Genomic DNA, 83,919 nt, shown 5'->3' on the forward strand with positions numbered 1-83,919 from the left:
TTACAGCAGGTATAGCAACGATAACGAGGATGTCCGCCATTCCCTTTTCCATGTCCTTTGACATGTTCTGATTTGTGACAATAACGGCAATAGACGTCAACTTTGGCCATGCTTTACCCTTAAAAGGCGGGAAGCATATCACAACAACTAACTATTTAATACATGACCAAAATCATGGGGATAGGTTTGCCTCAAACGTCGATTTTAAGCATGGGGTCGAGTTATGGCACTACAGGATATCTGGGGCTTCCAATCGTGATTTCTGCCTATGGTGAATCTGCTGCACTGCCTGCCGCCATTGCTACGATCCTGCATAACATTCCGGCTATTATGGCGGTTATCATTACTTACGATATTTTTTCTACGCAGCAATCTGGCAGTAAATTATCCATTATCCAAAGTCTCGTTAAGGCGTTAAAAACCACTCTGACTAACCCTCTGATGGTTTCCGTTATTGCTGGGTTGGTTTTCGTTTGTTTCAACATTCCAGTACCAAAATTTCTACAAACGCTTGCGGGATTTTTGGGCAGCGCCGCAGGCCCAACGGCATTATTTGCTTTGGGAATAGGATTGTCCCGGCTTAAAGTCAGAGAGCATATAAACGGAGAAACATTAAAACTGGTCACCCCTATGCTGTGTCTCAAGTTGGGAGTGCAGCCACTAGTTACGTTTATCTGTGCTTATCATCTATTCGGAATAAAGCAGGTGAATGATATTTGGCTGATTGTTGCTATTGTCATGGCTGCACAGCCTATTGGAGCAGGAGTTTATGTTTTTGCCAGTAACTATGGCTTCAAACAGGAAGTTATTTCTCTTTCTATTATTATTTCCCTGCTTATTGCACTGATAACGATACCGATTGTTCTGCAATTGTTGTCTGTTTAAGTATGGACACAAGAGCGGCTGACATTACATTGCACGTTTTGTTAGCTTTGTCATCAATACCCGCGAGTTGATGACATCACCTCTTTTACTTAAATTGAAGCCAGTCTATCTATAGCAATATTTACAATGGAGTGTAATCGTTCAGTGTTCTGCTCGGACAGAAAGGTTATCTCTATGAACAATTCGTTAAATCAAGGTTTTTTTTGGGTTTAATCTTTGTTTAATCGCTTAATGTGATACTGATGTGTTTTTGCGTAGAAAGCGTATCAAGATAGAGCTTATTCTCAAAATAACTCTTGTTGAAAATATGCGAATATACAATCTTCATAGATAAATTTTTCCCAATTAGCCTTAAATACTCGTAAATGTAGGTAAATCTTTGGAACTTAATTCCATTGGGAATTACACTTAATAAGTTTTGTTGTTATGAGTTTTATTGTTGACCTCAAAAATAAAGGAACCATCAATGTTTAAACGTATTTTTGTGTCGCTTATGGCTGCATGTGCTATCAGTGTGATAGCTGCCCCAGTATTGGCTGCCGAAACTCACGTCAAGCTGGTGACATCAGCCGGCGAAATCGAACTTGAGCTGGATAGCAGTAAGGCACCAATTACCACTAAGAATTTCGTTGAATATGTCAATGAGGGATTTTATAACAACACTATTTTTCATCGTGTTATTCCCGGTTTTATGGTTCAGGGTGGTGGTTTTACAAAAGATATGCAGCAGAAAACCACGAAAGCGCCTATTAAAAACGAAGCAGATAATGGCTTGCGTAATTTGCGCGGGACTATCGCTATGGCGCGTACGGCAGATCAAGATAGCGCAACCAGTCAATTTTTTATTAACGTAACCGATAATGCCTTTCTCGACCACGGTCAGCGTGATTTTGGTTATGCTGTCTTTGGCAAGGTGATAAAAGGTATGGATGTCGTTGATAAAATTTCTCAGGTCAAGACAGAAAATGTTGGCCCTTATCAAAATGTGCCAGTGAAACCTATCGTGATTCTGTCAGCTAAGATTGAACCTTAATCATCCTTATAGGGGATATGTCTAAAATATTTCAATATATATTAATGGCATGAGACGGTATTCGCCTAATCACTAGAGTGATTTGAGTACCGTCTTGCTCTCACACTGTTCTGCTTTTTGCCATCTCTGTTTTTTCACTCAAATCCTGCAGCATCGTGATGCTGCTGTTGGGCATCCTCTGTACCTCTATTTTAAAAATACTTCTGTGGTATGATGAATACCCCGTTGTCGTTGATACTGCTTTACCTGATTTTATCGTAATACAGCATACGCAATACCCCAATAGGGGTAGGGATACTTATAAAACTATAAAAATCAGTAGGATATACTCCTATGTTATTAATGATAGATAACTACGATTCTTTTACATTCAATTTATATCAATATTTTTGTGAGTTAGGGACAGAGGTTTTAGTCAAGCGTAATGATGAATTACAGCTTGAAGATATCGAAAAATTGGCACCTACACATTTAGTGATTTCTCCAGGGCCAGGTACTCCGGATGGCGCCGGGATATCTCTGGAAGCGATTTCACATTTTGCCGGGAAATTGCCCATTCTCGGAGTGTGCTTAGGGCATCAGGCAATAGGTCAGGCTTTTGGGGCCAGTGTTGTCAAAGCCCGAGAAGTGATGCATGGGAAAACCAGCTTGCTTCACCATAGCCAGCAAGGGGTATTTAAGGGGCTGGATCATCCACTGACTGTTACCCGCTATCACTCTTTGGTCATTGCAGCAGAAACGCTTCCTGCGTCATTTGAAGTGACGGCGTGGAGCCAGTGCAATGGTGATGTGGATGAAATTATGGGAATACGTCACCGTACTTTGCCACTGGAAGGTGTTCAGTTTCATCCTGAAAGTATTCTGAGTGAACAGGGGCATGAGTTGTTGAATAATTTCCTTAAATACTAGGGGCTGTTTACCTTTCGAGTGCATAATTTATTCCGCCCACATAGGCAGCCACATGATGACAAATGCCAGTGCTAACAGACTGGCGTAATTGTGTTCCAACTTATCGGATTTTCGGCTGTTTCTCCTGTAGGGAATAATTGGTGTTGTGGCGGTACGCCTGAAGGTTTCACTATCGTAGCCCTTATCCGCAATCACAAAACGTCAACCCGCCCTAATTAGATATAACAGAATTTCCTCATTTGGCTGTTTTTTATTTGCTCTCACCTGATTTTTTATTCATATTTAGTGATTATTATTTCATTGGTATGTAGCCAATATAAAAATAAGGTGAGGGAAATGGTAGAAAATAGAGCAGTAAACCGAAATACCTACGATCAGGTTATGTTGCCAATTTATGCGCCTGCGAGTTTTATACCCGTCAGAGGGCAAGGTAGCCGGGTGTGGGATCAGCAGGGCAATGAATACATTGATTTTGCTGGTGGTATCGCTGTTTTGGCATTGGGGCATTGTCATCCAGCTTTAGTCGATGTCCTGAAACAGCAAGGTGAAAAATTGTGGCATGTCAGCAATATTTTCACTAATGAACCTGCCTTAATCTTAGCGCAAAAACTGATTGATGCGACGTTTGCACAGAAGGTCTTTTTCGCCAACTCCGGTGCTGAAGCCAATGAAGCCGCCTTTAAATTGGCACGCCGTCATGCTATTACCCGTCATCACACCAATAAAACTAAAATTATCGCTTTTCATCAGGCGTTTCATGGACGTACATTTTTTACTGTTTCGGTCGGTGGGCAGCAGAAATATGCTGATGGTTTCGGTCCCAAGCCCGCTGATATTATTCATGTTCCGTTTAATGATTTGAACGCAGTCAGAGAAGTGATGGATGAGCACACTTGTGCTGTTGTTTTGGAGCCAATTCAAGGGGAAGGTGGCGTCACCCCTGCAACACTGGAGTTTCTTCGTGGTGTCCGTGAGTTATGTGATCACTATCAGGCTTTATTGATTTTTGATGAAGTCCAGAGTGGAATGGGGCGCACAGGCAAACTCTATGCTTACCAGCATTATGGAGTACAGCCAGATATTTTGACGACAGCAAAAGCCTTGGGAGGCGGTTTTCCGATCAGTGCGATGCTGACGACAGAGGCAATTGCGACGGCAATGGAAATAGGGGCTCATGGAACAACTTATGGAGGTAATCCACTCGCGTGTTCCGTTGGCTGTGCTGCGTTAGATATCATCAATACGGCGGAAGTGCTGACGGGCGTGGAAAAACGTCACGATATGATTATTCAGGCGCTGGAAAAGATGAACCAAAAATATCATATCTTCGATGAAGTTCGCGGAAAAGGGTTGCTTATCGGAGCTGTGTTGAAAGCTGAATATCAGGGTAAAGCCGGAGATATATTGCAGCAAGCGGCTGAACAGGGAGTGATGTTATTAAGTGCAGGAGGCGGTATTTTGCGTTTTACGCCATCATTGATTATTCCAGAGGATGATATAGCTGAAGGTATGACGCGACTGGACAAGGCGATAGCACGATGGCTGAGTGAATAGCGGAATAAAAAAGCCAGTGCTGAATGTCACTGATTGCACTGGCTGAGTTAAGATTTTTAGGAACTAGCGAGTTCCGTAAACGACAATGGTTTTACCATGCGCGGAAATCAGGTTTTGATCTTCCAGCATTTTTAGAATACGGCCAACTGTTTCACGGGAGCAACCCACGATCTGCCCAATTTCCTGGCGTGTAATTTTGATTTGCATACCATCAGGATGAGTCATTGCATCAGGCTGTTTGGCTAGGTTGAGCAATGTTTGAGCGATACGACCTGTAACGTCCAAAAAGGCTAAGTTACCTACTTTTTCGGAAGTTGTTTGTAGACGGCTTGCCATCTGAGCAGATAAACGCATTAAAATGTCAGGATTCACCTGAATTAACTGGCGAAATTTCTTGTAGGAAATTTCAGCTACTTCACAGGCGTTTTTGGCTCGCACCCATGCAGTACGTTCTTGCCCTTCTTCAAACAATCCAAGTTCACCAATGAAATCTCCCTGATTTAAATAAGAGAGAATCATTTCCTTACCTTCTTCATCTTTTATTAGAACAGCAACCGAACCTTTAACAATATAGTAAAGCGTCTCTGCTTTCTCGCCTTGATGAATAAGCGTGCTCTTGGATGGATATTTGTGAATATGGCAGTGTGACAAAAACCATTCAAGAGTAGGGTCTGTTTGTGGCTTGCCGAGAACCATTCGCTTTATCCTCTGTTGTTATTTCCGCCTTTATGACATGAGAAACAGACGGTTTCTCTGCAGGCTGGCTTTATAAAGTCAATAGTTTAACATATTAACTTACTGAAAAACTGACAAGTAGGAATTTTATATGGATTATAAGAATTTTAAAATGCTGGCGTATTGATCTTGATCCATATACCTTGCCAATCTTGTTTGTAACACAGGAAAACGTTTCTGTCTTCTCCTGTATCGCTTCAGCATATTAAACTGGCTGCTGGATTACTAGAGATTAGTCTGGTGAGACGATTTTATTGCCTTTATATTTATAAAAAGAAAAAATAATGACCGTGTGTTAAAAACAAAAATACGAACAAAAAGAAGAGGGAAATCAGGAAAGAGAGTGAAATTGATTTCTTTAGCATCATAAGGATACAGTTCCGGCCGTGGTGAATTTTATTGTTACGGAAACTGTTTATTTATTTAAATAAACAGGCAACGTTATTTTTTGTCACCTGTCTTATTAGAAATAAGAGGAGATTTAAATCAACAAATTTCTTTGCCTTCCAGTAATTGTTTAACTAGCGGCGCCATAATTAATTCCATTGCTAGCCCCATTTTCCCACCCGGTACGACAATGGTATCTATACTAGAAATAAATGAACCCTGAAGCATTGCCAGTAAATAAGGAAAATCAATTTGGGTTAGGCCGCGAAAGCGAATTACGATAAAACTTTCGTCTAATGAAGGAATCGCTTTGGCAGAGAAGGGGTTAGAGGTATCAACAGTGGGTACGCGCTGGAAATTGATATGGGTACGTGAAAACTGTGGGGTGATGTAACGAATGTAGTCATCCATGGAACGGACAACAGAATCCATGACTGCTTCTCTAGAATGCCCACGTTCACTGGTATCTCGGATAAGTTTCTGTATCCATTCCAGATTGACGATAGGTACGACACCAATCAGTAAATCAACATTACTGGCAACATTGTGCTGCGGAGTGACAACACCACCATGCAACCCCTCATAAAATAGAACATCTGTATTGGATGGCAAAGGTTCCCATGGCGTGAAAGTGCCCGGAAGCTGGTTATAAGGTACGGCTTCATCATAGGTATGCAGGTACTTTCGACAGCGGCCATTCCCCGTTTGCCCATAGTCAGAAAACGTCTTTTCCAGCATACTGAAATCATTGGCTTCTGGCCCAAAGTAACTGATATGCCTGCCTTGTTCTCTCGCTTTTCGGATCTCGGCATCCATTTCAGGACGAGTATAACGATGGAAACTATCCCCTTCTATAAGTGCGGCGGTGACACCAAGTTGTTGGAAAATCTTGCGAAAGGCCACACTGGTGGTGGTTGTTCCTGCTCCACTGGAGCCAGTGATTGCGATGACAGGGTGTTTGGCAGACATGAACAGACTCCTTATCAATAAAATTTAGGGTTAACAAGCCAGACTTTATGGACGAAACATCTCTTTAGGCATGATATTGACGGTTTCATGTAATTCAGACCATACCAGCAGAACCTCACCTCGTTCAAGTTGACGTTTGACATCCTGTACTTTTTGTTCGAGTGTTTTTTCTTGCTCACCGTAATCGGTCCCTTCCCGTAAGACATAACTTTCTATCAAGTTGCGTAGGGTTTCGGCTTCCAGTTGTTGCCATGGAATCATCATAGTATTTGCTCCTGATCGTGTTGAGATTGATCTGGTATTGATTGTTTTTGTGATGACTTTTTTTGTAATGATCGTTCTGATGATGATTGCCCTGAAAGGGAGAATTCTAAATAAGGCGCTAACCAATCAGGAATACGCTGTTCCAGCCACATCTGTGGTTTTTTTAGTGAACCACCAACGAAACCGACATGCCCACCATGTTCAGTCATCTGATATTCAATGTTAGGAGGTAAATGTGTGGTATCAGGGATCACTTCTGGTGACATGAAAGGATCATCTTTGGCGTGGATGATTAATAGCGGTATTGTAATATTAGGCAAACGGGGTAGTGCACTGCATTGGTGATAATAGTCATCTGCATCTTTAAAACCGTGGATTTTGGCGGTGATAGCATTATCAAATTCACGTAATTTTTTCATTGAATTGAATTGAGTTGGCTAAGGCTCAAAGGCAGAGAATTCGGATAGCGCAGTAACTTGCGGGATGCGTTATTTTTCAGTTTATTGAGCAAATAGTGTTGATATATCTGAGAAAATCCCTGTTCTATCCGTTTGGAACAGGCTTTCAGCATAAATGGTGCTGAGACAATAACGGCAGCATCTACTTGGGCATGGGCTTGTTCTTCTGCCAGATAACAGGCCAGCATATTGCCGCCAAGGGAATAACCTACTGCGGCTGTGGGGGCTTCGCCATAAGTCATTTTTAGCCAGTTCAGAAAATAGCGGGCATCGCTGGTTTCCCCTGAATGATAAATACGTTGCTGGCGGTTAGGTTCTCCGCTGCAACCACGAAAATGCATCACAACGCCAAGCCAGCCTTTTTCCTGACAAGCACTGATCAGTCCATGGGCATAAGGGCTGCTGAATCCTCCTTCTAAACCATGAAAAAGAACCAGCCGCGGTTTGTGGGAAGCAGTTTCAGGATCTTCGCTCCATGCTAAATCCACAAAATCATCATCGGGCAAATTCAATCGCTGCCAGTGGGCTTGTAACTTGGGGCGACGTCTCAGTAAACGAGGAAGCAAGGTTTGTATATGGGGATTACTGGCTCCGCTTAAGGGACAAAAATTCTCATTCATAATGAATTGATTTCATGACTAGTTATCTTGTGTGTGGAATAACATACTGCTATTTTCCTTGAAAGGAAATGTCAACCATTTGGGCGATAGGAATCTACCCATGACTGCAAGCCTGTTATTCTCGCTCAGCACATTTATGTTTATTGCTGCTGTTACACCCGGCCCAAATAATATGTTATTGGCGTCATCGGGTGCCAATTTTGGTATCCATCGTTCCATTCCCCTGTATTTAGGCATTGCTCTGGGGATGCAAACAATTTTGCTGTTTTCTGCCTTTGGCATTGCCGCACTGCTGCTGGTTTATCCCGCTCTGCATATTGGCTTGAAAGTACTCGGTAGCCTGTATTTATTGTGGTTGGCTTGGAAAACGGCAACCTCGCATTATAAGCGATTGGATACGGTAACGTCGGCAGGAAAGCCAACCAAAATTTATCAGGGCTGGTTATTACAGTTCTTGAATCCCAAAACATGGGTAATGGGATTGGGGGCGATCAGTAGTTATAGCCTGGAAGGGGCGCTGTATAATGGTTCTATTTTGGCTATTAGCATAGTGATGTTAATAGCCAATACGGCAGCGGGTGCAATTTGGCTTATTCTGGGGGCATTGATCGGTCGCTTACTGAAAAGCCGCCATGCGTGGTTTACCTTCAATATCACAATGGGAATATTGACAGCGGCTTGTGTACCCCTAATCTGGATGAATTGAGATTTTTGAATCAATCTAGGTCGATGTTTTTGCTCCCGAAGAATAACGTTATCACAAAGCCAGCGATGTAAGCGACAACTAACCCTGCACCGTATACCGCCATACCTGTAAATATGCCACTGTTGGATGTCATCAACGGTAAAGCGACAAGCCCGGAAGGGCCGAAAACACTATTTAGCCCGACAGGCCATCCCCACCAAGCAATCAGGCCGATAAAAAATCCACCCGTTGCGCCCCCGAGACAGGCGGTGACAAACGGCTTGATGCGGGGCAATGTGACACCATAAATTAAAGGTTCCCCGATCCCCAAAAATCCCGGGATGATGGCTCCTTTGATCTGAGTACGCAGCAGGGAGCCTTTTTGCGCTTTCACATATAACGCCAGCGCAGACCCTACCTGACCCGCACCCGCCATCGCCAGAATCGGGAACAAGGAATTGAAGCCTTGCGCATCCATCAAGGCGAAATAGACGGGTACGAAGCCTTGATGCACACCAAACATAACAGCAAGTAAGAACAAGCCTGCTAAGATTGCTGTACCGAATGGGTTGCCATTCAAATGCATGAACAGCCATGACATTGCCGTAAACAGGTAGCTTCCTACAGGCATGATGATGATAAAGGCAATGGCTCCCATGATAAGCAGGGTGATTGCAGATGTCAGAATCATATCCAGATCAGACGGCATGATTTTGCGGATTTGCTTTTCGACCCAAGCACCGAGAATACAGGCGATCAGCACTCCGATAATATTACCTCGTGGGTCGATGGCGAAACCAAAGAAATTGTTAATGCCAGAATAGAAACCGCTAGTGGCTTCAGCGTTATAACCCAGCACAAACAGAGACGCAATGATGGCACCGTTAACACCTGAACCGCCAAACGCCTTTTGTGCATTGTAGCCAATCAATATGCTGAGGAAACTGAACATGCCTTTGCTGAAAATTTTCATATAGCCGACCATTTCCACCAATATGGCGTTGGGGTGAGTCGCTTCTTTGATAAAAATTTGTTCCAGCAGAGTAGCAAAGCCCAGTAACAGGCCAACAGCGATAAAGCCTGGGATCAGAGGTGTAAAGATGGTGGCGAATTTCGCCAGAAATTTATGGACTGAACTGGTTTGTTTTTCTTTCAGATGTTTCTTGTTGGAGGTAGCAATATCTTTTATTTTTTCGGAATGAGGAGCTGCGCTTGATGTCTCTGAACCGCCGAGATGATGAGGCTTACTTAACAGCGCATTCATCATATCTGCCGCTGTCTGGGCTTTGCCGGGACCAAGGACAATCTGGAGCTGAACATCACTTTCTATGACACCTAAGACGCCGGCAATTTTCTTCAGTTTAGTTTTGTCGACCAGTGCATTATCACATAGGGTCAATCGTAGGCGAGTCATGCAGTTACCGCTGTGTATAACGTTACTCGCCCCACCGATGGTATTGAGTATGTCGACCAACATTTCCTGATTAATTTTAGCCATTGATAACCCCTTCAAAGAGGTAATGATTATCGGTATATCGAGATAGCTGGCCGGATGAACCCTTGGTGATCTGCCAATAATGCTTTGGCTTCTTCGGCACTGACACCCGATAAAATCATCACGATTGCTGTTTTGCAGTGACCGCCACAGGCGTTGAGGGCTTGATCTGCTATTTCCTTGCTACACTCAGTGGCGGCCATGACAATATTTTTTTGACGTTCGATTAATTTTGCATTGGTGGCTTCCACATCCACCATCAAGTTGCCATACACTTTGCCTGTACGGATCATCGCCCCTGTCGTGATCATGTTCAGTACCAGTTTTTGTGCTGTTCCTGCTTTCATGCGGGAAGAACCGGTCACAACTTCCGGGCCGACTATCGGTGTTATGGCAATATTGGCCAACTGCGCCATCGGGCTGTCTGGATTACAACTGATACACACGACTGTAGCACCAACTGATTTGCCGTATTCCATCGTGCCTAATACATAAGGCGTCCGGCCACTGGCAGCGATCCCTACCAGTATATCTCTCTGATTAAAGTTTAGTTCCTTAAGGTCGTCTATGCCTAATTGCCAATTATCTTCCGCATTTTCTACCGCTTTCAGAATAGCCTGATGCCCGCCAGCAATTAACCCAACCACTTGTTCTGGTTTTGTACCATAAGTTGGGGGGCATTCACTGGCATCTAAAATACCTAAACGCCCAGATGTTCCGGCCCCGCTATAGATTAAACGCCCACCCTGAAGAAATGTTTTGGCTACTTTATCAACCACATCGGCAATTTGGGGCAGTGTTTTTTCAACAGCGATCGCCACTTTTTTATCCTCATCGTTGATGACACGTAACATATCTATTGTAGATAACGTATCAATATGGGTACTGGAGGCGTTACGGCCCTCTGTTACCATATTACTTAGGTCGATTTTCATTATTTTGTCCTGCGTTATATCCGAGAGCGATTCATCAATACCTGATTATCGTACAGATTATTTGATTTACACCCAATAAATTTCGAATTACATCGCGCGGGAAAAGCATTAAACTCCAAAAAATCTGCGATAAATATATTTTATCGATTGATAGTAATATTTCATTACGCATTTTATTCAAAGGTTTTTTAATGTATTTTAATCTCATATTAGTGTTGTGTTTTTTGCTAAATAAACGATCTTGTAATATTTTTTTATTTTTAGGTGATAATAAATTATTTTATTACATATCTGAATTATTTATATTATGAGTTTTTTCCTGATTCTCCTTGTCTTTTTGATTAAAAATACAGCGTATTTTGTTATCAATTGACAATCAATTTTTATTATGGTTGATATTTTTTTAAATATAACACAGGTAAAAATACCCTCAATCACTAAATTCATCATCATTGGGGAGTTTTTAAAACTCTAAGGTGTCTATATATGATTTCATATCTTGGTGAATGTTTTCGTTTTTTATTTATATTAATCATAATGTTCTTTTTGCCGTTTTTTTGGTCGTGAATGGGATCGTGAATCTAATTTATTGATAATGATGAATGTTCAGATAATATCCGATGACTCTGCCATGCATTTCGATGGATTTTGAAAAAGACAACGTTTTACGAGTCAGTCTTGCCAAATGCTGACGCAGATTCAGGTTATATTTTTCGATGCGTTGTATATAACGCTGGCTAACCACCTGTAGTTTTCCTATCAGCATTTTTTCATCGCTTTTCCAGCCATCCGTCATATAGACCACAATGTTGAAAGGAGTCAGTAACGCCATCAAACGCATCAAGGTCTTTTTTGTTCTTGGTCCAAAAACGTGGGCGATCACTTTTCGTCTGCTCCGGTTGTAAGCATAAAAGCGCCAACGGGGCTTTTTCTTCGACTTCACATATGACCACTGCTTATCCATTTCACAGCAGACAATCACTTCAGTGCCGGGGGCAATAGCTTCGGTTACGGATTTGGGACTGAGTTCTTTAAGTGACGAAGGACAGTATTCAGGCCAATCCCCATGACACGCGCGGTTGCCCGACATCCCATTCCGTTCATGGCCATATCGACAATTTGCTTATGTGTCCCGGGACGACATACGGTATAGGTGAATTCCAATGGCCAAGAATGACGACAAGATTGGCAAAGGTAGCGCTGATGACCAGAACGAGATCGCCCCTTACGATGGATCCCTTTAACTGCACAACAAGACGGGCAGATCACATCAATCTTTGCCATTTGAATGTTCTCCAAATAGGCAGACTATACACGATTCAATAAATTGATGTCATGACCCTATATGATTATGAAAACAATAAGAGAAGAGATTCTAATCTTGATGATACAGGTAAATTATTGTGTAAACTATAAGGCTAAAATAAAATTTTATGAAAAAACCACAACTTTAATTATTTTAGGCTGTGATTTTTTTGTTAAAATGTAAGGTTATCATGTGATAACTATTTTTCATTGTACATTTTTTCTTGTGTTGATTCATAATCTAAAACATATAGCTAGTTATTTTTCGTATTTTTTAATCATTTTTTTGGATTGTTTATTGTTAAAAAAAACATGAGGATAAAGTTTCCTTTTCACTTTACTAAAAGATCAAACTCTTTTGTATCATACATACTATCTATTGCATGATGATTTTTCATTGACGAAAAAATAACTCTTTACTATCTTAATCTAACAATGAAAGGTCAATCTTTGATTTTATATGTGATATAATGCTCTATAACTGCATTGAATTTACTAGTAATTTATTTCAACATTTATGCCAATCATCAACCGCATAGATCACCACACTAAAATAATAGCAATATCATCAATTCATTAAATTAAATTTAATTATTTCCTATTAGGAAATGAGTAGGGATTGGCTTCCTATCGTACACAAAATAATTCGTATTTTTTTAAAAAATAGCATACCAATACAGAATATTCCGATATAAAAAAGCTGTATAATTTGCAATAAGATTAGATATGTTTTATCAATAGCAACACACTAAAAACCTTCCAATACGCGTGCTATTATTTATGGGTGCTGCATTTTTGAGTGTTTTTTTACTCGTTTTAGGATGGTGAGTATCATTATAGTTATATTTAATATAAAACTTTAACCTAAAATCCATCCTTATTAACACGTAATAAGAGTAAATGTAGAAATATCCAGAAAAATAAAAATTTGGCTTGTCTGAAATAATAAAATGAATGTGAATTATCTGCTGTTTGTCTCACTACACGAGTAAGCCAGATATATATACTTTTATTTATTTTTAAGAATTAAATCATTCACACAATAGTTTCGTAGTATGATATTTTAACTTTAATGGTTTTTGGTATTACCTTTGGTGGCTTACCAATAAATAAAAGTTATCAATTGATAATTTATCGTTCATTACTTATTTCTTGGTGGTAGCCCTAAATGTATAACATATAAGAAAACCCATAGTGGGTTTATTTGTATGATGTATATCTAATCTATTTCAATTTTCAGATCAGTAAGTAGAAAAAAGTTTTGAAAAATGGAAGGGGATTGGTATACCCAATAGATTTCAAATTACATCGGGGTGGTAAGGGAATGAACCCTCGAGAGCATAGATAACTATGTGAAATAAAGAAGTAAATTGAAAAATAAAGGGTATAGATGTAGACAACAAGAGTTCATCTTGTTCTGTACTGCCAAAATACGGACTTTGCCTTTAGTTACTGTTGAAATTGTTACAAATTGTAATTAACGCACAATAATAATAAATCTTTTGCTAATTGTACCCTTATTAACTACCATTTTGTTAGTTAACATTTTGACAATTGACCAGATAAAACCTTTGGCAAAACGCTAAGTTAAAATGCTATCACCATGAATCTGTAATGTTTTGTAGTTACTTAACAATCATTGGGCGAAAGAACATGGATATACGCAATCTTGAAGCTTTTATCGTTTTGGCTGAGACTCTGAATTATCATAAGGCTTCAGAGAGACTTTATCTTTCTCAGCCTGCCTTAACGAAGAAAATACACGGGTTGGAAGATATTCTTGGTGCTTCACTATTTACAAGGGGACCAAATGGAACAAGATTGACGGATTTTGGGCAAAAGACACTGGAGAATGCCAGAAATTTTTTAACTCACTATGAGCGATTCAAAAGTCAGGTTCATTTTGATTCAAAAGAAGATTTGGTCAGACATCTATATGTTGGCTCTTGTTTCCCTATCCATAACTATTCTCAAATAGAGAAGCAGATCGCGGAGAAAAAGGGTAATGTTGTATTGGCACTGGTAACTGGCCTGTCAGTTGAACAGCAAATTAGTTTATTGAATGCAGGAATGCTGCATGTTGCTGTGATACCGATAGCATCTATTACACAATTAGAGCCGAAAAAGGTTTTTACGGAAAGATTGGTTTATATCTTTAAAAAAAGGAGTAATTTGATATCTAAGTTTAAAATTACTTTAAGTAATTTTGGCAATGGGATTTTTCCGACAAATTTATCAGAAAAAAATGAGGTAATTGAGTTAACTGATTGTCTTAATGTTTTCCCTATTTATACCGGTGACAATATGCATTTGTTATTAAAGACAAATGATATCATGTTGATAATAGAGATGATTACAAAAAATAATTCCTATACATGTGTTCCTCAGCGGATTATTAGCTCTATTCCTGAGTATTATATGAATTTGTTAGAGATTGTTGAAACAGATAAAAAAATTGATCTTGGTGTGGTGTGGGGGAAATCTATAGATGATCATCTGATTGATGATGCTGAAAATTTTTCCACCCTGGTTGCTAGTGTATAAATCAGTGGGCATAGTCTGTTTTTTATAGGATATCTAAACAATTAATCTCTATATTAAAATAGGATTTAATGCATAAATTCTAAAACTCTCTCAGTAAGGAGTGCAAAATGAGAATGAGTATCTTAAGTACTTATCAACTATAAATAAACTATCATCATAAATGAATTATCATTTTTACGGCGAGTAAAACAGCTGTTTACATGCAATTTTTTAATTTTTAGGTTGTAAACAGGGAAAGATATTTTCAGTGCTTGATCAAGTGATGTGATAAGAGAATAGAAAGCAATCGGGCATTGAATTACTATGCCCGATTATATTAGAGATTAATTTATTGACCGGTACTGAATGTTTCTGTCATCTGCTCAAGTTGTTCCTGAATATTTAACCATTCCATTTCGATATCTTCGAGCTTGGATTTTGTTTGTGTCTGCTGATGCAGGCATTCTGTTAATTCAGTTTTGCGATCATTTTCGTAAAGCGTGTTGTCTGACAGTTTCTCTTCTAAATCAGCTAATTCCGTACCCAGTTTTTCCATTTGCTTTTCAAGGGCAGACAGTTTTTTGCGCAATGGTTGGGTTTGGTTACGGAATTCAGCTTCCCGCCGTTTTTGATCTTTACGCTCTTGGGCACTGAAATTTTGTGTGCCATTCGTCGAAGTATCGGTATCTGCTTTATCCTTTTCTTGGCTGTCACGTATTTGCTGGCGTTGTAGCTCGGTCAGCCATTGCTGATAATCTTCCAGATCACCGTTAAAAGGTTCCACTTCACCATCATGTACCAGATAAAGTTCGTCTGTTGTTGAGCGGAGCAAGTGTCTGTCGTGTGATACCACGACCAGAGCACCTTCGAAATCAATAAGCGCTTCAGTTAATGCTTGTCTCATGTCGAGATCAAGGTGGTTGGTCGGTTCATCAAGCAACAGAAGGTTGGGACGCTGCCAGACAATCAGAGCCAATACCAATCTGGCTTTTTCGCCCCCGGAAAAACGTCCGCTTGGATCGGTGACTTGATCACCTTGAAAGCCAAATCCACCCAGATAATCCCGAAGCTGTTGTTCCAACGTTTGCGGTGCTATTCGGGCCAAATGTTGTAATGGTGATTCATCTGCCCGCAGGTATTCCAACTGATGCTGTGCGAAGTAGCCCAGTTTGATGCCTTTTGATAAGGCAATCTCTCCTTGTTGTGGTGCAAGCTCGCCTGCCAGCAGTTTGATCAGCGTGGATTTACCCGCACCATTGCGGCCCAAGAGACCAATACGGGAACCCGGAACCAGATTTAATTTGATCGAGTCCAGCACGATCTTGTCGCCATAGCCGGCACTGATTTTTTCCATGTTCAAGAGTGGATTTGGCAGGCTGTCCGGTTGGCGGAAACTAAAGTGAAAAGGATTATCGATGTGGGCCGGAGCGATCAGCTCCATGCGTTCCAGCATTTTGATGCGGCTTTGTGCCTGTTTTGCTTTGGACGCTTTAGCGCGAAAGCGATCAATATAGCTGTGCAAATGAGCCACTTTCTCTTGCTGGCTTTGGTATAGCGCTTGTTGCTGGGCAAGTTTGGCGGCACGTTGCCGTTCAAAGGAGGAGTAGTTACCGGTGTACTCATACAGCGCCTGTTGTTCGATGTGCAGAACCCGATCAATGATGGGATCAAGAAAATCCCGATCGTGGGAAATCAAGATCAAGGTTCCGGTATAATTTTTCAGCCACTTTTCAAGCCAGATGACGGCATCTAAATCAAGGTGGTTGGTCGGTTCATCAAGCAATAGTAAATCGGAGCGGCAAATCAGTGCCTGAGCCAGATTGAGACGCATACGCCAGCCACCTGAAAAGGAACGTACTGGCTGTTCTAACTGGGTTTGGGAAAACCCCAGACCATGGAGCAGGCTGGCGGCACGGGAGCGGATTGTCCAAGCCTGAATAGTATCGAGTAAGCCATGAAGATGGGCGATAGCGTGACCATCATTTTGTTCGTTGGCGATTTTTAGCTTCTGTTCCAGTTGACGGAACTCACGATCGCCATCGATTACGTATTCCAGTGCCGAGGTCTCCAGAGCGGGTGTTTCCTGATTCACCCAAGCCAGCGCCCAGTTATTGGGAAATGTGACGGAGCCCCTCTCGGCCTGAAGTTCATCTTTTAGTAATGCGAGTAGGGTTGATTTACCACAGCCATTCTTGCCAACTAATCCGACTTTTTGGCCGGGATTGATGGTTTCGCTGGCATTGTCCAGCAGGACGCGAATGCCACGACGGATTTGAAGTGAAGAGAAAACAATCATAAATGTTGTCTATATAATAGTATGTTAAGTTAATAATTAGGTTTATATCTTTCATCTTTCAAGTTGCTGCTTTGTTGGTTGAGTTTATCCATCCCAGCCACCCATTCCACCGTACTGCAATTTGAAATTTATTGGGTATATATTCAATGTGATTTGATAGCTTGGCGTGCATGGTAGCGGAAAATATGTATCCTGACACGTCCTGGAGGGATTGATGTTGTTATCTCCTAACGTATTGCCGCCTAAAGTGTTACTGATATATACCCATCCCGAACCGCTGAATTCAGTCGCGAATAAAGTTTTGTTGCAGTTGGTGCAGAAATTGGAGCATGTGACGGTCCACGATCTTTATGGCTGTTATCCCGATTTTTTTATCGATGTTGCTTACGAACAACAGTTGTTGCGTGAACATAAAGTCATTGTTTTTCAACACCCTTTGTATACCTATAGTTGCCCGGCTTTATTGAAAGAATGGATGGATCGTGTGTTGAGCCGGGATTTCGTCAGCGGGACAGAGCTGGCATTGAGAGGAAAGTATTGGCGCTCTGTGATTACGACGGGAGAGCCTGAAGGAGCTTACCGAAGAGGAGGGTATAACCTTTATCCGATGGAAGAAATTCTCCGGCCTTTCGAACTCACGGCATTTATGTGTCACATGCATTGGTTATCACCAATGATCATTTATTGGGCCAGACGTCAACGGCCTGAAGTGCTCGCGAGCCACGCGTATGTGTATCAGGAATGGTTGAAAGCGCCATTGTCTTTGGGAGGGCTGTGATCATGGAGACTTCTGCGCTATTAAGCGCCGGGATACTTTTTTTATTTGCTGCTGTTGTGGCGGTTCCCCTTGCCCAGAAATTCAAGATTGGAGCTGTACTGGGTTATCTCATTGCAGGGATCGCACTTGGCCCATGGGGGCTGGGATTTATCAAGGATGTTGAGGAAATTCTGCATTTCTCGGAACTAGGTGTTGTTTTCCTGATGTTTATTATTGGTCTTGAGTTGAATCCAACAAGGCTTTGGCAGCTCAGGAGATTAATCTTTGGTGCGGGTACGGCTCAAGTGGTATTAACTGCACTGGTTCTGGCCTCATTCCTTTATTTGACGGATTTTTCATGGCAGGCCGCAGTTATCGGAGGAATTGGTCTCGCGATGTCATCCACAGCGATGGCGTTGCAATTGATGAAAGAGAAGGGGATGACGAACAACAATGAGGGTGGGCAGCTCGGTTTTTCTATCCTACTGTTTCAGGATATGGCTGTGATCCCCGCCTTGGCCGTGATCCCCTTGCTGGCTGGCGGGGCGGCTTCCAACGACTGGTATCGCATTGGACTAAAAGTTCTCGCTTTGGTAGGGATGTTGCTGGGTGGGCGATACCTGTTGCGTCCTCTGTTTCGATTGATGGTGAAATCGGGTGTCAGGGAGGTATTTACGGCGGCTGCGTTGTTGATCGTTCTGGGGGCCGCGATTTTTATGGAGACATTGGGTTTTTCAATGGCGCTCGGTACTTTCATTGCCGGGGTCTTGCTGGCTGACAGTGAATATCGGCATGAATTGGAGATCTCTATTGAGCCATTCAAGGGTTTGTTGCTGGGGCTATTTTTCATTTCTGTGGGAATGTCACTGAATTTGGGTGTTCTATTCACTTATTGGTCTAGTGTTTTATTGAGTGTTTTGGGACTGGTACTGATAAAAGGATTCATTCTTTATATTATCGGCAGAATATCTGGTTTAAGAAGATCGTCATGCTCACAGCTTTCTGGTGTGTTAAGTCAAGGGGGCGAATTTGCATTTGTCTTATTTTCTGTAGCGCTTGGACAGAAAGTGTTGGACCAAAAGCAGATGTCGCTTTTGTTAGTTGTGGTGACATTGTCGATGATGACAACCCCTTTGGTAATGAAGTTGATAGAAAGCATCTTGGCGCGTCGTTATAACGCACATGAAGAATCCAATGAACAGCCATTTGTGGAAGATAATGATCCACAGGTGATTCTAGTGGGCTTTGGTCGTTTTGGGCAAGTGGTCGGGCGTTTATTGATGGTGAATAAGATCCGTATCACTGTACTGGAACGTGATGTGAGTGCCATTAGCACCCTGCGCCGTTATGGTTATAAGGTGTATTATGGCGATGCGAGCGAATTGGAGCTGTTACGTTCTGCGGGGGCTGCGAGGGCCAAGGCGATAATCATTACGTGTGATGAACCGGAAGATACGATGGCCATCGTGCATTTGTGCCAGAAACATTTTCCTCGTCTGCATATTATTGCGCGGGCAAGAGGGCGCCTGGAAGCTCATGAACTGTTGCAGAATGGTGTGAAAGATTTTAATCGGGAAACATTTTCCAGTGCATTGGAGTTGGGCCGAAAGGCGTTGGTCAGGCTAGGGATGCATCCACATCAGGCTCATCGTGCCCAGCAGCATTTTCGGCGGTTGGATATGCGCATGTTACGTGAACTGATGTCCCCGTTGCATGGGGATATGGCGCAGGTATCTCGCGTGAAAGAGGCTCGCAGAGAATTGGAAGAATTGTTTGAACGGGAAATGATTAATGAACGTCGCCAGCCGGAAGGGTGGGATGAATATGAATAGTGTTGGGGTGAGTCATGTCAGTCAGTCGTAAACGTTTTATTGCAGGTGCGGTTTGTCCGAAATGCCAGTCTCAGGATACGTTGGCAATGTGGCAAGAAAATAAGGTAGATATCGTGGAATGTGCTCTTTGCGGGCATGTGCAGCGGCAAACGGATGAAGCTGTCACATCCCATGTAAGGGAGCAGGAACAGGTCATTGGGATTTTTACGCCACAGTAAATATATGAAGAATAAATTGTGGATAATTGTGTCGTCGCTAGGTACAGCGACGTAGAATTCCGTTACAATCGGCAATATTTTTCTGAGTTGTAAAAATTTCCCTTTATAGGGTTTCCCCTCGGGTATGTAGGAGTTGTCATGAAAGTAGCAAAAGACTTGGTGGTCAGTCTGGCTTATCAAGTAAGAACAGAAGATGGTGTTTTAGTTGATGAGTCCACGGTGAGTGCACCGTTAGACTATCTGCATGGCCGTGGTTCCCTGATTAGTGGTTTGGAAAAAGCTCTGGAAGGCCGTGAGGCGGGTGAGCGTTTTGATGTTAGCGTAGAATCTAATGATGCATACGGTCAGTATGATGATAATCTGGTTCAGCGCGTACCAAAAGATGTGTTTGTTGGTGTTGATGAAGTGCAGGTTGGTATGCGTTTTCTGGCTGACACAGATCAAGGGCCTATTCCAGTTGAAATCACCGAAGTAGATGGTGATGAAGTTGTCGTTGATGCTAACCACATGCTGGCTGGTCAAAATCTGAAATTCAATGTTGAAATTGTAGCAATTCGTGAAGCGACCGAAGAAGAGTTGTCTCACGGCCATGTGCATGGTCAGGGTGGATGCGGTGATCATGACCATCATGATCACGAAGAACATGAATGCTGTGGTGGCGGTTGCCACTGATTTTTGGTTACCTGAAAAGTTTTGGCTAACTGAAAAATCAGTAAGCAGACAAAAAAAGGGAAGCGCCTGATGGCCTTCTCTTTTTTTATGTTCCAGCCTTCCTTGGCAGGTTTTGATTCTGGCGATCACTATCAGTAATGAGGGGGTGGTGTTTCTTCCGAAAGCGGTGCAATAATCGATGATTGGTGTGTCTTCAGACGTTCAGCAATTAATTTCAGTTGTTCTTGTACCTTGACAGTTTCGATTTGCTGCTTTCTTACCTCTTGATTCAGCTCTTCAATGATGGCTTCCTGATAGGCCAGCTTGGTTTCCAGTTGTTCAAATCTTTGTTCAAATTCAGATAATTCCATTATCTTTCCTCCTGTCTCTGGTCAAGTAATTACATGGTGGAACGGTTATTCTAATCAAATTGATACTATAATACTCCAACATACAAGGCTCTAAGTGAAAAAGGGTTTCATGAAACCTATTTATCTTAATGTTGTCTCAATGGTTTTAAAAACAAGGTATCACAAATATTGTCATTGGTTTTCCAGGACGGTTATAGTAAATGGTATCAGTGACTTTTGCTGACGGTGACCCCACCCAAATTGATTGGAGAATAGGATGAAATCATTGTTTAAAACAACTTTGCTGGCAACGACTCTGGCAGTAGCATTCAGTGCCCCTCAAGCTCTGGCTGCCAACGCGGAAACCAAAAGCGAAGTTAAACTGAATAGTTCGTTTAAAACGACAGAACAACAGAATTCTTATGCTCTGGGCGCCTCTCTGGGTAACTACATGGCACACTCATTGAACGAGCAGAAAACGCTCGGTATCAACATAGAAAAAGCTCAGCTTTTGGCTGGTGTTGAAGATGCTTTAAATAATAAAAGCAAGATGACTGATCAAGAAATTCAGGACACTTTGCTCGCTTTTGAAACTAAAGTGAAAGATGCAGCACAAGCAAAAGCAAAAAAAGACGCCAGTGAAAATGGTGAAAAAGGGGCTCAATACCGTGAAGAGTTTGCTAAGCAATCAGGTGTAGTGAAAACCAAAACCGGTCTTCTTTATAAAATTGAGAAAGAAGGAACAGGTAAGGTTCCTAATGAAAGTGACACAGTGGTTGTCAACTACACGGGTTCTTTGATTGATGGACTGGTTTTTGATAGCTCTTATGAGCGTAAAGAGCCTCTGTCAATTCGTCTGGATAGCGTTATCCCGGGTTGGAAAGAAGGCTTACAGCACGTGAAGAAAGGCGGTAAAATTAAGTTAGTTATTCCACCTAATCTGGCTTACGATCAAGCAAACCTGCCTAAAATCCCCGCTAACTCTACTTTAGTTTTCGAAGTTGAATTACTGGATATTAAGCCGGCTGCCAAGACAAAGTAATTCCTTTAATAATTAAGAAATAACAGTGACAGGGGTTTTAATAACCCCTGTTTAGTCATGTTTTGTTTTTAACTTTCTATTTGGCGAGTAATAAGTCTGAATAAAGAAAAAATAAATTTACCAGATTATTATTTCTTGCGGTATTAACTGAAATATTTTCTTATATTTCAGGTGAAGTTGGCATAAAAGCTGTGATAAAACCCGGCGGTATGCACAGCAAGAGCTTGACGGCAATTCAATGTGGTTTTAACGTCATTATTCTGAATAGAGCATGGTCAATTTAGGAATGTTTGCTGAGATAGACGCTTAATTGTAGTAATGTGATTTTATAATAAATCTCACTAGATATTTTTGGTGAGGCAAAGTCTGAGTTTGAAGGATGGTGTATTACATGTCTACCCCGCTATTATCTGGTGATAACAGTGATATTGATTTACTGGAAAACCAACCGTTCAGTGAAACGGATCATGAAATTTTAAAATCTTACGAGGCTGCTGTTGATGGCCTTGCTATGTTGATTGGTGGGCATTGTGAAATAGTTCTTCATTCACTGGAAGATCTTAAATGTTCAGCTGTCAGAATAGCTAATGGGGAACATACTGGGCGTAAGATTGGTTCTCCAATTACGGATTTAGCATTACGGATGCTGCATGATATTACGGATGAAGATAGCAGTGTTTCCAAAGCGTATTTCACGCGGGCAAAAAGTGGCTCGTTGATGAAATCTATCACGATTGCTATTCGCAATCGCCAGCGTCGTGTCATTGGGCTTTTGTGCATCAATATGAACCTTGATGTGCCTTTCTCCGAAATTATTCAAACTTTTATCCCAGAAAAAAGTCGCGAGATTGCGTCAAACGTCAATTTTGCCTCTTCCGTAGATGATCTGGTTGCACAGACCCTGGAATTCACGATTGAAGAAGTGAATGCCGATCGCAATGTTTCTAATAATGCGAAAAACAGACAAGTGGTGCTTAACCTCTATGAGAAAGGCATCTTTGATATTAAGGATGCGATTAATCAGGTTGCGGATCGTCTGAATATCTCCAAACATACGGTATATCTCTATATTCGCCAATTTAAACATGGTGAATGTGCTAGTGCGGAGAAGTAATGTTATCACTGTCTTATTGCCTGCTGGTCACTGGGCCAGCTTATGGTACTCAGCAAGCCAGCAGCGCCTGCCAATTTGCTCAGGCGTTGATCGCTTCTGGTCATAAACTGCATAGCGTATTTTTTTATCGTGAAGGTGTGCAAAATGGCAATCAATTGGTTGCTCCCGCCAATGATGAATTTGATTTGGTCAGGGCATGGCAGGCATTGGCAGTCCAGCATCAGTTCAATCTGTTCATTTGCGTTGCAGCTGCGTTACGGCGCGGTATTGTGGATGAACAGCAAGCCGGTGAATTAAATCTTCCCGCTGCAAATTTGGCTGAGGGTTTCGAACTCAGTGGACTGGGCGCTTTGGCGGAAGCCATGATGCTATGCGACCGCGTTATACAATTTTAGATTAGAGCACATTTAGATTAGAGCGCAGTGGCTATTAATGAAAAAAATCGCTTTTGTTTTTACTGAAGCTCCCCATGGGTCTTCTGCCGGTAGAGAGGGGCTGGATGCACTACTCGCAACATCGGCATTGACCGAACAGATTGGCGTGTTCTTTATTTCTGATGGTGTGTTTCAACTACTGTCCAATCAGCAGCCGGATAAAATTCTAGCCCGGGATTATATCTCCACTTTCAAAGTCCTGCCTCTTTATGACATTGATAACTGCTATGTTTGCCTTGATGATCTGGTGATTCGGGGAGGCAGTCCAGATAGTCACCTTGTTCTGGATGCTGAATTTCTGTCTGCGGCAGCGATACGAAAACGGTTAGCAGGTTATGATGTTGTGTTGAAATTTTAATCTATTTTAGGTAGGTAACATGTTATATACTGTCAGTCGCTCACCTTACCAAGATGACTTCAATGCAATGCTTGGCCTGATCTCTGATACAGATGATGTTCTGCTGATTCAGAACGGTGTATTACTGGGTATCAATGAAAATCGCTATTTGATCGAGTTGCTCCGAACGGGCGCTGGCATTTATGCCTTGGAGGCAGATATAGCGGCACGGGGTTTGATTGAACAAATATCAAACCGTGTTCAGGTGATTGATTACAAGGGATTTGTTAACTTAACTGTAAAACATAAGCAAAATTTTGCCTGGTAGATGAGGCTGATTGTTGAGAAAGGTGAATTGTGTTTTTCAGCCACTTGGTCAGCACCTTATCAGCCCTGTACTCTGCCCGCATAGAAAAACTGTATATTTCTTGACACCTCGTCAAGTCAGCAATAAAATTCGGCGTCCTCTCTTTTTGTCATTATGGCTGAGAGAGGATAAAATCCGTGTTTACGAAGCAAAAAAACCAGGAGCTTTTTTAATAATGGCAACTATTAACCAGCTGGTTCGCAAATCTCGTAGCTCGAAAGTTGTGAAAAGCAACGTTCCTGCACTGGAAGCTTGCCCGCAAAAACGTGGCGTATGTACTCGTGTATATACTACCACTCCTAAAAAACCAAACTCCGCACTGCGTAAAGTATGCCGTGTGCGTTTGACTAACGGTTACGAAGTTTCTTCCTACATCGGTGGTGAAGGCCACAACTTGCAGGAACACTCCGTTATCTTGATCCGTGGCGGTCGTGTTAAAGACTTGCCAGGTGTGCGTTACCACACTGTTCGCGGTGCACTGGACTGTTCCGGTGTTAAAGACCGTAAACAAGGTCGTTCTAAGTACGGTGTGAAGAAGCCAAAGGCTTAATGGTTCTCCGTTAAGTAAGGCCAAACATTTTTCACTTTAATGTCAAAATAAACTCGTAGAGTTTTGGACAACCCTGAAATTCGAAACGGAGTATTTCCATGCCACGTCGTCGTGTAATTGGTCAACGTAAAATTCTGCCAGATCCAAAGTTCGGATCTGAACTACTGGCTAAATTTGTAAATATTCTGATGGTAGACGGTAAAAAATCTATCGCGGAAGGAATTGTATATAGTGCGCTTGAGACCCTGGCTCAGCGTTCTGGTAAAAATTATCTGGAAGCATTCGAGCTGGCACTGGATAACGTGCGCCCGACTGTAGAAGTTAAGTCCCGCCGTGTAGGTGGTTCTACTTATCAGGTTCCAGTTGAAGTTCGTCCGGTTCGTCGTAATGCACTGGCAATGCGTTGGATCGTTGATGCTGCTCGTAAACGCGGTGATAAGTCAATGGCTCTGCGCCTGGCGAATGAGTTATCTGATGCGGCTGAAAACAAAGGCGCTGCTGTGAAGAAACGTGAAGACGTTCACCGCATGGCAGAAGCTAACAAGGCGTTCGCACACTATCGTTGGTAATCCCTTTGTAGTGAATATGTTCTGGGTAGCTGCTTGGCTACCCGTTCTTTGAATTGAACGCCCACGAGAGAGGAAAAAATGGCTCGTAAAACACCTATAGCACGTTACCGCAATATCGGTATCAGTGCTCACATCGACGCCGGTAAAACCACGACAACTGAACGTATTCTGTTTTACACAGGTGTAAACCATAAAATTGGTGAGACGCACGAAGGTTCTGCAACAATGGACTGGATGGAGCAGGAACAGGAACGTGGTATCACCATTACGTCCGCTGCGACTACTGCATTCTGGTCTGGTATGGCTAAACAGTATGAGCCACACCGCGTCAACATCATCGACACCCCAGGCCACGTTGACTTCACTATCGAAGTAGAACGTTCTATGCGTGTTCTTGACGGTGCAGTAATGGTTTACTGTGCAGTTGGTGGCGTTCAGCCTCAGTCTGAGACTGTGTGGCGTCAGGCTAACAAATACAATGTTCCACGTATCGCGTTCGTTAACAAAATGGACCGTATGGGGGCAAACTTCCTGCGTGTAGTAGAGCAGATCAAAACCCGTCTGGCTGCGAACCCTGTTCCACTTCAACTGGCAATAGGTGCTGAAGATTCCTTCACCGGTGTTGTTGACCTGTTGAAAATGAAAGCAATCAACTGGAATGAAGCAGATCAGGGCGTTACCTTCGAATACGAAGATATCCCTGCTGACATGGTTGAGTTGGCACAGGAATGGCATCAGAACCTGATCGAATCCGCAGCAGAAGCATCAGATGAACTGATGGACAAATATCTGGGCGGTGAAGAGCTGACTGAAGAAGAAATCAAGACAGCTCTGCGTAAACGTGTTCTGGCTGGCGAAATCATCCTAGTTACCTGTGGTTCTGCATTTAAGAACAAAGGTGTTCAGGCAATGCTGGATGCAGTTATCGACTATCTGCCGGCACCAACTGACGTTGAGTCTATTAAAGGCCTTCTGCCAGACGGTAAAGATACTCCAGCAGAGCGTCACTCAAGCGATGAAGAGCCATTCTCAGCACTGGCGTTCAAAATCGCTACTGACCCATTCGTGGGTAACTTGACTTTCTTCCGTGTTTACTCTGGTGTTGTTAACTCTGGTGATACTGTACTGAACCCGGTGAAAGACAGGAAAGAGCGTTTTGGCCGTATCGTTCAGATGCATGCTAACAAACGTGAAGAAATCAAAGAAGTCCGTGCAGGCGATATCGCTGCTGCAATCGGTCTGAAAGATGTCACTACAGGTGATACTCTCTGTGATATTAGCTCCCCAATCATTTTGGAGCGCATGGAATTCCCAGAGCCAGTTATCTCTGTTGCTATCGAACCAAAAACTAAAGCTGACCAAGAAAAAATGGGTATCGCTTTAGGTCGTCTGGCTCAGGAAGACCCATCATTCCGCGTAACCAGTGACGAAGAAACTGGTCAGACTATTATCGCGGGTATGGGTGAACTGCACCTCGACGTTCTGGTTGACCGTATGCGTCGCGAATTTAACGTTGAAGCGAACGTAGGTAAACCTCAGGTTGCTTACCGTGAAACTATCCGCACTACTGTTGAGCAGGAAGGTAAACACGCTAAACAGTCAGGTGGTCGTGGTCAGTATGGTCACGTTTGGCTACGTGTTGAGCCTCTGGAACCAGGTGGCGAAGGTTACGTGTTCGAGAACGCAATCGTCGGTGGTGTTGTTCCTAAAGAATATATTCCAGGCGTAGATAAAGGCGTTCGTGAACAGCTGAAAGGCGGTGTTCTGGCTGGTTATCCAATTGTTGACGTTAAAGTTACCCTGTTTGATGGTTCTTACCATGACGTTGACTCCTCGGAAATCGCCTTTAAAATTGCTGCATCCATGGCATTTAAAGAAGGCTTCATGAAAGCGAAACCAGTTCTGCTGGAACCAATCATGAAAGTTGAAGTGGAAACACCAGAAGACTACATGGGCGACGTCATCGGTGACTTGAACCGTCGCCGTGGTATGATCGAAGGTATGGATGATCTAGCAACGGGCAAAATTGTTCGTGCTCAAGTACCATTATCTGAAATGTTTGGTTATGCTACTGACCTGCGTTCTCAGACCCAAGGTCGTGCTTCTTACTCCATGGAGTTCTTGAAGTACAACGAAGCGCCTAGCAACGTCGCTCAGGCTATTATCGAAACTCGTAAAGCTAGATAAGTTTTCGGGTTTACTATCTTTTGGCTCCCTTATCTTCGTGATGAGGGAGCGATATTAAGGAATAGAGTCGTGTCTAAAGAAAAGTTTGAACGTAAAAAACCGCACGTTAACGTTGGTACTATCGGTCACGTTGACCACGGTAAAACTACCCTGACTGCAGCAATCACCACTGTTCTGGCGAAAACTTACGGCGGTAGCGCTCGTGCATTCGATCAGATCGATAACGCACCAGAAGAAAAAGCGCGTGGTATCACCATTTCTACTTCTCACGTAGAATACGATACCCCAACTCGCCACTATGCGCACGTTGACTGCCCAGGCCACGCCGACTATGTTAAAAACATGATCACGGGTGCTGCTCAGATGGATGGCGCAGTTCTGGTTGTTGCTGCAACTGATGGCCCAATGCCACAGACTCGTGAGCACATCCTGCTGGGTCGTCAGGTAGGCGTTCCATACATCATCGTGTTCCTGAACAAATGTGACATGGTTGATGATGAAGAGCTGCTGGAACTGGTTGAAATGGAAGTACGTGAGCTGCTGTCTCAGTACGATTTCCCAGGCGATGATACGCCAATCATCCGTGGTTCTGCTCTGAAAGCGCTGGAAGGCGAAGCTGAGTGGGAAGCGAAAATCATCGAACTGGCAGAAGCACTGGATTCCTACATTCCAGAACCAGAGCGTGACATTGACAAGCCATTCCTGCTGCCAATCGAAGACGTATTCTCCATCTCCGGCCGTGGTACTGTAGTTACCGGTCGTGTTGAGCGTGGTATCGTTAAAGTGGGTGACGAAGTTGCAATCGTTGGTATCTCAGATACTGTGAAAACAACTTGTACTGGCGTTGAAATGTTCCGCAAACTGCTGGACGAAGGCCGTGCTGGTGAGAACGTAGGTGTTCTGCTGCGTGGTACTAAGCGTGACGAAATCCAACGTGGTCAGGTACTGGCTAAACCAGGTTCAATCCAGCCGCACACTCAATTCGAATCAGAAGTTTATATTCTGAGCAAAGATGAAGGTGGCCGTCATACTCCATTCTTCAAAGGTTACCGTCCACAGTTCTACTTCCGTACAACTGACGTAACCGGTACTATCGAACTGCCAGAAGGCGTTGAGATGGTAATGCCTGGTGACAACATCAACATGATCGTTACCCTGATTGCTCCAATCGCAATGGACGAAGGTCTGCGTTTCGCCATCCGTGAAGGTGGCCGTACTGTAGGTGCTGGTGTTGTTGCTAAAGTGATTGCATAATTTTTTTATGTGTTCATTCTGGAAGGGCATCGACAGATGCCCTTTTTATACGTTGTTTTAATAAGAACCTATCTCATCAATAGTTGTTCATAATTAACTGTTCTATAATGGATAAATTGTCATTCGACGGTTATTCTTAAGTATTGGTGAGATAGGCTCTGATACAACGGATGGGCTTTCATATCGTTTAAGATGCAAAGTCCTACTGAATTATGGCGCCGAGTCAGATACAATTACAATTATCTTTGGGTTCGGTCTGATTTGTTTTGCTCTTGCGAGGCAAGCTGGCTATCTATTTTCATCATAGTTACTTACATATAGTTACAGGTTGGTTTATGAGTGCGAATAGCGATGCTCAAGTAAGCGGGCGTGGTCTTGATATAGCAAAATGGCTACTGGTAGCAGTTCTGTTAGTGGTTGCTATTGTGGGTAATTACTATTACCGAGAGTATAACCTGCCTCTGCGCGCGATAGCCGTCGTTGCTATTGTTGCCTTTGCAGGAGCAGTTGCATTGTGGACTGCGAAAGGTAAATCTGCATTAGCATTTGCCCGTGAAGCCCGCATTGAAATGCGTAAAGTCATTTGGCCAACTCGCCAGGAAGCTCTGCATACAACCCTGATTGTTGCAGCAGTCACTGCTGTCATGTCCTTGATTTTATGGGGGCTGGATGGCGTTCTGGTGCGTTTAGTTTCATTTATTACAGGCCTGAGGTTTTAAAAATGTCTGAATCCCCAAAAAAGCGTTGGTATGTCATACAGGCATTTTCTGGGTTTGAAAGTCGCGTCTCTCAATCTCTGCGTGAGCATATCAAATTAGAAAATATGGAAGATTCTTTCGGCGAAGTGATGGTGCCGACAGAAGAGGTTGTTGAGATCCGAAGTGGTCAACGCCGTAAAAGCGAGCGTAAATTCTTCCCTGGCTATGTCTTGGTACAGATGGTAATGAACGATGCGACTTGGCATTTGGTTCGCAGTGTACCTCGCGTAATGGGTTTTATCGGCGGTACGTCTGACCGTCCTGCACCAATCAGTGATAAAGAAGTTGATGCGATTATGAATCGTCTTCAACAGGTTGGTGATAAACCCCGGCCAAAAACTCTGTTCGAGCCAGGAGAAATGGTTCGTGTCAGCGATGGCCCGTTTGCAGACTTCAATGGTGTAGTGGAAGAAGTCGATTACGAAAAGAGCCGCTTGAAAGTTTCGGTTTCTATCTTTGGTCGTGCTACACCAGTCGAGCTGGATTTCAGTCAGGTAGAGAAAGCCTAATCTGATGCTTAAGTAAACAAGCTCGCTTGCAAAAGGTGTGAAATTAGCATACAATTTCGCGCCTTTTGTTTTTATCTAGAGTCTGTTTTTGACGCAATCTAGATATGCTCAAATAGGTATAGTTTAAATGGCCTGGTCTTTTAAGACGGGGCCTGTATTGTCAGGGGAGCCTCATTTTGAGGCGATAGACCCACATAGAGGAAATATAGATGGCTAAGAAAGTACAAGCCTACGTTAAGCTGCAAGTTGCAGCTGGTATGGCTAACCCAAGCCCACCAGTTGGTCCAGCACTGGGCCAGCAGGGTGTTAACATCATGGAATTCTGTAAAGCGTTCAATGCTAAAACTGAAAGCATTGAAAAAGGTCTGCCAATTCCAGTTGTTATTACTGTTTATGCTGACCGTTCTTTCACTTTCGTTACCAAAACCCCACCTGCGGCTGTTCTGCTGAAAAAAGCAGCAGGCGTTAAATCTGGTTCTGGCAAACCGAATAAAGAGAAAGTTGGTAAAGTAACCAGCACTCAGATTCGTGAAATTGCTGAAACTAAAGCTGCGGACATGACTGGTGCTGACGTTGACGCGATGATGCGTTCAATCGAAGGTACTGCTCGTTCCATGGGCCTGGTAGTGGAGGATTAATCAATGGCTAAACTGACCAAGCGCATGCGCACTATCCGTGAAAAAGTTGATGTAACTAAACAGTATGACATCAACGAAGCCGTTGCTCTGCTGAAAGAACTGGCTACCGCTAAGTTTGTAGAAAGCGTTGACGTAGCTGTTAATCTTGGCATCGATGCTCGTAAATCTGACCAAAACGTTCGTGGTGCAACTGTACTGCCAAACGGTACTGGTCGTTCAGTACGTGTTGCTGTATTTACTCAGGGTGCAAACGCTGAAGCGGCTAAAGCTGCTGGCGCTGAACTGGTAGGTATGGAAGATCTGGCTGAACAGATTAAGAAAGGCGAGATGGACTTTGACGTAGTTATCGCATCTCCAGATGCAATGCGCGTTGTTGGCCAGCTGGGCCAAATCCTGGGCCCACGTGGTCTGATGCCAAACCCGAAAGTTGGTACTGTAACTCCTAACGTTGCTGAAGCTGTACAGAATGCTAAAGCAGGTCAGGTTCGTTACCGTAACGACAAAAACGGTATCATTCACACCACTATCGGTAAAGTTGACTTTGACGCTGACAAACTGAAAGAAAACCTGGAAGCTCTGCTGGTTGCGCTGAAAAAAGCGAAACCATCTTCTGCTAAAGGTATTTACATCAAGAAAGTTAGCCTGTCCACTACCATGGGTGCGGGTGTTGCGATCGACCAGTCTGGTCTGAGCGCATCAGCTTAATTATTTAAGCTGAGAATAAAGCTTTACCTTAGTGTCAGATTTGTCTAAAATCCGACGCTTAAAATTTGCCTGATAATATGTAACAACTATTAATAGTCGCTATATAAAATCTATCGAGCAAATCACAGTTTTCGGTTGGAGCTTGGCCTGATCCAAGCCCCGTCCAAGACCGCAGGCGTAAGTAATTACTTAATATCCTGCGTAGACGGTGACAGAGCCAAATGAAATTTATTTTTCTGGATTCTGCTCACCGTGTTTCAGCGCTCAGGCACATTTGGTGCTTTGAGTGAAGTGAGTCCCGGGTTTTCCCGGTTAATCCAGGAGCAAGAAGCTAATGGCACTAAATCTTCAAGACAAACAAGCGATTGTTGCTGAAGTCAGCGAAGTAGCCAAAGGCGCGCTGTCTGCGGTTGTTGCGGATTCTCGCGGCGTTACCGTAGATAAAATGACTGAACTGCGTAAAGCAGGTCGCGAAGCTGGCGTTTACATGCGTGTTGTTCGTAACACCCTGATGCGTCGTGCTGTTGAAGGCACCGATTACGAGTGTCTGAAAGAAGCGTTTGTTGGTCCAACCTTGATTGCTTTCTCTAATGAACATCCGGGCGCAGCTGCTCGTTTGTTCAAAGAGTTCGCGAAAGCGAACCCAGCATTCGAGATTAAAGCAGCAGCCTTTGAAGGTGAGTTTATTTCAGGTGAAAATATCGATCGCCTGGCAACACTCCCAACTTACGATGAAGCAATCGCACGCCTGATGGCAACCATGAAAGAAGCCTCTGCAGGCAAACTGGTTCGCACTCTGGCTGCGCTACGCGATCAGAAAGAAGCTGCTTAATAGCCTATTTCCTTCGTTGCTTTTTAACGTATAAACTTTTTCTGAATTTTAGGAACACTTGTTATGTCTATCACTAAAGAACAAATTCTGGACGCAGTTGCAGAAATGTCTGTAATGGACGTTGTTGAACTGATCAGCATGATGGAAGAAAAGTTCGGCGTTTCTGCTGCTGCAGCTGTAGCTGTAGTTGGTGCTGCTGCTGAAGCTGTTGAAGAAAAAACTGAATTCGACGTAATTCTGACTGGCGTTGGTGCAAACAAAGTTGCTGTAATCAAAGCAGTACGTGGCGCAACTGGTCTGGGTCTGAAAGAAGCTAAAGACCTGGTTGAAAGCGCACCAGCTGCTCTGAAAGAAGCAATCAGCAAAGACGACGCTGAAGCTCTGAAAAAATCTCTGGAAGAAGCTGGTGCTTCTGTTGAGATCAAGTAAGATCAGTTTGAAGTTCGCAGCCTGATTTTCTAAGGCTGGCGGCTGGCGATTTTTTAATCGCCAGCCTTTTTGCGCTGTAAGGGCATTGTCTGTAAAGGTTTTAATCTAATATTTTGTTTTAATATATTTTTTAAAAATATTGTCTTAACGATATTGTTTTAACAACCTTGCTTTAATGGCATAGCCTGAGAGCCAATTATGCAGGGGATTAGTAGCATTTCACACTGTTTAGCTGCTAATGAACCTAAAATGCTTTTTCCTATTGACGACTTAATATACTGCGTTCTCAGCTACGATCCACTCGGGTAGCTCGGTAGTCAGGTAGCGCAATGAAATGATTTAAGAGTAATAGCAATGAGTATTACGGAAAATATTCTATTTTCTGTTCGAAGAAATAGTGTTGCAGAATGCTGTCCTAAAAGGCGGGCAGAGTGGGTCACTGATCAGCGAGCTGAGGAACCCTATGGTTTACTCCTATACCGAGAAAAAACGTATTCGTAAGGATTTTGGTAAACGTCCACAAGTTTTGGATATTCCATTCCTTCTTTCTATCCAACTTGACTCGTTCCAGAAGTTTATCGAGCAAGATCCCGAAGGCCAGAATGGACTGGAAGCGGCCTTCCGTTCTGTGTTCCCAATTCAGAGTTACAGCGGCAATTCCGAGCTGCAATATGTAAGCTATCGTCTTGGCGAACCTGTTTTTGATGTCAAAGAGTGTCAGATTCGTGGCGTGACTTTCTCTGCACCACTGCGCGTAAAACTGCGTCTGGTGATCTATGAGCGTGAAGCGCCAGAAGGTACAGTCAAAGATATCAAAGAACAAGAAGTCTACATGGGTGAAATTCCACTCATGACTGATAACGGGACTTTCGTTATCAACGGTACTGAGCGCGTTATCGTATCTCAGTTGCATCGTAGCCCAGGCGTTTTCTTTGACAGCGATAAGGGAAAAACCCATTCATCCGGTAAGGTACTGTATAATGCACGTATCATTCCTTACCGTGGTTCATGGTTAGATTTCGAATTTGATCCAAAAGATAATCTGTTTGTGCGTATCGACCGCCGCCGTAAACTGCCGGCTTCGATTATTTTGCGCGCGATGAATTATACCACTGAAGACATCCTGAATCTGTTCTTCAACAAAACCGTTTTCGAAATTCGTGATAACAAATTGCAGATGACTCTGGTTCCAGAACGTCTGCGTGGTGAGACTGCTTCTTTTGATATCGAAGCGAACGGCAAGATTTATGTTGAAAAAGGCCGTCGTATCACTGCTCGTCATATCCGCCAGTTAGAAAAAGATCAGGTAGACCGCATTGAGGTTCCTGTCGAATATATCGCGGGTAAAGTTGTCGCAAAAGATTACATTGACCAGAACACAGGTGAAATTATCTGTGCTGCGAACATGGAACTCTCTTTGGATCTGTTGGCGCGTCTGAGCCAGTCTGGTCATAAAACGATTGAGACCCTGTTCACCAACGATTTGGATCACGGTGCATACATCTCCGAAACGCTGCGTGTTGACCCAACCAACGATCGCCTGAGCGCACTGGTTGAAATCTATCGCATGATGCGTCCTGGTGAACCACCAACACGTGAAGCCGCCGAAAACTTGTTTGAGAACCTGTTCTTCTCTGAAGACCGTTATGATCTGTCTGCGGTTGGCCGCATGAAGTTCAACCGTTCTTTGGATCGTGAAGAGATTGAAGGTTCCGGTATCCTGAGCAAAGAAGACATCATTGAGGTGATGAAGAAGCTCATCGATATTCGTAACGGTAAAGGTGAAGTCGACGATATTGACCACTTGGGCAACCGTCGTATCCGTTCCGTTGGTGAAATGGCCGAAAACCAGTTCCGCGTCGGTCTGGTGCGTGTAGAACGTGCCGTGAAAGAGCGTCTGTCTCTGGGTGATCTGGACACTCTGATGCCACAGGATATGATCAACGCCAAACCAATTTCTGCGGCGGTGAAAGAGTTCTTTGGTTCCAGCCAGTTGTCCCAGTTTATGGACCAGAACAACCCTCTGTCTGAAATTACCCACAAACGCCGTATTTCTGCGTTGGGTCCAGGCGGTCTGACCCGTGAACGTGCAGGCTTCGAAGTTCGAGACGTACACCCGACTCACTACGGTCGTGTATGTCCAATCGAAACCCCTGAAGGTCCAAACATCGGTTTGATTAACTCATTGTCCGTTTATGCGCGTACCAATGAGTATGGTTTCCTTGAAACGCCTTACCGCTTAGTTCGTGATGGTGTAGTGACTGATGAAATTCACTACCTGTCTGCGATCGAAGAAGGTAACTACGTCATTGCACAGGCTAACACCGTCTTGGATGAAGAAGGTCACTTCGTTGAAGAACTGATCACGTGCCGTCATTACGATGAATCAAGCTTGTTCAATCGTGATCAGGTTCAGTACATGGACGTTTCGACACAACAGATCGTGTCCGTCGGTGCTTCCCTGATCCCATTCCTTGAACACGATGACGCCAACCGTGCATTGATGGGTGCGAACATGCAACGTCAGGCGGTTCCAACTCTGCGTGCTGACAAGCCGTTGGTCGGAACAGGTATGGAGCGTGCGGTAGCGGTTGACTCCGGTGTAACCTCTGTTGCTAAACGCGGCGGTATGGTTCAGTACGTTGACGCATCTCGTATCGTTATCAAGGTTAACGAAGATGAAATGTACGCTGGTGAAGCGGGCATCGATATCTATAACCTGACCAAATATACCCGTTCTAACCAAAACACCTGTATCAATCAGATGCCATGTGTTTCTCTGGGCGAGCTGGTAGAGCGTGGTAACGTACTGGCTGATGGTCCATCCACCGACTTGGGTGAACTGGCTCTGGGTCAGAACATGCGCGTGGCGTTCATGCCATGGAATGGTTATAACTTCGAAGACTCCATCCTCGTATCTGAGCGAGTTGTTCAGGAAGACCGTTTCACAACTATTCACATTCAAGAACTGGCTTGTGTGTCTCGTGACACCAAACTGGGGCCTGAAGAGATCACCGCTGATATCCCTAACGTAGGTGAAGCTGCTCTGTCTAAACTGGACGAATCCGGCATCGTTTATATCGGTGCGGAAGTGAAAGGTGGCGACATTCTGGTTGGTAAAGTGACACCAAAAGGTGAAACTCAGCTCACTCCAGAAGAAAAACTGCTGCGTGCGATCTTCGGTGAGAAAGCGTCTGATGTGAAAGACTCTTCACTGCGCGTACCAAACGGTGTTTCTGGTACTGTTATTGACGTACAGGTCTTTACCCGTGACGGCGTAGAAAAAGACAAGCGTGCGTTAGAAATTGAAGAGATGCAGTTGCGTGAGGCGAAGAAAGACCTGACAGAAGAGCTGCAAATTTTCGAAGCAGGTCTGTTTGCTCGTATTCACTCCGTACTGGTTTCTGGTGGTATTGAAGCAGAAAAACTAGACAAACTGCCTCGTCAGCGCTGGTTGGAACTGGGTCTGGCTGATGAAGAAAAACAGAATCAGTTGGAGCAGTTAGCAGAACAGTATGACGAACTGAAAACTGAGTTCGAGAAAAAACTGGATGCTAAACGCCGTAAGATCACTCAGGGCGACGATCTGGCACCGGGTGTACTGAAAATCGTCAAAGTGTATCTGGCTGTGAAACGTCAGATTCAGCCTGGTGATAAGATGGCAGGTCGCCACGGTAACAAGGGTGTTATCTCTAAGATCAACCCGATCGAAGATATGCCTTACGATGAAAACGGTACACCTGTAGATATCGTACTGAACCCGCTGGGCGTACCATCCCGTATGAACATCGGTCAGATTCTGGAAACTCACTTGGGTATGGCAGCGAAAGGCATTGGTGACAAGATCAATGCGATGCTGAAACAGCAGCAAGAAGTTGCCAAACTGCGTGAATTCATCCAGAAAGCCTATGATCTGGGTGACGATACCCGTCAGAAAGTTGATTTGAACACCTTCAGCGACGAAGAAGTGATGCGTTTGGCAGAAAACTTGAGAAAAGGTATGCCAATCGCAACGCCAGTCTTTGACGGAGCAAAAGAAACTGAAATCAAAGAGCTGTTGAAACTGGGTGGCCTGCCGACTTCCGGTCAGATCACACTGTTTGATGGCCGTACTGGTGAGCAGTTTGAGCGTCAGGTAACCGTCGGTTACATGTATATGCTGAAATTGAACCACTTGGTTGATGACAAGATGCACGCCCGTTCTACCGGTTCTTACAGCTTGGTTACTCAGCAGCCGCTGGGTGGTAAGGCACAGTTCGGTGGTCAGCGCTTCGGTGAGATGGAAGTGTGGGCATTGGAAGCATACGGTGCCGCGTACACCCTGCAAGAAATGCTCACCGTCAAGTCTGACGATGTTAACGGTCGTACCAAGATGTATAAAAACATCGTGGATGGTAACCACCAGATGGAACCAGGCATGCCGGAATCTTTCAACGTATTGCTGAAAGAAATCCGTTCGTTGGGTATTAACATCGAGCTGGAAGACGAATAAATCGTTTTCCCGCTGGTACTGTCCGGCATGAAAATGTCGGGCAGTTTACCAGCCAGTGGTTACACTGGTCATAGGGGTGAGTGGCATGGGCCACTCACCTGACAGGTCTAACTCCGACAGGAGCTATTTCGTGAAAGACTTATTGAAGTTTCTGAAAGCGCAAACTAAGACCGAAGAGTTTGATGCGATCAAAATTGCTCTGGCCTCTCCAGACATGATCCGTTCGTGGTCATTCGGGGAAGTAAAAAAGCCGGAAACTATTAACTACCGTACGTTCAAACCTGAACGTGACGGTCTTTTCTGTGCGCGTATCTTCGGGCCAGTAAAAGATTACGAATGCTTGTGTGGTAAATACAAGCGTTTGAAACACCGTGGTGTGATTTGTGAGAAGTGTGGCGTAGAAGTTACGCAAACTAAAGTTCGTCGTGACCGTATGGGACATATCGAGCTGGCTTCTCCAACGGCTCACATCTGGTTCCTGAAATCCCTGCCATCTCGCATCGGTTTGTTGCTGGACATGCCTCTGCGTGACATTGAACGCGTATTGTACTTCGAATCCTATGTGGTTGTTGAAGGCGGAATGACCAGTCTTGAGCGTGCTCAGATCCTGACCGAAGAACAATATCTGGATGCGCTGGAAGAGTTCGGTGATGAATTTGACGCAAAAATGGGCGCGGAAGCGATCCAAGATTTGCTGAAAAATCTCGACCTAGAAAATGAATGTGAAACCTTGCGTGAAGAGTTGAACGAAACCAACTCTGAAACTAAACGTAAGAAGCTGACCAAACGTATTAAACTGTTGGAAGCTTTCATTCAGTCTGGTAACAAACCAGAGTGGATGGTTTTGACCGTTCTGCCAGTTCTGCCACCGGATTTGCGTCCATTGGTTCCGCTGGATGGTGGTCGTTTCGCAACTTCAGATCTGAACGATCTGTATCGTCGCGTAATCAACCGTAACAACCGTCTGAAACGCCTGCTGGATCTGGCTGCGCCAGACATCATCGTACGTAACGAAAAACGTATGTTGCAGGAAGCGGTTGATGCGTTGCTGGATAACGGTCGCCGCGGTCGTGCGATTACTGGTTCTAACAAACGTCCTCTGAAATCCTTGGCAGACATGATCAAGGGTAAACAAGGTCGTTTCCGTCAGAACCTGCTGGGTAAACGTGTAGACTACTCAGGCCGTTCTGTAATTACCGTAGGTCCATACCTGCGCCTGCATCAGTGTGGTCTTCCTAAGAAGATGGCACTGGAGCTGTTCAAACCATTCATCTACGGCAAGCTAGAACTGCGTGGTCTGGCAACGACTATCAAAGCAGCCAAGAAAATGGTTGAGCGTGAAGAAGCCGTTGTGTGGGATATCCTGGATGAAGTCATTCGTGAGCACCCAGTTCTGCTGAACCGTGCACCGACCCTTCACCGTTTGGGTATTCAGGCATTTGAACCTGTTCTGATCGAAGGTAAAGCTATCCAGTTGCACCCATTGGTGTGTGCGGCTTATAACGCCGACTTCGATGGTGACCAGATGGCTGTTCACGTACCGTTGACACTGGAAGCCCAGTTGGAAGCGCGTGCGCTGATGATGTCTACCAACAACATCCTGTCTCCAGCGAGTGGTGAACCAATCATCGTTCCATCTCAGGACGTTGTATTGGGTCTGTACTACATGACTCGTGACTGTGTTAACGCGAAAGGCGAAGGCATGGTTCTGAGTGGTCCTAAAGAAGCAGAGCGCGTTTACCGAGCAGGTCTGGCTTCTTTGCACGCTCGTGTCAAAGTTCGCATCACTGAAGAAGTAAGAGATGGCGAAGGTAATGTCACCACCAATACAGGTCTGGTTGATACTACAGTCGGTCGTGCCATCCTGTGGATGATTGTACCGAGAGGTTTGCCATACTCACTGATTAACCAGGCGCTGGGTAAAAAAGCAATCTCTAGAATGCTGAACACCTGTTACCGCGTACTGGGTCTGAAGCCAACCGTTATCTTAGCAGACCAGACCATGTATACTGGTTTTGCTTACGCTGCCCGTTCTGGGGTATCCGTAGGTATCGACGACATGGTTATTCCTGAGAAGAAAGAAGGCATCATCGCGGAAGCGGAAGCAGAAGTGGCCGAAATTCAGGAACAGTTCCAATCAGGTCTGGTAACTGCTGGCGAACGCTATAACAAAGTTATCGATATCTGGGCCGCAGCGAACGAACGTGTTGCTAAGGCGATGATGGAAAACTTGTCTAGTGAAACTGTTATTAACCGTAACGGTGAAGAAGAACAGCAAGTTTCCTTCAATAATATCTTTATGATGGCTGACTCCGGTGCTCGTGGTTCTGCTGCTCAGATCCGTCAGTTGGCGGGTATGCGTGGCTTGATGGCAACACCAGATGGCTCCATCATCGAAACGCCAATCACGGCGAACTTCCGTGAAGGTCTGAACGTACTTCAGTACTTCATCTCAACCCATGGTGCTCGTAAAGGTCTTGCGGATACCGCATTGAAAACGGCGAACTCCGGTTACTTGACCCGTCGTCTGGTTGATGTTGCCCAAGACTTGGTCGTAACTGAAGATGACTGTGGAACTCACGACGGTATCCTGATGACTCCGGTTATCGAAGGTGGCGACGTTAAAGAACCGCTGCGTGAGCGCGTATTGGGTCGTGTGACGGCTGAAGACGTTCTAAAACCAGGTACGGCAGACATTCTGGTTGAACGTAACACTCTGTTGAACGAAAAATGGTGTGATCTGTTAGAAGAAAACTCCGTTGACAGCGTGAAAGTACGTTCAGTAGTAAGCTGTGAAACTGACTTCGGTGTTTGTGCGAACTGTTACGGTCGCGACCTTGCTCGTGGTCACCGCATCAACAAAGGTGAAGCAGTTGGTGTTATCGCGGCACAGTCAATCGGTGAGCCGGGTACACAGCTGACGATGCGTACGTTCCATATCGGTGGTGCGGCATCTCGTGCGGCAGCAGAATCTAGCATCCAAGTACGTAACAAAGGCCATTTGAAACTGTTCAACGCTAAGTTTGTTACTAACTCAGCGGGCAAACTGGTTATTACTTCCCGTAATACCGAATTGCGTCTGATCGATGACTTCGGCCGTACCAAAGAAAGCTATAAAGTGCCTTACGGCTCAGTATTGGCGAAAGGTGATGGTGAAACAGTAACTGGCGGTGAAACCGTTGCGAACTGGGATCCACATACCATGCCAGTCGTGAGTGAAGTCTCCGGTATCATCCAGTTCTATGACATGGTTGATGGTCAGACTATCACCCGTCAGACGGACGAATTGACTGGTCTGTCTTCACTGGTAGTTCTGGACAGTGCAGAACGTACTGGTAGCGGTAAAGACCTGCGTCCAGCACTGAAAATTGTTGATGCCCAGGGTAACGACGTTCTGATCGCCGGTACAGATATGCCTGCTCAGTACTTCCTGCCGGGTAAAGCGATTGTTCAGCTGGAAGATGGCATGACCATTTCTGCGGGTGATACGCTGGCGCGTATTCCTCAGGAATCTGGCGGTACTAAAGATATTACCGGTGGTCTGCCACGCGTTGCTGACTTGTTCGAAGCACGTCGTCCGAAAGAACCTGCTATCTTGGCAGAAATCAGCGGTATTGTTTCCTTCGGTAAAGAAACCAAAGGCAAACGCCGTCTGGTTATCAGCCCACTGGATGGCTCTGATGCTTACGAAGAGATGATCCCTAAATGGCGTCAGCTCAACGTGTTCGAAGGTGAGGTTGTTGAACGTGGTGACGTGATCTCCGATGGCCCAGAATCTCCACATGACATTCTGCGTCTGCGTGGTGTTCATGCAGTTGCCCGTTACATCACCAACGAAGTACAGGAAGTTTACCGTCTGCAAGGCGTTAAGATTAACGATAAACACATCGAAGTTATCGTTCGTCAGATGCTGCGTAAAGTGACAATCGCAAGCACGGGAAGCTCTGAATTCCTCGAAGGCGAGCAGGTTGAATACGCACGCGTTAAAGTTGCAAACCGTAAGTTGGAGCAGAATGACAAAGTACCTGCAACCTTCCACCGTGATCTGTTGGGTATCACCAAGGCATCACTGGCAACGGAATCCTTCATCTCTGCGGCGTCGTTCCAGGAAACAACCCGCGTACTGACTGAAGCCGCTGTTGCAGGTAAACGTGATGAACTGCGTGGCTTGAAAGAGAACGTGATTGTTGGTCGTTTGATCCCTGCAGGTACAGGTTATGCTTACCATCAGTCTCGTATCCGTCGTCGTCACAACAACGAAGTGGTCGAAGCACCACAAGTTAGCGTTGACGAAGCAACTGCAAACCTTGCTGAACTTTTGAATGCAGGTTTTGGTAGCAGCAGCGATAAAGACTAATATCGTGATGTATAGCATACCTTATACGTATAGCTAATCGTGAAATGCCCTCTCTTAGTAGAGGGCATTTTTTTATCCGATAAAAAATTAAAATGTGAGGTGTGAAAAATGACTCGGTGCCTGATGATTTGCAGGTAAAATGGATGAATTATTCGTGTGCTAAGAGCCTATTCTATTAGGCTCTTAAATTAAATATGAAATTTCACAATAACCATTTGATAAATAAAACCTACCGTTTGTCTTTTATCTTTTGAATAAAAGTTTCCCGCGCAGTTGGGGAACCAAGTCGTTCCGCCTCATTTAGTAGTTTCAATGCCTTATCAATATCACCATTGCTAATGGCTTTTGTGATAGCGTCATTGAAATACTGTTCGGTATCGTTCAGTACAGGTTTAACTGTAAATACAGCAGATTGAGATAGGTCAGCTGAAGGGGTTATTGTAGGTTTAGAGATTGCCTGTGTAGAGCCGACTATGACCGGTTTTGATGTAGGTGGAGAAAATATCTGACCAATCAGAATATTGCCCGCATCACGTTCTGATTTTACTTTTAGCGTCAATGTCCCCAGCTCAGTATGGTGTGCGGTCGGGTCTGGAATATTGGGCATCGCGTTACCAACCCCTTGCGCATAGGCTTTAGCTGGATCGACCATTTGCGTGAAATCTTGCAAATCGGCACGAGTGGTATAAACCAGCAAATAAATTCGCTGCTGTCCTAATGCCGGTGTCAGTTTTAACACGCCTTCAAGCCGATCAACGGACATTATACCAGCCTGTTGATAGCGAAAATAATGGCTTGGATAAAAGGCTGCCGGACGAAGTTGTTCATCAAATACCAAAACGTTCGGTGAGTATACCTGCTTATCCTTTATCAAACTGTTCAAGGTGATTTCTAATGGACCTTGATTAGCGGATAAAGCGAATGCGGCTACTGCCCCACGAATATCTCCGTCATTAAATTGTTGTGACGTGCTGTTGAGGATAATGGTCTGCGTGTCATGGGTATTAATGGGTTGCCACTGCAATTTTTGCAGGGCTGAGATGGACAAAGAAGGGGCTGTCGTGGATGCTGCAGGTACTGTTGTATCAGGTACGATAGTATCTGACGTGGCATAACTGACAGCGGGGATCATGTTACAGAGCAGCGCACTGAGACAAAGTGAGAGCAGTTTTGTTTTCATTACCACCAAGCCTCAAATTGGGCACCAAATGAAAATTCATCGCTGTTACCACGGCTGAATCGTTGTGCAGGTGTATCACGGTAAGCAATGCCATTGACGTAACCGGATTGGTTATTGGCATAGCCCCATTTTTCATCCCATTTAGTGTAAGTGGCAAACAATCGAATAGCTGGGCGTGACCAAATACTGTCACCGGCTTGCCATTGTTGGGCTAGGGTAATTTTGTACTGATTATTGGCCTCTTTGGTACGTTGAGATTTCACATTGTCATAGCCAACTTCCATCAGGGTACTCATGATTGGTGTCCACTTGTACATTGGACGGACACCCACGCTATACCATGTGTTGCCATTGTTATTGTCGCGGTCAATATTCTGATACATAGCGACATACATGAGATCCCATTTTTTTGTCATGCTGATTGCGCCATGATCCACAATTCGCAGCATATGTCCGTCATTGTACACACTGGCACCTTCGGAACGGCCGTTATTACTAGAAGTCATTGCGTCAGTTGCATACTGTAAGACAAATTTGTTGAATCCACCGAACATACTTTGGGTATGTTCGGCAGTCAGCATTACACCATTTTTGGATGCTTTTTCATCAAGTTGGTATCCCTTGCGCGCATTAGCACGCCCATAATCAATACCAAACTCTAGTGTGCCACCATCATTGACTGAAATGTTGGCTAGACGTATATCGAAAACATCATTTGAGGTTGGGATTTCTTTACGTTCACCCGTTATCCAGCCATGCGAACCGCCGGATTCTGTATTGCGGGTTACTGCTAAGGACAATTTGCCAAAACCAAGATCAATATTCTCCAAACCCGCACCAGGACCGGAAATATCCCAGTAATAGAAATCGATCATATGTACATCATGTCGCTGGTAGAAACGTTTACCGGCCCACATTGTTGAGCCGGGCAACCAGTCGATGATGTTAGTTGCTTGTACGTTCGCTTCACGGAAAGCGGGGTTGGTGGATTCCCAGTCTTTTTCCTGGGCTACCGAGTAAGCAACATTGGTATCAAAATAGAAACGTTTGTCGCCATCTTTCCATAATTCTTGCCCTAGTTTAAGTTCTGCATAGGTTTCACATTCGTTACCGAGGCGGTATTTACTCTGAGCCCCCGTAACTGGGGAACATTTTTGCTCACCGCCGCTACCCGTCCAACCAATACCTGAGCGGGCGTAACCGTGGAATTCTACCGCAGCAGCCTGCATGGATAACAAACTAGTGAACATGGCCAATGAGAGAGGCAATATACGCATGATGATTCTCCTGTTATTTTCGATGTCCGCGGATCGACTAGACTCCGGGTTCTTTATGTAAACGTTGACATGCAGTTCCATCTTCTCGGAAAAGATGGCAACGGTGGGGAGCTAACCCGATAGTGAAGTTCACCCCTTCTTCCACGAGAACAATATCAGGCTGGCGGTAAACTAAATTTTGATGAATGGCAGGTATGCGGATGTGAATCTGAGTTTCATTGCCCAGTTGTTCCACGATCTGTACTGTCCCCACTAACGTAACATCGGCTACATCATTAGGCAAAAGGTGTTCGGGGCGAATTCCCAAAGATACATTACTACCCACAGTAAGCCCTTTACTTTCAACAGGAAGCCAAATAGGTTGACCATTAGGTAAGAGAATTTGTACCTGATCGACGGCAATAGCCGAGACTTTAACTGGCAAAAAATTCATTTTTGGTGAACCAATGAAGCCTGCGACAAATCGGTTGGCAGGATAGTGATAAATTTCAAGTGGTTTACCCACTTGAGCTATGTTGCCGCCATCCAGCACGACAATTTTGTCTGCCAGCGTCATAGCCTCGGTTTGATCATGAGTCACATAGATCATCGTACGTTGCAGGCGTTTGTGTAGGCGTGAAATCTCAATTCGCATCTGAACCCGCAAAGCAGCATCTAGATTGGAAAGGGGTTCATCCAACAGAAAGATATTTGGTTCAGCAACTAACGTTCTTCCAATGGCGACACGCTGACGTTGTCCGCCGGATAATGCCTTGGGGCGGCGATCCAGCAGATGAGCAAGTTGAAGGGTTTCTGCAACCTGTTGCACTTGCTTTTGAATATTGTTTTTTTTGACACCTGCTAGTTTCATGCCGAATGACATATTGTCTGCAACAGAGAGATGGGGATATAGCGCATAAGATTGAAAAACCATACCAATATTACGTTTGGCCGGCGGAACATCATTCATTCGTTTTCCTGCGAACAGTAAATCACCGGATGTGATGTCTTCCAACCCCGCGATCATCCTCAGCAATGTTGATTTTCCACATCCAGATGGGCCGACAAATACGACGAATTCGCCTTCCTGAATATCAAGATTGAGATCTTTGGAGATGACTGTTTCACCATAAGATTTAGATACATTGCGGAATGTAACGCTAGACATTTATTCCCTCCCTCGGATTTTCCACATCAATTTCTCATTCATTTTCTGCTCATCGTAGAGAAAAATCTCATGAAAAACTGATGGCAGGATTGTGCTCAAGATAACAGGTGGGAGGATCATCCATTCCAAGGTTTTTTATGGGGGAGGTATCAGGAGGACGAGTGTAATGTGATTGGAACATGGAGGGATAAATAGCTAGGTGAGATGTGATTTCAGTCGCAAAAAATGACATTATCTTGGTGTTAACATTCTGATTTTAATTGTTTTTGCTAGTCGGCTCACACGTATTCTGATTGAGGCGTAGGGTTGGGGAGGATGAGTCTTGTCCTCGTTGATTGCACACTGGGAGCCATTTTCTAGCGGTGTAATGAGTAAATTTATCCAGAACTGATAAATGATAAAAAGGGCGGAATGATGACCAAAAAAACGTTAAAAGTGAGTACCCGTACTCTGATGCTTTCCGTTTTAACGACATGGCTACTGTCTGCTTCGGCTTTTGCTAAGCTGGAAGAAGGCAAACTGGTGATTTGGATCAATGGCGATAAAGGCTATAACGGGTTGGCACAAGTTGGTGACAAATTCGCAAAAGAAATGGGCATTCCTGTTGCTGTTGAACATCCAGACAAACTAGAAGAAAAATATACCCAGATCGCAGCTAACGGAGATGGGCCAGATATCATTTTCTGGGCCCATGATCGCTTCGGTGGTTATGCTCAATCAGGCTTAGTAGCTGAAATTACACCTGATAGTTCTTTTATTGATAAGCTATTTCCCTTCACATGGGATGCCGTTCGTTATGACGGAAAATTAATGGGATATCCTGTCGCAGTTGAAGCTCTCTCGCTTATCTACAATAAAGATTTGATCAAGTCTCCGCCAAAAACATGGGAAGAAATACCTGCCTTAGATAATGAACTGAAAAAGCAAAATAAAAGCGCAATTATGTTCAATTTACAGGAACCTTATTTTGCATGGCCGTTGATTGCTGCTGATGGTGGTTATGCTTTCAAGGCGGAAAAAGGGACTTATAACGTTAAAGATAGTGGGGTAAATAACGCGGGTTCGAAGGCTGGGATGCAGTTTTTAGTTGATTTAGTTAAAGACAAACATCTCAGTGCTGATATCGATTACTCCATCGCTGAGGAGGCATTCAATAAAGGTAAAACGGCGATGACTATCAATGGCCCTTGGGCTTGGGCGAATATAGATAAAAGTAATATTAATTATGGCGTTACCTTATTACCGACTTTCAAAGGAAATCCTTCTAAGCCCTTCGTTGGTATCTTGACTGCGGGAATTAATGCAGCCAGCCCTAATAAAGAATTAGCGAAGGAGTTTCTGGAAAACTACCTGCTCACTAACGAAGGTCTGGCAATGATGGATAAAGACAAACCACTGGGTGCGGTGGCTGTAAAATCCTATCAGGAAACCCTTGCGAAAGATCCACGTATTGCTGCCACAATGGAAAACGCACAGAAGGGCGAAATTATGCCGAATATTTCTCAAATGAGCACCTTCTGGTACGCCATGCGCAGTGCAATTCTCAATACGATCAGTGGGCGTCAGGCAGTAGATGCTGCGCTTAATGATGCTGAATCACGAATGACAAAATAAACGAATGGAATGGTAGGCTCCTGATTTGAAAGGAGCCTCATCATTTTATTTTTATAACAGCTTAATTATTGGTAATTATTGGAAATTAATCGCTAAAAATAGTAACAGGAAGTGCAAGATGTCAGCGACATTAGAAAAAACAGTATGGTGGCAGCACCCCGCACTGAAATGGTTTTTTGTAGGTTTGTGCCTGCTTTTCACTGGTTATTTGGTTGTGTTGATGTATGCGCAGGGAGAATACCTGTTTGCCATCTTGACACTTGTACTTCTGGGAAGTGGTATTTATGTTTTTGCCAACCGCAAGATGTATGTTTGGCGCTATACCTATCCAGGAATTGCTGGGATAGGTGTGTTTATACTGTTTCCGCTTATCTGCACGATTGCCATTTCTTTCACAAACTATAGCAGCACTAACCAATTAACATTTGAACGTACTCAAACCGTTTTAATGAGTCGTCAATATCAGGCTGGGCAACCATTTAATTTCAAGCTCTATCCTGCATCTGATCAATGGGTTTTGACACTTAACGCTCCTGATAGTCCTCTGGTGCTGGCATCTAAGCCCTTTTCTCTCTCTGGAGAGGAAGAAATTATTCTTCCTCTCCGTGAGCAGGAAAAAAATATGGAAGGTATTGCTGCAGCATTACGTACAATTACCCAGCATCGTCAGGCCTTGGGGCAACTAGTCGCTGTTCTTCCCGATGGCAGTAAGTTACGAATGAGCTCCCTGCGCCAGTTTTCGGCTATACATTCTCTTTATTCTCTTGGAGAAGATGGCATTACGCTGACCAACAAACAAACCGGTACACAATACCGACCTAATATGGATACAGGGTTTTATCAATCCATAAATGCTGAAAGTGGGTGGGAGAAAGAAACATTAAGCCCCGGGTTCACGGTTCCTATTGGTTGGAAAAATTTCTTGCGGGTAATGCAGGATGAAGGCATTCAAAAACCTTTTTTGTCCATTTTTGTCTGGACAGTGATTTTCTCTGTGTTGACGGTGATATTCACGGTTATGTTAGGAATGCTCCTCGCTTGCATTGTGCAGTGGGAAGCAATGAAAGGGAGGGCTATTTACCGGGTATTACTTATTTTGCCTTATGCGGTGCCTTCGTTTATTTCTATTTTGATTTTTAAGGGATTGTTTAATCAGAGTTTCGGTGAAATTAATTTGGTGCTTAATGGGTTGTTTGGCTTGAAACCGGATTGGTTTACAGATCCAACATTGGCTCGCACCATGCTGATTATTGTGAATACGTGGCTGGGTTATCCCTATATGATGATCCTCTGTATGGGATTACTGAAGTCGATCCCTGATGATCTCTATGAAGCATCGGCCCTTGATGGAGCCGGGCCCTGGCAGAACTTCACCAAGATTACTTTTCCATTACTGATTAAACCATTGACGCCGTTGATCATTGCTAGCTTTGCTTTTAACTTTAATAACTTTGTTTTGGTCCAGCTACTAACTAACGGTAGGCCTGATCATATTGGTACAACGACTCCTGCGGGTTATACCGATCTTCTCGTGAATTATACCTACCGTATCGCGTTTGAAGGGGGCGGCGGACAGAATTTTGGTCTGGCTGCCGCGATTGCAACGCTGATCTTCCTGTTAGTAGGGGCATTAGCCATCATTAATTTGAAAACTACCCGCATTAAATTTGATTGAGGAGAGAATGGATATGGCGATGGTACAACCCAAATCTCAACGGTGGCGGGTATGGGCAACACATATTTTAATGCTGGCTTTTATTGCCTTGATTTTGTTCCCTCTACTGACGGTGATTGCTATTTCTTTGCGTCCGGGTAATTTTGCTACTGGTAGCTTAATTCCAGATACCATTTCATGGGAACACTGGAAACTGGCATTTGGCTACAGTGTGGAATCACCTGATGGGCGAGTAACTCCACCTCCATTTCCAGTCCTACAGTGGCTTTGGAATTCGGTAAAAGTTGCATTTATTACTGCTACCGGCATTGTGGCACTTTCAACGAGTTGTGCTTATGCGGTTGCCCGGATGCGTTTTCGTGGCAAAAGTCCTTTACTTAAAAGCATGCTAATTTTTCAGATGTTCCCTCCGGTACTTTCGCTGGTGGCACTCTATGCCTTGTTTGACCGATTGGGGGAATACATTCCCTTTATTGGTCTCAATACCCATGGAGGTGTGATTTTTGCCTATATGGGCGGCATTGCATTACATGTTTGGACGATCAAAGGCTATTTTGAAACGATAGATCGCTCACTGGAAGAGGCGGCGATGCTGGATGGTGCGACATCGTGGCAAATTTTCCGATTGATATTGCTGCCGCTTTCTGTACCAATATTGGCCGTTGTGTTTATTCTGTCTTTTATTGGTGTGATTACTGAAGTGCCTGTTGCGTCTCTGCTATTACGGGATGTAGACAACTACACGCTGGCAGTGGGAATGCAACAATACCTGCACCCACAAAATTATCTTTGGGGGGACTTTGCCGCTGCGGCTGTGCTTTCTGCAATCCCTATCACCGTGATTTTCTTACTTGCTCAACGTTGGTTGGTCGGAGGATTGACATCGGGGGGAGTGAAGGGCTGATTTCGTCAAAGTTTTAAACTTTGTACCGGCCTATAATAGCCCGGTACAAAGTCTGCAATACGCGAAGTTTACAACGAATGCAGTTTCGATATCTGCCTGCTGTTTGCGCTTGTCGCCTCCAGTCAGTAGCAGTGTTAGGATACTACCAGCTTGTGAATAATATATTCGATAACCTGGTCCTTGGTTAATACGCAATTCCCGTACTCTATCGGAAATTCGTGATTTCTATTTTGCTTATGTCAAGGATGAACCACCATCGATATTGTTTTATCACAGTGCTATCGCAGGTGGTTCAGTTGGTTATGAAGCTTGCTTTCGGCACTCTCCTACGGCTTCCAGTAGTTGGTTGATATGTGTATCTGCAAATATATCTTCCAATGTGACAGTGAGTTTGCGTCGCCAGTTTGGGTATTCCGCAGTTGTGCCTGGAATATTGACAGGCTGTACCATATCGAGCCAGTCTTCAGGTTGTAATCCCAATAAGCCGCAGGCGCTATGGGCGATATAGCGATGTATACCCCGATTGATAGTTGCTGACATGGGTTGCTCGGTTTGCATTAGTGATGCTGTTTGCAGCAAGGGGAATTGTGTGTCAGCTAGAGTCAGTTCATCTGATAGATAACCGCGATGATTTAAGCTTGCCAATAATGCCTGCTTACAGTGTTTCCGCTCAGTATGTAGCTCATCAAGAAGTGTTTTATCAGGATATAAGCCGATGGTTTCGCCTAAGGTGAGATCCACGCTTTGCCAGAACCCACGCAGAGTGGGTAAATCATGGGTAGTCATGGTTGCCATTGCTTGTACGGGATATTCGTTAGGAGAGCGATATTCACCCCGCTCATTGCGTTCAAAATAAAACACTTTATAGGAGAAAACTCCTCTATCCCGTAACTTATCTACAATTTCTTCCGGCACAATTCCTAAATCTTCGCCAATCACCAGACAGCGATTGCGCTGGCTTTCCAGTGCCAGTATCGCTAACAGGTCATCAACCGGATAATGGACATAAACACCCTTATCAGCGGTTTCACCTTGTGGTATCCACCAAAGTCTGAGTAGTGACATCACATGATCGATGCGTAATGCACCACAATAGCGCATATTACTTCGCAGCAACTCAATGAAAGGTTGATAAGATTGGGCTTTTAATACATGAGGATTCATTGGAGGAAGTCCCCAATTTTGTCCTTTAGGCCCTAGAATATCAGGTGGTGCACCTATGGATGCCTTGGTGCAATAGATATTTCGGTTACACCATGTTTCTGAGCCGCCATGTGCTACACCCACGGCAAGATCACGGTAAATGCCAATTGGCATGTGATTGGCTTGGCTTATTGTGAAACATTCGGCAAGCTGTATATCAGCTATCCACTGTAACCAGAGGAAAAACCCGACTTCTTGTTGATGTAAGTGACTAAATTCTTTAACAGCATCACTCTCTGGTTCACGGTATTTTTCCGGCCACACTGGCCAGCCCCAATAAGTGTTATTTTCTCCATAGAGTTTATGATGAAGAGCATCATAAGTGGCTTGAGAATAAAGGCTTACTCCACCCTTACTTACAAACTGCTGAAAAATAGTTCGCTTGGGATCATTGTCTGGCCGGTTTCTGAATTGCTGATAAGCCAGACGCAATGCGCTCATTTTTAGTGCCATGACGGAAGTATAATCGACCCATTCGTTTTGGCGGGCTTGCTGAAGTTTGAGTTGCGTTTCTGGTAACTGCCACCATTCTTGTGCTTCGGCACTGTTGTTAAAATCTTCCAACTGATTTACAGCAATATAAATGATATTAACCCAGTGACGGGAAGATGGGCTGTAAGGGCTGGCATTTTCGGGCATGGCAGGATATATGGCATGTAGTGGATTCAGGCCGATAAAAGCGCCTCCACGTTGTGCCAATTCTTGCAGCATATATTTCAGATCACCAAAATCGCCGATCCCCCAGTTATTTTCTGAGCGTAATGTATAAAGCTGAACGCAAGCGCCCCACAGCTTTTCGCCATGTGTTATTGCATCAGGCTCATAACAACGTTCTGGCGCAACAATAAGTTGTATGGATTGAAGTTGCATGGATTGCGGGTGAGAGTTACCGTCCTGCTCCGTTTCTGGGATTAGTGTCAGAGTGTGATATCCAAGGGGAAGCGTGGCTGATAACGTGAGTTGATGTTGGCAGTGACCATGAAATATTCCCCCTTGTTCCGTGTGTATCTGCCATTGATAACGATTTGTGTTGTTTAAAGGCAAGATTTCCGCCTTTCCCTGAATAATCACTTTAACGTTCGGCAAAGAGGCGGCATTTAAGTGATAAACCGGCTTATTAGCCGGTATCTCTGTATTCATGGCTTCTAATATTCGATGCCTGATTTCAGCAGGGAAAGCCTGTAGTTTCCCATAGGCATTAATATATTCGCTGGCAATGCCGGCCTCAGTTGCCAAATCATTGGGGCATTTATTTTGCATATTAAATCTCTATTTGGCTTTCCAGATACGTTGTTGATAATCCTGAATTGTACGGTCAGAACTGAATTTACCCATGCGGGCGGTATTCAGCACAGTGCTGCGTGTCCAGCGTTGAGTATCACGATACAGCGCATCAATTTGCTTGTGGGCGTGGTTATATGAAGCAAAATCAGCCAGCACTAAGTAAGGATCACCAGCGTCAATCAGGCTATGTAACATGAGATCAAATGCGTGTGTATTTCCGTGGCTGAATTCGCCATTGGCAAGCGCATCTAATATGCCTTTTAGATGTTGATCCTGTTGGAGAACATCTTGTGGATTATAGTGATTGCTCAGTAGGGCTTTTGCCTCTTCAACGGTGTTTCCAAATATAAAGATATTGTCGTTTCCAACCTGTTCGGCAATTTCAACATTGGCGCCATCCAGTGTTCCGATAGTTAGTGCACCGTTTAAGGCCAGTTTCATGTTGCCTGTACCGGAGGCTTCTTTACCTGCTGTGGAAATTTGTTCTGATACGTCTGCAGCGGGGATCATCAGTTCTGCTGTGGAAACATTGTAATCAGGGATGAACGCGATTTTGATGCGATCGCGGACGATCGGATCATGATTAATCTTTTCGGCTGCATAATTGATGGCAGAAATAATATTTTTTGCCAGATAGTAACCAGGAGCTGCTTTAGCACCAAACAGAAAAACACGGGGGTGGATATCCAGCGCCGGATTTTCCTGAATTTGTCGATAAAGTGACAAAATATGAAGCAGATTCAGATGTTGGCGTTTGTATTCATGCAGGCGCTTTATTTGTATATCGAAAATGGCATGAGGATCAATTTTGAGCCCCATAACCTTATTCACATAGTTGGACAGACGTATTTTATTTTCCTGTTTGATTGTCCGATAAGTATCACAGAATGCACTGTCATCAGCATAAGGTTCGAGTTGTTTGAGTGCGTCAAGGTCATTAACCCATTCCCGATCCAATGTTTGGTCGATTAGTGAAGAAAGTGCAGGATTGCAGTGTCTTAACCAACGACGAGGAGTGACGCCATTGGTCACATTGTGAAATTTTGCTGGCCACAATTGATAATACTCGGGGAACAGGTCTGTCACGATTAAGGATGAATGAAGTGCTGCGACGCCGTTGATAGCAAAACAGGCGACAACGCAGAGATTGGCCATTCTTATTTGATTGTCATGGATAACAGCCAGTTTGTCCCAGATTTGTTGGTTGTCTGGCCATATCTGATCGACGGTTTTTTTAAAGCGCAGATTGATTTCTTGAATGATACGATGATGGCGCGGTAGAAGTTCACTGAGAAGCTGTTCATCCCAACGTTCCAGACCTTCTGGTAGCAAAGTATGATTGGTATAGGCAAAAGTTTTCCCTGTGATTTCCCATGCGCTTTCCCAATCCAACAGGTATTCATCAAGCAGAAGACGCATCATTTCAGGAATGGCGATAGTGGGATGAGTATCATTAAGTTGGATAACTTCGTATCGTGGCAGTTCTTCTATTTTGCGTTTCATTTGTTTGTGGCGTCGCAAAATATCGGCTATGGCACAGGCGCACTGGAAGTATTGCTGCATCAGGCGCAGACGTTTACCAGCCTGATGGTTATCATTCGGATAGAGCACTTTGGTGAGACTGGCGGCTTCAATGCCCTGCTGTTCTGCATGTAGAAACTGACCATCATTAAAAAGTGACAAATCGAAGGGATTGTCGTACGTTGCTTGCCATAGGCGTAGTGGTTGGGTAACGCCATTACCATACCCAATCACTGGCAAATCCCACGCTTCACCAATTAGGGTAAATGCGGGAACCCAAGTTTCATGACCATCGGCAGTTGTTACTATTTCACCACCAAGACTAACATCAACTTTTAATTGTGCGTTATGGTGAAACCACGGGTAGGTATCTCGTTCCCAATCATCGGGAGCTTCCATTTGCTGGCAATGCTCAAATGATTGACGGAACAACCCATATTGATAATTGAGGCCATACCCGATAGCTGGTTGATTGAGGGTAGCCATTGAATCGAGAAAACAGGCTGCCAGCCTTCCCAGCCCACCATTACCTAATGCGGGATCGGTTTCCTCTTCAAGCAGGTCACTCAAAATGATGCCATCTTCTGCCAGATAAGCCTGAACATCGTCATACCAACCGAGATTCAATAAATTGTTGGCTGTCAGGCGGCCTATCAGGAATTCCATCGAAATATAATTTACATGGCGCTGGTTATTCGTGGATGAATTGGCTCGGTTTTGTTGAGTAGAAAGAGGAATTAATTCAGAAAGGGCAGAACTGATGGCCTTCCACCACTGATGTGGAGTCATTTCCTGTGCTGAACTAAGGCCGAAACGCTGCCATTGGCGTATGAGTGCTGCCTGAAATGTGGATTTATCTAATGTAGATTTTTTATCGAATGTAGAGCATTGCATGGCGTCTTTATCCTGTCACTGAATAAGGAAAATGCGGGGATATTTAGCGAGATATGCTGAGGTCTAGCGGTGTGGGAAACATCATCCCATGAAAATATTCGCGGGGAGGAGTGCAAGGGCGTAGCTATTTCTCTCGAGCCTTTTCGCAATTTAATCAAAAAATGGAAAGGTTGTAATCAAAGAATGTGACAGGGTGCAATTTAACACAATGAAATAAATCAACTTGTTTGCAAAAAATAAGCGTTTCTCTAAATTTGGTGAGGCATTGGTGAATGTTAACGATGTGAGTGAATCAATAGCATCGGACAGAATTCTGGTATCAGTTTTATTCATTGCTTATGAGAGAAAGAAAGTCATGCTTATCCCATCGAAACTCAGTCGCCCACTTCGTCTCCATAATATGGTTATGCGGGAGCGTCTGCTAGAAAAGTTCATTAACGCACAGGGTTATCGGCTGGTGTTGGTAACCAGTCCTGCGGGGTATGGTAAAACCACTCTGATGTCACAGTGGGCAGCTGGGCAGGATAATCTGGGATGGTACTCTCTTGATGACAGCGACAATCAACCGGAGCGTTTTGCCAGTTATTTGATTGCGGCTATTCAGCAGGCAACTCAGGGGCATTGTGTGAAAAGTGAGGTATTGGCCCAAAAGCATCAATATGCCAATTTACCTGCGCTGTTTTCTCAATTGTTTATTGAACTCAACGAATGGCAGTCGCCTATTTTTCTGGTGATTGATGATTATCATTTGGTCGAGAATGGTCTTATTCATGAAGCGATGCGTTTTTTCCTCCGCCACCAGCCAGAAAATTTGACGTTAATAATTCTATCGCGTCACTTGCCATCGTTGGGTATTGCTAATCTACGGGTGCGTGAACAGTTATTGGAGATTGATAGTCAGCAGTTGGCTTTCGATTATCAAGAAACTGAGCAATTTTTTGCCAAACGGCTGACACTCCCACTGGATGCTGATAACTGCAAACAGCTATGCAATGACGTCGCGGGGTGGGCGACTGCGTTACAGCTTATTGCGCTTTCCGCCCGTCAGTCGGGTAATACCGCTGAAATGTCAGCAAAACGTCTTTCGGGGATAAATGCCAGCCATCTTGCGGATTATCTTGTAGATGAGGTTTTAAATCGGGTAGATCAGGCAACACGAGATTTTTTGTTACATAGTTCTATCTTGCGTTCTATGAATGATGGCCTGATTGTTTGCCTGACGGGCGAAGAAAATGGTCAGCAGCGGCTTGAAGATATCGAACGTCAGGGGTTATTTATCCAACGGATGGATGATTCTGGTGAATGGTTTTGTTTTCACCCTTTATTTGCGTCATTCCTGCGTCAACGTTGCCAGTGGGAAATGGCTGCAAAATTACCCGAATTACACAGAGCAGCAGTGAAAGGGTGGTTGATGCAGGGATATCCGGGGGAGGCCATTCATCATGCCCTTGCTGCTGGAGATACGGTGTTGTTACGGGATATTTTACTTCAACACGCTTGGGAGTTGTTCAACCACAGCAAATTATCCCTGCTGGAAGAGTGCATGAATGCCCTGCCATATGAACAATTGTTGGAAAGTCCGCGCCTGGTGTTGTTACAAGCATGGTTGGCACAGAGTCAGCATCGTCACTATGAAGTGAATGCGTTATTGAATCAGGCCGAGCGATCACTGAAACAGAAGAAGATAGTTATTGAAGCCGAGTTGTTGGCGGAGTTTGATGCCCTGCGGGCTCAAGTGGCGATCAATGATGGGCGGCCGGAAGATGCGGATACGTTGGCTGAGAAGGCGTTGGCGACTTTGTTGCCCGACAATCAATATGGTCGGATTGTGGCAATGTCAGTGAAGGGAGAGGTATTGCACTGTAATGGGCACTTGAGTAGTGCATTGGCGATGATGAAGCAAACGGAGCAGCTTGCCCGCCTGTGTCATGTTTATCACTATGCTTTGTGGGCGCTGTTGCAACAAAGTGAGATTTTATTAGCACAGGGTTATTTACAGGCTGCCTATGACACTCAAACCCATGCTTTTGATTTGATCCGTGAACAGCATCTGGAACAGTTACCCATGCACGAATTTCTGTTGAGGATCCGTTCTCAGCTTTTGTGGTGTTGGGCTCGCATTGATGAGGCTGAAGATGCGGCACGTCGGGGATTGGCAGTGTTATCTAATTTCCAGCCACAGCAGCAATTGCAATGTCTGACGCAGTTGGCGAAATGTTCTCTTATCCGTGGAGATATTGATAATGCCCGCCGTTACTTGTCTCGCTGTGAAAACTTGCTGAGCAATGGGCATTACCATCGTGATTGGCGGACTAATACCGATAAATTACGCGTCATCATTTGGCAGAATCTGGAGGATAGCAGTTCGGTGAACCAATGGCTGATGCAGGCAGAACGGCCTGAAAGCTTCTGTAACCATTTCAATCAAAATCAATGGCGTAATATTGCCCGAGCCCAAATCATGTTGGGTCAGTATGAGGAAGCAGAATCTATCTTGATGAATTTGAATGAATACGCGAGAGATTTGGCGCTGGTCAGTGATTTAAACCGTAATCTTCTGTTATGTAATTTGCTTTATTGCCAGCTTGGGCGCAAGGCTCAAGCACAGGATGTTTTAATGGAGGCATTAAGTTTGGCCAATCGTACGGGGTTCATCAGCCATTTTGTACTTGAAGGAGAATTGATGGCTTTGCAACTGCGCCAACTTATTCAGCTCAATATTTTGTCTGAAATGGAACAGTATCGGGCACAGCGTATCCTGCGGGAAATCAACCGACAGCATCGGCATAAATTCGCTCATTTTGATGAAATTTTTGTTGAGCAGTTGCTTACACATCCCGATGTGCCGGAACTTATTCGCAATAGCCCACTAACTCAGCGTGAATGGCAGGTATTGGGTTTGATTTATTCTGGTTACAGCAACGAGCAGATTGCTACAGAGTTAGAGGTGGCAGCAACTACCATCAAAACTCATATACGAAATTTATATCAGAAAATGGGAATAACGCACCGGCAGGAAGCTATTCAGCAAGCACAGTATTTAATGCAAATGATTGGATTACGGGTTTAATTATTATTTTTTAGCTAAAAAATAAATTTTAAATCTATAAATGAATATAAATAAATAGAGGTATAAATTAAAAATATTAAATGAATTTAAAAATACTTCATTTGATGTTTTTTCTTTGTAAACGAGAGTTCGAATTTGTTTGTATTTTGATCAGGTTGAGTTAACAACCAAATCATTATAAGTAGCAGCGCTAAGTACTGGTGTGTTATCTCAGGTTTTTCATATTTTGTTGTTATTGTTATGATATTTATTCCATAAATAAATAACTAATCAGTGTTAGAAATACAAGCTAACAAGTTGAATATTAAATTTAAAATGCCTTTATATTGCCAAATGTTGAAACATAGAACGAAATTGTTCCATTTCTTTAATTAAGAAGGTGGGTGATTTTTATTAACCTATTGTTATTAATGTTGTTAGTGTTGTTTTGTGGTAGATTGAGACGTTAATCGAGCTTGTTTATAAAAAATAAACTCCTACTTCTTTTGCACTAATACATATGGATTGCTCTATAGTATTTCTGGTAGCATTGTTTTTGACATGATGGGTTGAGTAATGTTTTTGTCTTGAAAACAAGAATGCCCAATCATCTTGCCGCTCAAATATCCCTGCTAAATTTATATATTTCCTAATCCTAAATTGGATTGGGTTTTATTTCTCTGTGGTTTGTGTGTTGTTCATTTTTTATATAGTTAATTATAGTGAGTCATTATGGAAAATAAATATCATTTTGAAGACATGCTTTCTCGTTATATCGGTCAAGGCCCTTATTTGCTCATTGATGGCGAAAAAAATATTGATGCAGCATCGGGAACATTTAATTTGCCACTTGGTTATACTAATCAAAGGATTGCCGATAAATTAAAAAAACAGATTGATAGATGTACACATTTGAGTTCTGCCTATACACAGGAAATGTCACAGTATATTTTGGATAAATTGGTTAAATATACGCCTGAAGGTATCGATAGTATTTGGTTACGGGATGTTTCTGGTTCGGGTGCGGTTGAATGTGCTATTCGTATAGCCCAAAAAGCGACAGGACGTTCTGGTGTTGTCTCGTTCTTCCTTGCCCATCACGGCCAATCTCTTGCTACAGCACAGATTTCTGGTAATGCATTCCGGCTTAAAAATTTTCATATCAACATAGATGGCTCCATAAAAATTCCTGCTCCTGCCAGTGTCACGTCTGAGTCGGAATCTCAGGAAGGCACAACCCAATATGTCGATCTGGAACAGTTCATTCAATTGGGGTCTAGCGACAATATTGCATGTCTGATTATTGAACCGATTCAGGGCAATGGTGGAAACATTGTTTTCCCTGTGGAGTTTTACCGCAAAATCAGGGAAATTTGTCATCAGCATGGCATTGTTATTATTGCAGATGAAGTACAGACAGGGTTTGGTCGTACTGGTACGTTCTTTGCTTCGAACGGTTATGCCAAGGAGTTAGAACCCGATATCATCGTGTTTGCTAAAGGTGCCGGTGGAATTGGTATTCCGACTGCGGGTGTGCTTATGCGCAGTTCATTGGATGTATTGGAATCATTCGAACATTCCAGTACTTCAGGTGCTAATCCTCTGTCATTGGTCGCGCTCAATGAAGTCATCGATATCATTGAAGATGATCATCTTCTGGAAAACGTACAGCAAAATGAAGCTTTCCTGCGTGATGGGTTACTGAATTTACAACATAAATATCCCGAAATCACGGGGGTCAGGGGGGTGGGTTATATGTTCGGTTTTGATACTCCAACCCCAGAATTTGCAGCGAAAGTCATTGCAACCGCCAGCACTCATAAACTTATCTTGCGTGGTTCCCGTTATGGCAAGGGACGAGCACTTAAAGTAAGACCCCCTTTAATCTGTACACAGGAACACTTGAGTGAAATCCTCCATAAATTGGATCTGACTTTTGCTGAACTGACAATTTCATCTCAGAGTCATCAGGAGGTTGCATAATGAAAGCACTCAAATTTAATCAGATATGGGATGTTGAGATCCAAGAAGTTGAACCATTGCACTGTATTGAGCCGGATGATGTTGTGGTCGATATCGCAGTATGTGGGATTTGTGGTACTGATGTAGGGATTATCACTGGCTCTTATCCTGTAGCAGTGCCGGGAACTACATTAGGTCATGAAACTACTGGTGTTGTAGCGCAAGTTGGCAGCGGTGTCACTCGTTTTCAAATTGGTGATCGTGTTGTCATTAATCCAACATACTCTTGTGGGCATTGCCGGATGTGTCAGACAGGCAATCTGAACCACTGTGAGATGAAGTTAGGTACAGAAGCGGGCGTTTCCTACGATGGTGCGTTTGCTGAGCAATATTTGGCAAAAGAGGGTTATCTGATCAAACTCGCTGATCATGTCAGTATGGAAGCTGCATCATTGACAGAGCCATTAAGCTGCACACTGACCGGAGTGGATAAACTCGGGATCACCCATACGAATATTCGTGCAGCGGTGGCAGGCTCTGGGCCAATGGGGATGCTGTATCTTTGGGCGCTGCATGAACGGGGAGTTAATGCGTTCATGATCGAAAAAAATCCGAATCGAGTCCAGTTTGCCAGTCAGAACTTGCCTGCGGAATGTCGGTTATATACTGATTTTGCCGAAGCTCTGGTAAAGGAATACGGTGATCAAGCGGCTTTAATTGATTTATGTGTCGATACCACAGGGCAGTTAACCGAATATGTTTTCGACCATTTGGCGCCGGGCGGTAAGTTGTTAAATGTCGCTTTAAAAGATAAACATGCCAGCCTCGATATACTGAAAATTGCAGATAAAAGTCTTTCTGTCATTGGTTCGATCGATTCCTTGAACAACAGTTTTGAGCGTGCTTACGCCATGATCCGTGATCGTGTGATCCCCGCAGATCGTTTGGTTAGTCAGGTCTTTGATTTTGAAGATTATCAGCAGGCATTTCTCACCGTGGGTTGTGATATTGCGGCTAAAACACAGATACCACTGAGTACACCAAACTGTAAGGTGTTGCTCCGTCTGTCTGATCTTAAGTAATGGAATATTTATGATGGGTAAATTCAATGTTATTTTTGATATCGACGGGGTCATTGTCGACAGTGAGCAGCTACACTTTGATGTGCTGCGTGAACTGGCACCTGACTACACGCACGATATTCAGCCACAACAATTGATTGGTTTGAGCTTGGTGGAAACACTGGATGCGATCGGTGTTCCATCACAGGCACAGCAAAGCATTACCGACAGGATCATATCGGTGTATCAGGATAAATTATCTGCTGGTTATTTACGGCCGGGAGTTGCTGATCTTATAGCTGCCTTGCAGAAAAATAGAATTGCGTTTGGGTTTGTTTCTACAGCCCCGCGTGAAGTTTGTCTGGCGAATCTGGGGTTATTGAATTTGGTTGACGAACCTGCGCTGATTTCTGGTGATGATGTTGAACGAACCAAGCCTTTTCCTGATCCCTATCTGGCAATGCTGGAACTGAAAATGATGGATGTTCGGAAAACCTTGGTGATTGAAGATACTGATTTGGGAATTATGGCGGCAAAACAAGCTAATATTCCACAAATATATGCTTGGCCTCATTCCTTGTCAGTAGCAGAACAATATGAGCAAGCGACGAAAGTCATTAAGGCGCTGGGGGAGATACCTCAATTTTCCGAGCTGGAAAAAACCATAGCGGTGTAACGTAGATAAAAAGTGTGATGGAGGCAGTGCGTGTCTGAGGAATGTAGAGTTTCATTGGTAAAACAGCCTGTGATGGCAACAAAGGTAGCTTTTTTAATTGCGGGTTTTAGTATGGCAAGTTGGGCGCCACTGATCCCGCTAGTGAAAGAACGATTATTACTTGATAACGGTGCCATGGGGCTATTGATGTTGGCATTTGGCATAGGATCTTTCGTGATGATGCCTATTGCTGGGGTGTTGTCTGCCCGGTTTGGTTGCCGAAAGGTGTTTACCTTTTTTACCCTACTGGCAATTCTTATGCTGTCGGGATTGAGTATCTTACCGACACCTCCGACACTGGCCTGTGCGCTATTCATATTTGGAGCAGGAATTGGCGCAATGGATGTATCGGTCAATATCCACGCGGTCAATGTTGAGAAAAGAATACAACGTCCGATTATGTCAGGTTTTCATGCGTTGTTCAGTTTAGGCGGGATCGCGGGAGCTGGCTCGGTTAGTCTGTTACTGTTTATGGGAATATCCCCATTTTGGGTAATGGTGGGAGTGACATTATTTCTTATCCTATTGCTACTTCCTGTCTGGAATGGATTATTGGATGACTCAGACGCTGAGGATACCCCATTTTTTGCCTTACCTCGTGGTATTGTCATTCTGATTGGTTTTCTCTGTTTCATTGTTTATCTGATGGAAGGTTCCATGTTGGACTGGAGCGGGATCTTGCTGAGCAGCGTCCATAATATGGATAGCCATCAGGCAGGGTTGGGTTATACCTTGTTTGCTATTACCATGACATCCGGCCGGTTTTTTGGCGACAAAATAATTGCCGCATGTGGATACCGACGGGTTTTTCTGGGAAGCGCCATTTTGGCAACATCAGGTTTTATCCTGATTTATCTGGCATCCGGTGTGATTGCGTTGGTAGTAGCATTCTTGCTGATAGGAGCCGGGTTGTCTAATTTGGCTCCCATGTTTTTTACTGCATCGGGGCAGCAAAAAACCATGCCTGATTCACTGGCTGTTTCTGCCGTTTCTACGATGGGATATTCAGGTATCTTGCTTGGGCCGGCGATTATTGGCGGCTTAGCCCATCAGATAACGTTGCACGGTGCTTTTGCCTGTATTGCCCTGTTGTCGCTTTCATTATTAATGGGGTATTGGTTGATCAATCCTGCCAGAAAATAACAGAGGAAATATTGATGAATTTGCTGCATTGCCATTGGCTTAATGAACCTGCTTCGTGGAAGCATCAAGAAGATGAACTTCATGTGACGACGGATAATCAAACTGATTTCTGGCGTGATACTTGGTATGGGTTTCAGCGCCATAGTGGTCATATTTTTGGTTGCTATGTTGATGATTCTCTTATTGAAGGTGGGTTCACTTTTCAGCTCTGCATTGAAGGGGGTTTTGAGCAGTTATACGATCAGGCTGGCATGATGCTGTTGGTGGATGAACACCGTTGGTTGAAAGCCGGTATTGAGTATTCTGACGGGCAATCGACGATTGGCAGTGTGCTGACAGACCCTTATTCTGACTGGGCAATGGGAACTTTCTTAGGCAATCCAGATAAATTTTGGCTGCGTCTGACTTATCAGGAAGAGGCAATACGGTTGCAATATTCCATGGACGGTGTGACATGGCCACTCTTGCGGTTAGCTCCTTTTGTTATTGATAAACCCGGTAATCAGCCAGTGTTTGTCGGTGCTATGTGTTGTTCTCCTGAACGTGAAGGATTGCAGGTGAAATTCTCCGAATTCACATTGGTTTCATCGTTGAAAAAGCACCTGCATGATTTGAGTTAGTCGTTAAATCAAATTTCCAAACGAAGGTTTGATTCGATTTCTTTTATCTTATATCGATTATTATGGTGTGCGGTATAATGCTCATTAATGGCTTTTTTGCCTATTATGATCTTAATTCCGCACATTAAATAGATGCATTATCGCCCCAAATAATTGTCCCAATCCTTCCAAACTGGCTGTAAACCCGATTTCACCAAGGCTTTGGCCACCTGAAAAACAGAGCGATCATCATTGGGAGAAAATTGCTCCAATTCGTGATGATCATCGGCATAACCGCCCGGCTGGGTTTTGGAGCCTGCGCTGATGTTATTGATTGCAAGTGGTACAACGTGATCGCGGAAAAACGGGGATTCACGGGTGGAAAGAGAGAGCTCTACATCCGGTGCCAACAAGCGGAATGCACAAATCAGTTGTACCAATTCAGCTTCGCTCATCAACGAGGCGGGTTCAATTCCTCCTGCGCAGGGGCGTAGCCGTGGAAAGGAGATGGAATAACGGCTTTTCCAGAACTGCTTTTGCAGGAAGAAAAGATGCTCTGCGACCATATAGCAGTCGGTACGCCAATTGTGTGATAGCCCAATCAACGCACCTAGCCCAATTTTGTCGATCCCCGCTCGCCCAAGGCGTTCTGGCGTTTCCAATCGCCAGTGGAAATCTTGTTTTTTGCCTTTTAAATGGTGTAGTTGATAGCTGGGTTGATGGTAGGTCTCTTGATAGACCATCACGCCATCTAATCCCAGTATTTTCAGTTCAGCATATTCTCCTTGTGCCAATGGCTGGACTTCCATTGAGACAGAACTAAAGTGGCGGTGGATCAGAGGAAGATAGCGGCGAAAATAATCCATGCCAACTTTGTTTTGATGCTCTCCTGTCACCAGCAGAATATGTTCAAATCCCAGTTTTTTCAGCTCAAGGCATTCTGCTTCTATTTCCTGCTCATTGAGTGTCTTGCGTTTAATGTGATTACTCATGGAGAAACCACAATAAGTGCAGTCATTGGCACACAGATTGGAAAGATAGAGTGGGATAAAAAATCCCACGGTATTGCCGAACCGTTGGCGTGTCAGTTGCTGCGCACGTTGGGCTACCGGTTCAAGATAAGGCAGCGCTGCGGGAGAGAGTAACGCCATAAAATCATCCAGAGTTAGTCGATCGCTGCTTAGTGCATGTTTAATATTTTGTGGGGTTTTGCTGTTGATGCGTAGGGTGATGTCATCCCAATTGAGTTCCTGCCAGCGCTGGCGAAACGAATTGCTTGTCATAACGCCTCCAGAAAATCGGTCAGCGGGCTGGAAGCTTGAGCATGGGATTTCTGACTTGCCACACCAGCCTGATGAGACAATTCACCTGCTTCAATGGCGGTTTTGAATGCCTGTGCCATTTTTATAGGGTTGCGTGCAACGGCGATGGCGGTATTGACCAATACGGCATCTGCGCCCATTTCGATCGCCGCCAGAGCATGGCTTGGTGCGCCGATCCCGGCGTCCACAACAACGGGCACGTTGGCTTGTTCGATGATGATTTGCAGAAAATCGCGGGTGAGTAGCCCTTTGTTTGAACCAATCGGTGCGCCCAATGGCATGACAGCCGCACATCCCACTTCTTCTAATCGGCGGCACAAGACAGGGTCGGCACCACAATAGGGCAGGACGATAAATCCCTCTTTCACTAATTGCTCAGCCGCTTTCAATGTTTCAATCGGATCAGGTAGCAAGTATTTTACGTCGGGATGGATCTCTAATTTAACCCAATGAGTTCCTAGTGCTTCTCGTGCAAGGCGAGCGGCAAATATGGCTTCTTCTGCAGTTTTTGCCCCTGACGTATTTGGCAAGAGTTTGACACCGAGTTGTTGCAGCGGAGCAAGGATACCATCGTCTTTGCCGTGCAGATCGATGCGTTTCATAGCCATTGTCACTAATTGGCTGCCGGAAGCGCGAATGGCTTCAATCATCAATCCAGCATTGGCAAATTTGCCTGTTCCTGTAAACAAACGGGAATTAAAGGGGGTATCGGCGATTTTTAACATAATTAACCTCCAGCATCAGCCACCTGCAATGGCTTGAAACAGCAAAATATTGTCCCCGTCATTAATTTGATGGGTATGCCATTCTGAGCGCGGAATGATGGTCTGATTGATAGCCAAAGCGGTGCCTGCTTGAGTGTGTTGTACATGTTCCAGCAATTGCTGCACCGTCATAGGCGTATCCAATGTGAGTGGTTGGTCATTGACGATGATGTTCATGCGACTTCTTTTCCTGAACCAGTTATTCCTGAAACTGTCTGGTCTGCGAGGGCTTTCACGTTATCGGCTGGTATTGGCAATCTCCCACAAACAGGGCAATGGGATGATGAGGTTAGCTGTAATGTGCTCCAGCTCTGTTGTCTGCCATCAAACAGCCGTAATTTTCCACTTAAGGAAGAAGAAAGGCCCGACAGCATTTTGATGGCTTCCAGTGCTTGTAATGTGCCGATGACGCCAACAACTGGCCCCAAAACACCTGCAGTTCGACAATTGCGCTGAGGTTCTTCCTGATCGGGATAAAGGCAGGCATAACAGCCATGTTGGTAAGGGGGTTCGAATACCATAAGCTGCCCACTGAAACCGACCGCACTGCCACTGATAAGGGGTTTATTTTCGGCAACACAGGCGGCATTGATGGCGTGACGGGTTGCCATGTTATCGCAGCAATCCAATACCATATCGACTTGTCGAACAAGCTCTGCCAGTGAGCTTTGATCTTGTCGTTCGTGTATGACTGTGATGTTGATCAGAGGGTTGAGGTCTGTCAGTTGTTTTGCCGCCAATGTGGCTTTATTGGTGGGGACATCTGCTGTGCGATAGAGGATTTGTCGTTGCAGGTTTGAGATATGTAAATTGTCATCATCTGCAAGATAGAGATTTCCCACGCCTGCCGCCGCAAGATAGAGTGCGGCGGGTGAACCTAATCCACCTAATCCTACAACCAGCACCTTACTGGCCTTTAATTTTTCCTGTCCGTCAGGGCCAATATCTTCCAGTAATAATTGACGGCTATACCGCATAAATTCTTGATCGTTTAACATAAGAGCCTCCGATCATTTCTCTCAACCAAATTTCCTTCAATCAAATGAAGCAATCTGGCCGTTGCCTGCTGCCAGTCTTTCGCTTTTGTAATCGCACTGACCAGTGCCACGCTACCAACACCTGTTGCTACTACATCAGATACACGTTCCAGTGAAATACCGCCAATCGCGACGGTGGGGTAGTCTGGTGTGATCTCTACTTGATGTTTGAGCGCCTCCAGGCCCTGCGGTGATGAGGGCATCTCTTTAGTTGTCGTAGGGAAGATATGCCCCAATGCAATATAAGAAGGATGCAGTGATTTCGCCCGTGCCAGTTCTTGCGGGTCGTGGGTGGAAATGCCCAGACGCAACCCCGCCTGCTGGATAGCATTGAGGTCGGCGATATCCAGATCTTCCTGCCCCAAATGCACCCCATAGGCTTGGTGTTTGACCGCGAGGCGCCAATAATCGTTGATAAACAAATGGGCGTTGTATTGACGGCCGAGTGCAATGGCGGATTGAATATCTTTCTCTACCTGTTCTTCAGGCTTATCTTTGATGCGCAATTGCAGGGTTCTGACGCCCGTCTCCAGTAATCGTTCAATCCACATCAGGGAATCCACGACAGGATAAAGCCCCAACCGATGTGCAGTGGGTGCAAAAGGCGCCTGTGGAATAGAGATGTTGTTAGCTTCATGCTGATTAGTTTTACGCTGATTTTTCATCATTGATATCCTCAGCGCTGTGATATAGCTCACTGCCACGGGCACGAAACGCTTCGGACATATGTTCCATGCCCGCTTCTTGCTCCAGTTTTGCTGCGTAATCACGAACGTCTTGCGTAATCTTCATTGAGCAGAATTTTGGCCCACACATGGAGCAGAAATGGGCGATTTTGCCGGATTCTTGTGGTAAGGCCTCATCGTGATAGGCACGAGCGGTATCAGGATCGAGCGCCAGATTGAATTGGTCTTCCCAACGGAATTCAAAACGCGCTTTCGACATGGCATTGTCACGGATTTGAGCACCGGGATGGCCTTTAGCCAGGTCAGCAGCATGTGCTGCGATTTTGTAAGTGATCAATCCTTGTTTTACATCTTCTTTATTGGGTAAGCCAAGGTGTTCTTTGGGCGTGACGTAGCACAGCATGGCACAGCCAAACCAGCCAATCATGGCAGCACCAATACCCGAGGTGAAATGATCATAACCGGGGGCGATATCGGTTGTCAGAGGGCCTAATGTGTAGAACGGGGCTTCGTGACAATGCTCCAGTTCTTCCGTCATATTGCGGCGGATTAATTGCATCGGGATATGTCCCGGCCCTTCGATCATCACCTGAACATCGTATTCCCACGAGATTTTTGTCAGCTCGCCGAGGGTATGCAATTCGGAAAATTGGGCTTCATCATTGGCATCCTGAATGGAGCCAGGGCGTAATCCGTCACCCAACGAGAGAGAAACATCATAGGCAGCACAGATTTCACAAATTTCACGGAAGTGGATGTAGAGGAAGTTTTCCTGATGATGGGAAAGACACCATTTCGCCATAATTGAGCCACCACGGGAGACGATACCTGTCAAACGTTTGGCAGTCATCGGCACATAACGCAGCAGTACACCCGCATGGATAGTAAAGTAATCGACGCCTTGCTCGGCTTGTTCCAGCAAGGTATCGCGGAACATTTCCCATGTCAGGTTTTCTGCTATGCCATTCACTTTTTCCAGAGCCTGATAAATCGGGACTGTCCCAATGGGAACCGGGCTATTGCGCAGGATCCATTCGCGGGTTTCATGGATATAGCGTCCGGTCGAGAGATCCATTACGGTATCTGCACCCCAACGAGTAGACCAAATCAGTTTTTCGACTTCTTCTTCAATGGAGGAAGTGACAGAGGAGTTACCGATATTGGCGTTCACTTTCACCAAGAAGTTGCGGCCGATAATCATGGGTTCGGATTCTGGATGATTAATATTGGCAGGAATAATTGCGCGACCAGCGGCAATTTCCTGACGGACAAATTCTGATGTGATGTTTTCCGGTAAGTTGGCCCCGAAACTTTGTCCGGTATGTTGCTGGCGCAGGACTTCACTGCGAATACGCTCTCGCCCCATATTTTCGCGCAGTGCGATAAATTCCATTTCTGGTGTCACGATACCTTGGCGTGCATAGTGTAATTGTGTGACGCGCTTGCCCTGTTTGGCTTTGAGTGGGTGTGGGCGATGGTGAAATCGCAGGTGATCCAGCCCTGTATCGGCGAGGCGTTGTTGGGTAAAGCCGGAGCTGAGTATGGAGACAGGCTCGGTATCATTGCGTTCGTCAATCCACGGCTGGCGGATTTTATTCAATCCCGTCTGCACATCTAACTCGGAAGTGGGATCGCCATAAGGGCCGGAGGTGTCATAAACAGGCACGGGCTCATTTTCCTCAAACTGAGGTTGCTCTTTTGTGCCGCCAACCAGTGTGGGGGATAACTGAATTTCCCGCATCGGAACCTGAATATCCTGACGGGAACCTGCAAGATAAATGCGCTTTGAATTGGGAAACGCGACACCTTGAATGGAATTGATAAAATCCTGTGCGGCATCTCGCTGCGCTTTACGCGGCCTTGATGAATGGGATTTGGGTGAGATATCTGTTGCCGGGATAATAGAATGGGGAATAGTGGAGCTGGAAATAACAGTATTTGAAACAACGGTATTGTTGGACTTAGACATAGCAAATTCCTGACTGTGTTATCGCCTATTTCATTGCAGAACAGGCTTAAGTTGAGAAAATTGCTTGTCTGGAGCTCGCAGGGAGTAATGGTTGATGCTGGTGAGTATTTGTACATACTATTTGCGTAGATGTACGCTGATACTAACAGCGGGGGATTACTCTTGTTCCCTTCGCGGGTATTAGCCCGATCAGGTTCTGCGGATCCCGAATTAACGGTCTCAGCCTGCGTTTACTATGATCCAAAATATGCGATCTAAGGTAAATGCTAGGCACTCCGACAAGAAAAAAACACCTCAGAGTATAAAGGGGATTGTGAAAACTACAACCTAAAACTTGTACTCTTTAAGTGAGATTAAAATCCAATTGTAATCCCTGAGTTCAGCCCTGTACCACTTTGAGTGTCATACGTCATGGCAACTTTTATTTGAATATGTGGGCTAACGGTAAGAATAGAACCCACAGCTCCCGCAGCTTGCCCACGGTATGAGGCGATACCAAAACCAACTGAGAGTTTATTGCTATTTTTTGATGGAATGGCGGTTGCTGCCATTGCAGCAGAAATGCCTGCATTGATTCTTTTTTGTTGTTTATCAGCGTAGCGGTTCAATTGATCAAATTGGGTATCGACATAATAGTTTTTTGCCATTTTTTCAAACACTGTTTGGTAGTGGTTTTTTTGAGTATCGGTGTAGTGTATTGATTGTCTGGTGATACGCTGGAATCGTTTTTTGGCATCATCTTTTATCGGCAACAGAATATCATTGGTATGCTTATTGGCTTGTGTCTGTAAGGTATCGGTTTGTGTTTTGATCTTCTTGGGAAGGGCTGTTATTCCTGCTTCGACATAGATTTTTGACTGCGTTAAGGTATTGTCACGGCGATTATTTAGCTGTTTAATATTGATGATATGATTATCTTCAGTGCCTGTTTTAACGCCTGTTATCTGGCGTTGACCAATGTTCAGTTCATCTGCGCGTGTTGCTTTTGAATTTTCACCGAATGCGATTCCGCCATTGGTGCTGGATGAACCTGCGCCGAGGGTAATAGTATGATCTCCGTCGGCTTTGCCACCAATAGCAATGATTTCACTGCCAGCGATGCCTTTGGCATTTAATGCTACGGTATTCTTTAAGGTAGTGGCAGCGGTAGTACTAGTAGTTGCAATATTGTTATTGTGCCCAAAGATAATGCTGGAAGTTATTTCAGTCACAGTAGTACCAATCCCTGCATCACCGATTCCCCCCAAGATACTTTTATTCAAAGTTATTTGGGATAGAGGTTGGTTTTTGTCATCTTTGAATAATTTATTACTTTGAATAATAGTATTCTCGTGTCCTTTAATATAAGAGTCGGCTGCGTGATCAAGAGTGTTATTTGAGCCTAATACTTTATTTTTAACCGCGCTGATGAGGATGTTATTATCATTAATAATGGTATTTTTTTGGGAGTGAGTTAACTGATTTACACTACCATTGATACTATTTTCTTCAGAATCAGAGAGATAATTTTTATCACCATTAATGTCATTTTCATTGGAGTGTTCTAATCTATTCTCATTACCTATTATTTTTTTATTATCATCGGAATTGTCTAATATATTGTTATTACCCCGAATATTTTTGTTTCTATTGCCATTGATGTTGTTTCCTTTAGCATCAGAGAGATGATTTTTATCGCCCTGAACTTCGTTTTCGTTGGAGTGTGTTAATGTATTGTCATTACCTTTGATGTTTTTATTATCATTGGAATTAGCTAATGTATTGTTATCACCGCTGATGTTTTTGTTTCGATTGGAATGGGTCAACGTAGTGTTGTTGCCATTAATATTATTTTCGTCAGCGTTGGTTAAGTTGTTTTTATGTCCATTGATACTATTCCCTTTAGACTCGGAGAGGTGATTTTTATCGCCCTGAACTTCGTTTTCGTTGGAGTGTGTTAATGTATTGTCATTACCTTTGATGTTCTTATTATCATTGGAATTAGCTAATGTATTGTTATCACCGCTGATGTTTTTGTTTCGATTGGAATGGGTCAACTTAGTGTTGTTGCCATTAATTACATTTTTATTAGATAATTTAAAATTATTAGATGTATTGTGATCAATATTGGTTTTGTAATCGTAATTCATCTTAATAGTGTTATTGTTAGAATCGTTTAATGTGTTATGTCTGCTGGAAATTTCATTATCACTGGAATTAATTAAAGTGTTTAAAGAAATTCTTATAAAGTTATTATGACTATTATATAATGAATTTAAATGTGAAAAATACCACCACCCGTTGCTTTCAGTATTTTCATTAAGAAGGTAATAAATATCTTCTTCTAAACCAAGTGTGTTATTTTTTGAATTTTTTAGTTCGTTCCGTATAGAAAATAGTTTATTATCCCAAGAGTTTTCGAAAGTATTTGCATTATTTATTGGTGATATATTATTGTGTCCATCTTTCTCAAAACATAATGTTTGTTTCTCTCTGTGAATGACAGGAAGAGTTGTATCACAAGTTTGCCCTGCTGCTATAGGTGCTATAATTAAAGTTACTAAATAACGTATTTTCATTATTTCTCTTTTAACCTGTATTAGTTTGCACCAAATGACAAGCCTGCCGCTACGCCAACACCACCCAATGTATCAATGGCTGCATTAAAATGAGTCACGGTGTTTGTTGATGTATTCCATTCACCTCCAATGGCTAAAGCTCCCTGACCCCGAAAGGAACTTACTGCTATACCTGCTGATTTTTCATAACCAAATTTTTGCGGAATAGCTGACATAGCCATTGCACCACTAATGCCGGCATTGGCACGGTTATAATTGTGAGTCAGTTTGTTATTGAGCTGATTGTAGCGAGTATCATTATAATCCTTGGCGTATTTTAATGATTCATTAAAGGCGTTAGATACCATTTTATCAGTGTAATGTGTTGTTTCATTAATGGTGTTTTTTTCACGATCATTGACATATTTTCTGGCGTTACTGACGATTTTATTTGTGTGGTCGTTGATGTTTTGTTCCGTAGTATTTAAATGCTTATGGAGAGATTCACCTAATTCCCCGATAACTTTATCAGTGTGTTTGTTGGCATTTTCCAATGTATTTCTGACTGTTTTGTTTAACTGTCCGAAATTGACAGCATCAGTATTATCTGTTCCATCTTTAACGCCCGTTATTTGCCGATTACCAATGTTCATTTCATCGGCTCGTTCTGCCTTGGAGCCAGAACCAAAGGCGAGTCCTCCATTTTGGGATTCGCCACCGGCAACAGCCACACCATCTCCATTACTGACCGTACCAGAACCAATGACAATCCCTCTATTTGAATTTATTAGTTTGCTGTCATGACCAATGACAACCCCTTTAGTTGCATTGCCTAAGTCATTGTTTGCCCCGATGGCAACGGATTGATCCACAACATTCTGATTCGTGTTTGCCGTGACGCCAGAATTAAGGTTGATCTCTGCAAATGCTGGCGATATCGATATGATAGTACTAATAGCAACAGCTAAAATGGATTTAGTCATGATTCAAATATTCTCGATGAAAGTAGGTATAAACTAAATAATGGTTGTTTAATTGATGCAGTAGCGTGGTGTTAACAATTCTGAATCCCCCATGAGTTGATTTAAGGCATGCTTTTGCTATTTGATTTATGCTGGATAATCACTTATATAGTGACTAATCGTATTATCGTATTATGCATTTTTTTATATACGAAGAGAGAGTGTGTTAATTTAAGAATAATCTTATGTTGATATAAAATAAATAATTAATTCGTTTTAGGTTTTTAAAAATGTTTTTGAAGCTGTTACTTGTTGTATTTTAACTAATTATTATATGGGGTAAGCTTGGTTTTACGATGAAATGATATAAATCGTTTAATTAAACACGGTATTATTAATCAGTTAACAAAATGGCAGCGTGTTTAAAATAACTCAATTTAGTTTTATGGGCGGATAGGGTTTCTATTGTGACCTCATATTCACCCATGACATAGTTAACTGGCTTACAGCTACCGATTTCTGATCAACGTTTGTTATCAGAAATCTACCGGGAATATAATTCCCAATTTAACTGTTTCCAACCCTGTATTTCAGCTTCCGCTTGCAATTTCTTATCTGCGTTGATGGTAAATACCTCGTCAGCAAATAAACACATTGGAAAATCATTCATGGAATCGGTATAAAATGAAATATGCTGCGGCGATAAGTTCTGTTCTTCCAGCCATTGTTGCAAACGGGCAACTTTTCCTTCACGGAAGGTCGGCGTTCCTTGAATATTACCGGTATAGCAGCCATCTTTCATTTCCATATCAATGCCCATGGCAGTTTGTACACCAAATGCAGCAGAAATTTTCTTGACTACAAAAGACACGGTGGCAGAAATAATAATGATGGGAATGTTTTGCTGGCGGTAGAGGGCCAATTGTTTTTCGGCCGCAGGATAGAACAGTGGTTTGATTTTAGTTTCCACAAAATCTGTCAGCCAGATATCTATTTGTTCATGGGGAGTTTGGCTTAGCGCTTGTAAACTGAATGCCAGATATTCCTGCATATCGAGTTTTCCGGCACTGTAATCCGCCATCATTTTCTGGTCTGCTTCTATAAAGCGAGGATCGGTAATGATACCCTGTTCCCATAGGTAATTTGTCCAGAGTTGGCTGGAATCTCCGCAAATCAGTGTTTCATCCAGATCAAATACAGCGATTTGTTGTGACATTATTGTGATTCTCTATTTTGGGCGAGTATTCAGAAGTACAGTTAATATAACAAGACTAAAAACGAAAGAAGATAAAAAAGAGTATGCTTGGTTTGTGCTGATTTTGGGCAACATATTATGAGAGTAATCACCCAACCAATGGTGGAATGGATATAGATGATGCAACAAAAACTGACAGGTATGGAACGTGGCTGGTGGATTGTTAGTCTTGAAAACCAGGTTTGGCTACCGCAGGGAGAGTTACCATCAGGAACGGCGAATCAGTGGTCATTACAAGGCCAAACAGCGCAGCCCATTGGCGAGTGGCAGGGAGAAACGGTTTGGCTGATTCGTCATAAAATGACGTCAAATATGTCTTCTCCCCGTTTAATGGCTGCTCAGGGTACCAAATTATTTCAGATGGTCGGGCGCGGTGTCCAATTAGCTGAGTTTTATCGTTCACACCAATATTGCGGTTATTGCGGTCATGAAATGCAGCACAGCCAACGCGAATGGGCCTGTTTGTGCAGCCATTGCAAAGAGCGTTACTATCCACAAATTGCACCCAGCATTATCGTCGGTATTCGTCGTGATGATCATATTTTATTGGCGCAACACCAACGTCACCGTAATGGCATGCATACTGTACTGGCTGGATTTGTGGAAGTGGGGGAAACGCTGGAAGAAGCCGTCCATCGTGAAGTGATGGAAGAGAGTGGCATTAAGATCCGTAACTTGCGTTATGTTGCCTCACAACCGTGGCCTTTCCCAAATTCATTAATGACAGGATTTTTGGCCGATTATGATAGTGGTGAAATCAATCATGATCCTGTCGAACTGATCGGCGCAGATTGGTATCGCTACGATAAGCTTCCTTTGATTCCATCTCCTGATACAATTGCCCGCCGTCTGATTGAGGAAACGGTTGCATTATGTCGTCAGCAGTGATACCCGGTAATGCCAGTTTTACCGCGACCGCATAAAGCATGAGAGTTACCTTGTATTTTGACTTGAAATCCACTGGGTATATAAGGATTCGATATCTATACCAAAACGGGTAACTCTCAATCTTTCAAGGTTCAGTGGCAAATTAAGGCTGTTTTTGTTCCTTTAGGCCCCGGTTTTTCAGCATAGGCTCAATACTTGGTGGCTTACCACGCCAGTCAATATACAGCTTTTCCAAGTCTTCACTGTTACCACGTGACAACACCTTATCACGGAAACGCTGGCCATTCTCTGCCGTCAGGCCTCCGTGTTCGGTAAACCAGACAAAAGCATCGTCTGCCAGCATTTCCGTCCACAGATAAGCATAATAACCGGCAGCATAACCGCCACCCCAAATGTGATTGAAGTAGCTGGAACGATAGCGCGGCGGCACGTAGCTGAGATAGATGTTGTCTTGTTGCAGAGACGCGGCTTCAAAATTATTCACGTCCTGCTGTGGTTGATCAGCGGTCAGCATATGCCAGTGCATATCCAACAATGCGGCTGATAACAGCTCGGTCATACCATAACCTTTGTTGAATTTGTCAGCTTTATTGATCTTATCCACCAACGCCTGTGGCATTGCTTCACCGGTTTGGTAATGCTTGGCGTAATGGGCAAACACCTTGGGATCACGTGCCCAATATTCATTAAATTGTGATGGAAATTCCACAAAATCACGGGCGGTACTGGTGCCGGACAGGCTCGGATATTTCTGATCGGCAAACATGCCGTGCAAGGCATGTCCAAACTCATGGAACAGTGTGATCACGTCATCATATGACAACAGTGCTGGTTGGCCCGGCGCAGGTTTGGTAAAATTGGTGACGTTGTAAATCACCGGTTTGGTTCCGATGAGCTTCGACTGATCGACAAAATTACTCATCCAGGCTCCACCACTTTTGTTGTCGCGCTTAAAGTAATCGGTATAAAACAGTGCCAACGGCTTCCCGTCTTTATCGAAAACTTCATACACGCGGACGTCGGGTTGATAAACCGGAATATCTTTGCGCTCTTTAAAGGTAATGCCATACAGCAGATTAGCGGCATAGAACACGCCATTGTTCAGGACGTTATTCAGCTCGAAATACGGCTTAATCTGTGATTCATCCAAATTATATTTTGCTTTGCGTACCTGCTCGGCATAAAACGGCCAATCCCAAGCCTCCAGTTTAAAGCTGCCTTTTTGCTGGTCAATCACTGCCTGAATATCTTTGGCTTCGCGCTCAGCGCGTGCAGTTGCCGCCGGTACAATATCACGCAAAAATTTCAACGCGGCTTTAGGCGTTTTTGCCATCTGATTTTGCAGTTTCCACGATGCATAATCCTCGAAGCCCAGCAGTTTAGCCTTCTCAGCACGGATCTTCGCTAACCGGGCTAGGGTTTGACGCGTGTCATTATTGTCACCTTTTTCGGCTCGGGTCCACGATGCCTCAAATAACGCTTCACGCGTATCGCGATCTTTCAGGTCTTGCAGACTCGGTTGTTGGGTGGTGTTTTGCAATACCAGTAGCCATTGTTTGTCTAGCTTACGCTCACTGGCGGCCTGCGCAGCCGCAGCAATTTCACCCTCGGTCAGTCCGTCCAGCTTGGCTTTATCTTGAATATTCAGCGCGCCATTTTTGGTTGCCGTTAGCAGTTTATTGCTAAACTGGGTGCTGAGTGTTGCTGATTCCTTATTCAACGCCTTTAATTTTGCTTTATCCGCATTGGACAAGTTGGCTCCCGCTAACTCGAAGCTTTGATAAGTTACTTCCACTAACCGGCGCGATTCTGGATCCAGATTCAACGTCTCGCGCTGCTGATAAACGGCTTTAATTCGCTTGAACAGTTTACTGTTGAGCATAATTTCGTCATTCATCACCGCCAGCTTTGGTGAAGTTTCTTCATCCAGTTTTTGCAGCCTGTCAGTGGTATTAGCTGACGTCATCGCCCCAAATACGCTCATCACCCGTGTCAGCGTTGCACCTGATTTCTCCAGAGCGACAAATGTATTTTCAAAGTCAGGCTTGGCGGGATTATTGGCGATCTTCTCTACTTCTTTCAGTTTCTGTTTAATACCGGCAGCAATCGCGGGTGCATAGTCTGCTTCTTTTATTTTATCGAACGGAGGAGCCTGAAACGGTAATACACTCGGGGAAAAGAAAGGGTTTTTGTTCTTGTATTGCTGTTGATTTGCTTCAGCGGTCACACTCATTTGCTTTACCTGATCACTGGATACGTTCGTGTGGTCAGATCCCAGTTTATTTTCTTCGGCTTGTGCCTGAGTGCCAAGCGCCAAGCCAATAGCTAGTACTAAAGTGGATAAACGCATCAATCGAAACTCCTCCATGTAGGTCTAATAGGTTATTTATCAATGAAAATAACTTCATAAGCGCTTTGATACAGTCAATTAACTAACGTAAGCCAATTCATCCAACAGTTAACTGAAGAGCGCGAATAATGAAGGGTTATGCAACGTGAGAAACGGCATTTCCTTCATGTAATACGCTTATAACATAAATGTAACATAATGAGAGTGGTGAGCTGGTGTGCATAGTCCTTATTCCGGGTTTTGTGACTCTGTACATAAATTTTTTATCTGATGTCGTTCGTTATAGGGGATTGATGCTTGAACGCTTATTTATTGGCGGTCACGACGGAAGTTCGGCTTCTGACGTGTTATCATGCGCGCGCTTTTTGTCGATAATCAAAGGAGCCTGTCATGAATGAGTTGAAAAACGACCGCTATCTGCGCGCCTTATTGCGCCAGCCTGTCGATATCACACCTGTGTGGATGATGCGTCAGGCGGGGCGCTATTTACCGGAATATAAAGCAACGCGCCAGGAGGCGGGGGATTTCATCTCGTTATGCAAAAATACTGAACTGGCCTGTGAAGTCACGCTTCAGCCTTTGCGACGCTTTCCATTGGATGCTGCCATCCTGTTTTCTGATATTTTGACGATCCCTGATGCGATGGGATTAGGGCTTTATTTCGAAGCAGGGGAAGGGCCACGTTTTCATTCTCCTATCCTTAATCATGCCGATGTGGAAAAACTGCCTGTGCCCGACCCGGAAATGGAACTGGGCTATGTGATGGATGCCGTTCGGGCGATCCGCAAGGCATTGGCGGGGCAGGTTCCTCTGATTGGTTTTTCTGGTAGTCCGTGGACACTGGCAACCTATATGGTTGAGGGTGGAAGCAGTAAGGCTTTCACCAAAATTAAGTCCATGATGTATGCGGAGCCTGCCACATTGCATCTGTTACTGGATAAATTGGCAAACAGCGTTATTCTATATTTGAATGCGCAAATAAGAGCGGGTGCTCAATCTGTTATGATTTTCGATACTTGGGGGGGCGTTTTATCTCCTCGCGATTATCTGGAATTTTCCCTGCAATATATGCGTAAAATTGTTGATGGATTGATCCGCGAACATGAAGGCCGGCGTGTGCCTGTAACCTTGTTTACAAAAGGGGGAGGGCAGTGGCTTGAAGCGATGGCAGCAACGGGGTGTGATGCCCTTGGGCTGGATTGGACAACTGATATTGCTGATGCCCGCCGTCGTGTCGGAGATAAAGTTGCTTTACAAGGCAATATGGATCCGTCCATGCTGTATGCTTCGCCAGCGCGAATTGAACAAGAGGTTTCGACGATTTTGCAGGGCTTTGGGGCGGGCAACGGCCATGTTTTCAATCTGGGGCATGGTATTCACCAAGATGTTCCGCCAGAACATGCCGGCGTATTCGTCGAAGCAGTACACAGACTTTCAGCAAAATATCACCCATGATTTTATGATTGATACCGATTTATGATAGATACCAAGGCATTACGTCAGGAACAGATCGAGAAAGCACAGCAGGTTATCCGCCAAGATGTGTTTCCTGCGTCTTTTACACCCGAGTTCATTGCAGGTGCAGACGTTGGATTTGAAGACGGTGGTACGGTGACCCGCGCCGCCATCGCTGTTTTACGTTATGCCTCTCTTGAGTTGGTGGAATATCAAATTGCGAGGGTTGACACTGTGCTTCCCTACATCCCTGGTTTACTCTCATTTCGTGAATACCCTGCATTGATGTCAGCATGGCAAAAATTAAAGCTACGGCCTGATTTGGTAATGGTTGATGGTCAGGGTATTGCTCATCCCAGACGTTTGGGTGTCGCCAGCCATTTTGGGTTGTTGGCAGATGTTCCAACGATTGGAATAGCAAAAAGCCGTTTATGTGGTGAACATGCTCTTGTGGGGGCGGAACAGGGTAGTTGTCAGCCATTAATGGATCATGGGGAACAGATTGGTTTAGTGTGGCGGAGTAAAAAAAGGTGTAATCCGCTCTATATTTCCATCGGGCATAAGGTCAGTCTTAACAGTGCTATTCATTGGGTTAAGCACTGTATGAGAGGATATAAATTGCCTGAACCGACCCGTTGGGCGGATGGGATTGCTTCAAATAGATTGTTTTTTAGGCAAACAATGCAGAAAAATCTTTAATTGAGGCGGAAATGTGTGGATATTCTTGATTTTCAGGTAAACTTCGACGCAAATTAGGCATCATGAGTAACGACCAATGTTAAGAAACCCGATCCACCTGAGGTTGGAGAAACTCGAAAGTTGGCAACATTTGACTTTTATGGCTAGTCTATGTGAGCGAATGTATCCAAATTATCAGGTGTTCTGCCGCCAAAGTGGTTTTGCAGACCCTGCACAGTATCGCCGTATTCTGGATCTGGTGTGGGAAGTATTGGTCGTCAAAGATGCAAAAGTGAATTTTGATAATCAGCTGGAAAAATTAGAATCCATTATCCCATCATCAGATAGTTACGATATTTATGGTGTGTATCCAGCGATTGATGCATGCATTGCATTGGGTGAAGTAATTCATTCTCGTCTGAATGGCTCAACATTAGAATATGCAATAACCATCAGTGAAATATCTATCCGTACCGTTGCCATGCTGGAAATGACACAGGCCGGTAGGGAAATGACCGAGGATGAGTTAAAAGTATTACCCGCCATTGAGGAAGAATGGGATATTCAATGGGAGATTTACCGTTTATTGGCAAATTGCGAAGAACGGGATATCGAATTAATTAAAGGATTAAAAGCTGATCTCCGTGAAGCGGGGATGAGCAATATCGGCATAAATTTGGAGCAATAGCTCATAAAACGTGACTTAGTGCTTGATTTGCCGTATTTAAAGTCTTCACATTCGCCCTCACTCTGTTCTACATTGGAGGGTGAAAAGAAGTGGCTATCGGTGCGTGTATGCAGGGGTGCTGTCAAATCGGCATATCCGTCGCACTCGATGCTTTGCAAACGATAAACACACTGTAAGGATAATCTATGAATAAGACCGAATTAGTTGATGCAATTGCAGCAGGCGCAGATCTGACCAAAACTCAGGCTAAAGCTGCTCTGGAGTCAACTTTGAATGCAATCACTGAATCTCTGAAAAACGGTGATGCAGTGCAGTTGGTAGGCTTTGGTACTTTCAAAGTTAACCACCGTGCAGAACGTACAGGCCGTAACCCACAGACTGGTAAAGAGATCAAAATTGCAGCAGCAAACGTTCCTGCTTTCTCTGCTGGTAAAGCTCTGAAAGACGCAGTTAAATAATCGCATTGCAAAAAAAATGAGAGGGGAAAATTTAAAACCCCTTTTGTTGATTCTACAGGGGCTGCTAGCATTGGGTTTTATCTCTTTGCTCAGCGCCTGTTCGATTCAATCAAAGGTCCCACCTTTCAGCGCCAGTGGTTTTGTAACCGACGACGGTGTTGTCCGCTTATGGCGTTTGAATGATCAAAGCAGTAAGCCTCAGGTTATTATGAGTGTTTACAGTCCCTACCGTAATAAAAATACCACTGTTACTTTCTATGAATATCGTCATGGTAATTTGTGGCAAATCCGCAGGAATGCGCTTGATAGCTCTTCAGTTGCAGAAACATTACGTATTGACCAAAATAACACGGTCATTTTTAGTCTGCGGCAGTTAAAAGAATACAATGAATCACTTTCTGACGACGATGTGAATCGTCTGCGGTTTGATGCTAAACGGATAGAGGAAATCAGTGACGCTTTAATCGCAGGAAAGATTCAGTTGTTACAGGGCTATTGGCAGGATGGGCAAGTGACCATGTGTTCAGGAACACAGTTAGCTGCTGGGTTTGAACCCCATGCTCTGAAATGGCTGAAAGAAAGGCGAAACAGCAGTTTTGGTTCACTGAACATTGCTTGGTTGGATTCGCCAGAAGGAAAACAGTTATTACTGGTTGCTAATGATGATTTTTGTCATTGGGAACCGACGAAAGATACTCTGTAATACAGTTACTTTCGCCGGCCTTTTCCTTCATTTTTTAAGCTGTAGCTTTGTTGGCTGCGCTGAAACTTGAAATCGATTGGGTATATAGATAGCTTTATTTCAAACGTTCAACGGCCCGATAACCAATGTCGTTACGGTAAAAGCATCCTTTCCAGTCAATTTGTTCTACTCTCTGGTAAGCTTTTTTCTGTGCGTCTGCAATATCATTACCCAAAGCGGTGACACATAGAACACGTCCACCCGCAGTGACTACATCCTTGCCCTTAAAAGCGGTTCCCGCATGAAAGACTTTTTTATCCGTATCTGCTTCTTGAGTTAAGCCACTGATAACATCATTTTTGGCATAGCTAGCGGGATAGCCTCCTGCCGCCAATACGACACCCAGTGCAGGGCGGGAGTCCCATGTTGATGTTTTACCGCTTAACTGGCCTTTTGCTCCCGCAAGGCACAGCTCGACCAAATCAGAACGCAGACGCATCATAATAGGTTGGGTTTCGGGATCACCAAAACGACAGTTAAATTCGATGACTTTCGGTTCACCCTGCTTATCTATCATTAAGCCTGCATAGAGAAAACCAACATAAGTATGGTTCTCGGCTGCCATTCCCTCAACGGTAGGATAAATGATTTTTTCCATTACACGCTGATGGATTTCATCCGTTACCACTGGTGCAGGTGAGTAGGCTCCCATTCCGCCGGTATTTGGCCCGGTATCGCCGTCACCTACCCGTTTGTGATCCTGACTGGTAGCCATAGGAACCACGTTTTTGCCATCCACCATGACAATAAAACTGGCTTCTTCCCCATCCAGGAATTCTTCAATGACAATACGATGCCCTGCATCACCAAAAGCATTGCCCGCCAGCATATCTTTGACTGCGTTTTGTGCTTCTTCCATTGTCATAGCGACGACGACGCCTTTACCGGCAGCCAGACCATCAGCTTTAATAACAATTGGAGCCCCCATTTTTTCCAAATAAGCCAGTGCCGGTTCAATTTCTGTGAAATTTTGATAGGCCGCTGTGGGTATATAATGGCGTGCGAGGAAATCCTTGGTAAACGCTTTGGAACCTTCCAGTTGGGAGGCGGATTTGGATGGACCAAAAATAGTTAGGCCAGCTTGTTGGAAAGCATCAACCACACCAATAACGAGCGGGGCTTCCGGCCCGACAATAGTCAGGCCGATATCGTGGCTTTGGGCGAATGCCAGCAATCCCTCAATATCTGTGGCCTCAATGTCCACATTTTCCAGATTTGCTTCTAATGCTGTACCTGCATTACCCGGTGCAACATAGATTTTATTCGCTAACGGTGATTGTGCAGCTTTCCAAGCCAGCGCATGCTCTCTTCCACCACTACCGATAATGAGTATATTCATCAATTGCTCCTATATTAATAGAGAGGACATTTAATGGCGGAAATGACGCATGCCTGTGAAAATCATGGCAAGGCCATGTTCATCGGCCGCAGCAATCACTTCATCATCACGAATGGAACCACCCGGCTGAATAACACAGCTCACTCCCACTGCGGCGGCGGCATCAATACCATCACGGAAAGGGAAAAAGGCATCTGAAGCCATAACGCAGCCCTGAACTTCCAACCCCTCATCTGCGGCTTTAATGCCAGCTATTTTGGCAGAATAAACACGGCTCATTTGACCTGCTCCAATGCCGATAGTCATATTATCCTTGGCATAAACGATAGCATTGGATTTTACAAACTTAGCGACTTTCCAGCAAAACAACGCATCTCTCATTTCTTGCTCTGTCGGCTGACGTTGGGTTACGACTTGTAAATCCCCTTTTGTTATCACGCCTAAATCGCGATCCTGTACCAATAAACCACCATTGACACGTTTGAAATCTAAGCCAGCGGCTGGCAAATTCCATTCACCACACGCGAGAACGCGAACATTTTGTTTCGTCGCCAGAATTGGCAAAGCCGCTTCGTTAATAGAAGGGGCAATAATGACTTCAACAAATTGGCGATCAATGATGGCTTTGGCGGTATCAACATCCAGCTCTCGGTTAAATGCAATAATGCCCCCAAATGCTGAAGTAGGATCGGTCTTGAATGCGCGTTCATAAGCAGCATTAATATCCGTGCCAATGGCAACGCCGCAAGGATTGGCATGCTTGACTATGACACAAGCTGGCTCGGAGAAAGATTTCACGCATTCAAGGGCGGCATCGGTATCTGCGATATTATTGTAAGAGAGTGCCTTACCTTGTAACTGAGTTGCGGTAGCAATAGAAGCTTCTGCTGTTTTCTCCTCTATATGTTTCTCTTCTATATAGAAAGCAGCATCTTGATGACTGTTTTCCCCATAACGCATATCCTGCTTCTTGATAAAATTCAGATTTAAAGTGCGGGGAAAGCGGCCTGATAGTTGATTTGTATCGCCGTGATAGGCTGGAACTAATTTGCCAAAGTAATTGGCAATCATGCTGTCATACGCGGCTGTATGCTCAAATGCCTTAATGGCGAGATCAAAACGAGTGGGTTGTGTCAGTGAGTTTTCGTGGTTGTCCATTTCCTCAATAATCTTGCCGTAATCTTGGCTGTTAACAACAATCGCAACATCTTTATGGTTTTTGGCCGCAGAGCGAACCATCGTCGGGCCACCGATATCAATGTTCTCTACGGCATCTTCCAAAGAGCAATTTGGATTTGCAACGGTTTGTGCAAAGGGATAGAGATTGACGATTACCATATCAATCGGCGCAATCTGGTGTTGTGCCATCACTTCATCATCCTGACCACGTCGGCCCAGAATGCCGCCATGAACTTTGGGATGAAGGGTCTTGACCCGTCCGTCCATCATTTCGGGGAATCCGGTATAGTCCGAAACCTCAGTGACATTTAGCCCTGCTTCAGCCAGCAGGCGAGCGGTGCCACCCGTTGAAAGCAGTTCGACGCCGCGACTTGATAAGGCTTTGGCAAATTCAATAACCCCTGCTTTGTCAGAAACACTTAGCAGGGCACGGCGGATTGGACGAAGCTGTTGCATTGGTGTGATCCCTTGGATTTCATAAAACAAGAATAACTTATTGAGAAAAAACCACTGATTGAACGAAAAAATGGCTTCTGCAATAACATTTCAAAAAAAACCGAAAAAATCATACGGTGATTTTTTCTTCGTAGATTGTAACGAAAACGTTTGCGTGATGCTCGACAAATTTTATCAAAATATCCATTTGTGGATAGTTTTGTGTGTAAGTCGGTATAACTTGGGGTTTTGCTGTGTGATTAATCAAACGATAATTTTTTTCAAAAAAAACTATTGCCAGGCGCCGAAAACTCCCTATAATGCGCCACCACTGACCGACGCTGAGCTGAGACATGCCGCAGACGCCAGTCGGAGACCGGCGAAAAATAAACGCTTGACTCCGGAGGCAAACAGCGTAAGATACGCAGCCTCGCAACACGGAGAACCTCTCCGGTTGCCCCGCTCTTTAACAATTTAATCAGACAATCTGTGTGGGCACTCGCAAGACCCTA

General features: G+C 44.1%; 70 protein-coding genes, 2 pseudogenes and 1 riboswitch. Of the genes and pseudogenes, 42 read left to right on the top strand and 30 right to left on the bottom strand.

The window, feature by feature from the left end; translation table 11 throughout:
* Positions 1-110, bottom strand: a 110-nt coding sequence (locus Xhom_RS48830; protein WP_338063730.1) for an IS1 family transposase, incomplete at its 3' end; no start/stop codon positions are given.
* Positions 111-174: 64 nt separating this feature from the next.
* Between Xhom_RS48830 and Xhom_RS05000 the strand changes: the two genes are divergently transcribed.
* The 3 genes from Xhom_RS05000 (at position 175) to Xhom_RS05010 (ending at position 2,827) form a co-directional block, all read left to right on the top strand.
* Positions 175-885: an AEC family transporter gene (locus tag Xhom_RS05000; RefSeq protein WP_232326168.1), complete on the top strand. Its 711-nt coding sequence runs from the start codon at positions 175-177 to the stop codon at positions 883-885.
* Positions 886-1,351: 466 nt separating this feature from the next.
* Positions 1,352-1,918, top strand: coding sequence for a peptidylprolyl isomerase A (gene ppiA / locus Xhom_RS05005; protein ID WP_069317671.1), 567 nt, complete (start codon positions 1,352-1,354; stop codon positions 1,916-1,918).
* Positions 1,919-2,251: 333 nt separating this feature from the next.
* Positions 2,252-2,827, top strand: a complete 576-nt coding sequence (locus Xhom_RS05010) for an aminodeoxychorismate synthase component II (protein ID WP_069317672.1) — start codon at positions 2,252-2,254, stop codon at positions 2,825-2,827.
* A gap of 27 nt (positions 2,828-2,854) precedes the next feature.
* Here the strand turns inward: Xhom_RS05010 and Xhom_RS05015 are convergent.
* Positions 2,855-3,025: pseudogene (locus tag Xhom_RS05015) on the bottom strand (IS5/IS1182 family transposase); the annotation flags it as partial.
* A 138-nt stretch (positions 3,026-3,163) separates the two neighbouring features.
* On the opposite strand from Xhom_RS05015, the gene Xhom_RS05020 reads away from it, so the two are divergent.
* On the top strand, positions 3,164-4,381 hold the full coding sequence (locus Xhom_RS05020; RefSeq protein ID WP_198148720.1) for an aspartate aminotransferase family protein: 1,218 nt from the start codon (positions 3,164-3,166) through the stop codon (positions 4,379-4,381).
* 63 nt (positions 4,382-4,444) lie between these two features.
* On the opposite strand, the gene crp is transcribed toward Xhom_RS05020, so the two are convergent.
* From crp to Xhom_RS05040, 4 genes and pseudogenes are all read right to left on the bottom strand, one after another.
* Positions 4,445-5,077: a cAMP-activated global transcriptional regulator CRP gene (crp, locus tag Xhom_RS05025; protein ID WP_069317674.1), complete on the bottom strand. Its 633-nt coding sequence runs from the start codon at positions 5,075-5,077 to the stop codon at positions 4,445-4,447.
* 525 nt (positions 5,078-5,602) lie between these two features.
* Positions 5,603-6,472, bottom strand: a complete 870-nt coding sequence (locus Xhom_RS05030) for a phosphoribulokinase (RefSeq protein ID WP_069317675.1) — start codon at positions 6,470-6,472, stop codon at positions 5,603-5,605.
* A gap of 45 nt (positions 6,473-6,517) precedes the next feature.
* Entirely contained in the window at positions 6,518-6,736 is a 219-nt protein-coding gene (locus tag Xhom_RS05035) for a YheU family protein (protein ID WP_069317676.1), read from the bottom strand.
* Between the two features lie 104 nt (positions 6,737-6,840).
* A pseudogene (locus tag Xhom_RS05040) lies at positions 6,841-7,814 on the bottom strand (hydrolase); the annotation flags it as partial.
* Positions 7,815-7,914: 100 nt separating this feature from the next.
* Here Xhom_RS05040 and Xhom_RS05045 point away from each other — a divergent pair.
* The gene (locus Xhom_RS05045; RefSeq protein WP_069317677.1) at positions 7,915-8,520 is read left to right on the top strand and encodes a LysE family translocator; all 606 of its coding nucleotides are present in this window, start codon (positions 7,915-7,917) and stop codon (positions 8,518-8,520) included.
* A gap of 10 nt (positions 8,521-8,530) precedes the next feature.
* On the opposite strand, the gene murP is transcribed toward Xhom_RS05045, so the two are convergent.
* From murP to Xhom_RS05060, 3 genes are all read right to left on the bottom strand, one after another.
* On the bottom strand, positions 8,531-9,997 hold the full coding sequence (gene murP, locus Xhom_RS05050; protein ID WP_069317678.1) for a PTS N-acetylmuramic acid transporter subunit IIBC: 1,467 nt from the start codon (positions 9,995-9,997) through the stop codon (positions 8,531-8,533).
* A gap of 26 nt (positions 9,998-10,023) precedes the next feature.
* Positions 10,024-10,929 carry an N-acetylmuramic acid 6-phosphate etherase gene (murQ, locus tag Xhom_RS05055; protein ID WP_071933894.1) on the bottom strand — a complete coding sequence of 302 codons (906 nt, stop codon included), beginning with the start codon at positions 10,927-10,929 and terminating at the stop codon, positions 10,024-10,026.
* 586 nt (positions 10,930-11,515) lie between these two features.
* A protein-coding gene (locus Xhom_RS05060) for an IS1 family transposase (RefSeq protein ID WP_232326169.1) occupies positions 11,516-12,213 on the bottom strand; the annotation gives its coding sequence in 2 pieces (ribosomal slippage) (positions 11,516-11,958 and positions 11,958-12,213; 699 coding nt in all).
* 1,674 nt (positions 12,214-13,887) lie between these two features.
* Here Xhom_RS05060 and Xhom_RS33295 point away from each other — a divergent pair.
* The gene (locus tag Xhom_RS33295) at positions 13,888-14,778 is read left to right on the top strand and encodes a LysR family transcriptional regulator (protein WP_069318536.1); all 891 of its coding nucleotides are present in this window, start codon (positions 13,888-13,890) and stop codon (positions 14,776-14,778) included.
* 328 nt (positions 14,779-15,106) lie between these two features.
* Here the strand turns inward: Xhom_RS33295 and Xhom_RS05075 are convergent, their stop codons facing one another.
* Complete coding sequence (locus Xhom_RS05075) at positions 15,107-17,053, bottom strand: ABC transporter ATP-binding protein (RefSeq protein WP_069317681.1); 1,947 nt, start codon at positions 17,051-17,053, stop codon at positions 15,107-15,109.
* Positions 17,054-17,267: 214 nt separating this feature from the next.
* Between Xhom_RS05075 and kefG the strand changes: the two genes are divergently transcribed.
* The 4 genes from kefG to slyD all read left to right on the top strand — a co-directional run bounded on the left by kefG (position 17,268) and on the right by slyD (position 20,532).
* A complete protein-coding gene (gene kefG, locus Xhom_RS05080; protein WP_069317682.1) occupies positions 17,268-17,831 on the top strand; it encodes a glutathione-regulated potassium-efflux system ancillary protein KefG in 564 nt (187 codons plus the stop codon).
* A 2-nt stretch (positions 17,832-17,833) separates the two neighbouring features.
* Positions 17,834-19,642 carry a glutathione-regulated potassium-efflux system protein KefB gene (kefB, locus tag Xhom_RS05085; protein ID WP_069317683.1) on the top strand — a complete coding sequence of 603 codons (1,809 nt, stop codon included), beginning with the start codon at positions 17,834-17,836 and terminating at the stop codon, positions 19,640-19,642.
* 14 nt (positions 19,643-19,656) lie between these two features.
* Positions 19,657-19,860 carry a YheV family putative zinc ribbon protein gene (locus tag Xhom_RS05090; protein ID WP_069317684.1) on the top strand — a complete coding sequence of 68 codons (204 nt, stop codon included), beginning with the start codon at positions 19,657-19,659 and terminating at the stop codon, positions 19,858-19,860.
* Between the two features lie 138 nt (positions 19,861-19,998).
* A complete protein-coding gene (gene slyD, locus Xhom_RS05095; RefSeq protein WP_069317685.1) occupies positions 19,999-20,532 on the top strand; it encodes a peptidylprolyl isomerase in 534 nt (177 codons plus the stop codon).
* Positions 20,533-20,663: 131 nt separating this feature from the next.
* Here slyD and Xhom_RS05100 read toward each other — a convergent pair whose 3' ends face one another.
* On the bottom strand, positions 20,664-20,882 hold the full coding sequence (locus Xhom_RS05100; RefSeq protein ID WP_069317686.1) for a SlyX family protein: 219 nt from the start codon (positions 20,880-20,882) through the stop codon (positions 20,664-20,666).
* 256 nt (positions 20,883-21,138) lie between these two features.
* Between Xhom_RS05100 and fkpA the strand changes: the two genes are divergently transcribed.
* The 17 genes from fkpA (at position 21,139) to rpoC (ending at position 41,435) form a co-directional block, all read left to right on the top strand.
* The gene (gene fkpA / locus Xhom_RS05105; RefSeq protein WP_069317687.1) at positions 21,139-21,903 is read left to right on the top strand and encodes an FKBP-type peptidyl-prolyl cis-trans isomerase; all 765 of its coding nucleotides are present in this window, start codon (positions 21,139-21,141) and stop codon (positions 21,901-21,903) included.
* A gap of 391 nt (positions 21,904-22,294) precedes the next feature.
* Positions 22,295-23,017, top strand: a complete 723-nt coding sequence (locus Xhom_RS05110) for a helix-turn-helix transcriptional regulator (RefSeq protein WP_069317688.1) — start codon at positions 22,295-22,297, stop codon at positions 23,015-23,017.
* On the top strand, positions 23,017-23,412 hold the full coding sequence (gene tusD / locus Xhom_RS05115; RefSeq protein ID WP_069317689.1) for a sulfurtransferase complex subunit TusD: 396 nt from the start codon (positions 23,017-23,019) through the stop codon (positions 23,410-23,412). The genes Xhom_RS05110 and tusD overlap by 1 nt, the downstream gene beginning before the upstream one ends.
* A gap of 37 nt (positions 23,413-23,449) precedes the next feature.
* Positions 23,450-23,809 (top strand): sulfurtransferase complex subunit TusC, encoded by a 360-nt coding sequence (tusC, locus tag Xhom_RS05120; RefSeq protein WP_069317690.1) that lies wholly within the window; start codon positions 23,450-23,452, stop codon positions 23,807-23,809.
* A 19-nt stretch (positions 23,810-23,828) separates the two neighbouring features.
* Positions 23,829-24,116, top strand: a complete 288-nt coding sequence (gene tusB / locus Xhom_RS05125) for a sulfurtransferase complex subunit TusB (RefSeq protein ID WP_069317691.1) — start codon at positions 23,829-23,831, stop codon at positions 24,114-24,116.
* Positions 24,117-24,330: 214 nt separating this feature from the next.
* Positions 24,331-24,705, top strand: a complete 375-nt coding sequence (gene rpsL / locus Xhom_RS05130; protein WP_066749204.1) for a 30S ribosomal protein S12 — start codon at positions 24,331-24,333, stop codon at positions 24,703-24,705.
* Between the two features lie 98 nt (positions 24,706-24,803).
* Entirely contained in the window at positions 24,804-25,274 is a 471-nt protein-coding gene (gene rpsG, locus Xhom_RS05135; protein ID WP_069317692.1) for a 30S ribosomal protein S7, read from the top strand.
* 78 nt (positions 25,275-25,352) lie between these two features.
* On the top strand, positions 25,353-27,461 hold the full coding sequence (fusA, locus tag Xhom_RS05140) for an elongation factor G (RefSeq protein WP_069317693.1): 2,109 nt from the start codon (positions 25,353-25,355) through the stop codon (positions 27,459-27,461).
* 69 nt (positions 27,462-27,530) lie between these two features.
* On the top strand, positions 27,531-28,715 hold the full coding sequence (tuf, locus tag Xhom_RS05145) for an elongation factor Tu (protein ID WP_069317694.1): 1,185 nt from the start codon (positions 27,531-27,533) through the stop codon (positions 28,713-28,715).
* A gap of 335 nt (positions 28,716-29,050) precedes the next feature.
* Positions 29,051-29,434: a preprotein translocase subunit SecE gene (gene secE, locus Xhom_RS05150; RefSeq protein WP_069317695.1), complete on the top strand. Its 384-nt coding sequence runs from the start codon at positions 29,051-29,053 to the stop codon at positions 29,432-29,434.
* A 2-nt stretch (positions 29,435-29,436) separates the two neighbouring features.
* The gene (nusG, locus tag Xhom_RS05155; RefSeq protein ID WP_069317696.1) at positions 29,437-29,982 is read left to right on the top strand and encodes a transcription termination/antitermination protein NusG; all 546 of its coding nucleotides are present in this window, start codon (positions 29,437-29,439) and stop codon (positions 29,980-29,982) included.
* Positions 29,983-30,191: 209 nt separating this feature from the next.
* Entirely contained in the window at positions 30,192-30,620 is a 429-nt protein-coding gene (gene rplK / locus Xhom_RS05160) for a 50S ribosomal protein L11 (RefSeq protein ID WP_069317697.1), read from the top strand.
* 3 nt (positions 30,621-30,623) lie between these two features.
* Entirely contained in the window at positions 30,624-31,325 is a 702-nt protein-coding gene (rplA, locus tag Xhom_RS05165; protein ID WP_069317698.1) for a 50S ribosomal protein L1, read from the top strand.
* A 334-nt stretch (positions 31,326-31,659) separates the two neighbouring features.
* Entirely contained in the window at positions 31,660-32,157 is a 498-nt protein-coding gene (gene rplJ, locus Xhom_RS05170) for a 50S ribosomal protein L10 (RefSeq protein ID WP_069317699.1), read from the top strand.
* A 63-nt stretch (positions 32,158-32,220) separates the two neighbouring features.
* Positions 32,221-32,586 carry a 50S ribosomal protein L7/L12 gene (gene rplL / locus Xhom_RS05175; protein ID WP_069317700.1) on the top strand — a complete coding sequence of 122 codons (366 nt, stop codon included), beginning with the start codon at positions 32,221-32,223 and terminating at the stop codon, positions 32,584-32,586.
* 463 nt (positions 32,587-33,049) lie between these two features.
* Positions 33,050-37,078 (top strand): DNA-directed RNA polymerase subunit beta, encoded by a 4,029-nt coding sequence (gene rpoB / locus Xhom_RS05180; RefSeq protein ID WP_069318537.1) that lies wholly within the window; start codon positions 33,050-33,052, stop codon positions 37,076-37,078.
* Positions 37,079-37,208: 130 nt separating this feature from the next.
* Complete coding sequence (rpoC, locus tag Xhom_RS05185) at positions 37,209-41,435, top strand: DNA-directed RNA polymerase subunit beta' (protein ID WP_069317701.1); 4,227 nt, start codon at positions 37,209-37,211, stop codon at positions 41,433-41,435.
* Positions 41,436-41,664: 229 nt separating this feature from the next.
* Here the strand turns inward: rpoC and malM are convergent, their stop codons facing one another.
* The 3 genes from malM to malK are packed head-to-tail and all read right to left on the bottom strand — an operon-like array spanning position 41,665 to position 45,039.
* Complete coding sequence (gene malM / locus Xhom_RS05190) at positions 41,665-42,615, bottom strand: maltose operon protein MalM (protein ID WP_069317702.1); 951 nt, start codon at positions 42,613-42,615, stop codon at positions 41,665-41,667.
* Positions 42,615-43,892: a maltoporin gene (locus tag Xhom_RS05195; protein WP_069317703.1), complete on the bottom strand. Its 1,278-nt coding sequence runs from the start codon at positions 43,890-43,892 to the stop codon at positions 42,615-42,617. Before Xhom_RS05195 ends, malM begins: the two co-directional genes overlap by 1 nt.
* A 37-nt stretch (positions 43,893-43,929) precedes the next feature.
* Positions 43,930-45,039 carry a maltose/maltodextrin ABC transporter ATP-binding protein MalK gene (gene malK / locus Xhom_RS05200; protein WP_069317704.1) on the bottom strand — a complete coding sequence of 370 codons (1,110 nt, stop codon included), beginning with the start codon at positions 45,037-45,039 and terminating at the stop codon, positions 43,930-43,932.
* A 414-nt stretch (positions 45,040-45,453) separates the two neighbouring features.
* Here malK and malE point away from each other — a divergent pair, with 414 nt between their 5' ends.
* From malE to malG, 3 genes are all read left to right on the top strand, one after another.
* Positions 45,454-46,653, top strand: a complete 1,200-nt coding sequence (gene malE, locus Xhom_RS05205) for a maltose/maltodextrin ABC transporter substrate-binding protein MalE (protein ID WP_069317705.1) — start codon at positions 45,454-45,456, stop codon at positions 46,651-46,653.
* A 118-nt stretch (positions 46,654-46,771) separates the two neighbouring features.
* The gene (malF, locus tag Xhom_RS05210) at positions 46,772-48,328 is read left to right on the top strand and encodes a maltose ABC transporter permease MalF (RefSeq protein ID WP_069317706.1); all 1,557 of its coding nucleotides are present in this window, start codon (positions 46,772-46,774) and stop codon (positions 48,326-48,328) included.
* Positions 48,329-48,341: 13 nt separating this feature from the next.
* Positions 48,342-49,232: a maltose ABC transporter permease MalG gene (gene malG, locus Xhom_RS05215; protein ID WP_069318538.1), complete on the top strand. Its 891-nt coding sequence runs from the start codon at positions 48,342-48,344 to the stop codon at positions 49,230-49,232.
* A 30-nt stretch (positions 49,233-49,262) separates the two neighbouring features.
* Here the strand turns inward: malG and Xhom_RS05220 are convergent, their stop codons facing one another.
* From Xhom_RS05220 to malP, 3 genes are all read right to left on the bottom strand, one after another.
* Entirely contained in the window at positions 49,263-49,448 is a 186-nt protein-coding gene (locus Xhom_RS05220; protein ID WP_084023209.1) for a type II toxin-antitoxin system RelE/ParE family toxin, read from the bottom strand.
* Between the two features lie 84 nt (positions 49,449-49,532).
* A complete protein-coding gene (gene malQ / locus Xhom_RS05225) occupies positions 49,533-51,695 on the bottom strand; it encodes a 4-alpha-glucanotransferase (RefSeq protein WP_069317707.1) in 2,163 nt (720 codons plus the stop codon).
* Between the two features lie 9 nt (positions 51,696-51,704).
* Complete coding sequence (gene malP, locus Xhom_RS05230; RefSeq protein ID WP_069317708.1) at positions 51,705-54,134, bottom strand: maltodextrin phosphorylase; 2,430 nt, start codon at positions 54,132-54,134, stop codon at positions 51,705-51,707.
* Positions 54,135-54,489: 355 nt separating this feature from the next.
* Between malP and malT the strand changes: the two genes are divergently transcribed.
* From malT to Xhom_RS05260, 6 genes are all read left to right on the top strand, one after another.
* Positions 54,490-57,204 (top strand): HTH-type transcriptional regulator MalT, encoded by a 2,715-nt coding sequence (gene malT, locus Xhom_RS05235; protein ID WP_069318539.1) that lies wholly within the window; start codon positions 54,490-54,492, stop codon positions 57,202-57,204.
* 711 nt (positions 57,205-57,915) lie between these two features.
* Positions 57,916-59,166: a class-III pyridoxal-phosphate-dependent aminotransferase gene (locus Xhom_RS05240; protein ID WP_069317709.1), complete on the top strand. Its 1,251-nt coding sequence runs from the start codon at positions 57,916-57,918 to the stop codon at positions 59,164-59,166.
* Positions 59,166-60,227, top strand: a complete 1,062-nt coding sequence (locus Xhom_RS05245; protein WP_069317710.1) for a zinc-dependent alcohol dehydrogenase — start codon at positions 59,166-59,168, stop codon at positions 60,225-60,227. Before Xhom_RS05240 ends, Xhom_RS05245 begins: the two co-directional genes overlap by 1 nt.
* Before the next feature lie 13 nt (positions 60,228-60,240).
* Entirely contained in the window at positions 60,241-60,882 is a 642-nt protein-coding gene (locus Xhom_RS05250) for an HAD family hydrolase (RefSeq protein ID WP_069318540.1), read from the top strand.
* Positions 60,883-60,954: 72 nt separating this feature from the next.
* Complete coding sequence (locus Xhom_RS05255) at positions 60,955-62,064, top strand: MFS transporter (protein WP_198148789.1); 1,110 nt, start codon at positions 60,955-60,957, stop codon at positions 62,062-62,064.
* Positions 62,065-62,078: 14 nt separating this feature from the next.
* Positions 62,079-62,684 (top strand): DUF1349 domain-containing protein, encoded by a 606-nt coding sequence (locus Xhom_RS05260; RefSeq protein ID WP_069317712.1) that lies wholly within the window; start codon positions 62,079-62,081, stop codon positions 62,682-62,684.
* A gap of 137 nt (positions 62,685-62,821) precedes the next feature.
* Here Xhom_RS05260 and thiH read toward each other — a convergent pair whose 3' ends face one another.
* The 9 genes from thiH to Xhom_RS05305 all read right to left on the bottom strand — a co-directional run bounded on the left by thiH (position 62,822) and on the right by Xhom_RS05305 (position 73,156).
* On the bottom strand, positions 62,822-63,946 hold the full coding sequence (gene thiH / locus Xhom_RS05265; RefSeq protein ID WP_069317713.1) for a 2-iminoacetate synthase ThiH: 1,125 nt from the start codon (positions 63,944-63,946) through the stop codon (positions 62,822-62,824).
* Positions 63,943-64,710 carry a thiazole synthase gene (locus Xhom_RS05270; RefSeq protein WP_069317714.1) on the bottom strand — a complete coding sequence of 256 codons (768 nt, stop codon included), beginning with the start codon at positions 64,708-64,710 and terminating at the stop codon, positions 63,943-63,945. The genes thiH and Xhom_RS05270 overlap by 4 nt, the downstream gene beginning before the upstream one ends.
* A 15-nt stretch (positions 64,711-64,725) precedes the next feature.
* Positions 64,726-64,926, bottom strand: coding sequence for a sulfur carrier protein ThiS (gene thiS, locus Xhom_RS05275; RefSeq protein WP_069317715.1), 201 nt, complete (start codon positions 64,924-64,926; stop codon positions 64,726-64,728).
* Positions 64,923-65,747: a HesA/MoeB/ThiF family protein gene (locus tag Xhom_RS05280; protein ID WP_069317716.1), complete on the bottom strand. Its 825-nt coding sequence runs from the start codon at positions 65,745-65,747 to the stop codon at positions 64,923-64,925. Before Xhom_RS05280 ends, thiS begins: the two co-directional genes overlap by 4 nt.
* Positions 65,741-66,451, bottom strand: a complete 711-nt coding sequence (gene thiE / locus Xhom_RS05285) for a thiamine phosphate synthase (protein ID WP_069317717.1) — start codon at positions 66,449-66,451, stop codon at positions 65,741-65,743. The genes Xhom_RS05280 and thiE overlap by 7 nt, the downstream gene beginning before the upstream one ends.
* A complete protein-coding gene (gene thiC / locus Xhom_RS05290; protein ID WP_418384786.1) occupies positions 66,435-68,441 on the bottom strand; it encodes a phosphomethylpyrimidine synthase ThiC in 2,007 nt (668 codons plus the stop codon). Before thiC ends, thiE begins: the two co-directional genes overlap by 17 nt.
* A 149-nt stretch (positions 68,442-68,590) precedes the next feature.
* A riboswitch (TPP riboswitch) is annotated at positions 68,591-68,729 on the bottom strand.
* A gap of 65 nt (positions 68,730-68,794) precedes the next feature.
* On the bottom strand, positions 68,795-70,999 hold the full coding sequence (locus Xhom_RS05295; protein WP_069317718.1) for a YadA-like family protein: 2,205 nt from the start codon (positions 70,997-70,999) through the stop codon (positions 68,795-68,797).
* 20 nt (positions 71,000-71,019) lie between these two features.
* Positions 71,020-71,961 (bottom strand): YadA-like family protein, encoded by a 942-nt coding sequence (locus Xhom_RS05300; RefSeq protein WP_069317719.1) that lies wholly within the window; start codon positions 71,959-71,961, stop codon positions 71,020-71,022.
* A 523-nt stretch (positions 71,962-72,484) separates the two neighbouring features.
* Positions 72,485-73,156 carry an HAD family hydrolase gene (locus Xhom_RS05305; RefSeq protein ID WP_069317720.1) on the bottom strand — a complete coding sequence of 224 codons (672 nt, stop codon included), beginning with the start codon at positions 73,154-73,156 and terminating at the stop codon, positions 72,485-72,487.
* Positions 73,157-73,315: 159 nt separating this feature from the next.
* On the opposite strand from Xhom_RS05305, the gene nudC reads away from it, so the two are divergent.
* A complete protein-coding gene (gene nudC / locus Xhom_RS05310) occupies positions 73,316-74,083 on the top strand; it encodes an NAD(+) diphosphatase (RefSeq protein WP_069317721.1) in 768 nt (255 codons plus the stop codon).
* A 142-nt stretch (positions 74,084-74,225) separates the two neighbouring features.
* Here the strand turns inward: nudC and dcp are convergent, their stop codons facing one another.
* Positions 74,226-76,433, bottom strand: coding sequence for a peptidyl-dipeptidase Dcp (gene dcp / locus Xhom_RS05315; RefSeq protein ID WP_069317722.1), 2,208 nt, complete (start codon positions 76,431-76,433; stop codon positions 74,226-74,228).
* 390 nt (positions 76,434-76,823) lie between these two features.
* Between dcp and hemE the strand changes: the two genes are divergently transcribed.
* The 5 genes from hemE to Xhom_RS05345 all read left to right on the top strand — a co-directional run bounded on the left by hemE (position 76,824) and on the right by Xhom_RS05345 (position 80,415).
* Positions 76,824-77,888 (top strand): uroporphyrinogen decarboxylase, encoded by a 1,065-nt coding sequence (hemE, locus tag Xhom_RS05325; RefSeq protein WP_069317723.1) that lies wholly within the window; start codon positions 76,824-76,826, stop codon positions 77,886-77,888.
* 21 nt (positions 77,889-77,909) lie between these two features.
* Positions 77,910-78,587 carry a deoxyribonuclease V gene (nfi, locus tag Xhom_RS05330; protein ID WP_069317724.1) on the top strand — a complete coding sequence of 226 codons (678 nt, stop codon included), beginning with the start codon at positions 77,910-77,912 and terminating at the stop codon, positions 78,585-78,587.
* A 76-nt stretch (positions 78,588-78,663) separates the two neighbouring features.
* Positions 78,664-79,254 (top strand): YjaG family protein, encoded by a 591-nt coding sequence (locus tag Xhom_RS05335; RefSeq protein WP_069317725.1) that lies wholly within the window; start codon positions 78,664-78,666, stop codon positions 79,252-79,254.
* Positions 79,255-79,439: 185 nt separating this feature from the next.
* The gene (gene hupA, locus Xhom_RS05340; RefSeq protein WP_010848914.1) at positions 79,440-79,712 is read left to right on the top strand and encodes a nucleoid-associated protein HU-alpha; all 273 of its coding nucleotides are present in this window, start codon (positions 79,440-79,442) and stop codon (positions 79,710-79,712) included.
* Between the two features lie 70 nt (positions 79,713-79,782).
* Complete coding sequence (locus tag Xhom_RS05345) at positions 79,783-80,415, top strand: DUF1481 domain-containing protein (protein WP_335673741.1); 633 nt, start codon at positions 79,783-79,785, stop codon at positions 80,413-80,415.
* Between the two features lie 94 nt (positions 80,416-80,509).
* Here Xhom_RS05345 and purD read toward each other — a convergent pair whose 3' ends face one another.
* The 3 genes from purD to Xhom_RS30000 all read right to left on the bottom strand — a co-directional run bounded on the left by purD (position 80,510) and on the right by Xhom_RS30000 (position 83,762).
* Complete coding sequence (purD, locus tag Xhom_RS05350) at positions 80,510-81,793, bottom strand: phosphoribosylamine--glycine ligase (RefSeq protein WP_069317726.1); 1,284 nt, start codon at positions 81,791-81,793, stop codon at positions 80,510-80,512.
* 30 nt (positions 81,794-81,823) lie between these two features.
* Positions 81,824-83,428, bottom strand: coding sequence for a bifunctional phosphoribosylaminoimidazolecarboxamide formyltransferase/IMP cyclohydrolase (gene purH / locus Xhom_RS05355; protein WP_069317727.1), 1,605 nt, complete (start codon positions 83,426-83,428; stop codon positions 81,824-81,826).
* 109 nt (positions 83,429-83,537) lie between these two features.
* The gene (locus Xhom_RS30000; protein WP_069317728.1) at positions 83,538-83,762 is read right to left on the bottom strand and encodes a hypothetical protein; all 225 of its coding nucleotides are present in this window, start codon (positions 83,760-83,762) and stop codon (positions 83,538-83,540) included.
* Between the last annotated feature and the right edge of the window lie 157 nt (positions 83,763-83,919).

The organism is Xenorhabdus hominickii (assembly GCF_002632725.1).
Classification (GTDB): Bacteria; Pseudomonadota; Gammaproteobacteria; order Enterobacterales; family Enterobacteriaceae; genus Xenorhabdus; species Xenorhabdus hominickii.

What these genes read in the sequence shown, in the direction of transcription:
- Xhom_RS05000 (WP_232326168.1), top strand. Translation starts at nt 175, where the DNA reads ATGGGGATAGGTTTGCCTCAAACGTCGATTTTAAGCATGGGGTCGAGT.
- ppiA (WP_069317671.1), top strand. Translation starts at nt 1,352, where the DNA reads ATGTTTAAACGTATTTTTGTGTCGCTTATGGCTGCATGTGCTATCAGT.
- Xhom_RS05010 (WP_069317672.1), top strand. Translation starts at nt 2,252, where the DNA reads ATGTTATTAATGATAGATAACTACGATTCTTTTACATTCAATTTATAT.
- Xhom_RS05020 (WP_198148720.1), top strand. Translation starts at nt 3,164, where the DNA reads ATGGTAGAAAATAGAGCAGTAAACCGAAATACCTACGATCAGGTTATG.
- crp (WP_069317674.1), bottom strand. Translation starts at nt 5,077, where the DNA reads ATGGTTCTCGGCAAGCCACAAACAGACCCTACTCTTGAATGGTTTTTG.
- Xhom_RS05030 (WP_069317675.1), bottom strand. Translation starts at nt 6,472, where the DNA reads ATGTCTGCCAAACACCCTGTCATCGCAATCACTGGCTCCAGTGGAGCA.
- Xhom_RS05035 (WP_069317676.1), bottom strand. Translation starts at nt 6,736, where the DNA reads ATGATGATTCCATGGCAACAACTGGAAGCCGAAACCCTACGCAACTTG.
- Xhom_RS05045 (WP_069317677.1), top strand. Translation starts at nt 7,915, where the DNA reads ATGACTGCAAGCCTGTTATTCTCGCTCAGCACATTTATGTTTATTGCT.
- murP (WP_069317678.1), bottom strand. Translation starts at nt 9,997, where the DNA reads ATGGCTAAAATTAATCAGGAAATGTTGGTCGACATACTCAATACCATC.
- murQ (WP_071933894.1), bottom strand. Translation starts at nt 10,929, where the DNA reads ATGAAAATCGACCTAAGTAATATGGTAACAGAGGGCCGTAACGCCTCC.
- Xhom_RS33295 (WP_069318536.1), top strand. Translation starts at nt 13,888, where the DNA reads ATGGATATACGCAATCTTGAAGCTTTTATCGTTTTGGCTGAGACTCTG.
- Xhom_RS05075 (WP_069317681.1), bottom strand. Translation starts at nt 17,053, where the DNA reads ATGATTGTTTTCTCTTCACTTCAAATCCGTCGTGGCATTCGCGTCCTG.
- kefG (WP_069317682.1), top strand. Translation starts at nt 17,268, where the DNA reads ATGTTGTTATCTCCTAACGTATTGCCGCCTAAAGTGTTACTGATATAT.
- kefB (WP_069317683.1), top strand. Translation starts at nt 17,834, where the DNA reads ATGGAGACTTCTGCGCTATTAAGCGCCGGGATACTTTTTTTATTTGCT.
- Xhom_RS05090 (WP_069317684.1), top strand. Translation starts at nt 19,657, where the DNA reads ATGTCAGTCAGTCGTAAACGTTTTATTGCAGGTGCGGTTTGTCCGAAA.
- slyD (WP_069317685.1), top strand. Translation starts at nt 19,999, where the DNA reads ATGAAAGTAGCAAAAGACTTGGTGGTCAGTCTGGCTTATCAAGTAAGA.
- Xhom_RS05100 (WP_069317686.1), bottom strand. Translation starts at nt 20,882, where the DNA reads ATGGAATTATCTGAATTTGAACAAAGATTTGAACAACTGGAAACCAAG.
- fkpA (WP_069317687.1), top strand. Translation starts at nt 21,139, where the DNA reads ATGAAATCATTGTTTAAAACAACTTTGCTGGCAACGACTCTGGCAGTA.
- Xhom_RS05110 (WP_069317688.1), top strand. Translation starts at nt 22,295, where the DNA reads ATGTCTACCCCGCTATTATCTGGTGATAACAGTGATATTGATTTACTG.
- tusD (WP_069317689.1), top strand. Translation starts at nt 23,017, where the DNA reads ATGTTATCACTGTCTTATTGCCTGCTGGTCACTGGGCCAGCTTATGGT.
- tusC (WP_069317690.1), top strand. Translation starts at nt 23,450, where the DNA reads ATGAAAAAAATCGCTTTTGTTTTTACTGAAGCTCCCCATGGGTCTTCT.
- tusB (WP_069317691.1), top strand. Translation starts at nt 23,829, where the DNA reads ATGTTATATACTGTCAGTCGCTCACCTTACCAAGATGACTTCAATGCA.
- rpsL (WP_066749204.1), top strand. Translation starts at nt 24,331, where the DNA reads ATGGCAACTATTAACCAGCTGGTTCGCAAATCTCGTAGCTCGAAAGTT.
- rpsG (WP_069317692.1), top strand. Translation starts at nt 24,804, where the DNA reads ATGCCACGTCGTCGTGTAATTGGTCAACGTAAAATTCTGCCAGATCCA.
- fusA (WP_069317693.1), top strand. Translation starts at nt 25,353, where the DNA reads ATGGCTCGTAAAACACCTATAGCACGTTACCGCAATATCGGTATCAGT.
- secE (WP_069317695.1), top strand. Translation starts at nt 29,051, where the DNA reads ATGAGTGCGAATAGCGATGCTCAAGTAAGCGGGCGTGGTCTTGATATA.
- nusG (WP_069317696.1), top strand. Translation starts at nt 29,437, where the DNA reads ATGTCTGAATCCCCAAAAAAGCGTTGGTATGTCATACAGGCATTTTCT.
- rplK (WP_069317697.1), top strand. Translation starts at nt 30,192, where the DNA reads ATGGCTAAGAAAGTACAAGCCTACGTTAAGCTGCAAGTTGCAGCTGGT.
- rplA (WP_069317698.1), top strand. Translation starts at nt 30,624, where the DNA reads ATGGCTAAACTGACCAAGCGCATGCGCACTATCCGTGAAAAAGTTGAT.
- rplJ (WP_069317699.1), top strand. Translation starts at nt 31,660, where the DNA reads ATGGCACTAAATCTTCAAGACAAACAAGCGATTGTTGCTGAAGTCAGC.
- rplL (WP_069317700.1), top strand. Translation starts at nt 32,221, where the DNA reads ATGTCTATCACTAAAGAACAAATTCTGGACGCAGTTGCAGAAATGTCT.
- rpoB (WP_069318537.1), top strand. Translation starts at nt 33,050, where the DNA reads ATGGTTTACTCCTATACCGAGAAAAAACGTATTCGTAAGGATTTTGGT.
- malM (WP_069317702.1), bottom strand. Translation starts at nt 42,615, where the DNA reads ATGAAAACAAAACTGCTCTCACTTTGTCTCAGTGCGCTGCTCTGTAAC.
- Xhom_RS05195 (WP_069317703.1), bottom strand. Translation starts at nt 43,892, where the DNA reads ATGCGTATATTGCCTCTCTCATTGGCCATGTTCACTAGTTTGTTATCC.
- malK (WP_069317704.1), bottom strand. Translation starts at nt 45,039, where the DNA reads ATGTCTAGCGTTACATTCCGCAATGTATCTAAATCTTATGGTGAAACA.
- malE (WP_069317705.1), top strand. Translation starts at nt 45,454, where the DNA reads ATGACCAAAAAAACGTTAAAAGTGAGTACCCGTACTCTGATGCTTTCC.
- malF (WP_069317706.1), top strand. Translation starts at nt 46,772, where the DNA reads ATGTCAGCGACATTAGAAAAAACAGTATGGTGGCAGCACCCCGCACTG.
- malG (WP_069318538.1), top strand. Translation starts at nt 48,342, where the DNA reads ATGGCGATGGTACAACCCAAATCTCAACGGTGGCGGGTATGGGCAACA.
- malQ (WP_069317707.1), bottom strand. Translation starts at nt 51,695, where the DNA reads ATGCAAAATAAATGCCCCAATGATTTGGCAACTGAGGCCGGCATTGCC.
- malP (WP_069317708.1), bottom strand. Translation starts at nt 54,134, where the DNA reads ATGCAATGCTCTACATTCGATAAAAAATCTACATTAGATAAATCCACA.
- malT (WP_069318539.1), top strand. Translation starts at nt 54,490, where the DNA reads ATGCTTATCCCATCGAAACTCAGTCGCCCACTTCGTCTCCATAATATG.
- Xhom_RS05240 (WP_069317709.1), top strand. Translation starts at nt 57,916, where the DNA reads ATGGAAAATAAATATCATTTTGAAGACATGCTTTCTCGTTATATCGGT.
- Xhom_RS05245 (WP_069317710.1), top strand. Translation starts at nt 59,166, where the DNA reads ATGAAAGCACTCAAATTTAATCAGATATGGGATGTTGAGATCCAAGAA.
- Xhom_RS05250 (WP_069318540.1), top strand. Translation starts at nt 60,241, where the DNA reads ATGGGTAAATTCAATGTTATTTTTGATATCGACGGGGTCATTGTCGAC.
- Xhom_RS05255 (WP_198148789.1), top strand. Translation starts at nt 60,955, where the DNA reads ATGGCAACAAAGGTAGCTTTTTTAATTGCGGGTTTTAGTATGGCAAGT.
- Xhom_RS05260 (WP_069317712.1), top strand. Translation starts at nt 62,079, where the DNA reads ATGAATTTGCTGCATTGCCATTGGCTTAATGAACCTGCTTCGTGGAAG.
- thiH (WP_069317713.1), bottom strand. Translation starts at nt 63,946, where the DNA reads ATGACAAGCAATTCGTTTCGCCAGCGCTGGCAGGAACTCAATTGGGAT.
- Xhom_RS05270 (WP_069317714.1), bottom strand. Translation starts at nt 64,710, where the DNA reads ATGTTAAAAATCGCCGATACCCCCTTTAATTCCCGTTTGTTTACAGGA.
- thiS (WP_069317715.1), bottom strand. Translation starts at nt 64,926, where the DNA reads ATGAACATCATCGTCAATGACCAACCACTCACATTGGATACGCCTATG.
- Xhom_RS05280 (WP_069317716.1), bottom strand. Translation starts at nt 65,747, where the DNA reads ATGTTAAACGATCAAGAATTTATGCGGTATAGCCGTCAATTATTACTG.
- thiE (WP_069317717.1), bottom strand. Translation starts at nt 66,451, where the DNA reads ATGAAAAATCAGCGTAAAACTAATCAGCATGAAGCTAACAACATCTCT.
- thiC (WP_418384786.1), bottom strand. Translation starts at nt 68,441, where the DNA reads ATGTCTAAGTCCAACAATACCGTTGTTTCAAATACTGTTATTTCCAGC.
- Xhom_RS05295 (WP_069317718.1), bottom strand. Translation starts at nt 70,999, where the DNA reads ATGAAAATACGTTATTTAGTAACTTTAATTATAGCACCTATAGCAGCA.
- Xhom_RS05300 (WP_069317719.1), bottom strand. Translation starts at nt 71,961, where the DNA reads ATGACTAAATCCATTTTAGCTGTTGCTATTAGTACTATCATATCGATA.
- Xhom_RS05305 (WP_069317720.1), bottom strand. Translation starts at nt 73,156, where the DNA reads ATGTCACAACAAATCGCTGTATTTGATCTGGATGAAACACTGATTTGC.
- nudC (WP_069317721.1), top strand. Translation starts at nt 73,316, where the DNA reads ATGCAACAAAAACTGACAGGTATGGAACGTGGCTGGTGGATTGTTAGT.
- dcp (WP_069317722.1), bottom strand. Translation starts at nt 76,433, where the DNA reads ATGCGTTTATCCACTTTAGTACTAGCTATTGGCTTGGCGCTTGGCACT.
- hemE (WP_069317723.1), top strand. Translation starts at nt 76,824, where the DNA reads ATGAATGAGTTGAAAAACGACCGCTATCTGCGCGCCTTATTGCGCCAG.
- nfi (WP_069317724.1), top strand. Translation starts at nt 77,910, where the DNA reads ATGATAGATACCAAGGCATTACGTCAGGAACAGATCGAGAAAGCACAG.
- Xhom_RS05335 (WP_069317725.1), top strand. Translation starts at nt 78,664, where the DNA reads ATGTTAAGAAACCCGATCCACCTGAGGTTGGAGAAACTCGAAAGTTGG.
- hupA (WP_010848914.1), top strand. Translation starts at nt 79,440, where the DNA reads ATGAATAAGACCGAATTAGTTGATGCAATTGCAGCAGGCGCAGATCTG.
- purD (WP_069317726.1), bottom strand. Translation starts at nt 81,793, where the DNA reads ATGAATATACTCATTATCGGTAGTGGTGGAAGAGAGCATGCGCTGGCT.
- purH (WP_069317727.1), bottom strand. Translation starts at nt 83,428, where the DNA reads ATGCAACAGCTTCGTCCAATCCGCCGTGCCCTGCTAAGTGTTTCTGAC.
- Xhom_RS30000 (WP_069317728.1), bottom strand. Translation starts at nt 83,762, where the DNA reads ATGTCTCAGCTCAGCGTCGGTCAGTGGTGGCGCATTATAGGGAGTTTT.